Source organism: Janthinobacterium sp. P210006, from assembly GCF_036231885.1.
GTDB classification, from domain to species: Bacteria; Pseudomonadota; Gammaproteobacteria; order Burkholderiales; family Burkholderiaceae_D; genus Janthinobacterium; species Janthinobacterium violaceinigrum.
In genome coordinates, this window is record NZ_JAZARD010000002.1 from 1184049 (window position 1) to 1296955 (window position 112907).

At 63.7% G+C, this 112907-nt stretch carries 106 protein-coding genes and 2 tRNA genes (2 of these 108 cut by a window edge); 48 read left to right on the forward strand and 60 right to left on the reverse strand.

The genetic code is table 11. The features are described 5' to 3' along the window. From VPH41_RS13635 to VPH41_RS13645, 3 genes are all read left to right on the forward strand, one after another. On the forward strand, nucleotides 1–1302 hold the 3' portion of the coding sequence (locus tag VPH41_RS13635) for a hypothetical protein (RefSeq protein WP_328570425.1). 27 nt of this gene lie to the left of the window's left edge; the window shows 1302 of its 1329 coding nt (coding positions 28–1329); its start codon lies off the left edge, out of view; the stop codon is at nucleotides 1300–1302. 9 nt (nucleotides 1303–1311) lie between these two features. Next, on the forward strand, nucleotides 1312–2658 hold the full coding sequence (locus VPH41_RS13640) for a hypothetical protein (RefSeq protein ID WP_328570426.1): 1347 nt from the start codon (nucleotides 1312–1314) through the stop codon (nucleotides 2656–2658). Between the two features lie 161 nt (nucleotides 2659–2819). After that, the gene (locus tag VPH41_RS13645; RefSeq protein ID WP_442906262.1) at nucleotides 2820–4277 is read left to right on the forward strand and encodes an MFS transporter; all 1458 of its coding nucleotides are present in this window, start codon (nucleotides 2820–2822) and stop codon (nucleotides 4275–4277) included. Nucleotides 4278–4386: 109 nt separating this feature from the next. On the opposite strand, the gene VPH41_RS13650 is transcribed toward VPH41_RS13645, so the two are convergent. The 3 genes from VPH41_RS13650 to VPH41_RS13660 form a co-directional block, all read right to left on the reverse strand. After that, nucleotides 4387–5292, reverse strand: coding sequence for a LysR family transcriptional regulator (locus VPH41_RS13650; protein ID WP_328570427.1), 906 nt, complete (start codon nucleotides 5290–5292; stop codon nucleotides 4387–4389). 5 nt (nucleotides 5293–5297) lie between these two features. Beyond that, nucleotides 5298–5531, reverse strand: coding sequence for a hypothetical protein (locus VPH41_RS13655; protein WP_328570428.1), 234 nt, complete (start codon nucleotides 5529–5531; stop codon nucleotides 5298–5300). A gap of 93 nt (nucleotides 5532–5624) precedes the next feature. Continuing rightward, a complete protein-coding gene (locus VPH41_RS13660; RefSeq protein WP_328570429.1) occupies nucleotides 5625–7067 on the reverse strand; it encodes a M20/M25/M40 family metallo-hydrolase in 1443 nt (480 codons plus the stop codon). Nucleotides 7068–7240: 173 nt separating this feature from the next. Here VPH41_RS13660 and VPH41_RS13665 point away from each other — a divergent pair, with 173 nt between their 5' ends. The 3 genes from VPH41_RS13665 to VPH41_RS13675 all read left to right on the forward strand — a co-directional run bounded on the left by VPH41_RS13665 (nucleotide 7241) and on the right by VPH41_RS13675 (nucleotide 9426). Beyond that, a complete protein-coding gene (locus VPH41_RS13665) occupies nucleotides 7241–7771 on the forward strand; it encodes a GNAT family N-acetyltransferase (protein ID WP_328570430.1) in 531 nt (176 codons plus the stop codon). Nucleotides 7772–7891: 120 nt separating this feature from the next. Next, a complete protein-coding gene (locus VPH41_RS13670) occupies nucleotides 7892–8332 on the forward strand; it encodes a glycine zipper 2TM domain-containing protein (protein WP_152283457.1) in 441 nt (146 codons plus the stop codon). Nucleotides 8333–8475: 143 nt separating this feature from the next. Beyond that, nucleotides 8476–9426: a PP2C family protein-serine/threonine phosphatase gene (locus VPH41_RS13675; protein WP_328570431.1), complete on the forward strand. Its 951-nt coding sequence runs from the start codon at nucleotides 8476–8478 to the stop codon at nucleotides 9424–9426. 34 nt (nucleotides 9427–9460) lie between these two features. Here the strand turns inward: VPH41_RS13675 and VPH41_RS13680 are convergent, their stop codons facing one another. After that, nucleotides 9461–9868: a DUF2177 family protein gene (locus VPH41_RS13680; RefSeq protein WP_152283455.1), complete on the reverse strand. Its 408-nt coding sequence runs from the start codon at nucleotides 9866–9868 to the stop codon at nucleotides 9461–9463. A 346-nt stretch (nucleotides 9869–10214) separates the two neighbouring features. On the opposite strand from VPH41_RS13680, the gene VPH41_RS13685 reads away from it, so the two are divergent. The 5 genes from VPH41_RS13685 (at nucleotide 10215) to VPH41_RS13705 (ending at nucleotide 17105) form a co-directional block, all read left to right on the forward strand. After that, nucleotides 10215–11846, forward strand: a complete 1632-nt coding sequence (locus tag VPH41_RS13685; RefSeq protein ID WP_328570432.1) for an FHA domain-containing protein — start codon at nucleotides 10215–10217, stop codon at nucleotides 11844–11846. Nucleotides 11847–12331: 485 nt separating this feature from the next. Then, complete coding sequence (locus VPH41_RS13690) at nucleotides 12332–12925, forward strand: metal-dependent hydrolase (protein WP_328570433.1); 594 nt, start codon at nucleotides 12332–12334, stop codon at nucleotides 12923–12925. 115 nt (nucleotides 12926–13040) lie between these two features. After that, entirely contained in the window at nucleotides 13041–13550 is a 510-nt protein-coding gene (locus VPH41_RS13695) for a sigma-70 family RNA polymerase sigma factor (RefSeq protein WP_226941430.1), read from the forward strand. Then, nucleotides 13550–14515 carry a FecR domain-containing protein gene (locus tag VPH41_RS13700; RefSeq protein WP_328570434.1) on the forward strand — a complete coding sequence of 322 codons (966 nt, stop codon included), beginning with the start codon at nucleotides 13550–13552 and terminating at the stop codon, nucleotides 14513–14515. Before VPH41_RS13695 ends, VPH41_RS13700 begins: the two co-directional genes overlap by 1 nt. Nucleotides 14516–14630: 115 nt before the next feature. After that, a complete protein-coding gene (locus tag VPH41_RS13705) occupies nucleotides 14631–17105 on the forward strand; it encodes a TonB-dependent siderophore receptor (RefSeq protein WP_328570435.1) in 2475 nt (824 codons plus the stop codon). Between the two features lie 7 nt (nucleotides 17106–17112). On the opposite strand, the gene VPH41_RS13710 is transcribed toward VPH41_RS13705, so the two are convergent. From VPH41_RS13710 to VPH41_RS13730, 5 genes are all read right to left on the reverse strand, one after another. Beyond that, nucleotides 17113–18000 carry a pirin family protein gene (locus VPH41_RS13710; RefSeq protein ID WP_328570436.1) on the reverse strand — a complete coding sequence of 296 codons (888 nt, stop codon included), beginning with the start codon at nucleotides 17998–18000 and terminating at the stop codon, nucleotides 17113–17115. Then, nucleotides 17997–18395: an OsmC family protein gene (locus tag VPH41_RS13715; protein ID WP_152257922.1), complete on the reverse strand. Its 399-nt coding sequence runs from the start codon at nucleotides 18393–18395 to the stop codon at nucleotides 17997–17999. Before VPH41_RS13715 ends, VPH41_RS13710 begins: the two co-directional genes overlap by 4 nt. 78 nt (nucleotides 18396–18473) lie before the next feature. Further along, nucleotides 18474–19193: an SIMPL domain-containing protein gene (locus VPH41_RS13720; RefSeq protein WP_328570437.1), complete on the reverse strand. Its 720-nt coding sequence runs from the start codon at nucleotides 19191–19193 to the stop codon at nucleotides 18474–18476. Between the two features lie 62 nt (nucleotides 19194–19255). Then, complete coding sequence (locus VPH41_RS13725) at nucleotides 19256–21565, reverse strand: SUMF1/EgtB/PvdO family nonheme iron enzyme (RefSeq protein ID WP_328570438.1); 2310 nt, start codon at nucleotides 21563–21565, stop codon at nucleotides 19256–19258. A 19-nt stretch (nucleotides 21566–21584) separates the two neighbouring features. Next, nucleotides 21585–23900: a hypothetical protein gene (locus VPH41_RS13730; protein ID WP_328570439.1), complete on the reverse strand. Its 2316-nt coding sequence runs from the start codon at nucleotides 23898–23900 to the stop codon at nucleotides 21585–21587. Between the two features lie 345 nt (nucleotides 23901–24245). On the opposite strand from VPH41_RS13730, the gene VPH41_RS13735 reads away from it, so the two are divergent. The 3 genes from VPH41_RS13735 to VPH41_RS13745 all read left to right on the forward strand — a co-directional run bounded on the left by VPH41_RS13735 (nucleotide 24246) and on the right by VPH41_RS13745 (nucleotide 26519). Beyond that, the gene (locus VPH41_RS13735) at nucleotides 24246–24482 is read left to right on the forward strand and encodes a hypothetical protein (RefSeq protein WP_328570440.1); all 237 of its coding nucleotides are present in this window, start codon (nucleotides 24246–24248) and stop codon (nucleotides 24480–24482) included. Between the two features lie 200 nt (nucleotides 24483–24682). Then, a complete protein-coding gene (locus VPH41_RS13740; RefSeq protein ID WP_328570441.1) occupies nucleotides 24683–25381 on the forward strand; it encodes a YXWGXW repeat-containing protein in 699 nt (232 codons plus the stop codon). A gap of 109 nt (nucleotides 25382–25490) precedes the next feature. Then, nucleotides 25491–26519: a transporter gene (locus VPH41_RS13745; RefSeq protein WP_170846295.1), complete on the forward strand. Its 1029-nt coding sequence runs from the start codon at nucleotides 25491–25493 to the stop codon at nucleotides 26517–26519. A 63-nt stretch (nucleotides 26520–26582) separates the two neighbouring features. On the opposite strand, the gene rnk is transcribed toward VPH41_RS13745, so the two are convergent. Then, on the reverse strand, nucleotides 26583–26990 hold the full coding sequence (rnk, locus tag VPH41_RS13750; RefSeq protein WP_162835757.1) for a nucleoside diphosphate kinase regulator: 408 nt from the start codon (nucleotides 26988–26990) through the stop codon (nucleotides 26583–26585). Between the two features lie 581 nt (nucleotides 26991–27571). Here rnk and VPH41_RS13755 point away from each other — a divergent pair. Next, on the forward strand, nucleotides 27572–29464 hold the full coding sequence (locus tag VPH41_RS13755; RefSeq protein ID WP_328570442.1) for a putative bifunctional diguanylate cyclase/phosphodiesterase: 1893 nt from the start codon (nucleotides 27572–27574) through the stop codon (nucleotides 29462–29464). 176 nt (nucleotides 29465–29640) lie between these two features. Here VPH41_RS13755 and VPH41_RS13760 read toward each other — a convergent pair whose 3' ends face one another. Then, complete coding sequence (locus VPH41_RS13760) at nucleotides 29641–31317, reverse strand: peptide chain release factor 3 (RefSeq protein WP_328570529.1); 1677 nt, start codon at nucleotides 31315–31317, stop codon at nucleotides 29641–29643. Nucleotides 31318–31515: 198 nt separating this feature from the next. Between VPH41_RS13760 and VPH41_RS13765 the strand changes: the two genes are divergently transcribed. Together VPH41_RS13765 and VPH41_RS13770 are read left to right on the forward strand one after the other, a co-directional pair. After that, nucleotides 31516–33573 carry a methyl-accepting chemotaxis protein gene (locus VPH41_RS13765; RefSeq protein WP_328570443.1) on the forward strand — a complete coding sequence of 686 codons (2058 nt, stop codon included), beginning with the start codon at nucleotides 31516–31518 and terminating at the stop codon, nucleotides 33571–33573. Nucleotides 33574–33799: 226 nt separating this feature from the next. Next, on the forward strand, nucleotides 33800–34609 hold the full coding sequence (locus tag VPH41_RS13770; RefSeq protein ID WP_099411578.1) for a Crp/Fnr family transcriptional regulator: 810 nt from the start codon (nucleotides 33800–33802) through the stop codon (nucleotides 34607–34609). Nucleotides 34610–34706: 97 nt separating this feature from the next. Here VPH41_RS13770 and VPH41_RS13775 read toward each other — a convergent pair whose 3' ends face one another. The 12 genes from VPH41_RS13775 to VPH41_RS13830 form a co-directional block, all read right to left on the reverse strand. Next, the gene (locus VPH41_RS13775) at nucleotides 34707–36122 is read right to left on the reverse strand and encodes a sensor histidine kinase (protein ID WP_152282364.1); all 1416 of its coding nucleotides are present in this window, start codon (nucleotides 36120–36122) and stop codon (nucleotides 34707–34709) included. Between the two features lie 150 nt (nucleotides 36123–36272). After that, a complete protein-coding gene (locus tag VPH41_RS13780) occupies nucleotides 36273–36905 on the reverse strand; it encodes a response regulator (protein WP_034783185.1) in 633 nt (210 codons plus the stop codon). Nucleotides 36906–37106: 201 nt separating this feature from the next. Then, nucleotides 37107–37511, reverse strand: coding sequence for a MerR family transcriptional regulator (locus VPH41_RS13785; RefSeq protein ID WP_152258879.1), 405 nt, complete (start codon nucleotides 37509–37511; stop codon nucleotides 37107–37109). A gap of 10 nt (nucleotides 37512–37521) precedes the next feature. Continuing rightward, nucleotides 37522–37869, reverse strand: a complete 348-nt coding sequence (locus VPH41_RS13790; protein ID WP_010399205.1) for an integration host factor subunit alpha — start codon at nucleotides 37867–37869, stop codon at nucleotides 37522–37524. Nucleotides 37870–38039: 170 nt separating this feature from the next. Continuing rightward, a complete protein-coding gene (pheT, locus tag VPH41_RS13795; protein WP_328570444.1) occupies nucleotides 38040–40466 on the reverse strand; it encodes a phenylalanine--tRNA ligase subunit beta in 2427 nt (808 codons plus the stop codon). Nucleotides 40467–40544: 78 nt separating this feature from the next. Beyond that, nucleotides 40545–41561, reverse strand: a complete 1017-nt coding sequence (gene pheS / locus VPH41_RS13800; RefSeq protein WP_034751917.1) for a phenylalanine--tRNA ligase subunit alpha — start codon at nucleotides 41559–41561, stop codon at nucleotides 40545–40547. Nucleotides 41562–41705: 144 nt separating this feature from the next. After that, nucleotides 41706–42065, reverse strand: coding sequence for a 50S ribosomal protein L20 (gene rplT, locus VPH41_RS13805; RefSeq protein WP_010399214.1), 360 nt, complete (start codon nucleotides 42063–42065; stop codon nucleotides 41706–41708). A 26-nt stretch (nucleotides 42066–42091) separates the two neighbouring features. Then, nucleotides 42092–42289, reverse strand: coding sequence for a 50S ribosomal protein L35 (rpmI, locus tag VPH41_RS13810; protein WP_038493025.1), 198 nt, complete (start codon nucleotides 42287–42289; stop codon nucleotides 42092–42094). Between the two features lie 227 nt (nucleotides 42290–42516). After that, nucleotides 42517–43077, reverse strand: coding sequence for a translation initiation factor IF-3 (gene infC, locus VPH41_RS13815; RefSeq protein ID WP_205711303.1), 561 nt, complete (start codon nucleotides 43075–43077; stop codon nucleotides 42517–42519). 12 nt (nucleotides 43078–43089) lie between these two features. After that, nucleotides 43090–44997 carry a threonine--tRNA ligase gene (thrS, locus tag VPH41_RS13820; protein ID WP_152282367.1) on the reverse strand — a complete coding sequence of 636 codons (1908 nt, stop codon included), beginning with the start codon at nucleotides 44995–44997 and terminating at the stop codon, nucleotides 43090–43092. Nucleotides 44998–45210: 213 nt separating this feature from the next. Beyond that, nucleotides 45211–45287, reverse strand: a tRNA-Val gene (locus VPH41_RS13825). 80 nt (nucleotides 45288–45367) lie between these two features. Further along, nucleotides 45368–45444: transfer RNA gene (locus VPH41_RS13830), tRNA-Val, on the reverse strand. Nucleotides 45445–45581: 137 nt separating this feature from the next. Here VPH41_RS13830 and VPH41_RS13835 point away from each other — a divergent pair. Next, complete coding sequence (locus tag VPH41_RS13835) at nucleotides 45582–46046, forward strand: hypothetical protein (RefSeq protein WP_328570445.1); 465 nt, start codon at nucleotides 45582–45584, stop codon at nucleotides 46044–46046. A gap of 3 nt (nucleotides 46047–46049) precedes the next feature. Here the strand turns inward: VPH41_RS13835 and VPH41_RS13840 are convergent, their stop codons facing one another. Beyond that, nucleotides 46050–47162 carry an acyltransferase family protein gene (locus tag VPH41_RS13840; RefSeq protein WP_328570446.1) on the reverse strand — a complete coding sequence of 371 codons (1113 nt, stop codon included), beginning with the start codon at nucleotides 47160–47162 and terminating at the stop codon, nucleotides 46050–46052. A 139-nt stretch (nucleotides 47163–47301) separates the two neighbouring features. Between VPH41_RS13840 and VPH41_RS13845 the strand changes: the two genes are divergently transcribed. Then, nucleotides 47302–48264 carry a succinylglutamate desuccinylase/aspartoacylase domain-containing protein gene (locus VPH41_RS13845; RefSeq protein ID WP_152282369.1) on the forward strand — a complete coding sequence of 321 codons (963 nt, stop codon included), beginning with the start codon at nucleotides 47302–47304 and terminating at the stop codon, nucleotides 48262–48264. 161 nt (nucleotides 48265–48425) lie between these two features. On the opposite strand, the gene VPH41_RS13850 is transcribed toward VPH41_RS13845, so the two are convergent. After that, nucleotides 48426–48755, reverse strand: a complete 330-nt coding sequence (locus VPH41_RS13850) for an SMR family transporter (protein ID WP_287770768.1) — start codon at nucleotides 48753–48755, stop codon at nucleotides 48426–48428. Nucleotides 48756–48870: 115 nt separating this feature from the next. Then, entirely contained in the window at nucleotides 48871–49191 is a 321-nt protein-coding gene (sugE, locus tag VPH41_RS13855) for a quaternary ammonium compound efflux SMR transporter SugE (protein WP_152258884.1), read from the reverse strand. A gap of 210 nt (nucleotides 49192–49401) precedes the next feature. On the opposite strand from sugE, the gene VPH41_RS13860 reads away from it, so the two are divergent. The 5 genes from VPH41_RS13860 (at nucleotide 49402) to VPH41_RS13880 (ending at nucleotide 53271) form a co-directional block, all read left to right on the forward strand. Further along, a complete protein-coding gene (locus tag VPH41_RS13860; RefSeq protein WP_152258885.1) occupies nucleotides 49402–49761 on the forward strand; it encodes a DUF1304 domain-containing protein in 360 nt (119 codons plus the stop codon). A 155-nt stretch (nucleotides 49762–49916) separates the two neighbouring features. Beyond that, nucleotides 49917–50495: a hypothetical protein gene (locus tag VPH41_RS13865; RefSeq protein ID WP_328570447.1), complete on the forward strand. Its 579-nt coding sequence runs from the start codon at nucleotides 49917–49919 to the stop codon at nucleotides 50493–50495. A 64-nt stretch (nucleotides 50496–50559) separates the two neighbouring features. Continuing rightward, nucleotides 50560–51732 carry a helix-turn-helix transcriptional regulator gene (locus VPH41_RS13870; RefSeq protein WP_328570448.1) on the forward strand — a complete coding sequence of 391 codons (1173 nt, stop codon included), beginning with the start codon at nucleotides 50560–50562 and terminating at the stop codon, nucleotides 51730–51732. A 125-nt stretch (nucleotides 51733–51857) separates the two neighbouring features. Next, a complete protein-coding gene (locus VPH41_RS13875; protein ID WP_328570449.1) occupies nucleotides 51858–52154 on the forward strand; it encodes an ArsR/SmtB family transcription factor in 297 nt (98 codons plus the stop codon). A 52-nt stretch (nucleotides 52155–52206) separates the two neighbouring features. Next, nucleotides 52207–53271 carry an alkene reductase gene (locus VPH41_RS13880; protein ID WP_328570450.1) on the forward strand — a complete coding sequence of 355 codons (1065 nt, stop codon included), beginning with the start codon at nucleotides 52207–52209 and terminating at the stop codon, nucleotides 53269–53271. Between the two features lie 189 nt (nucleotides 53272–53460). On the opposite strand, the gene VPH41_RS13885 is transcribed toward VPH41_RS13880, so the two are convergent. Next, nucleotides 53461–53682, reverse strand: coding sequence for a hypothetical protein (locus tag VPH41_RS13885; protein ID WP_152282373.1), 222 nt, complete (start codon nucleotides 53680–53682; stop codon nucleotides 53461–53463). 250 nt (nucleotides 53683–53932) lie between these two features. On the opposite strand from VPH41_RS13885, the gene VPH41_RS13890 reads away from it, so the two are divergent. Continuing rightward, a complete protein-coding gene (locus VPH41_RS13890) occupies nucleotides 53933–54544 on the forward strand; it encodes a 1-acyl-sn-glycerol-3-phosphate acyltransferase (protein ID WP_328570451.1) in 612 nt (203 codons plus the stop codon). Here VPH41_RS13890 and VPH41_RS13895 read toward each other — a convergent pair. The 12 genes from VPH41_RS13895 to tssK all read right to left on the reverse strand — a co-directional run bounded on the left by VPH41_RS13895 (nucleotide 54541) and on the right by tssK (nucleotide 69589). Next, on the reverse strand, nucleotides 54541–55101 hold the full coding sequence (locus VPH41_RS13895) for a HupE/UreJ family protein (protein WP_328570452.1): 561 nt from the start codon (nucleotides 55099–55101) through the stop codon (nucleotides 54541–54543). The two genes, VPH41_RS13890 and VPH41_RS13895, sit on opposite strands and share 4 nt — an antisense overlap. Next, nucleotides 55098–55736, reverse strand: coding sequence for an urease accessory protein UreG (ureG, locus tag VPH41_RS13900; RefSeq protein ID WP_328570453.1), 639 nt, complete (start codon nucleotides 55734–55736; stop codon nucleotides 55098–55100). Before ureG ends, VPH41_RS13895 begins: the two co-directional genes overlap by 4 nt. Before the next feature lie 22 nt (nucleotides 55737–55758). Continuing rightward, nucleotides 55759–56439, reverse strand: coding sequence for an urease accessory protein UreF (locus tag VPH41_RS13905; RefSeq protein ID WP_328570454.1), 681 nt, complete (start codon nucleotides 56437–56439; stop codon nucleotides 55759–55761). Further along, nucleotides 56439–56963: an urease accessory protein UreE gene (gene ureE / locus VPH41_RS13910; protein ID WP_328570455.1), complete on the reverse strand. Its 525-nt coding sequence runs from the start codon at nucleotides 56961–56963 to the stop codon at nucleotides 56439–56441. Before ureE ends, VPH41_RS13905 begins: the two co-directional genes overlap by 1 nt. 13 nt (nucleotides 56964–56976) lie before the next feature. Beyond that, on the reverse strand, nucleotides 56977–58677 hold the full coding sequence (gene ureC / locus VPH41_RS13915; RefSeq protein WP_287773588.1) for an urease subunit alpha: 1701 nt from the start codon (nucleotides 58675–58677) through the stop codon (nucleotides 56977–56979). 1 nt (nucleotide 58678) lies between these two features. Then, nucleotides 58679–59008: an urease subunit beta gene (locus VPH41_RS13920; protein ID WP_076571695.1), complete on the reverse strand. Its 330-nt coding sequence runs from the start codon at nucleotides 59006–59008 to the stop codon at nucleotides 58679–58681. 94 nt (nucleotides 59009–59102) lie between these two features. After that, on the reverse strand, nucleotides 59103–59405 hold the full coding sequence (locus VPH41_RS13925; RefSeq protein ID WP_034751936.1) for an urease subunit gamma: 303 nt from the start codon (nucleotides 59403–59405) through the stop codon (nucleotides 59103–59105). Nucleotides 59406–59462: 57 nt separating this feature from the next. Then, nucleotides 59463–60329 (reverse strand): urease accessory protein UreD, encoded by an 867-nt coding sequence (locus VPH41_RS13930; protein ID WP_328570456.1) that lies wholly within the window; start codon nucleotides 60327–60329, stop codon nucleotides 59463–59465. A 144-nt stretch (nucleotides 60330–60473) separates the two neighbouring features. Then, nucleotides 60474–62678 (reverse strand): EAL domain-containing response regulator, encoded by a 2205-nt coding sequence (locus VPH41_RS13935; protein ID WP_152282379.1) that lies wholly within the window; start codon nucleotides 62676–62678, stop codon nucleotides 60474–60476. 174 nt (nucleotides 62679–62852) lie between these two features. Continuing rightward, the gene (locus VPH41_RS13940; RefSeq protein ID WP_328570457.1) at nucleotides 62853–65018 is read right to left on the reverse strand and encodes a sensor histidine kinase; all 2166 of its coding nucleotides are present in this window, start codon (nucleotides 65016–65018) and stop codon (nucleotides 62853–62855) included. Then, nucleotides 65015–68080, reverse strand: a complete 3066-nt coding sequence (locus VPH41_RS13945) for a sensor histidine kinase (protein WP_328570458.1) — start codon at nucleotides 68078–68080, stop codon at nucleotides 65015–65017. Before VPH41_RS13945 ends, VPH41_RS13940 begins: the two co-directional genes overlap by 4 nt. A 162-nt stretch (nucleotides 68081–68242) precedes the next feature. Then, nucleotides 68243–69589: a type VI secretion system baseplate subunit TssK gene (gene tssK / locus VPH41_RS13950; protein ID WP_328570459.1), complete on the reverse strand. Its 1347-nt coding sequence runs from the start codon at nucleotides 69587–69589 to the stop codon at nucleotides 68243–68245. 181 nt (nucleotides 69590–69770) lie between these two features. Here tssK and tssF point away from each other — a divergent pair, with 181 nt between their 5' ends. From tssF to VPH41_RS13985, 7 genes are all read left to right on the forward strand, one after another. After that, nucleotides 69771–71576 carry a type VI secretion system baseplate subunit TssF gene (gene tssF / locus VPH41_RS13955; RefSeq protein WP_328570460.1) on the forward strand — a complete coding sequence of 602 codons (1806 nt, stop codon included), beginning with the start codon at nucleotides 69771–69773 and terminating at the stop codon, nucleotides 71574–71576. After that, nucleotides 71540–72565, forward strand: coding sequence for a type VI secretion system baseplate subunit TssG (tssG, locus tag VPH41_RS13960; RefSeq protein WP_328570461.1), 1026 nt, complete (start codon nucleotides 71540–71542; stop codon nucleotides 72563–72565). The genes tssF and tssG overlap by 37 nt, the downstream gene beginning before the upstream one ends. Nucleotides 72566–72594: 29 nt before the next feature. Then, nucleotides 72595–72849: a PAAR domain-containing protein gene (locus VPH41_RS13965; RefSeq protein WP_328570530.1), complete on the forward strand. Its 255-nt coding sequence runs from the start codon at nucleotides 72595–72597 to the stop codon at nucleotides 72847–72849. A gap of 12 nt (nucleotides 72850–72861) precedes the next feature. Next, on the forward strand, nucleotides 72862–75456 hold the full coding sequence (locus tag VPH41_RS13970) for a type VI secretion system Vgr family protein (RefSeq protein ID WP_328570462.1): 2595 nt from the start codon (nucleotides 72862–72864) through the stop codon (nucleotides 75454–75456). After that, complete coding sequence (locus VPH41_RS13975) at nucleotides 75453–77312, forward strand: esterase/lipase family protein (RefSeq protein WP_328570463.1); 1860 nt, start codon at nucleotides 75453–75455, stop codon at nucleotides 77310–77312. The genes VPH41_RS13970 and VPH41_RS13975 overlap by 4 nt, the downstream gene beginning before the upstream one ends. A 2-nt stretch (nucleotides 77313–77314) precedes the next feature. Then, a complete protein-coding gene (locus VPH41_RS13980) occupies nucleotides 77315–78439 on the forward strand; it encodes a T6SS immunity protein Tli4 family protein (protein ID WP_328570464.1) in 1125 nt (374 codons plus the stop codon). Nucleotides 78440–78510: 71 nt separating this feature from the next. Further along, on the forward strand, nucleotides 78511–78990 hold the full coding sequence (locus VPH41_RS13985) for a GNAT family N-acetyltransferase (protein ID WP_328570465.1): 480 nt from the start codon (nucleotides 78511–78513) through the stop codon (nucleotides 78988–78990). A gap of 4 nt (nucleotides 78991–78994) precedes the next feature. On the opposite strand, the gene VPH41_RS13990 is transcribed toward VPH41_RS13985, so the two are convergent. The 6 genes from VPH41_RS13990 to VPH41_RS14015 all read right to left on the reverse strand — a co-directional run bounded on the left by VPH41_RS13990 (nucleotide 78995) and on the right by VPH41_RS14015 (nucleotide 82476). Beyond that, nucleotides 78995–79168 (reverse strand): hypothetical protein, encoded by a 174-nt coding sequence (locus VPH41_RS13990; RefSeq protein ID WP_328570466.1) that lies wholly within the window; start codon nucleotides 79166–79168, stop codon nucleotides 78995–78997. Beyond that, entirely contained in the window at nucleotides 79161–79538 is a 378-nt protein-coding gene (locus VPH41_RS13995; protein WP_328570467.1) for a DUF2750 domain-containing protein, read from the reverse strand. Before VPH41_RS13995 ends, VPH41_RS13990 begins: the two co-directional genes overlap by 8 nt. Beyond that, nucleotides 79528–79800 carry a hypothetical protein gene (locus VPH41_RS14000; RefSeq protein WP_328570468.1) on the reverse strand — a complete coding sequence of 91 codons (273 nt, stop codon included), beginning with the start codon at nucleotides 79798–79800 and terminating at the stop codon, nucleotides 79528–79530. The genes VPH41_RS13995 and VPH41_RS14000 overlap by 11 nt, the downstream gene beginning before the upstream one ends. Before the next feature lies 1 nt (nucleotide 79801). Further along, nucleotides 79802–80191: an Imm1 family immunity protein gene (locus tag VPH41_RS14005; protein WP_328570469.1), complete on the reverse strand. Its 390-nt coding sequence runs from the start codon at nucleotides 80189–80191 to the stop codon at nucleotides 79802–79804. Next, nucleotides 80188–81828, reverse strand: coding sequence for a SulP family inorganic anion transporter (locus VPH41_RS14010; RefSeq protein ID WP_328570470.1), 1641 nt, complete (start codon nucleotides 81826–81828; stop codon nucleotides 80188–80190). Before VPH41_RS14010 ends, VPH41_RS14005 begins: the two co-directional genes overlap by 4 nt. Before the next feature lie 78 nt (nucleotides 81829–81906). Continuing rightward, nucleotides 81907–82476, reverse strand: coding sequence for a TetR/AcrR family transcriptional regulator (locus VPH41_RS14015; protein WP_328570471.1), 570 nt, complete (start codon nucleotides 82474–82476; stop codon nucleotides 81907–81909). Nucleotides 82477–82603: 127 nt separating this feature from the next. Here VPH41_RS14015 and VPH41_RS14020 point away from each other — a divergent pair, with 127 nt between their 5' ends. The 3 genes from VPH41_RS14020 (at nucleotide 82604) to VPH41_RS14030 (ending at nucleotide 86907) form a co-directional block, all read left to right on the forward strand. Then, complete coding sequence (locus VPH41_RS14020) at nucleotides 82604–83593, forward strand: SDR family oxidoreductase (protein WP_328570472.1); 990 nt, start codon at nucleotides 82604–82606, stop codon at nucleotides 83591–83593. A gap of 3 nt (nucleotides 83594–83596) precedes the next feature. After that, a complete protein-coding gene (gene ku / locus VPH41_RS14025) occupies nucleotides 83597–84472 on the forward strand; it encodes a non-homologous end joining protein Ku (RefSeq protein WP_328570473.1) in 876 nt (291 codons plus the stop codon). Between the two features lie 122 nt (nucleotides 84473–84594). After that, nucleotides 84595–86907 (forward strand): PAS domain S-box protein, encoded by a 2313-nt coding sequence (locus tag VPH41_RS14030; protein WP_328570474.1) that lies wholly within the window; start codon nucleotides 84595–84597, stop codon nucleotides 86905–86907. Here VPH41_RS14030 and ligD read toward each other — a convergent pair. Beyond that, nucleotides 86891–89401 carry a DNA ligase D gene (gene ligD, locus VPH41_RS14035; protein ID WP_328570475.1) on the reverse strand — a complete coding sequence of 837 codons (2511 nt, stop codon included), beginning with the start codon at nucleotides 89399–89401 and terminating at the stop codon, nucleotides 86891–86893. The two genes, VPH41_RS14030 and ligD, sit on opposite strands and share 17 nt — an antisense overlap. A gap of 232 nt (nucleotides 89402–89633) precedes the next feature. Here ligD and VPH41_RS14040 point away from each other — a divergent pair, with 232 nt between their 5' ends. The 6 genes from VPH41_RS14040 to VPH41_RS14065 all read left to right on the forward strand — a co-directional run bounded on the left by VPH41_RS14040 (nucleotide 89634) and on the right by VPH41_RS14065 (nucleotide 92860). Further along, the gene (locus tag VPH41_RS14040) at nucleotides 89634–89945 is read left to right on the forward strand and encodes a hypothetical protein (RefSeq protein ID WP_077406305.1); all 312 of its coding nucleotides are present in this window, start codon (nucleotides 89634–89636) and stop codon (nucleotides 89943–89945) included. Between the two features lie 222 nt (nucleotides 89946–90167). Then, nucleotides 90168–90500: a hypothetical protein gene (locus tag VPH41_RS14045; protein ID WP_152257393.1), complete on the forward strand. Its 333-nt coding sequence runs from the start codon at nucleotides 90168–90170 to the stop codon at nucleotides 90498–90500. Between the two features lie 39 nt (nucleotides 90501–90539). Further along, complete coding sequence (locus tag VPH41_RS14050; RefSeq protein ID WP_328570476.1) at nucleotides 90540–90875, forward strand: hypothetical protein; 336 nt, start codon at nucleotides 90540–90542, stop codon at nucleotides 90873–90875. Nucleotides 90876–91103: 228 nt separating this feature from the next. Then, nucleotides 91104–92123, forward strand: coding sequence for a serine hydrolase domain-containing protein (locus tag VPH41_RS14055; RefSeq protein WP_328570477.1), 1020 nt, complete (start codon nucleotides 91104–91106; stop codon nucleotides 92121–92123). A 115-nt stretch (nucleotides 92124–92238) separates the two neighbouring features. Beyond that, complete coding sequence (locus VPH41_RS14060) at nucleotides 92239–92550, forward strand: hypothetical protein (RefSeq protein ID WP_328570478.1); 312 nt, start codon at nucleotides 92239–92241, stop codon at nucleotides 92548–92550. 43 nt (nucleotides 92551–92593) lie between these two features. Then, the gene (locus VPH41_RS14065) at nucleotides 92594–92860 is read left to right on the forward strand and encodes a hypothetical protein (protein ID WP_152257397.1); all 267 of its coding nucleotides are present in this window, start codon (nucleotides 92594–92596) and stop codon (nucleotides 92858–92860) included. Between the two features lie 79 nt (nucleotides 92861–92939). Here the strand turns inward: VPH41_RS14065 and VPH41_RS14070 are convergent, their stop codons facing one another. The 6 genes from VPH41_RS14070 to VPH41_RS14095 form a co-directional block, all read right to left on the reverse strand. Then, nucleotides 92940–93497 carry a fasciclin domain-containing protein gene (locus VPH41_RS14070; protein ID WP_442906263.1) on the reverse strand — a complete coding sequence of 186 codons (558 nt, stop codon included), beginning with the start codon at nucleotides 93495–93497 and terminating at the stop codon, nucleotides 92940–92942. Nucleotides 93498–93671: 174 nt separating this feature from the next. Then, on the reverse strand, nucleotides 93672–95114 hold the full coding sequence (locus VPH41_RS14075; protein WP_328570531.1) for an efflux transporter outer membrane subunit: 1443 nt from the start codon (nucleotides 95112–95114) through the stop codon (nucleotides 93672–93674). 50 nt (nucleotides 95115–95164) lie between these two features. Further along, nucleotides 95165–98365: an efflux RND transporter permease subunit gene (locus tag VPH41_RS14080; RefSeq protein WP_152282400.1), complete on the reverse strand. Its 3201-nt coding sequence runs from the start codon at nucleotides 98363–98365 to the stop codon at nucleotides 95165–95167. Nucleotides 98366–98367: 2 nt separating this feature from the next. Further along, nucleotides 98368–99612, reverse strand: a complete 1245-nt coding sequence (locus VPH41_RS14085) for an efflux RND transporter periplasmic adaptor subunit (protein ID WP_152257399.1) — start codon at nucleotides 99610–99612, stop codon at nucleotides 98368–98370. A gap of 270 nt (nucleotides 99613–99882) precedes the next feature. Beyond that, entirely contained in the window at nucleotides 99883–100743 is an 861-nt protein-coding gene (locus tag VPH41_RS14090; protein ID WP_328570479.1) for an alpha/beta hydrolase, read from the reverse strand. After that, nucleotides 100740–100910 (reverse strand): hypothetical protein, encoded by a 171-nt coding sequence (locus VPH41_RS14095; protein ID WP_287773291.1) that lies wholly within the window; start codon nucleotides 100908–100910, stop codon nucleotides 100740–100742. Before VPH41_RS14095 ends, VPH41_RS14090 begins: the two co-directional genes overlap by 4 nt. A 190-nt stretch (nucleotides 100911–101100) precedes the next feature. On the opposite strand from VPH41_RS14095, the gene VPH41_RS14100 reads away from it, so the two are divergent. From VPH41_RS14100 to VPH41_RS14110, 3 genes are read left to right on the forward strand one after another with little or no spacing between them, the layout of a single operon-like run. Next, nucleotides 101101–102063: a LysR family transcriptional regulator gene (locus VPH41_RS14100; protein ID WP_152257402.1), complete on the forward strand. Its 963-nt coding sequence runs from the start codon at nucleotides 101101–101103 to the stop codon at nucleotides 102061–102063. Next, nucleotides 102060–103031: a D-2-hydroxyacid dehydrogenase gene (locus VPH41_RS14105; protein WP_328570480.1), complete on the forward strand. Its 972-nt coding sequence runs from the start codon at nucleotides 102060–102062 to the stop codon at nucleotides 103029–103031. The genes VPH41_RS14100 and VPH41_RS14105 overlap by 4 nt, the downstream gene beginning before the upstream one ends. Further along, complete coding sequence (locus tag VPH41_RS14110; protein WP_328570481.1) at nucleotides 103028–103483, forward strand: hypothetical protein; 456 nt, start codon at nucleotides 103028–103030, stop codon at nucleotides 103481–103483. The genes VPH41_RS14105 and VPH41_RS14110 overlap by 4 nt, the downstream gene beginning before the upstream one ends. Nucleotides 103484–103486: 3 nt before the next feature. Here VPH41_RS14110 and VPH41_RS14115 read toward each other — a convergent pair whose 3' ends face one another. The 7 genes from VPH41_RS14115 to VPH41_RS14145 form a co-directional block, all read right to left on the reverse strand. Beyond that, complete coding sequence (locus tag VPH41_RS14115) at nucleotides 103487–103987, reverse strand: DUF1993 domain-containing protein (RefSeq protein ID WP_328570482.1); 501 nt, start codon at nucleotides 103985–103987, stop codon at nucleotides 103487–103489. Nucleotides 103988–104050: 63 nt separating this feature from the next. Continuing rightward, entirely contained in the window at nucleotides 104051–104932 is an 882-nt protein-coding gene (locus VPH41_RS14120; protein WP_328570483.1) for an alpha/beta hydrolase family esterase, read from the reverse strand. A gap of 73 nt (nucleotides 104933–105005) precedes the next feature. Further along, a complete protein-coding gene (locus VPH41_RS14125; RefSeq protein WP_328570484.1) occupies nucleotides 105006–106163 on the reverse strand; it encodes a sensor histidine kinase in 1158 nt (385 codons plus the stop codon). Continuing rightward, nucleotides 106156–106866, reverse strand: a complete 711-nt coding sequence (locus VPH41_RS14130) for a response regulator transcription factor (protein WP_328570485.1) — start codon at nucleotides 106864–106866, stop codon at nucleotides 106156–106158. The genes VPH41_RS14125 and VPH41_RS14130 overlap by 8 nt, the downstream gene beginning before the upstream one ends. Next, nucleotides 106863–107402: a GNAT family N-acetyltransferase gene (locus VPH41_RS14135; protein ID WP_328570486.1), complete on the reverse strand. Its 540-nt coding sequence runs from the start codon at nucleotides 107400–107402 to the stop codon at nucleotides 106863–106865. Before VPH41_RS14135 ends, VPH41_RS14130 begins: the two co-directional genes overlap by 4 nt. A 14-nt stretch (nucleotides 107403–107416) precedes the next feature. After that, nucleotides 107417–107764 (reverse strand): SMI1/KNR4 family protein, encoded by a 348-nt coding sequence (locus tag VPH41_RS14140; protein WP_328570487.1) that lies wholly within the window; start codon nucleotides 107762–107764, stop codon nucleotides 107417–107419. Further along, complete coding sequence (locus tag VPH41_RS14145; protein ID WP_328570488.1) at nucleotides 107761–108324, reverse strand: GNAT family N-acetyltransferase; 564 nt, start codon at nucleotides 108322–108324, stop codon at nucleotides 107761–107763. Before VPH41_RS14145 ends, VPH41_RS14140 begins: the two co-directional genes overlap by 4 nt. A gap of 138 nt (nucleotides 108325–108462) precedes the next feature. Between VPH41_RS14145 and VPH41_RS14150 the strand changes: the two genes are divergently transcribed. The 4 genes from VPH41_RS14150 (at nucleotide 108463) to VPH41_RS14165 (ending at nucleotide 112284) form a co-directional block, all read left to right on the forward strand. Next, a complete protein-coding gene (locus VPH41_RS14150) occupies nucleotides 108463–110061 on the forward strand; it encodes a sensor domain-containing diguanylate cyclase (RefSeq protein ID WP_328570489.1) in 1599 nt (532 codons plus the stop codon). 8 nt (nucleotides 110062–110069) lie between these two features. Further along, nucleotides 110070–110846, forward strand: a complete 777-nt coding sequence (locus tag VPH41_RS14155; protein ID WP_328570490.1) for a CPBP family intramembrane glutamic endopeptidase — start codon at nucleotides 110070–110072, stop codon at nucleotides 110844–110846. A 71-nt stretch (nucleotides 110847–110917) separates the two neighbouring features. Then, nucleotides 110918–111577, forward strand: a complete 660-nt coding sequence (locus VPH41_RS14160) for a hypothetical protein (RefSeq protein WP_328570491.1) — start codon at nucleotides 110918–110920, stop codon at nucleotides 111575–111577. 194 nt (nucleotides 111578–111771) lie between these two features. Next, nucleotides 111772–112284 (forward strand): AAA family ATPase, encoded by a 513-nt coding sequence (locus VPH41_RS14165; RefSeq protein WP_328570492.1) that lies wholly within the window; start codon nucleotides 111772–111774, stop codon nucleotides 112282–112284. Here the strand turns inward: VPH41_RS14165 and VPH41_RS14170 are convergent. After that, nucleotides 112281–112907: the 3' portion of an alpha-hydroxy acid oxidase gene (locus VPH41_RS14170; RefSeq protein WP_328570493.1), read on the reverse strand. 519 nt of this gene lie beyond the right edge of the window; only the last 627 of its 1146 coding nucleotides appear in the window; the start codon falls outside the window, past its right edge; it ends in the stop codon at nucleotides 112281–112283. The two genes, VPH41_RS14165 and VPH41_RS14170, sit on opposite strands and share 4 nt — an antisense overlap.

Below are 112907 nucleotides of genomic sequence, written 5' to 3' on the forward strand. Positions count from 1 at the left end.
CTTGCCGCCTGCTCCATGTTTGCGCTGTTGACAGCCTGCGCCGTGAAACCTGCGCCGAAAGAAGAAGACCTCCCAACAACCACGGCTCACGTTCCCTTCCGGGCACAAGTGGTGGGACTGCAGTGGCTCAACCCTCTGCAGCGGCGCGACTATCCGACCGAGTGGCAGCTGCTCTGGACGCTCGGCCTGGCCAAACCCAACAAGAATGACGATATGGTCAGGACGGATCCCAGGGGTTTCAGCACCTTGCAGGCAGTCGCGCCCATTGCCCACGATATCGATGGCACGGAAACGTTCAAGGGCTATCACCATAAATATCTGCGCGAACTGATGACCAATTTTCACGATATTTATTATTCCAGCCCCACCTACTTCTACCATGTCTACCCCAAGGATAAAAAACAGAACTGGCGCGAACTGGCGGGCATCCGCGTGGAATATGCCTTGCCGGAAGAAAAATTCGATCTGATAGAAGTACACCAATTCACGCAACAAACCATCACTGACACCTTCAACATCGGCAACCCCCACTTCCCCACTCTCTGGACCCGCGCCACCCCACCCGACGTGCGCATTACGCTGGGCGGCAACAACGCGGGTTTCATCTCCCTGAACGCCGCGCTGGCCTATCTGGAAGCGCATCCGAAGGAAACCGTGTGGGTCATGAACTGGGATGCGCCGAGCCGGCCGAAGACCATGCAGATCAATGAAAACCTCGTGCTGCTGGTGCTGGCCGGTCCCGATTACAAGACGGAGCGCGCGGCGCTGGCGTGGATAGCTTATCCGGCCACGCGCAAGGTGGCCGATTTTGAAGCGGGCAAGAACAAGCCGCCGCGCGCCGTGCAGGCGTGGCAGGCGCTATTTGCCGAGGCGGCGCGCCATGGCGGCAAGACGAAGGAAGACATCGGCTACGTCATCCACGATGCCAATAAAACCCTGCCCACGTCATCCGACCGGCTGGCACGGCTGGCGCAGGCCTTGAGCCTGGAAGTGCCCGGCTTCGACTTCCTGCCGCAGACCTTCAATACGCCGGCCCTGCTGGGCGAAATGGGCGCCGGCACGGCGCTGACCAATGTCGCCCTGGGTATCGCCCATGCGAACCACGTCGGCCAGCCCGTGCTGGTGGCGGGCACCAGCGATCCTGACGGCGTCACGGGCGTGCTGGTCTTGCCACCGGCCAAAGTACGTCCCATAGACCACGACCAGCCGTGGTTCCGCGCGCGCGGAGAGAATAACGCCTATCTGCCCTGGTGGGGCATCCGCCACGACACGGCGGACGACATGCAAGGCTACTCGCAGTGAGGTGGATGGATGGCTTACGTAATAAATCAACGCGAGCTACGCACATTGGCCACCGTCGCCGCTTTCTCCATGTTTGCGCTATTGACAGCCTGCGCCGTGAAACCTGCGCCGAAAGAAGAAGACCTCCCAACAACCACGGCTCACGTTCCCTTCCGGGCACAAGTGGTGGGCCTGCAGTGGCTCAATCCGCTGCAGCGGCTCGACTATCCCACCGAGTGGCAGCTGCTCTGGACCTTGGGCCTGGCCAAACCCAACAAGAATGACGATATGGTCAGGACGGATCCCAGGGGCTTCAGCACCTTGCAGGCCGTCGCCCCCATTGCCCACGATATCAATGGAAGGGAAACGTTCAAGGGTTACCACCATAAGTACTTACAAGAACTGATGAGCAATTTCCACGATATCTATTTTTCCAGCCCCACCTACTTCTACCACGTCTACCCCAAGGATAAAAAACAGAATTGGCGCGAACTCGCAGGCATCCGCGTGGAGTATGCCCTGCCTGAAGGAAAATTCGATCCAGCAGAAGTTCATCAGACAGTAAAAGATGAAATTATCAGCAATTTCGAAATCGGCAACACCCACTTCCCCACCCTCTGGACCCGCGCCACCCCGCCCGACGTGCGCATCACCCTCGGCGGCAACAACGCGGGCTTCACTTCCCTGCAAGCCGCGCTGGCCTATCTGGAAGCGCATCCGAAGGAAACCGTGTGGGTCATGAACTGGGATGCGCCGAGCCGGCCCAAGCCCATGCAGATCAATGAAAACCTCGTGCTGCTGGTACTGGCCGGCCCCGATTACAAGACGGAGCGCGCGGCGCTGGCGTGGATAGCTTATCCGGCCACGCGCAAGGTAGCCGATTTTGAAGCGGGCAAGGACAAGCCGCCGCGCACCGTCCAGGCGTGGCAGGCGGTATTTGCCGAGGCGGCGCGCCATGGCGGCAAGACGGCGGAAGACATCGGCTACGTCATCCACGACGCCAGCAAGAACCTGCCCTCGTCGTCCGACCGCCTGGGCCAACTGGCGCAGGCGCTGACCCTGGAAGTCCCAGGATTCGACTTCCTGCCGCAGACTTTCAATACGCCGGCCCTGCTGGGCGAAATGGGTGCCGGCACGACGCTGACCAATGTCGCCCTGGGTATCGCGCATGCGAACCACGTCGGCCAGCCCGTGCTGGTTGCGGGCACCAGCGATCCGGACAGCGTCACGGGCGTGCTGGTCTTGCCACCGGCCAAAGTACGCCCCATAGACCACGACCAGCCGTGGTTCCGCGCGCGCGGCGAAAACAAGGCGTATTTGCCGTGGTGGGGCATCCGGCATGACACGGCGGACAAAATGCAGGGTTACTCGGATTAACGTCCGAAGTACTGGCCGCTGGCTCGCAACGACCTTGCCAGCGACTCGGCCGCGCTGCACATATGGCGTCAAACGCAACAACATAGTGCACATGCTGCGCCTTCCGCCATGCCAGATCCGCCGCTACCATGTGATGACCCCATTCGAGGATCAGCCACGCCATGCACTCACCGTCAAAACCCGCTCCACCCAGCCAGCAGGCGTCCCAGGCCGCCAGCGCCACGATGCCCGTGCGCGGCGCGCTTGCCAGCCTGTCCCTGGCGATGCTGCTGCCCGCGCTGGGCACCAGCATCGCCAACGTGGGCCTGCCCGGCATGGCCAGTGCCCTGCATGCTTCCTTCCAGGATGTGCAGTGGATCGTGCTGGCGTATCTGCTGGCCATCACCGCCCTGATCGTCAGCGTGGGCCGCCTGGGCGACATGGTCGGCAGGCGCCGCCTGCTGCTGGCCGGCATCGCGCTGTTTGCCCTTGCCTCCGCCTTGTGCGCCCTGGCGCCCACCTTGTGGCTGCTGGTCGCCGCGCGCGCCCTGCAAGGCCTGGGCGCGGCCGCCATGATGGCGCTGACCATGGCCTTTGTCGGCAGTACCGTGCCCAAGGCGCAGACGGGCAGCGCCATGGGCCTGCTCGGCACCATGTCGGCCGTCGGCACCACGCTGGGCCCCGCGCTGGGCGGCCTGCTGATCGCGCGCTTCGGCTGGCAAGCCATTTTTCTCGTCAACGTGCCGCTGGCCGGCGTGGCGCTGCTGCTGGCCTGGCGGTACCTGCCGGCGGACCCGCGCGGCGCGGCCGCCAAACGGCCCGTGTTCGACCACCGCGGCACCGTGCTGCTGGCGCTCACCCTGGCCGCCTATGCGCTGGCCATGACCCTGGGCCGCGGCGATTTCGGCGTGCGCAACGCGGCGCTGCTGCTGGCCGCCTGCATCGGCGGCGCGCTGTTCGTCTGCGTCGAACGCAAGGCGCCGGCGCCGCTGATACACCTGCCCATGCTGCGTGCCCCCGTGCTGGGCGCAGGCCTGGCGGCCAGCATGCTGGTGTCGACGGTCATGATGTCCACCCTGGTGGTGGGTCCCTTTTACCTGGCCCGCGGCCTGGGCCTGGGGGCGGCGGCTACCGGCATGGTGCTGGCGGCCGGGCCGCTGGTGGCAGCGTTCTGCGGCGTGCCGTCCGGCTGGCTGGTGGACCGCTACGGCGCGCAGCGCATGGGCGGCGCGGGCCTGTGCGGCGCCGCCGGCGCCTGCCTGGCGCTGGCCCTGCTGCCCGCCAGCCTGGGCATCGCCGGCTATGCCGCACCCATCATGCTGCTGACGGCCAGCTACGCGCTGTTCCAGGCCGCCAACAATACGGCGGTGATGGGCGACATCGCCGCCGAGCAGCGCGGCCTCGTCTCCGGCATGCTCAATCTGTCGCGCAACCTGGGCCTCGTCACGGGCGCCTCCGTGATGGGCGCCGTGTTCGCCGCCGGCGCCAGCGATATTGCCAGCGCCCCGCCGGCCGCCATGATCCGTGGCATGCATGCCACCTTTGGCGTGGCCAGCGCGCTGATACTCGCTGCGCTGGCCATTTTCCTGCTCAGCCGCGTCTTCGGCAAGCGCCGTTCGCCTGCCGGAGACCGCGCGTGATGCGCCGCCGCACCATGCCAGCGCTGTTGCTGCTGCTGGCCCTCGGCGCCTCCCTGTCCGGCTGCTGCTGGCCCTGAACTGCCGCGCCGGCAGGCCGGCAGCGGCGGCGTCAGGCTCCGTCCAGCTGGCCTGCGCAGGCGTCGATCACGCAGCCGCGCAGCCAGCGGTGGGCAGGATCTGCATCCATGCGCGGATGCCACATCAGCGACACGGTCAGGTCAGGCATGCGCAGCGGCAGCGCAAAGCTGAACATGCCGGCGCGCAGCTTGCCCGTATGGCGTTCCGGCACGGTGGCGATCAGGTCGGAACCGGCGGCCAGCGCCAGCGCCGCCGCAAAGCCGCCGACGATGCTGGCGACCGTACGCTGCAAACCCAGGGCGGCCAGCGCGTCATCCATCGGTCCCGTCTCCTGGTCGCGCCGCGCCACCAGCACATGCTGGCCGGCCGCATAGCGCCCGGCGCTGATCTCGCCTTGCGCCAGCGGATGGCCGCTGCGCACCACGCCCACAAAACGGTCGCCGAACAGCCGGCGCGTGCGCACTTCCGGGCTGGTAAGGCTGCCGATCACGCCCGTCTCCAGGTCGACGCTGCCCTCGCGCAGCAGCACGCTTTCGCGGTCGATTTTTTGCACGAACCGCAGCCGCACGCCGGGCGCCTGCGCGCCGATATGCGCGAGCAGCGCCGGGCCGAAATTTTCCACGAAGCCGTCGCTCGCACGCAGCGTAAACGTCTGCGCCAGCTGGCGCGGGTCCAGCTGCTGCGCCGGTCCCAGCACGGCCAGCACCTCGCCCAGCAGGGAGCCCACGCTTGCGCGCAGCTCCAGCGCGCGCGGCGTGGGCACCAGTTCACGCCCGGCGCGCACCAGCAGCGGATCGCCGGTCGTCTCGCGCAGGCGCGCCAGGGCCCGGCTCATGGCCGATGGGCTCAGGCGCAGGCGCCGCGCGGCGCGCGTGACGCTGCCTTCGGCCAGCAGGACATCGAGGGTGATCAGCAGGTTCAGATCGGGCAGCGGCATGATGCTTATCCTGGCATGGGTTGCCGGCGCCACAGCTGGCGCCCGCCGATCTCGATACGCTCCAGTTCACCCGCGGCGCGCAACTGCTCCAGCGCGGCCTCGATGGCCTCGCGTGGAAATTGCCCGCCCAGCCACCACTGCGCTATGCCTTCGAGCGTATCGGCGCTGTGGGGACGCCTGGCCACGTAGGTACGGATCTGCTGGATGGCGCCGTCGATGGCGGTGGAAGCTGGTGTCATGGCATGCGGTGGACAGGGGTTGGGGGGATCGCAAACAAACACGCACAAACACGCGGGCCGCGCCGCCAGGGCGGCGGCCCGCGACAGGGCGACTTACTCGCCCTGCTCCGGCGCGCGGCCGATCTCGCCGTCGATATTGGCCAGGAACCAGGCCAGCGACGACATCAGCGCCACGTTGCGCTTCAGGTTTTCCGGGTCGACCTTGTCCAGCGTGTCGGCCGGCGTGTGGTGGTAGTGGAAGTAGCTGTGGCTGTCGACCAGCGGCTCGAAGCTGGGCACGCCGGCCGTTTCCAGCCGGTGCAAGTCGCCCGTGCCCAGCGCGTCGCGGCGCGTGAACGCGTGCGCGCCCATCGGCTGCAGGGCCGCGCGCAGCGGCGCAAACAGTTTTTCCGACTTCGCTCCCACGCTGGCGAGGATGCCGAACGGGCGGCCGGCGCCGCTATCCATCTCGATGGCCGCATACTGCTTGCCCAGCGCCTGCTTGTGGGCCTCGAAATACGCCTGGCCGCCGCGGCCGCCGTTTTCCTCGTTCATCCAGGCGATCACGCGGATGGTGCGGCGGGGACGGTAGTCGAGTTTTTTCAGGGTTTCCAGCACGCCCATGGCCGCCACCACGCCGGCGCCATCGTCATGCGCGCCCGTCGCCAGGTCCCAGGAATCGAGGTGGCCGGAGACCACCACCACTTCGTCGGCCTTGTCCGTGCCCGGCCAGTCGGCAATCACGTTGTAGCTGTCCGCCTCGGGCAGGTTTTGCGGCGTCAGGGTCAGGTGCAGCTTCATCGGGCCGCGCGCGGCCAGGCGGCCCATCAGCAAGGCGTCTTCCACGGTGACGGCGGCGGCGGGTATGCGCTTGCTGTCATCAAGTCCCGTGGCGCCCGCGTGCGGGATGCGGAAATCGGCGCCGCCCACCGAGCGCACCAGCGCGGCCGCCGCACCCAGGTCGGCCGCCGCCTTGGGCCCGAGGAAGCGCGCGCGCGAACCCTGGCCGTAGGTCACGCCGGCCAGGCCGCGCTCGGCCATCTCCTGGTCGAATGGCGTGTCGATCAGCACGATGGCGCCCTTCACTTCCGCCGCGCGCGCCTTCAGCTCTTCCACGCTCTTGACGATGATCAGGGGCGCCGTCAGGCCGGCGGCCGGCGTCGCGCCCGAGCCGCCCAGGGCCGTGAGCACCACGCGCTGCGACACGCCCTGCGGACGGCCCGCATAGTCGACGATTTCCGCCGTTTCCACGCCGCGCACCCAGTGCGGCACTTTCACGGGCTGCAGGGTAACCTTGGCGCCCAGCTGGCGCATGGTGTCGGCCACCTGCTGCACGGCGGCAGCGGCGCCGGCGGAGCCGGACAGGCGCGGGCCGATCAGATCCGTCATGTCGGCCAGGCGCGCATATGCCCAGTCGCTTTGCAGTGCCGTGTCGCGCACCTGGGCCAGCGCTTGCGGCGCATTGCCCGGCGCGGCGGCAAAGGCGTTGGCGCTGATGGCGCAGGCAAGGGCGAAGGACAAACGGCGCAGCGGCGCGCCAGTCAAGACGATATTCATGTGTTTCAATTCCAGTCAACAAGGTCGAAGCGGGTACGCCGTGGCCAGGGGCAAGGCGCGGCTTTCTACGATAGCGTATTTATTCTGTCATTGCAGCAACTTTTACGGGATCGATTGCCTGTTTCGGCCAGAGTCGATTACCATGCAGATCGTGATCGTTACCGGATACCGCCATGCTCAAGGGAACTCTCTGTACCATCCGGCATTTGCAGGCCGCCGACCTGAATACCTATCTGTCCCTCGTCAACGACCTGCCCTCGCGCGGCGAGTTCTTCTCCATGCAATTCAAGTCGCCCGAAGCCATGCGGCGCGACTTCCTGCAATCGGGCTTTGTCACCGAGGACAGCGAATTGTTCCTCATCGAAGACAAGGCCCAGCACATCATCGGCACGATCACGCATTTCAAGAGCCGCACCCCGGCCTCGCGCGAGATCGGCTACCGGCTGTTCGACCGGCAGCGCGACGGGCAAGGCTACATCAGCGAAGCGACGCGCCTGGTGGTCGACTACCTGTTCAAAGCCTATCCGTATCACCGGCTCGAGCTGCTGATGGATCCGCAGAACGTCGGTTCCGAGCGCATCGCGCAAAAGAACGGCTTTACCGAGGAAGGCCTGATGCGCCAGGCCTTTTTCATCAACGGCGTCATGCGCGATGTCAAAATGTACAGCTTATTACGCCCCGAATGGCAGGCGCGCCTGCGCTGACTTGTTACCGCCCGGGCAGGATTGTAATAAGTTGTATTAGACGTGGAACAAGCTGGCGGCAGCAGATATAGTCCAGTCCATGCAGATCATTGTGATCTCGCCGGAATGGAAGGAAATGCCATGTTGAACAAGAAACTCCTGGGTGCGGTAATGGTAGCGGCAGTGGCTGTGTCTTCGGCCGCAGTCGCCGGTGACCGCGACTTCAATACCGTTGCAGGCGCTGTCGTCGGAGCGGCCATTGGCAACAGCACCGGCGGCCGTAACGGCGCAATCGTCGGTGGCGTTATCGGCGCTGCCGTCGGCAACAGCATCAATACGAATGACCGTTATTACGACCGTGGCGGCTATCGCGGCGGTTACCGCGAAACCTATTATGCGCCTGCGCCGCAGCCCGTGTACTACGCGCCGGCGCCGCAGCCCGTGTATTACGCGCCGCCACCGCGCTACTACGGCCCGCCGGCTGTCATCTACGTGCAGCCGGGCCGCGGCTACTACCGCGACCATGGTCGCCGCGACTATTATGACCACGACCGTGGCCACGGCTGGGGCCATCGCCGCTAAGCGTCGCCCCGCCTCCTGAAAAACCTGCGCCAGCCTGCTGCCGCAGGTTTTTTTGTTAGATAGGCAAGGTATCGCACACGCACAATATCGGCTAAGCTGTGTCCTATGATCAACATTGCTGGCCGCCTGGACCGCACCAACCGATGCATTTAATCAAAGACGAGCTCGACTTCGGCCCCTGGCTCGATGCTGCCGCCGGCACCAGCGTGGGCGCCGGCCCGCTGCCGCGGCGCGAAAACCAGGATAACTTCCTGCTGATCGATGCCAGCGGCCATGCCGTCTGCCTGTCGCGGCAAATGCCGTTCCACTGCCAGGTGCCGGGCTGGCCGCCCGGCCATGTGCGCGCTGCCGTGCTCGACGGCATGGGCGGCCACGGCCACGGGCGCGAGGCGGCGGAAGCAGCCGTGCAAGGCTTGCTGGCCATGCCCGCCTGCCTCGATGCGGCCAGCCTGGCAGCCAGCCTCGACGAGTTGCACACGCGGCTGCAGGACAGTTTCGCCAAGGCCGCGCCAGCCCAGGCGCGTCCGCCCGGCACCACCCTGACCTTGCTGGAAGTGCCGCCCGGCGAAGCGCCGCTGCTGTATCACGTGGGCGATTCGCGCCTGTATGAAATTGCCGACGGCGTGGCCAGCGTCCTCACCGTCGACCACGTGCCGGCCACCGTGTACGCCATGCGCGGTGCGCTCGACGAGGCGCGCTGGCGCGCCGCCGTGCACGGCCAGCACCACCCGCAAATCTCGCAGGCATTTATTTTAGGCAACGCCATCGGCGACAGCCTGCAACTCGACAAACCCCTGCGCGGCCTCGATGCGGCCACCTTGCCGCCCTTCCTCGCCCATCTGGCCGACCGCCGCGTGCTGCGCGTGCGACCCGGCGCCCACTATCTGCTGGCCAGCGACGGCTTCTGGGCCTGCGACGATCCGCTGGCCCTCACGGGCCGCTGGCCCGCCTTATGTGCCGGCAAGACCGCAGCACAGGCCGTCAGCGCCCTGTTCGACGATTTCCTGTCCCAGCCGCCAAAAGGCTTGCACAGTGACAACATCACCATGCTGGTGCTGCGCTTTGACGCGGCATTCACGGTCCCGGGCGGATAAGTCCCCAATCACCTTCGCACTCGTTAGCCTGGCCTTACCTGGCGGCCAGGTAGCCGGCCGCCGCCGACACGGCCGACAGCACGGCGCCCCAGCCCATGTCGATCAGCGTCAAGGTCAGCGGCCAGTCCCGCAAGGTCGCATAGTTGCTCAAGTCATAGGTGCCGTAGGCCAGCAGCCCCAGCAGTGCGCCCAGCGCTGCCGCCGTGCGGCCGCGGCGCGCGCGCAAGCCAGGCAGAATGGCAAAGACCAGCAGCCCCGCCACGTACAGCAGGTAAAACAGCGCGGCCGGCGCCCAGCGGGGCGATTCCGCCAGCAGCGGCCCCAGCGCTGCGGCATACACGGGCTTCATCAGCACCGCCAGCCACAGGGCATCGAGGGCCAGGAATACGCACAAGGTGGCGCCATAGGCGATGGCAAGCTGACGCGGGCGTTGGGCAGGCATGGTCGTCTTTCGAAGTCAGGCGGCATCAGGGTAACGGCTGTGCCAGCATAATACAAAACGCCTTCCAGTTCTTGTCGCGAATGTCACCATGCACAGCCGGCGTCCACGCGCGTGGCTGGAAAACCTGTTTCAGGCAATATCAAAATAACATATCCAGAAAGACATAAAATGTGTTTTTGAGCAATGGTTTCCATGGCATGTATGACAGGGTGTGACCAGGGACATGAATTTGGGCAAAAAGAGTGGATTCCGGCACCGTGAAAGTTGCCAAGCGGGCGCAAAAGCGCGTAAGCTCTCATGTATAACAGAGGGCAAAATGCCCCCGCTCGATTCGAGTCAGAATGTCATGAAAAAATGCAGCAACCCGGAGCACCCGCACTGTACGTTCTGGGTCTTGCCTGGGGATACAGTCTGTGCGGGCAACCACCCGCAAGCGACGACTGCTCCCAGCAGCTACGACCTGTTGACCGCACTGCGCAGCGCCCGTTCCGAGCCCTCGGCAACGGCGCTTCCGCACGCCCCTGCACATGACCCTGTCAATTCCGATGCCGTCATTCCAGCGGTGACCGGCCCCGCGCCCCATGCCGGCAATGCGGCGCCGGCCGGTGCGCCGCGTCCATCCGTCTCCATGCCGGCCGCCGCCGCGCCCCTGTTTACGCCCGCGGCCCCGCCAGCGGTTCCGCCAGCTTACCAGCCCGTGCAAGCCCACCTGCACATCAGCGGCTTCGATCCCCGTGCGGCAGGCGGACGGCAAACCCTGAAAATGGAATTGCGCGGCATGAGCGCCGCTTGCGCGCCGCAGCTGACCTTGCGCCTGCGCTCGGACCTGATTCCCCGCGGGCAAGTGCAGCATGATTTCGTGCGCACCACGCGGGGCGACTGGCGGCCCGTGTTTGTTGAGTTTTCCTCACGCAACAAGGAACACGGGCAATACCAGATCGAGGTGGAAGTACACAGCCACGTGGACGGTGCCGTGGCGCAGAAATGGGTATGCACTTTCGTCATCCTGGTGCCGCGCCGCGACGCCACCCTGACGGAAATCCACCAAATCTTCCTCAGCACGCACAAAAATGTGCGCGTGATGGCCGACGACGCCTCGATTGCCCGCGTCACGGGCGGCGATGGCTGCAACCTCGACGTGACGGCGCGCAATGCCGGCATCGCCCACGTGGATCTGTCTGCGCCGCAAGGCAAGATCGACATGGGTTTCACCACCATCGCCTGGGACGAGGAACTGATCGAAGTCGACCTGCCCGCCGCCAGCCACTGCCATCCGCACCCGAGCCAGGCTGCGTGTCTCGTCAATGCGGCGCCGGAAGCGGGCGAACAGCGCCAGATCCGCCTGTTCGCGCTGGAAGAATGCATGCTGGGCCGCTTCGAATTGGTGGACCCGGAAGCCGATGTGCTGCTCAGCCATTTCAGTCCCGACGGCCAGGACAACAACGGCTTGACGCGCCGCCTGTCGGGCCGCCACGCCATCATCCGGCGCAGCCAGCAAGGCTTTGAAATCGAGGACGTGTCGCGCTATGGCTTGCTGCTCGACGGCGTGTGGCCCGGCAAGCACAAGCCCGTGGCCCTGCGCCTGGGCATGCGCATCGAATTGTCGGCCAGCATCAAGGGCATCGTCGTGCTCAGCGTCACGGCCATCTTCGCGCACGGCGTCATTTTGCACCGCATCGACCATGGCGCGCGGGCGGAATGCTTTTACCTGCTGCTGCCGGAAGCCCAGCCCACGCTGGCCGTCCACGCGGCCGCCCCCAACGCGGCCGCGCTGCCCATGCTGTTTCACCGCAACGGCGGTTTCTGGCACCTGGACGTGGCCACCGGCAAGGAAACAGCCCTGGCGCCCGCCACGGCGCTCGACAAGCTCAGCGGCTTTGCGCGGCACAACCGCTTCGCCAGCGAACCGTATCCGGAATGCTGGATCATCCGCACCGAAGGCGCGGCGCTGTGCGATAGCACCATGCAAACTGCCTGATACAACGCCTCCCGCCACCTGACCGCTAGCGTCTGAAAAATGGTCAGAGCAAGGCGCGCTGCCGAAGACAGTACGAATGTACGGCAAGGCAGTGCAACGCAGCTATGGCCTTTTTTCGGACGCTAGCGCGGCACGAGCACCAGGAAAATCATCGACAGGCCCAGGATAAACACCGCTTCCAGCGTAAACACGATGGCGGGAATCTGCAATTCGCGCGGGATTTTCATGGCGATACCTCTTCAAAACGTCGAACTGCTTTCAGCATAGCGCGCCCTGCGCCGATTGCATTATCAGCCGCACAACACACTTGACCGCCCGGCATCCCTTGCCGGGCTCGCTGGCCAGACCGCCCCGACACATTATTTAACAAATTATCGGCAGATATTCTGCAAATAGCACCCCTCGCTGCCCTTACATACTGTATATTCATCCAGTTAATATTGCTTGTAATTCACAAAGCGCCCGCATGGCGTTTTACATTTCCTATGGCTTCCAACAAAGCGCATCATGCGACCGGTTGGGCTGCCGGCGTGATCGCCGCAGCCCTGGTCGCGCACGCTGGCGCCGGCGGCCCCTATCAAGTGCTGAGCATGCTCGCCTTTGTCATGGGTGCGCTGGGCGGCACGGCGCCGGACTGGCTGGAAGTGGCCTGGTGGGCGCGCACGCACCGGCTATGGATCACGCACCGCACATGGACCCACTGGGGCCTGGCCTGGATCGCCCTGCTCGTCTACACCTGGCTGCAATTGCCGCGCCACTTCTGGGCGCCGCCCCTGTTCGGCTTTGCCGCGGGCGGCATCATGCATTTGCTGGCCGACTGGCCCAATCCGCTGGGCGTGCCCTGGATTTTCCGCCGCCACTCCTTGCGCTGGTGGAAAAGCGGCCGCCACGACATCATCGTCATCATCGCCGCCTGGCTGGCCGCCACCGTCGTCGCCGACCATGTGTTTTTCGACGGCATCCACTGGCAGCGCAGCGTGCTGGCGCTGGACAGCCTGCTGCACTGGTCCGCCAGCGCACTCCAGACGGCCTGGGCGGATCTGCAACAGTGGCAGGAGCGCTGGCGCCTGGGAAGCTGACGCCAATTGACGCCGGCGGTGTGGCAATGTGATAATGAGTATCATTCTCAAACAGCCCAGCCAGCCGGCACCCTGCGTTCCGTCAGCCCAGCCCTTTCCTTGCCTGGAGAACGCAGTGAGCACCGTCCATCCCACCCATGCCATCCACCTGCAGACCCTGTACAGCGAGCACCACGGCTGGCTGTATGGCTGGCTGCGCGGCAAGCTGGGCAACCGCGCCGACGCGGCCGACCTGGCGCAGGACACCTTTCTACGCCTGCTGGGCAAGCGCGAGGCGGCACCGCTGCGCGAACCGCGCGGCTACCTGGCCACCATCGCGCGCGGCTTGCTGATCGACCGCTACCGGCGCCAGGCGCTGGAGCAGGCCTACCTGGAAGCGCTGGCGCAGCAAGCCGAGCCAACAACCATGTCGGCCGAAACGCATGCCATCATCATCGAAACCCTGCTCGCCATCGACCGCCTGCTCGACAGCCTGGGCGCGCGCACGCGGGCCATCTTCCTGCTGGCGCAAATCGAAGAACTGAGCTATGTGGAAATCAGCCAGCGCCTCGGCGTGTCCCTGCCGACGGTCAAGAAACACCTGGTGCGCGCCTACACGGAATGCCTGATGCTGGCGGCCGGCTGATGTTCGGCACGCTTGCCACTTCCGCCCCCATCGCCCGCAAGGTGCTGGCCGCCGCCGCCCACTGGCACGTCGAAGTCAAATGCGGCAGCGCGGACCCGGCCGCCCTGCAAGCATGGCGCGACGCCAGCGCCGAACATGAACGGGCCTGGGACCTGCTGCAGCGCATGGACGGCCAGCTGGGCACGCTGCCGCCGGCGCTGGCCCTTCCCGCGCTGCAGGCGGCGCAGCAGCGCCGGCGCGCCACCGCCAGAATACTTGCCCTGCTGGTGGCGGCCGGCGGCGGCATCGCGCTGGGCCAGGCGGGCCTGCAGTCCGCGCCGTGGCAAGCCTGGACGGCGTCCTTGCGCACGGCGCCGGGCCAGCGACGCCACGTGGCGCTGGCCGACGGCGGGCGCATGGAGCTGAACACGGACAGCGCCGCCGACGTCGATTACAGCGCCAGCCATCGCCGCATCCGCCTGCACCAGGGCGAGATCATGATCACGACGGCATCCGACCCGCGCCCCTTCCTGGTCGAGACCCCGCACGGCGTGATCCGCGCGCTGGGCACGCGCTTCGGCATACGCTGCACGCAAGGCGGCAGCAGCGTCAGCGTGTTCGAGCACGCGGTGGAAGTGCGCTGCGCGGCGCGCCTTGACGCCGTGCGCCGCGTGGAAGCGGGCCAGCAGCTGCGCTTCACGGCGAACGGCGCCGAAAACGCGCAAGCCATGCCCGCGCACCAGGACAGCTGGCTGCGCGGCATGCTGGTGGCCGCCGACTGGCCCCTGCAGCAACTGGTGCAGGAACTGGCGCGCTACCGGCGCGGACGCCTGGCGTGCGACGCCGGCGTGGCGCAGCGCCCCGTCACGGGCACCTACCGCCTCGACGATATCGACGCCGTGCTGGAAAGCCTGTGCGCCTCGCACGGGCTGCAAGTGACGTACTTCACGCGCTACTGGGCCACGGTGTCGGCCCGCGCCGCCTGATATTTTTCGTTTTTTTTGCGCCAGGGGTTGGTGTTTCGCTGCGCTGCTTCGGCTTCCTAGTCAAGAAGCCGATTCACAGGCCATTTTCCTATCCCTCCGAGCAGAAAGACCGAACATGCAATTGACCACCCCCGTCCTCCATCCCGCCGCGCGCGCCATCCGCCTGGCCGTCATCGCCATGGCTTGCGCCGCCCCCGCCGCCTTCATCGCCGCGCCCGCACTGGCGCAAGGCCAGGCTGCGGCCGCGCCGCAAAGCTACGCGATCGGCGCCGGCCCGCTGGCCACCGCCCTCAACAATTTTGCCGTGGCCGCCGGCGTCAGCCTGTCGACGGACCCCGCGCAGACGCGGGGCCTGCGCTCGCCCGGCGTGCGCGGCAGCTTTGGCGTCGCTCAGGGCTTTGCCCAGGTGCTGGCCGGCAGCGGCCTGGAAGCCGTGCAGCTGCCGAACGGCGCCTACGTGCTGCGCCAGGCGGCCGTACCCTCCGCCTCGGCGGCCGGCGTGGAAAAGACCATGGCCCCCGTGACGGTCAGCGCCAGCATGGAGCGCGACCCCGTCAGTGAACACAGCAACTCGTACGCGGCGCGCGCCGTCACCGTCGGCAAGGGCGTGCAGACCCTGCGCGAGATTCCCCAGTCCGTCAGCGTCGTCACGCGCCAGAAGATGGATGACCAGAACCTCAACACCATCGACGCCGTGCTGGCCAACACCACCGGCATCACCATGTACGACAGTCCCATGGGCGGGCGCTATGTGTATTCGCGCGGCTTCATGGTGGAGACGTACCAGTTCGATGGCGTGAACCGCGCCATGTACTACCCGCAGGCGAACAGCTTCACCAGCAATACGGCCATGCTGGACCGCGTGGAAATCGTGCGCGGCGCCACGGGCCTGCTGCAGGGCACAGGCTCGCCCGGCGCGGCCATCAACATGGTGCGCAAGCGTCCGCTGGCGGAAAAGCAGGTGCAGCTGGCGCTGGGCGCGGGCCGCTGGAACGACGTGCGCGGCGAGGTGGACGTCACCGGCCCCTTGAACGAATCGGGCAGCATCCGCGGCCGCGCCGTGGCCGCGCACGACCAGCGCGATTATTTCTATGACGTGGCCGACAGCCGCACGGACGTGCTGTACGGCGTGCTGGAATTCGACCTGGCGCCGGGCAGCAAGCTGACGACGGGCGCCAGCTACGAAAAGCTGAAATCGACGCCGTTTTTCTCCGGCATGCCCCGTTACCTCGATGGCAGCGATCCGAAGCTGCCCCGTTCGACCTTCCTGGGCGCCGACTGGAACCGCTGGAATAGCAGACAGACGGCCGTCTTCGCCGAATTCGAGCACCGCTTCGACGCGGACTGGTCGCTCAAGGCCAGCGCCAACTACACGCGCGAACGGCACGACGTGAAATACATGTTCAGCCAGGGCGCGATCAATCCCGCCACCCTGGCCGGCATGATGATGTACGGCGGCGTGTTCGACTACGGCAGCACCAACAAGGGCATCGACCTGTCGCTCGACGGCAAATTCAACGCCTTCGGCCGGCGTCACGGTTTCAGCGCCGGCATCAGCACGAACCGCCTGGAAAGCGACAGCGACTACAATCTGGCCCTGCTGCAGCAGCCGAATAATCCGCTGCAGCCGAACCACGGCGTGGCCGAACCGAGCGACGCCTGGTTCCGTCAAAACAGCTACCGGGGAGACCCCAGCGTGACGACCATGACGCAGACGGGCGCGTATGGCGTGGCCCGCTTCAGCGTCAGCGATCCGCTCACCGTGGTGGCGGGCGCGCGCGTGTCGAACTACAAGTCCAGCAGCGTGTACCGCGACACGGGCGACGTGTACATCGACCCGTACCGCGAAAACGGCGTGCTCACGCCATATGGCGGCGTGATCTACGCCTTCGATCCCCGCTGGTCCGGCTATGCCAGCATCTCCGACATCTTCCAGCCGCAGAATCAGCGCACGGCGGACGGCGCCCTGCTCGACCCGCTGAAAGGCCGCAACCTGGAAGCGGGCGTGAAAGGGGAACTGTTCGACGGCAAGGTCAATGCGTCGCTGGCGCTGTTCCGCATCGAGCAGCGCAATCGCGCCGAACTCGACCTGGTCAATACCTGCTCCAGCGGCACGGAATGCTATTTCTCGACGGGCAAGGTGCGCAGCGAAGGGCTCGATGCGGAGATCAGCGGCGAAGTGGCGCGCGGCTGGCAGCTGTTTGCCGGCTACACCCTGAACAATTTCAAGTACCTGGACCAGACGTCGAATGCGGGCGTGATGTTCGCCAGCACCTACTCGCCGCGCCACATGCTGCGCGCGTGGAGCGACTACCGCCTGCCCGGCGCCCTGCAGAAGTGGAGCGTGGGCGGCGGCGTGAACTTCCAGACGGAGAGCTCGCGCGTCACGCGCGACGTGACCGTGGCACAGGGCGCATACGCCTTGTGGAGCGCACGCGCCGCCTACCAGATCGACCGCAACTGGACGGCCGCGCTGTCCGTGACGAATCTGCTCGACAAGCGCTACTACCAGACGGTGGGCGCGCCTGCGTGGGGCAATTTCTATGGCGAGCCGCGCAAGGCGCAACTGACCTTGCGCGCCCGCTTCTAAACGACGCCTAGGTTGCCGGGCGCAGGGGCGCCTTCGGCAGCGGGATGAATTCCGTCTCGCCCGGCACCTGTCCCATGCGCTGGGCGCTCCAGTCGTCGGCCGCCTGCGACAGGCGCTCCTTGCTGGACGAGACGAAATTCCAGAACAGGAAACGGTGGCCGTCCAGCGGCTCGCCGCCGATGACGACAAATTGCACGGGACCGCCGCCTGCCGTCACGACAGGCACGGTGCCCGCCTCCAGCAAGGCCATGGTGTGCGGCACCAGCGCCACGCCGTCGACCAGCACTTCCCCGCTGACCGGGTAAACCGCCGCTTCCGCCGGCAAGCCGTCCAGGCGCAGCTCCTTGCCTGCCTCCAGCGCCACGTCCAGGTACACGGTCTGCATGTAGGTGCGCACGGGCGAGGTTTGCCCAAAGGCCGTGCCGATCAGGACCTTCACCACGGCGCCATCGAGCGGCACGACGGGAATGTCGGCCTGCGGCGTGTGCGTGAAACTCGGCTCGTCTTCCTCGTGCGCCTTCGGCAGCGCGGCCCACAGCTGCAAGCCGTGCGTGCGGTGCGGCTGGCCGGCCAGGTCGTGCGGCGTGCGTTCCGAATGCACGATGCCGCGCCCGGCCGTCATCCAGTTGATGGCGCCCGGTTCGATGCGCTGATACGAACCGATGCTGTCGCGGTGGTCGATCGCGCCCTCGAACAGATAGGTGACGGTGGCCAGGCCGATATGCGGATGGGGGCGCACGTCGTGGTTGGCGTCGGGCGCCACGTCGATGGGGCCGAAATGGTCGAAGAAGATGAAGGGGCCGACGGCCTGCTTGACGGCGGAAGGCAGCAGGCGCCGCACGACGAAGCCGCCACCGAGGTCCTTTTCGTGGCTTTTCAGGATGGCCGCGCTCATGCCAGCACCGTCGTCACTTCGGTGGTGACGGCCGTCATCAATTTGTGCAGCGGGCATTTGCCGGCGGCGGACAGCAATTCCTGGCGCTGCGCATCCGTCAGGTCGCCCGTCAGGTGCAGGGTGGCGGCCAGGCGGTACACGCCCTTGCGCTCTTCGCTGGCATCGCGCTCCGTGCTCACTTCCACGTGTTCGAGGGGAATGCCCTTGTGCCTGGCGTACCAGACCACCGTGAGCGCCTTGCAGGCCGACAGGGCCGCGTCGTACAGGTCGTGCGGCGACGGGCCGGCATCGCCGCCGCCCTCCTCCACCGAGGCGTCGGCGGAAATGATGTGATCGCGCACGTGCACGATATGGCGCATGGGTTGCGACTGGTCGCGGATGGCTTTGATGGTCATGGCGTTCCTTGGTGCGTTTGGAAAGCCACAATTTACACCGTTTGCCCGCTTTGCGCAGCCTGCTCCCCGGCTATCTGGTCATTTGATACGGAACAGGGCGTCGACCGTCTGCGCCATTTTGAGGCTGGTGACCGTCAGCATGTCGTCGGGATTTTGCCGCTGGCGGCTATTCGCGCGATTGTAGCGGTCCGATGGCACCAGGCCCACCGCATTGCCCAGGTTTTTCAGCTGGTCAGACGAGATCCCGGCCACGGCGCCCGCGCGCTTGCCGAAGCCGCGCGCCATGGCATCGGCCTTGCGCTGCGCATCCTTGACGGCTTCGCCCATCAGCTCCTCTTCCAGGCGGATGCGCTGCGTGGCGCCGAAGGTGACGGCAAACGCATCGAGGTTGGGCATGGCCAGCAGCGGACGCATGACGGCGGGCCATTTCGACAGGTCGGCCACGTTGATATGCACGCTCGCCTTGATCTGGTACTGCGGGTTGGCCGGGTCCTGTTCCGCGCCCTTGCGGATTTCCTTGCGCACGTCGCGCACCTCGATGCCGGCGGCCGCCTCGGACAAGCCCTGCTCCACCAGCAGCGCCTTGATTTCCGCGATGCGCGTCTGGACCAGCGCGGTGGCGACATCCGGCGCCGGGTCGAAGGCGCTGACGTCGAAGTCGATCTCGCCCAGGTCCGGCGTGACGAAGCTGTACGCCGTGCCCGTTGCATGGATGAAGGGATAGGAGGGCAGATCGCCGGCCAGGGCGGCGATGGGCAGGCAGGCGAACACGATGGACAGCAAGCGGCGTTTGAACACGGATACTCCGGCACGGTTAAGGTGCGTGAAGTATCCGCCAAGATGAACGATTTGACAATATGCTAATCGAGCGTGCGCGCCACGCGGAAGCCCACGATATCGTTCGACAGCACGGTGGAAAAGCCGTTGCGCAGCGCCGAGCGCAGGTAGCGCGGGTGGTACAGCCAGCAGCCGCCGCGCAGGATGCGCCGGCTGCTGTCGCTACCCTCTTCCCAGGCGCTGCCATCGACGGGCGCGCCTTCGTAATTGTCGTGCACCACGTCCTGCACCCATTCCCACACATTGCCATGCATGTCGAACAGGCCCCAGGGATTCGGCGCGAAGGTGCCCAGCGGGCTGGTGCCGCCCCGGTACACGCCGCGCGGGCCGCCGTTGTACACATACAGGCCGTCGTAGTTCGCCTGTTCCGTGCTGATCGTGTCGCCCACGTTGAAGGCCGTGCGCGTGCCGGCGCGGCACGCGTATTCCCACTCCGCTTCGCTGGGCAGGCGGTAATGCCGGCCCGTGCGCTCGCTCAGCCATGACAGGTACAGCTGCGCGTCATTCCAGCTCACGCCCACCACCGGATGCTGGTCGTTCTGCACGAAGCCGGGATTGTCCCAGTCCGTTTCCGAACCGCCCGCCCATTGCGTCGCCTGCACGAAGGCCCGCCATTCGCCCACGCTGACGGGATGGCGCGCCAAGGCGAACGGGCGCTCGATGCCGACCCAGTGCTGCGGCGTCTCGCGCTCCAGCCACGCCTGTTGCGAACCGGCCTGGATGGCAGCCTTGTGTTCCGTCTCGTGCGCGCCCATCTGGAAGCGACCGCTGGGAATAAGCACCAGTTCCGGGCCCTGGCCCGAACCGTCGAGGTAATCGTCGCGCAGGATGCCTTCGGCATTGGCCACCGGCTCCTCGATGGCCACCGCTGCCGGTGCCGCTGCCGCAGCCGGCGCTGGCTGCTGCAGCGCCGCGGCGCGGCTGGCCTCTTCGCGGCGTGCCCGTTCCTGCTCGGCGCGGTAGGCCGCCTCCGCCTTGGCAACGATGGCCTTGCGCTGCAATTCCTGGTGTTCCTGCAAGGCCGTGGCGGCATCGGCTTCGCGGCGCGCGCGCAACTGGCCCCGCAGCGCTTCCTTGCGCAGTTTGCGCGCCTCTTCCGCTTCGAAATGGCGCTGCGCTTCCTGTTCCCGGCGCAGCTTGTCCTGTCGCTGCTTTTCCAGCGCAGCCGCCTGGATTTCCGCCTTGCGCCGCTGGTCCAGCTCTTCCTGGCGCACGCGCGCCTCTTTCAGCGCCGCTTCGCGGGCCTGCTCGGCAGCCAGCGCCGCTTCCTTCTGCTGCTGCGCCGCGCGCGCCTGCTGCTGGCGCGCCTGTTCCGCCAGTTCTTCGGGCGACGGGCCGGCCGCGCGCTCGAGCCCTTCCAGCAAGGCCTGCACCGATTGGGGCCGCAATTCCGCCGTCAGGGAAAAACCGTTCTGCAGCACTTGCCACTGTTGCGCGTTGAGCGCCTGCGGCGCCGACGGCAGATGGCTGGCGCTGCGCGCGTCGTCGAACGGCATGCGCCCTTCCAGCATCTGGTAGATCATCACGGCCACCGCATACACGTCCAGGCGCGGGCTGGGCTGGCGCTGGTGCGTGCCCGACTCCGGCGCGCGATAACCGTGCGTGCCCGCATTCGGCGTTTCCAGCGCCAGGCTGCTGCCCGCATTGCGCACGCGCGAGGCGATGCCATAATCGAGCAGTTTGATGTCGCCTTTCGCCGTCAGGAAGACATTGCCCGGCTTGATGTCGCGGTGCACCAGCTTGTGCTTTTCCCACGCGTACGACAGGGCCTCGGCCACCGGCTGCAGCAGTTCCTGCACCGTGGACAGGGGCAGCGCGCCCTGGCGCCCCAGGTAATGCTCGAGATCTTCGCCGTCGAGGCATTCCATGATGATGAAATAGCTGGCCGTGGCCGGGTCCTGCGCCCACTCGTAGACGCGCACGATGTTTTCATGCGCGAGCTTGCGCGCCTGCGTGGCTTCCTCGATCAGCAGCTTGGCATGCGTGGCGCTTTGCGTCAGCTGCGGCGGCAAGATCTTCAGCGCCACCATTTCGCTGCTGCCCAGTTCCGCGTGCGTGGCCAGGTCCGTGGCTTGCCACACCTGGCCCATGCCGCCCGTGCCGATCAGCCGTTCGAGCCGGTAGCGGCGGTTTTGCGGACCGATTTCCTGGCCCGTCATGAAGCCCAGCTCCGTGCCCTGGCGTACGGGCAGCGGCGCGGGCGTGGCGCCGGGCGGCGCGTACTCGGCGTCGAGGATGGCGTTCTTGCGGCGTTCAAATTCCTGCTCGCTGAGCAGCCCGTCGTCGTGGAGGGCGCGCAGTTCCCGCAGTTTGTCTCGTGCTTTTTGCATCATCTGGGGTGAAACGCTTCCATCAAGGCTGCAGGGCGACGCCGCAGGCGGCGCAGAATTTATCTTCGGGATGGCCCGCGCGCTGCGCATGGCCGTTCTTGCAGCGCGCCGGCGCGACGGCGGCAGCGCCTGGCTGCAGCGCCTGCGCCACGGCCACGCCCAGCTGCGCCTGCGCCGACAGGCCATGCGCGTGCGCCGCGTTCTGCAGGTTGATCAGGTCCAGCTGCTGGCGCCGTTCGCGTTCCGCCTGCCCTTCCAGGTAGCTGCGTTCCTGCGCCACGCTGTCCTGCGCCATGCGCAGCGCGTCCAGCGGCGCGACGCTGTTCTCGGCCGCCGCCAGCGCCGCCAGCGCGTGGATCTGCTCGGCACTCATGCCCGCCTGCAGCTGCACCTTCAGCACTTGCGCCAGCGCGGCCGCGTTCTGCCCGGCGGCCATGGCCACCTTGCCCGTGTCGCTCAGCGAGCCGATCTTCTCGATGCGGTCGATGTCGATGCGCGCCAGTTCGGCCGCATGCGCCTGCTGCGCCAGCAGGGCTTCGTATTCGCCCTTCCAGCGCGCGTAATCGCTTTCGCGCTGCTGCGCCATGGCCAGCAGATCGCGCTGCCATTGCGCTTCCTGTTCCAGCTGGCGCAGCTGCTGGCGCTGTTCCTCGATGGCCAGCGCGTCGAGCTGCGCCAGCTGCGCTTGCTGCTGCAGCTGGCGCGCATGCACGCCATCGGCCTCGATGGTGCGCAGCAGCTTTTCCTGCTGCGCGATGGCGTCCTCGCGCGCGCCGCCGCGCCGCAGCGCCGCCACCTTTTCCGCGATTTCCGCCGCCTGCACCTGGGCCGCCTCGTCCTTGTGCGCCTCGGCGCGCAGCAGTTCGCGCTGGCGCGCCAGCTGCATCTGGTCTTCCCACTCCTGTACCCGTTCCGCTTCGCGCTTGCGCGCCGCATTGGCCAGCATCAGGCCCTGCCAGGCGGCCTGGTGCTGCTCCGCTTCCAGCTGCGCCTCGCGCTGGGCCGCATCCGCTTCCGCCTGGCGCAGGCGCGCCAGCTGGGTGCGGCGCCCCGTCTCGTCATCGATCAGCAGCGCGCTCTCGATCTGCTGCGCGATTGACTGCAAGTGGACCTGATGGGTAAAGCGCTGCTGCGCCAGCTGGATCTGTTCGCGCCCATGCAGCTGCGACAATTCCAGCTCGCTGCGCATCTTGATGGCGGCCAGCGCCCGCACGTGTTCCCAGTTGGCCGCTTCCTCGGTGCGCTGCGCGCCCTTCTGCGCCAGTTCCTGTTCCAGCTCGCCCAGCGCCAGCGCGGCACCGTGGTCGAGCGCCTGGCGCCGCGATTTCGCTTCCAGGATGCGGCCATACAGGTCGATCTGGCGTCCGCGCAGCGCTTGCAGGCGCTCCGCTTCCTGGTGGTTCAACTCCGCCTTTTCCACCGCCGCGTCCTGCTGCAGTTCGGCGCGGCGGTGCGCATGGCGCGCCGCCAGCTCTTCGCGGCGGATGCGCTGCCACTCTTCCTCGTCATATAGCTGGTCGAGCTGCTTCATGCGCTCCAGGCTGTGCTGCTCCAGCGCCTGCGCCGGCGCGCCGCCCAGCCACAGAGTGCCGATGGCGGCATCACCGTCGCCCTCGCGCTTGTCGTGCCGCAGGCTCAGCGTTTCCACGCGCGCCACGGCCAGGCCGCTGGGCGCCAGGCGCTGCGTCAGGGCCGATTGCAGGCGTTCGTTCAATTCGGGCCGCAGGTCGGCATTCGCATCCATCTCGCGCAGCGCGCGGCTGCCGATGAATTCCAGCGCAATCTGGCGCACGGACGGCAGCAGCAAGGCGTGCAGGTGGGCGCGCGTGACGGCGCCCGGTGCGCGCATGAACTGGCGCGCGAACGCATCGGGCTGGCCCAGCGCGATCTCCACGCGCAGGGAGGCGGCAATGCCCAGCAGCTCCGTACTGGCCAGGCCCGGCAAGTCGAATTCCAGGCTGACGGCGTCGGCGCGCGCGATCAGCACTTCGGCCGGACGGGCCGGCAGCAGCGCGGGCAGGCGGGCAAAGAAGGCGGCGCTGTCGTAGTCGCCGGCCGGTATCGCGGTGAAAGCGTCCGATTGCACGATCCAGGCGCGCGACTCGGCGGGTACCTGCAGGCGGCGCGCCGCGCTGCCGAACAGCGAGGACAGTTCGCGCACGCCAAAGAACAGGGCCAGTTGCCCATCAGCAAGATGCCATTGATTGGCATGCAGCACCGCATCGCTGTCGGGGGCGCCCAGCGACAAGCCGCATTGCGCGCAATAACCGGCGGCAGCGCCGTTCTTGTGCTCGCAGCGGGGGCAGCGGGCGCCGCCAAAACCAAACAATTGGAACATGTGTGACTCCTGATGAGAATTATTGTGTGCGCAACCCCGCTGCTGTGCCGATTCTAGCAGGACAGCTGGCGCCGCACCTGCCGCGCGCCGCGCGTGCACGACACGGCGCACAACACTGTGCAGTGTCAAATAATGCCATAGGGCAATTGCATTCATATGCACGGATACAGGGCTAATTAGGCCTCAATTCAAGCGGTCGCCCGCCAGTCCCGTGCGCAGGCATTTCAGCGCCGTTTTTTTGCAGGCCATCCCGCCAAAACCACGGCTGGTCGCATCGGCATGGCGCCGCGGCGCGCGCATGGCTACAGTGCAGACATACCCACCCGCCACCCGAAAGGAACGATCATGAAAACCCTGAAAAACATGGAAGCCATTTTCACCGTCGCCGTCGCCATCGCCTGCGGTGCCAGCTATGCCAGCTTCACCCAGCCAGCGACGGCCAAAGCGGCCGCTACGGCGCAGGCCGGCGCCATCCCTGTGGTGGTGGTCAGCGCCAAGCGCCTGACGGAACAGGAAAAGAAAATCTCGCTGATCGAAGAACGGCAAGCCTTGCTGGGCAACGCCACCGCCAGCACCCTGTGAGCCGCCCATGCTGACCCCATGCCGCCTGACGCACTACGGATAGCCACCGCGCCAGGCCGCCATTTGCCTCCAATTTGTATCTGCCACGGATACACGGACACACAGCATTGTGTCAATTGTAATAAGTTGAATCAAAGGCGATCCGCTCGCCGGCAAGCGCCTATAGTCCATTTCACGCAATCACCGAAATGGAGCACACCATGAAACCCATCACACTCTACGCAGCAGCCATGCTTGCCATCAGCGCCGCAGCCTTCCTGCCCGCGCAGGCGATGGCACAGAATCAGCTCGGCGTCAGCATTGTCGTCGGCAACGCCCCGCCTCCGCCACGGTTTGAAAGCGTGCCCGCGCCGCGCACCGGCTATGTGTGGGCGCCCGGCTACTGGAACTGGGATGGCCAGCGCCATGTCTGGACCGGCGGCGAATGGCTGCGCGAACGGGGCGGCAACCAGTACCGCCGCGCCGCCTGGATACAGGAAAACAACCGCTGGCGCCTGGACCGTGGCGGCTGGGTCGCCGCACAGGTGCAGCCCGTGCGCTATGACGACGTGCGCATCGCCCCGCCGCCACCGCGCCGCGAAGCCATCCCGCGCGCCCGCCACGGCTACATCTGGGCGCCTGGCCACTGGGAATGGCGCAGCCAGCGCTACGCCTGGACGCCAGGCGTGTGGATCGCCGAACGCCCCGGCTATGTGTATGCGCCGCCCGCCTGGAACCAGCGCGACGGCCGCTGGCAGATGGAACAGGGCCGCTGGTCGCCACGGGGCCCGAACGGCGACCGTGACCGCGACGGCATCCCCAACCGCTATGACCGCGACAATGGCAACCGCCACGACCGCGATGGCGACGGCATCCCGAACCGCGACGACCGCCGTCCCGACAACCCGCGCCGCAGCTAGGCAGCATTGACACCAAGGCCACCCTTCGCGGTGGCCTTGTCATTTTCCCGACACATCCGTGTATTAGAATCGCGCGACGATCAATCACACTGCGCGAGAAAGATTCACGATGGCGATGGAAACTGCCGGCTTTACCTACGGCTCGGACACCTCGGGCCTGGTCTGGGGCTTCCTGTTTGGCCGCGACGGCCCCCCGCTGGCCCTCGATTCGACGGCCGCACTGGCCTGGCTGGCCGACGGCGCGGCCCGGCCGGCGCAGGAATTCGTCTGGCTGCACTTCAATCTGTCGCATGCGGCCAGCGAAAAATGGCTGATGACGCATACGCAGCTGGCCGACGAATTCTATGAAACCCTGCACCAGGGTTCCCGTTCGACGCGCATCGAACAGGCGGAAAACACCCTGATCGCCGTGGTCAACGATGTGGTGCACAATTTTTCGTTTGAAGCGTCCGACATTTCCACCATGTGGGCCAGCGTGGCGCAAAACCTCGTCATCACGGCGCGCCGCGCGCCGCTGCAATCGATCGAGCGCCTGCGCCAGGCCGTCATCAAGAACCACGAGCCGATCCGCTCGTCGGTGGAATTGCTGATCCATCTGCTGCGCGACCAGGCCGACGTGCTGGTCAACATCGTGCGCGACGCCGTGGCGCGGGTCGACGATATCGAAGACCACTTGCTGGCCGGGCGCCTGGTGCCGAAACGCGAAGACCTGGGCGCCATGCGGCGCGTGCTGGTGCGGCTGCAGCGCCTGCTGGCGCCGGAACCGGCTGCCCTGTTCCGCCTGCTGCAACGCCCGCCCGCATGGGTATCCGAACTGGACAGCCTGGAACTGCGCCAGTCGACGGAGGAATTTTCGGTAGTGCTCAGCGATATGTCGTCCTTGCAGGAACGCATCAAGTTGCTGCAGGAAGAGATTGCCGCCAGCGTCAACGAGGAAAACAGCCGCAGCCTGTTCGTGCTGACCATCGTCACCGTACTGGCCTTGCCGATCAATATCATCGCCGGCATGCTGGGCATGAACGTGGGAGGGATTCCGCTGGCCCAGCACCCGCAGGGTTTCTGGATCATCGTTGCCATCATCGTCACGTTCACGGTCGTGGCGGGATGGCTCGTGGTGCGCGTGCAACGCAATAGTTGATTATTGGAAACACGGCCTGGCAGGCGAACGGCAGGCGCCGTCCGCCGTCACTGCTTGCCGCGCCTAGCGGTGGTATTCGCCAGCCCGCTCAGGCTGGTACACGATTTCCTCGATCTTCACCTTCACCACGCCGCCCGGCATAGGCCAGGCGATGCTATCGCCGACGGACAGGCCCAGCAGCGCGCTGCCGACGGGCGCCAGCACGGAAATGCGGTCGGCCTGGCCTTCCACGTCCTTCGGATACACGAGCGTCAGGCAGAATTCTTCCTTGTTTTCCACCGTGAAGCGCACGGTGGAATTCATCGTCACGACGGTCGGGGGGATTTCCTGCGGCTCCAGCACTTCGGCGCGACCCAGCTCATCGAGCAGGGCGGCCTTGTCCGGCGACAGATTATTACCCAAGGCATACAACAACGCTTCCAGTCGTTCCAGGTCTTGTGACGACAAAATAATTTTTGGTTTTTTTTCCAAGATATCCTCACTATTTATCATTAGGGCGACGTCCGGTTTTGCCGGCGGCGAGTTACTTGCGCGCGCGAGGCAAAACAAACAGCATCAGAACGTCCATCATCAGCGGATTATGGACGAACTCGCGGAGCAAGGCCATAGCGTTCTCGCATTCTCTATTAAAATTTATTAAAATCAATGACTTGCAATGGCTTATGCAGACAGGAAGTTAATCCGTTCCACGCCCGCCCGCGGCATTGAAGTTATTCTTCGTGACATTTTGTTTACCATCGGCATGTTTTTACGAGGAAAAAACCAGCCGGCAAAAAAAGGATTAAAATTCAAGTACGATTATTATTAGAAAGACACGCCCCGCTTTTTCCGCCTGTCTTGCCGCCTTGCCTGCCGCCACTGGCCCGCGGCACGGACAATAAATTGCCGCGTGCCCTGTACTTTCACGCTGCAAAATGACAATATGTCGGCCTTAACAACACGTTGAGAGTTCCGGCTCACTTCGGCTTTCATCAGACTGGAACGTAAAGTATGGCAGGGCGAGGCGGGATCACACGGGGCGGCGGCAAGCGGGGCCGGCAGGAGAATGCGTCATGATGGCGCCATTGATGCTGCCCTCGGTGCAGTGGCGCGGCGACCGGATTGCCAGGCTGAACCTGCTGGCCGCGGCCGCCATGCTGGCCATCGCCAGCCTGCTGCTCATCTTCTTCCAGTGGTATTCCCTCCAAGCATCATTCCAGCGTAACCTGCGCATCCAGGCCGACATGCTGGCGCCCGCCGCCGCCCTGGCCCTGCGCCAGGACAACCCTGTTGCGGCGCAGCAGCTGCTCGCTCCCCTCGCCGCCGCCCCGCATGTGCAGCAAGCGCTGCTCTACAGCCCGTATGGCGCGCCGTTTGCCCGCTACGCGCGCAGCGGCAGCGATGCCGCGCCCGCGGCGCCGCAGGCCGGCATGCAGTTCGATTACCTGGACGGCCATGCCGCCCTCCTCCAGGCCTTGCCCGGCGGCGGCGCGCTGTACCTGCGCGCCAGCCTGGCGCCGCTGTACCTGAGCCTGGCGCAATTTTCCGCCTTCACCCTGCTGGTCTGCCTGTGCGCATTCGGCCTGACGGTCCTGATGGTGCGCCGCACGCGCGCCGCCGCCCAGCACGCGGAAAACCATCTGCACTACCTGGCCCACGTCGACCCCGTCACCCAGCTGCCGAACCGCCATGAATTCAACGACGCCCTGGCCTACGCGCTGGCCCGCGCCGACCGCCAGGACAGCAGCGTGGGCCTGCTGCTGCTGGACCTGGACAATTTCAAGGTGGTCAACGATACGCTGGGCCACCACTGCGGCGATCAGCTGCTCAAGCTGGTGTCCGAACGGCTGGTGGCCATCCTGCGCAGCACCGACATCATCTGCCGCATCGGCGGCGACGAATTCGTCGTCATCGTCGAACCGGCCGACGACGCGTCGGAAATGGCCAGCGTGGCGCGCAAGATCCTCGCCGTGCTGGCCGAACCGTTCGCCCTCGAAGGCCACCAGCTGTATGTCAGCGCCAGCATCGGCGTGAGCCTGTACCCGTTCGACGCGCAGGACGTGGCCACCCTGACGCGCAACGCCGACACGGCCATGTACCACGCCAAGCACCAGGGCAAGAACCGCTATGCCGTATTCCAGTCCGAAATGGAGCTGCGCGCGCAGCGCCGCCTGCGCATGGAAGCGAACCTGCGCCGCGCGCTGCAGAATGAGGAACTGTATCTGCACTACCAGCCGCAGATCGACTTGCGCAGCGGGCGCATCGTCGGCGTGGAAGCGCTGATCCGCTGGCACTGCCGCGAGATGGGGCAGCTGAGCCCCAGCGAATTCATCCCCGTGGCCGAGGAAAGCGGCATCATCGTCGACCTGGGACGCTGGGTGCTGCAAAGCGCCTGCCGCCAGGCCGCTGCCTGGTGCAAGGCGGGCTTGCTCGATTCGCTCGAACACGTGGCCGTCAACCTGTCGGCCTGCCAGGCGCGCGACCCGGGCCTGATGGACGATATCCACGCCATCCTGCACGAAACGCAGCTGCCGCATGGCTTGCTGGAGCTGGAAATCACGGAAGGGGTATTGATGGACAATGTCCACGCCAACGTGGAACTGATGCGGCGCCTGCAGGACACGGGCATCCACCTGTCGATCGACGATTTCGGCACCGGCTATTCCTCGATGTCGTATCTGAAACGCCTGCCCATCGACCAGCTGAAGATCGACCGCAGCTTCGTGCACGACCTGCCCGGCGAAGGCGAAGCCATCGTCACGGCCATCATCGCGATGGCGCACAGCCTGCATCTGAAAGTGGTGGCCGAAGGCGTGGAAACGCTGCAGCAGGTGGAGTTTTTGCGCAAGGCGGGCTGCGACAATGCACAGGGCTTCTTCTTTGCCCGTCCCATGACGGCGGCGCAGCTGACGGCATTGCTGCTGGAGCGGCGCGACTGGAGTACGCGCACGATCCTGCCGGCTTGAATTGCCGCCAGCGCCGGTGTCGGATTACGCGCGGCGTTGCCGCCCTCATCCGACCTACGCCTGACGGCCTGCACAAGGGTGCAGGAGAAAATGCTCAGGGCTAGGCGCCTTGCCGAAGACAGTACGAATGTACGGCGAGGCAAGGCAACAACGCCCTGGGCTTTTTATCCGGCGCCCTAGGCCAGCTTGGCCGAATGCTCGCGCGTCGCGTGGAACGTCAGCTTCGGCCAGCGCTCTTCCGTCAAACGCAGGTTCACACCCGACGTGGCCAGGTAGGCCATGTTGCCGGCCGCATCATAAGCCACGTTGTGGCCCAGCGCGTTCTCGAAATCCTGCAGGATGCGCTTGTCGTCGCAGCTGACCCAGCGGGCGCTGCTGATGCTGGTGCCTTCGAACACGGCGTCGACGCCATACTCGTTGAGCAGACGGCTGGCCACCACTTCGAACTGCAGCACGCCGACGGCGCCCAGTACCAGTTCGCCGCCCTGCACCGGCTTGAAGACCTGCACCGCACCCTCTTCGCCCAGCTGCTGCAAGCCCTTGTGCAGCTGCTTGATCTTCAGCGGATTGCGGATGCGCACGGAACGGAAGAAGTCCGGCGCAAAGTACGGAATGCCCGTAAAGGTCAGCATCTCGCCTTCGGAAAAACTGTCGCCGATCTGCATGTTGCCGTGGTTCGGCAAGCCGATGATGTCGCCCGCGTACGCCTCTTCCACCTGTTCGCGCGAGGAAGCCATGAAGGTCACCACGTTCGACACCTTGATCTCGCGCCCCAGGCGCAGGTGCTTGACCTTCATGCCGCGCTCGAAACGTCCCGAGCAGACGCGCAGGAAGGCGATGCGGTCGCGGTGGGCCGGGTCCATATTGGCCTGGATCTTGAAGACGAAGCCCGTGAATGGCTGCTCGGTCGGATCGACGGAACGCACGGTGGCGTCGCGCGGGCGCGGCGCCGGTGCCCAGTCGACCAGCGCGGACAGGATCTCGCGCACGCCGAAGTTGTTGATGGCCGAACCGAAGAACACGGGCGTCTGCACGCCGGAGAGGAATTCCTCCAGGTTGAACGGGTTCGACGCGCCGTGCACCAGTTCCACTTCCATGCGCAGCTGGTCCATCTCCAGCGGGAACATCTCCTGCAGGCGCGGGTTGTCGATGCCCTTGATGATTTCGAAAGCGCCGTCGGCCTTCTCTTCACCGGCCTTGAACAGCATGATCTCGTCCTTCAGCAGGTGGTACACGCCGCGGAAGTTCTTGCCCATGCCGATAGGCCAGGTGACGGGCGCGCACTGGATCTTCAGCACCGATTCCAGTTCGTCGAGCAGGTCCAGCGGATCGCGCGTCTCGCGGTCCATCTTGTTCATGAAGGTGACGATGGGCGTATTGCGCATGCGGCACACGGCCAGCAGCTTGATCGTCTGCGCTTCCACGCCCTTGGCCGCATCGATCACCATCAGCGCCGAGTCGACGGCCGTCAGCACGCGGTAGGTATCTTCCGAGAAGTCCTGGTGACCCGGGGTGTCGAGCAGGTTGACGACGTGGTCGCGGAATTCGAACTGCATCACCGAGGAGGCGACGGAAATGCCGCGCTGCTTCTCGATCTCCATCCAGTCCGACGTCGCGTGGCGGCCCGATTTGCGCGCCTTGACGGTACCGGCCATCTGGATCGCGCCCGAGAACAGCAGCAGTTTTTCCGTCAACGTGGTCTTACCCGCATCCGGGTGGGAAATGATGCCGAAGGTGCGGCGGCGCTGCACTTCGCGCGCGATCACGGCAGGCGCCTTGCTGCTGGCTGGCGCTGCGGCGCTGTCCGCACTGTCGCTGGAATCGGGGGGAATGATGTCGTTCTCGTTGGCCATATTGGTGACCATAATATGGCCCTCGCAAAAAACCCTCGATTTTACAGAAGGATCGGCCTTCCGTGTGAACTGCTTCACTCTGGCGAACGGCAAAATTGACGCGGGAATCGGGCAGGCTGCCGCGCACTTCATCAAGGGGTCACAATCCGCAGGCAACATTGCACTGCAGAAATGTTGCCACCCTACCCTGGAAATCCGATGAAAATCCTCCTCACCCCCGCCATCCGACTCATGCAGCGCTTGCGCCTGCTGCCCAAATTCATGCTTGTCTGCCTCGTCTTCCTGCTGCCGCTGGCGCTGGCGACCACCTTGCTGATCTCGGAACTGGGCAAATCGCTGGCGCAGGCGCAGGATGCGCAGCGGGGCGTGGCCTATGTGCGCCAACTGCAGGAAGGCACGCGGCTGCTGCAGCAGCGGCGCGGCCTCGAGCACTTGCGCCTGAGCGGCAAGGCGGGCATGGACAACACGGCCCTGAACGCGCGCATCACGGCCGCGCTGGCGGCCCTGGCGCGCTTGCCGGCCGGCGCAGGCCTGCCCCAGGCGGCCGAACTGACGAAGCAGTGGCAAGCCCTGCTGGGCCGCCAGGCGGGCCTCGCGGCGCGCGACAGCTACGCGGCGCACACGGCGCTGCTGCGCCAGGCCGCCAAGCTGGGCCAGCTGGTGGCCGACCGCTCGCACCTGAGCCTGGACCCGGACGCGGGTGCCAACCACCTGAGCGCCGTCTTCACCGCCACCCTGCCCGACCTGGCCGAGAGCCTGTCCGACATCGGCGGGCGCGGCGCCGCCTACATCGACACGGGCCTGTTCGAGGCAAACGAAGATCAACTCGTCAACGCCAACGCCCTGATCGCGCGCCACGAACTGGAACGCCTGCCGGCCCGCTTCGACGAAATCCTCGCCGCCAAGCCGGAACTGCGCGCCAGCCTGCAAGGGGCGCTGAAAGCCGTGCCGGCCGCGCTGGCCTTCCTCGAACGCACGAAGAATGAAGTGACGAATTCCTACGACCAGACGTCGGGCGCGCAATTCCACGCGGCCGGCATGCAGGCCATCGACGCCCTGCACGCGCTGTCCGGCGCCTCCGCCACCGCCTTGAACGATCTGCTGGCGCAGCGCATCGCCCGCGACGAGGCGCGCCGCGCCCTGATCCTGGCGGCCATGCTGCTGGTGCTGCTGGCCGCCGCCTACCTGTGCGCGGGCTTCTACGCCGCGTTCGCGCGCGACGTGACGCAGTTGCGCGTGGCCGTCGGCGCGGCAGCGGCGGGCGACCTGTCGCAGCGCATCACCTCGCAGGCGCACGACGAAATCGGCGACCTGGTGCGCGACTTCGGCGCCATGACGCACGGCCTGGCCAACCTGGTGCAGGAAATCCGCGGCGGCGCGGCCGTCATCGCGGCGGCCGGCGCCGATATCGCGCAGGGCAACGCCGCCCTGTCCGGCCACACGGCCACGCAATCGGACGCGCTGGGCGCCACCGTGGACTCGATGCGCGAGCTGACGGCCACCGTGGGCCGCAACGAAGCCCACGTAGGACAGGGGCGCACCCTGGTGGCGACGGCAGCCGACGTGGCCCTGCGCGGCGGCCAGACCGTCGGTGCCGTGGTCGAGACCATGGCCTCGATCAAGGCCAGCTCGCACAAGATCGTCGACATCATCGGCGTCATCAACGGCATCGCCTTCCAGACGAATATCCTGGCCCTGAACGCGGCCGTGGAAGCGGCGCGCGCGGGCGAGCAAGGTCGCGGCTTTGCCGTCGTGGCATCCGAGGTGCGCAGCCTGGCGCAGCGCTCGAACGAGGCGGCACTGGAAATCAAGCGCCTGATCGGCGATTCCGTGGCCACCGTGGATGCGGGCGGCGAACTGGTCAATGCCGCCGGCAGCACCATGCGGCAAGTCGTCGACGCGGTACAGCAAGTCGCCGTGGTGATCGGACGCATCAGCAGCGCCGGCGCCGAGCAGAATGGCGAGATCGCCCGCATCAACCAGGCGCTGGCGCAAATCGACGACATGACGCGCCAGAACGCGGGCCTGGTCGACGAAGCCCGTGCCGGTTCGCAGCGCCTGCACCAGGAAGGCGAAGCGCTGACGCAGGCCGTCAGCCGCTTCCGCCTGGGCGAACACGAGGCGCCCGGCGCGCGCCAGACACCGGCCCCGGCCGTGCGCGACGGCTTGCCCAGCGTGCGTCCGGCCGGCCTGTGGAGCGCCAACAAACCCCGCGTCATATCACAAAATCGCGCAGAACGGCGCAAGGCTAGCTAGTCAAAAGTGTGCACGTAGGACTAGGACTACAATTCCGCCTCAAAAGAGACTACAAAGTGGCGACTGCTAATCTTATGTTCGCCACTTACATAAGCTTTTAAAGTAGCTACATCGCGATCTGCACCGCGCGGTCGAAAAAAAACGCTGTTATCCCATGGATGCGGCACGGCTTTCGACCGGCAACGCGGCAGTCGCACTCCGATGTAAAAAGCCTGTGAGGAATACTATGAGCCATACTCAACTTAGCACCCCGGTCCAGAAGAACCAGTTGCTGCCGCGCGCCATGCCGGCAGCCGGACGGGAAATCAAGCTTGCGTCGCGTGTTAGCCTCAGCAGTGCCCAACAGAATGAATTGCTGGCCGCCCTGCCGCGCGCCGCACTCGAATCGCTGTTCGAAGACCTGGAACTGGTGGAACTGCCTTTCGGCAAGGAACTGTATGCCTACGGTAACAACCTGGAATACAGCTACTTCCCCACCACGGCCATCATTTCGCTGCTGTACGTGATGGAAGACGGCGCCACGACGGAAATCGCCGTCGTTGGCCATGAAGGCGTGGCCGGCGCCTCGCTGCTGGCAGGCGAGCGCGCCATGTGCACGGCTGTCGTGCAAAGCGCCGGCTACGGCTACCGCCTGAAGACGCAAAGCCTGCGCGACGCCTTCAACCAAGGCGGCGCCCTGCCCCAGCTGCTGATGCGCTACACCAATGCCCTGTTTGCCCAAATGGCGCAGAACGCCGTTGGCGGCCGCCACAGCTCGATCGAGCAAAAGCTGTGCCGCTGGCTGCTGGACCGCCTGGACCGTTCGCCATCGAACGAACTGAAAGTGACGCAAGAGCTGATTTCCATCATGCTGGGCGTGCGCCGCGAAAGCATCACGGCCGCCGCCGGCAAATTGCAGGAAGAAGGCTTGATCCATTATCGCCGCGGCAATATCACGGTTCTGGACCGCGCCGGCCTGGAATGCTATGCGGGCGAGTGCTACAAGGTGGCCAAGACGGAATACGACCGCCTGCTGCGCGACGTCTCGCGCTGCTGATGCACCGCTGCCGCCAGGCCGGCAGCATGGATAAAAAAATGGCCGGGCTGCATGCCCGGCCATTTTTTTTGTCTCAATTTTTTTATCTCAAGAAAAATTACACCTCGGCATCCGCGTCGATGTCTTCCGGCTCCGGCGTCAGCGGCAGCGGAATCACGGCTTCCACGCAAGTGCCCTTGCCTTCCGGTCCCTGGCGCACGGTCAGCGTGCCGCCCAGCAGCAAGGCCCGCTCGCGCATGCCCAGCAAGCCGTGCGACATGGGTTTTTGCAGGGCATCTTCCGTGATGCCGATGCCGTCGTCGATCACGCGCAGCACCAGGCCATGCTCGTTGCGCTTCAAGGTGACGCTGACCATGCCCGCGCGCGCATATTTGAGGATGTTGGTCAGCGATTCCTGCACGATGCGGAACAGGGCGATCGTCAGGGTGGCTTCGCGGTTGTCGATATTGATGGCCACGTCCGTATCGCAGCGTACCGAACTCATGCGCGTAAAATCCTCGCAATAGCTTTCGATGGCGGCGCACAGGCCCAGGTTGTCCAGCAGGCTGGGGCGCAAGTCTTCGACGATGCGGCGCTTGAGTTCCACCGTTTCCAGCAAGGTTGCCTTGGCGCGGCGCAATTGTGCCGCCAGTTCCGGCTGCGTGTGCGCCAGTTGCTGCGTGACGGCGCCCAGGTCCATGCTGATCGACGTCAGATTCGCGCCCAGCTCATCGTGCAGCTCGCGCGCCAGGCGCGCCTTTTCCACTTCGTTGACGCTGATCAAATGGCGCGACAGCACGGATAGCTGCTCCGTGCGCTTGCTGACCGTCGATTCCAGGGTGTCATTGGCATTTTGCAAGGCATACTCGACGGCCGCGCGGTTCTGGAAGCTGCGCCGCACCAGCTGGTAGAACATGATCAGCACGAGGATGGCCAGCGCATTGATGCCGATGCCGAGCAGTACGGCTTTCTGGTACTCATGATAAAAGGCGGCACTGCCGGACGACAGCGCTTCATTCTGCTCGCGCGTCATGATCACCACCTGCAGGCGGATTTCATCCATGGTGGCGCGGTCATCGGTCACGCGCGAAATGTTGACGATCTCGGCCAGCCCGCCCTGCTTGTAGACCTCGATCGACTGTTGCAGCATCGACATCTTGCGACGGATCAAGCTTTGCAGCTGGCCCAGGTTTTTCAGCTGGGTGGGACTGCCTGCAAGCAAGGTTTGCAGCTCGTTGAATTCATTCTCGATTTCGGTGGAAGCCGTCTTCGACGGTCCCAGATACGTTTCGGAGCCGGAAATGAAATAGCCGCGCAAGCTGCTTTCCGCATCGAGCACGAGCACGTTCAAATACTGCAGGCGGTCCGCCACGCGGGCGCTCTGGCTGAGCAAGGCGTTCGTGCCCTTCAGCGACTGCAGGTTATGGAAGAGACTGAAACCATTGAGTACAAGCAACAAGGCGCAAGTCACGCACAGGATCGTCTTGTAGAGGGGCAGGCGGTGATTCGGGGCCGGTTCAACGGTGAAATACATCCTGATGTGCATCCTTAGCAAGGTTCGGCGCGGGAAAAAGCGCCGGCGCCGGCCAATTATAATCCTCGCCACAGACTGCTGCACTGCACAACATCAAGTTGTGCCGGCTAGCTGGCTGCGCGATCATGCTGCCATGATCGCACCGCTACGCTAGTCAAGCAAATTGTTTTTCATTGCGTAATAGGTCAAGTCGCTGTTGGATTGCAAGCCCATTTTTTCCATGATGCGCGTACGGTAAGTGCTCACCGTCTTGATGCTCAGCGACAAGGCCACACCGATATCGGACACGGTGGCGCCCCGCGCCAGGCGCAAAAAGACCTGGAATTCGCGGTCCGACAATTCCGTATGCAGGGCCGCGTTCGTGTCGCGGTCGAACGACTGCGCCAGCAATTCGCCCACGGTGGAACTGACGTAGCGGCGCCCCTGGAACACGGTGCGCACGGCCGTCATCAGCTCATCGGCTTCGCATTCCTTGTTCAGATAGCCATTCGCGCCCATCTTGAACAAGTTCAATGCATATTGCTGCGCGGGATAGCCGCTCAGTATCAGCACGGGCAATTCCGGCTGGCCCTGGCGGATCGTGCGCAGGGTATCGATGCCGCTCTGATCGGGCATGGCGATATCGAGCAACAGCACATCGCAAATCTCGCGGCGGGCGATATCGAGCGCTTCACGCCCCGTACCGGCTTCCGCCACGACACTGAAATCGCTTGACGACGAAAAAATCTGTTTGAATCCAGCTCGTACTATTTGGTGATCATCACAAATGGCAACGCGTATCATTGTTTCCCCTTAAATTTTCCTGGCCTGGGAAAGACTACCGGAACCTGAACGCTGCTCCGGTTCAGCGTCACTAACAAAAACGCAACATTAACATTATATTCAAAATATGACGCGCCGTACGTTACCGGCAACGCCCGGGCGGCAAGCCCATGCAGCTTGGTCAGCCCGTATCGGACAACCCGACCTATATTGGTACAAATCTTATTTTAGCAAGTTTAAAATCGCAATTAATTCATTCCGTATCCACACGCGGTCCAGCGGCGCTTCCTGCGGCAAGACGGGCAAGGCCGGCAGCACAGGCAATTCGTCCGGGACGGCATGCGATGCGCCACGGCTATCGAGCTTGTTGCGCGCGCCGCTGATGGTAAAGCCCTGCTCGTACAGCAGTTCGCGGATGCGGCGTATCAACAGCACTTCATGGTGCTGATAATAACGGCGGTTGCCACGTCGTTTGACCGGCTTGAGCTGGGAAAACTCCTGCTCCCAGTAGCGCAATACATGCGGTTTGACGCCGCACAACTCGCTCACCTCGCCGATCGTGAAATAGCGTTTCGCCGGAATGGGCGGCAAGGCGATCAACTCGGTTTTACTGATGCGCTCGTTCATCGCCACTCACTCAGGCAGCACGGGCCAGCGGACTGGTCTCTTCGACCATGCTTTTCAGCTTCTGGCTCGCATGAAAGGTCACGACACGGCGTGCCGTGATGGGTATCTCTTCGCCCGTCTTCGGATTGCGGCCCGGCCGTTGTGGCTTGTCGCGCAACTGGAAATTGCCGAAACCGGACAACTTGACGGCCTCGCCCCGCTCCAGCGCATTGCGGATCTCGTCGAAAAAGGTCTCGACCATATCTTTCGCTTCGCGCTTGTTCAGGCCCACTTGCTCGAACAACAGTTCGGCCAGCTCCGCCTTGGTCAAGGTGGGTAAATCTTTTTCCGCTTCCTGGCGCACTTTGGCAACCAGCATGGCCCGATGCAGATCGGCGGCCAGTGCGGATTGCAGTACGGCGGAATCAACGTCGCTATTATTAATTTTCCTGCCCTGCCTTTTCTGTGCGCCCGAGCCCGCCACATGGCAAGCTCGTCTACGGTTGACGACGGAAAGGCCGTCACGCTGGGCGACGGCCGATCCGGTAATTACGAACGCAATTTCGCGTCGTGGCCCTGCTTGGCCGCATCGATCAGGACAGCCATCAGGCCATCGACGACATCGTCTTGCAGGGTGTTTTGAGTATCTTGCAAGCTAATCCGGAAAGCAAGGCTTTTTTCATCCGCTTCCAGCCCTTTTCCACGATATTCATCAAATAAAACAATGGCTTGCACGATACGCGCTGCCGGGCTCGCCTTGGCGGCGGCGTGGAAGCTGTCGAGCAGATCCTGCACGGCCACCGATTGCTTGACGACGACGGCCAGGTCGCGGCTGGCGCCAGGGAATTTCGAGATTTCCTGGTACACGGGCACGATGCGTTGCGTCAGGGCAGCAGCGTCGACTTCGAACAGCACGGGCGCCAGCGGCAAGTCGTACTTTTGCATCCAGCGCGGGTGCAGTTCGCCGATGAAACCGATGACCTTGCCATCGAGTTCCACGTTGGCCGAACGGCCCGGATGCAGGGCCGGATGCTCCGCCTTGGTGAAACGCAAGACCAGGGGCGCAAACAGCGCTTCCAGGTCCGCCTTCACGTCGAAGAAGTCGACCGTGCGCGCAGCCTGGCCCCACTGCTCGTCCGCCACCGCGCCGTAGGCCATGGCCGCCACGCGCTTCGGCTGCGCGTAGCCAGCCACCGACAAGGGGCCGTTTTCCACGCTGTCGTCGCGCTGGTAGATGGCGCCCACTTCGAAGATGCGCACGCGGTTCGTCTTGCGGTTCAGGTTGTAGCGCACATTGGCGATCAGGCTGCCGATCAGCGAGGAGCGCATCACGCTCATCTGGCTGGCGATCGGGTTCTGCAATTTGATCGGATTTGTGTTGCCCGAGAAATCGCGCTCCCATGCCGTATCGACAAAGCTCATGTTAACCACTTCCTGGAAGCCCAGGTCAGCCAGCTCATGACGCACCGCAAACAAGGAACGGGTATTTTCTGGTGCAATCTGCATCACGTTTGCGGCCACGGGCGGCAAGGTCGGGATGTTTTCAAAACCGTACACGCGCGCCACTTCCTCGATCAGGTCTTCCTCGATCTCGATGTCGAAACGGTAGCTGGGCGACGTCACGGAAAACACGCCGTCGGCCAGGGTGAATGGCAGGGCCAGGCGCGTGAAGATATCGGCGATCAGCTCGTCGTTGAGCGGCACGCCGATGACTTTTTGCGCGCGCGCCGTGCGCATCGTCACAGGCTGGCGCTGCGGCAAGTTCACCACGTGGTCATCGACGGGGCCGACGGTCGTGGCCGGCGTGCCGCAGATTTCCACGATCAGGGCCGTGATCCGCTCGATGTGTTCGACGGTGGTGGCGAAATCGACGCCGCGCTCGAAGCGGTGCGCCGCATCGGTGGAGAAATTCAGGCGGCGTGCGCGGCCTTGAATCGCATTCGGCCACCAGAATGCCGCTTCCAGGTAGATGCTGTCCGTATCGTCCGAAACGGAACTGGCGTCGCCGCCCATGATGCCGGCCAGCGATTCGATTTCCTGGTCATCGGCAATGACGCCGAGCCACTCGTCGACGGCAATGGTGTTGCCGTTCAACAGCTTGACGGACTCGCCCGCCTTGCCCCAGCGCACGTCCAGGCTGCCGTGGATCTTCGCCAGATCAAACACGTGGCTGGGACGGCCCAGTTCCAGCATGACATAGTTGGAAATGTCGACCAGGGCCGACAGCGGACGCTGGCCGCTGCGCTCGAGGCGCTGCTTCATCCAGTCCGGCGTGGCTGCCTTGGCGTTCAAGCCGCGGATCACGCGGCCCGTGAATCGGCCGCACAGGTCCGGCGCGCTGACTTTCACTGGCAACACTTCGTCGCTGGACACCGGCACGGTGCGGAACTGCGGCGCGTTCAGGGGCACGCCCGTGAGCGCCGACACTTCGCGCGCCACGCCCAGCACGGACAGGCAGTCCGCCTTGTTTGGCGTCAACTTGATGGTGAATTTCAAGTCGTTGAGCGCAAAGTAATCGCGGAAATTCTGGCCGATCGGCGCGTCGTCCGGCAATTCCATCAAGCCGGCGTTTTCTTCCGACAATTTCAATTCGCGCGCGGAGCACAGCATGCCTTGCGACTCGACGCCGCGCAACTGGCCTACCTTGATTTCAAATGGCTTGCCATCGGCGCCAGGGGGCAGCACGGCACCCGCCATCGCGCACACGACTTTCAAGCCCGGGCGCACGTTCGGCGCGCCACAAACGATGTTGAGCATGGTGCCCGTGCCGACATCGACCTGGCACACATTCAGGCGGTCCGCATTCGGATGTTTTTCCATCTCCAGGACCAGGCCCACCACCACGTTCGAGAACGGCGGGGCGACAGGATCGACGTCCTCGACTTCGAGACCGGACATGGTCAGCAGATGGGCCAGTTCGTCCGAAGTCATCTTCGGATCGACCATGGTACGGAGCCAGTTTTCGGAAAATTGCATAATCAAGCCTTCAAAGGGTCAAAGCTCACAGCGCGAGCGCACAGGCGCTCAAGCGCCATGAATCAAACGGAACAATGCTTAGTTGAACTGCTTCAGGAAACGCAAGTCGCCCTCATAAAACAGACGCAGGTCGTTGATGCCGTAACGCAGCATCGTCAAGCGTTCCAGGCCGGAGCCGAAAGCAAAACCGATGAATTTCTCGGGATCGAGGCCGAAGTTCTTCACCACGGTTGGATGCACCTGGCCGGCGCCCGACACTTCCAGCCAGCGGCCTTTCAGCGGGCCCGAACCGAAGGCGATGTCGATCTCGGCCGACGGTTCCGTAAACGGGAAGTACGATGGACGGAAGCGCACTTGCAGGTCGTCCGTCTCGAAGAAGGCCTTGACGAAATTCAGGTACACGCCCTTCAGGTCGGCAAAGCTGATATCTTCGGCGATCCACAGGCCTTCGACCTGGTGGAACATGGGCGAATGGGTGGCGTCGCTGTCGACCCGGTAGGTGCGGCCCGGCGCGATGACCTTGATCGGCGGCGTGTGCGTGCGCGCATAGCGCACCTGCATCGGGCTCGTGTGCGTGCGCAGCAGCAAGGGCTTGCCATCGGTGTCGTTGCCGTCGATGTAGAACGTGTCTTGCATGGAACGGGCTGGATGGTTTTCCGGGCTGTTGAGCGCCGTGAAATTGGTCCAGTCGTTTTCGATTTCGGGGCCGTCGGCCACGTCGAAACCGATGGAGCGGAAGATTTCCTCGACCCGCTCCCACGTGCGCATCACGGGATGGATGCCGCCGGGCATGCGGCCACGGCCTGGCAGGGTCACGTCGATCGCTTCGGCGTTCAGACGGCCTTGCATCTGGGCATCGGCCAGCGCATCACGGCGCGCCGTCAGCGCGTCCTCGATCTGCACTTTGACGGCGTTGATCAGGGCGCCCTGCGCCTTGCGCGCGTCCGGGTCCAGCTTGCCCAGGCCCTTCATCATTTCAGTAATCTGGCCAGTCTTGCCCAGGTAGCGGGCTTTGGCGTTTTCAAGTGCGGCAGCGTCTGCGGCGGCGATAAAGTCAGCCTGGGCCGAGACGACGAGTTCTTCTAGGGAGTTCATGCGGCATTTCCTGTTTTGGACATCAATTCTGGACTCAGTTATCTAAAATCCAACAATCAAAAACGGAAACGGGGCATAAGGTTCACACCTCTGCCCCGCTCTTTATAACGTCACCCTGCGGATGACGTTGTGCAATGACCGTGCTTACGCAGCGATTTTTGCTTTAACTGCGTTGACAATCGCAGCGAATGCTGGCTTGTCCATCACAGCCATATCGGCCAGGACTTTACGGTCCAGTTCGATATTTGCTTTTTTCAAGCCGTTCATGAATACGCTGTACGTTACGCCATGCTCACGGGAAGCAGCGTTGATACGGGCGATCCACAGGCGGCGGAAAACGCGCTTCTTGTTGCGGCGATCGCGGTAAGCGTATTGGCCAGCGCGCATAACTGCTTGCTTGGCAACACGGTATACACGGCTGCGGCGACCACGGTAGCCTTTAGCTTGAACAAGAATCTTCTTATGACGGGCACGAGCTGTAACCCCACGTTTTACTCTAGGCATAGTAACTCCTTAAATTGAGTGTGAGATTAAGCAGTCGGCATCATGCGCATGACGGATGTGACATCCGATGCGTTGATGTTACGGGTACCGCGCAACTGACGTTTGTTTTTGGTGGTTTTCTTGGTCAGGATGTGGCGTTTGAACGCGTGACCCGACTTGACTGTTCCACCTGGACGCACGCGAAAACGTTTTTTCGCGGAGCTTTTGGTCTTCATTTTAGGCATAGCAATCTGTCCTCTTACGGACAGCTCCATTTATAACAGGATTGCAGGTGGCAACACGACGCTGCGCTTAGATGCCTGCTTTCACATGTTGTGCAGCGGATGCGAGTCCACTACAGTTTGCGCGGCCCGGACATTACTGGCCAGGCCGCGCAAATTCTGCCTGGGGTTTGACGCCGCGCCAATGCTGGCACGCGCAGTTTCCACCCACAGTAAAACGCTATTGTAACTTACTTCTTCTTCTTAGGCGAAAGAACCATGATCATTTGGCGGCCTTCCATCTTCGGGAACTGCTCGACCTGGCCGTACGGCTCCAGATCGGCTTTCAGACGTTCCAGCATGCGGAAGCCAATATCCTGATGCGCCATTTCACGACCGCGGAAACGCAGCGTGATTTTGGTTTTATCGCCATCCTCAAGGAACTTGATGAGATTACGCAACTTGATATTGTAGTCACCATCATCAGTCCCCGGACGGAATTTGACTTCCTTCACGAGGATGATCTTTTGCTTCAATTTGGCTTCGTGAGCTTTCTTTTGCTCCGAATACTTAAATTTGCCGTAGTCCATCAAACGGCACACCGGTGGCTGCGCGGTAGGCGCAATTTCCACCAGGTCGACGTTTGCCTCTTCCGCCAGGCGGAAGGCTTCAGCCAAACTTACGATACCGAGTGGCTCGTTATCGACCCCGCTTAAACGCATTTCAGGGGCAGTGATTTCGCCATTGATGCGATGTGACTTGTCAGTAGCTATTGTAATTTCCTTTAAAAATCTTGTAAGACGGTCGTGCAGCGAGTTTCCTCGTCAGGCCTTGGTGTCGACTTCATGTTTGAGTCGCTCTATCAGGGCATCGACGGACATGACGCCCAGATCGACATTGCCCCGCGCCCGCACGGCCACTGTATTCGCATCCCGCTCTTTGTCGCCAATCACTAAGATGTAAGGCAATTTTTGTACGGAATGTTCACGTATTTTATAGGTAATCTTCTCGTTACGCAAATCAGCCTGTACGCGCAGCCCCGCTTTGCGCAGTTTTGTTGTTACTTCTTGTACATAATCAGCTTGAGCGTCGGAAATATTCAACACCGACACTTGCACTGGCGACAACCACAGCGGCATGGCGCCCGCATAGTGTTCGATCAGGATGCCGATGAAACGTTCCAGCGAACCCACGATCGCGCGGTGCAGCATGATGGGCACCTGGCGCGTGTTGTCGACGGCCACGTATTCGGCGCCCAGACGGCCCGGCATCGACGGGTCGATCTGCACGGTGCCCACTTGCCATGCGCGGCCCAGACTGTCTTTCAGGTGGTATTCGATCTTCGGACCGTAGAACGCGCCCTCGCCCGGCAATTCCGTCCATTCCACGCCACAGGCGCGCAGGGCCGAACGCAGGGATTCCTCGGCGAAATCCCACGACTCTTCCGTACCGATGCGGTTATCGGGGCGCAGGGCCAGTTTCACGTCAATATTCGTAAAGCCGAAAGCCGTGTACACATCCATCGCCTGCTGGTGGAAAGCCGTCACTTCGCCGGCGATCTGCTCTTCCAGGCAGAAGATGTGACCGTCATCCTGCGTAAAGCCGCGCACGCGCATCATGCCGTGCAAGGCGCCCGACGGCTCGTTGCGGTGGCATTGGCCGAATTCGCCGTAGCGCAATGGCAAGTCGCGGTAGCTGCGCATGCCATTGTTGAAAATCTGGATATGGCCAGGGCAATTCATCGGTTTCAGCGCATAGGCGCGGTTTTCCGATTCCGTGATGAACATGTTTTCACGGTAATTATCCCAGTGACCGGTTTTTTCCCACAGGCCACGGTCCAGAATCTGCGGCGCCTTGACTTCCTGGTAGCCGTTGACCTGGTACACATTGCGCATGTATTGCTCGACTTGTTGCCAGATCGACCAGCCTTTCGGGTGCCAGAAGATCAGGCCCGGCGCTTCTTCCTGGAAATGGAAGAAATCGAGCTGCTTGCCCAGTTTGCGGTGATCGCGCTTTTCCGCCTCTTCCAGATTGTGCAGGTACAGTTCCTGGTCTTCCTTCTTGGCCCAGGCCGTGCCGTAGATACGCTGCAACATCTCGTTTTTCGAGTCACCGCGCCAGTAGGCGCCGGCCAGCTTCATCAGCTTGAACACTTTCAGCTTGCCCGTCGATGGCACGTGGGGGCCGCGGCACAAGTCCGTGAACTTGCCTTCGGAATACAGCGACACTTCCTGGTCGGCCGGAATCGAGCCGATCAGCTCAGCCTTGTACGCTTCGCCGATACCCTTGAAGTATTCGATGGCTTCGTCGCGGGCCACAACCTTGCGCGTGACTTGCTCGTCCTTCTTGGCCAGTTCGGCCATTTTCTTTTCGATCGCCGTCAGATCTTCCGGCGTGAACGGACGCTTGTAGGCGAAGTCATAGTAAAAGCCGTTGTCGATCACGGGACCGATGGTCACTTGTGCTTCCGGGAACAATTCCTTGACGGCGTACGCCAGCAAGTGGGCCGTCGAGTGGCGAATCACTTCCAGGCCATCGGCATCCTTGTCCGTGACAATCGCCAGTTCCGCGTCTTGCTCGATCAGATAGGAGGTATCGACCAGCTTGCCGTCGACCTTGCCCGCCAGGGCAGCTTTGGCCAGGCCGGTACCAATATTGGCCGCAACCTGGGCCACGGTGACCGGGCCGTCAAATTGACGGGCGGAACCATCGGGAAGTCGGATTGTAAGCATATTGATCTCCATATCGGCGCTGGCGCCAGGTAAAACTGCAATGAGTGATGGGTAAAATAACTGAAAGGAAAACGCAGACGCAAAAAAACGCGGACTAGCCGCGTTTTTCACTTTCTTGAGACAAAGGAAACCCGTTCGACTAGCGTCACTCCCAAAGCTTGGTAGTAGTTCGCGGTGTCATAACCGGTTTTACCTTTCTCTCTAACTGCATTCTGGTGGGCGGTGAGGAATTCGAATCCCCGACCCCTTGGATGTCGACCAAGTATTCTAACCAGCTGAACTAACCGCCCGTAAAACTTTTGTTGATCATTGTATTTCAAATGACCGCTTGCGGCTTGCGCCAGCTTAAAAACCATCTACTGCAAAATTCTGGTGGGCGGTGAGGAATTCGAATCCCCGACCCCTTGGATGTCGACCAAGTATTCTAACCAGCTGAACTAACCGCCCCGAAGACCAGCATTATAGAGAGGCTTTCCCAGAATGACAAGGGCTGTTTTGCAGGAAACTTTAATCATTTCTCCGGGCGTCAGCCTCCTTTATATGGAGTGGGCCCGGGACACCTGGAATGCCGCTAGAATCGGGGCATGAACTCCACCTTATTAGCCTGGCTGAAAACCCTGAGCCGCGTCTGCGGTTTCGAAACGGCCGACTCCTTCCCGCCCGGCCATCCGTATGCGCGCACGCGCTGGAATGCGGCGTACTTCGATATCGCTTCCGACGTCAAACCCGACGAGATGGAACGGCGCATCTGCGCGGCCATCGCCAACACGCCGAGCGTCTTCGCCTATATCGTCAATCCCACGCCGCGCATGCAGCGCGCGCTGCTGAACGTGATCCACGACAGGCTGCGGCGCCAGCCCGGCGCGGGCGCCACGGACTTGGTGTTGTTGCTGATCAATGCCTATGCCAGCGAGCACATCACGGAAGCCGTGCCCGGCTTGCGCACATTGATCTACAACACGGAACAGGAAGACACGAACCTGCGCGTGCATGCCATCCTGGAATTGCTGGTAGGCACGCCACGGGGGCTCGACGTGATCGACATGTAGTCTTCACGCATGATTGGCGGGTACATGGCGCGCCCGCCAGCGCACGAACGGCGTTTCCACCACGCTATATAAGAGCCAGCCCGTGGCGATGCTGAGAATAATCATGACCAGCATGGCAGGCAGGCTGTCCGGCCCGCAGCCAAGATCCTGCAGCACGGGACGCAGCACGATGCACAACTGCTTGTGCAGCAAATAGATCGCATACGACCACAGGGCCAGACTGGCCGCGCCCGGCACGCGCACCCGGTACAGCAGACTGGCAGGGCTCAGCGCAGCGACCAGCAGCAAGGCAAAACTGGCAGCCAGGGCCGGATAGCCGAATACCGTCACCCCATAGCCATAGTGATCGGTCAGAAACACATAAAACATCAGCGCCGTCCCGGCCATTCCCGCCAGCAAGGTGCGGTTGCCGTGCGACGTGAGGCGCGCCCACGCGGCCGGGTGGTAATTTTTCAGCAGCGCCAGCGCCACGCCCGCCACCAGCTCGTCGAAGCGGCACCACGAGGCATAGTAAATGTACTTGTAATAGCCGAGGCCGCCGCGCGGCACGTGCACGTATTCCTCCCACAGATAGGCACGCAGCAGCATGCCCACGATAAAGCTGGCGGCCACGGCCAGCCACGCCCACAGCAGCGACTTGCGGCAGGCGGCAATCAGCAGCGCCACGGCGGGCAGCAGCACGTAGAACTGCTCTTCCACGCACAAGGACCAGGCATGGGAAAACGCCGTGCCCGGCGTCAGGTTGATGTTTTGCGTAAACGTCAGGAATTTCCACAGCGGCAGCAGCGCGCTGTCGCCGCGAAACGCGGGCCACAAATAATACAGGGCCAGCACGACATAGAAATTGGGCAAGGTGCGCAGAAAGCGCCGCGCATAGAAACGGGGCAAGGAAAAGCCGTGCGCGCTGCGCAGGGCGGCAAAGATCTGGTTGCCGATCAAATAGCCGCTGAGGGCAAAGAACAGGTCCACGCCCGTCCAGCCGATCTCTCCCCAGAAACCGAATGCCCCGCCGTCGCTGACGAACAGCAAGTAATGATTCATGAATACGAGCACGATGGCCAGCGCGCGCAAGGTATCGAGGCCGGAGAGGCGCGGGGAAGATGGGGAAGACGGCATGAATATCAGCAAGGGAAAACAACGGTGGCGCCGATCATGCCACGCCAGAGGGCGGCATGGCCACATTTTTGCGGGCGCCTGCCGCGAATCCCGCTAAAATATGCCGACCCCGCTTTCCCTTCCCGCAACAGCATAGGATATGTCCAGCATGAGCAGCGCACTCCACTTCAAGTCCATCAACTACACGGGCCAGGGCAGCGGCCCGCGCCTGATCGTCACGGGCGCCGTGCACGGCAATGAAACCTGCGGCACCAAGGGCATCCACCGCGTGATGGCTGAACTCGACAGCGGCGCCCTCTCCATCGTGGCCGGCAGCGTCACCTTCGTGCCCATCACCAATCCGCTGGCCTACGCCAAGGGCGTGCGCAGCGGCGACCGCAACCTGAACCGCAACCTGTTCCCGAACGACAATCCGCAGGATTTCGAAGACCGCATCGCCAACTGGCTGTGCCCGCTGCTGGGCCAGCACGACGTGCTGCTGGACTTGCACTCGTTCAATGCCGACAGCCAGCCTTTCGTGATGGTGGGACCGCGCAACAACGATGGTCCGCTGCAACCGTTCAAACATGAAGACAAGGAACGCGCGCTGGCGCGCCGCCTGGGCGTGCGCCGCTTCGTCGACGGCTGGCTGCATGCCTACGGCCAGGGCGTGCAGCGCCGCCTGGGCAATAGCGACCAGGTGGGCCTGGTGTTGCGCTATGGCGTGGGCACGACGGAATACATGCGCTCGACGGGCGGCTACGCCTTGACCCTGGAGTGCGGCCAGCACGCGGACCCGGCCGCGCCGGACGTGGCTTACCGCGCCATCATGAACACCTTGGCTTTCCTGGGCTTCATCGACGCGCCGCAGCCGCAAGCCATCGCGGATGCCGACATGGAAGCGCTGAACATGGTCGTCGTGCACGACAAGCTGCATGCAGACGACCGCTTCATCAAGACCTGGTCCAGCTTTGACAAGGTACAACAAGGCGAGCAGATCGGCGTGCGCGCGGACGGCACGCCCGTGACGGCCGAATTCGACGCCTACATCCTGTTCCCGGACGTCAACGCGCAAGCCAATGCCGAGTGGTATTACCTGGCGCGGGTGGCCAGCAGCTTTTGATTAGGGCCTGTTCCAGCAGGGAGCGTCATCTGCTGGCAGTTCATCAGGAGGGCGGACAAGGCGCGAGGAGGACGCGTGGCGAGCCACGCGACGACGATCAGCGCAGTCCTCGCTTCCGAGGGGCGCCAGCAGGGGATGTATTCATCTGCTGGGATAGGCTCTTAGTGGCCCACCGACTTGGAAAACAAGTTGATGACAAGCACGCCGGCAATGATCAGCCCCAGGCCGATCAAGGCCGGCGTGTCCAGGCTTTGCTTGAACCAGAACCAGCCCACGGCGGAAATGAGCACGATGCCCACGCCGGACCAGATCGCGTACACGATGCCGGTAGGAATGACCTTCAAGGTCAGCGACAGGCACCAGAAGGCAATGCCGTAACCAATCACGGTGATGACGCTGGGTACCAGGCGGCTGAAACCGTCGGACGCCTTCAAGGCGCTGGTGGCGATGACTTCGGCGATGATGGCGATGGCCAGGTAGAAATACGTCATGGCGAGGCTCATGCGACAGTCCTTTCAAGGTAAATAAAAACAACAACGCCCTGCCCGCCCGCCACCTGTTCGATCAGGGCGGCGCAACGGCGCAGGGCGTTTCAGGAAAACTGCCTTACTGCGGGCTGAGCAGCTTCAAGCCCAGGATGCCGGACACGATCAGCGCGATGCAGGCGATGCGCGCGGCGCTGGCCGGCTCGCCCAGCACCATGATGCCGAAGATGGCCGTGCCGACGGTGCCGATGCCCGTCCAGATCGCGTACGCCGTGCCCAGCGGCAAGGTGCGCAAGGCCAGGCCCAGCATCACCACGCTGCCCAGCATGGAAATGGCGGTCAACACGGATGGCAGGGGGCGGGTAAAACCGGCGCTGTATTTGAGGCCGATGGCCCAGCCGATTTCCAGCAAGCCAGCCAATACCAAAATGATCCACGCCATAGACTTCTCCTGAGGCGGCAGGGTCGTCCCCGCCATGCAGCCCCGTCATCGAGCGGGGTCGTCCCCACAGGAGCAAAGGGAAAAGTATACCATCGGGTGAAAACTCTTGCCGCAAGCACATTTTTCTAGTGCTGCCACTCCAGTCAAAAGTTGCCAAGAAACATGCTGGTGGCCGCATAATCACTGCATCTCAACCATTCAGGAGCGACGATGCACATTCTGGCCCAGGTTCTTACCGCCCTCATCCTGCTGCTGCACGTCTACATCGTGCTGCTGGAAACCGTGCTGTTCGATGCGCGCGGACGCAAGGTCTTTGGCCTGTCCAAGGAAAAGGCGGAGATCGTGCGTCCCGCCATGTCCAACCAGGGCTGCTATAACGGTTTTCTCGTCGCCGCGCTGGCGCTGGGCTTTTTTTACCCGGACGCCGCCATCGCCCATGCATTCACCGTCTTCGGCCTGGCCTGCATCGCCGTGGCCGGAGTGTGGGGCGCGCTCACCGTCATGACGCGCATCCTCTACCTGCAAACGGTGCCTGCCGTCATCGCCTTGCTGCTGTTCCACTTTTCCTGATCCTGCCGGGGCGGCCTGCCGGCCGTCCCGCCCTCCGCCTGCGCATACCCCAAATGGGTGATGTTTCCAAAAAACATGCCCGATACAATTCCTTGTAGCAATAAAAAAGATACCACCAGACACATGGTGACAAGTAATCGTCCACAGGGGAAATCATGCACGCACATCCAACCACCTTTGCCGTCACTTTATTCGGCTGCCTCATGCTGTCCGCCTGCGGCGGTGGCGGCAGCGACAGTGGCTCGGGCAGCGGCTCCAGCAGTGCCGGCAGCAGCGGCGGCACGTCGGCAAACTGCCAGTACACCAACCTGATCGGCGATGCGGAACGCAAGCAGGCCAGCGCCTGCGGCATCCAGGTATCGGGCAATTACGCCCAGGCGGACTCCGGCTACGACAGCGTGGTGGCCGCCTGCAAACAGGGGCAGAAAACCACGGCCGACACCTACTACAGCGGCACCTACCAGAAAATGGTCGACTACGCGCGCGCCGTGAGCAAGGAACTCGGTTGCGGCCAGAACAATGGCACCACCTTGCCCAACAACAGCACGGCAAGCAACTACAATTTCTGCGTCAAAAGCACGACCGTCAATGGTAAGCTCAGCTATGAAGGCGCTTGCTACGGCCCCGTCAAATCCGGCGAAGGCGGCTGCGGCAGCGGTTATAACTATGTGAGCCAGTACGCCAGCCTCAACACGTGCACGGCGGGCGGCAAGACCTGGCTGGAATCGCGTTAAGGGGGATGGCCGCCGCGGCGGCCCCCTTTGTCTTGTCCACCGCTTGCCGCCATGAGGATTGCCTATGATGCCATCGCTCGCCGTCGCCAGCCAGGCGCTGATTACCCTGATCTACGACGCGGCCACGCGGCATGGCGCCTGGTCGCAATTCCTGGCCGCCTTTGCGCAACAGCTGCAGTCGCACGCGGGCTTGATCTGGGCCAATGATTTCAGCAACCGCTCGGTCGACGTCCAGCTGCCGGGCAGCGGCCTGGCCGCCACGTATGGCTTCGAAGCGCACGCCCTTGCCAGCTTTGCCAGTTATTACGGCGCGCGCAATGTGTGGCTGGAAGACGCCACCCTGCACCGCGAAGGCGCCGTCGTCACCGGCTCCATGCTGTTTCCCGACCATTGCCTGAAGAAAACCGAATACTGGACGGACTGGCTGCGCCCGCAGGACATCTTTTATACGGCGGCGGCCATCGTCGAGCTGCGGGGCGAGCGCTCCACGAATGTCACCGTGGTGCGCCGCGAACAGGCCGGCGCCTACGACGGGGGCGAGCTGGCGCTGATCCGTACGCTGATGCCGCACCTGCAAACGGCTTTTGCCTTGCAGCGCAAGCTGCGCCGGCTGGAAATGCTGTCCCAGAGTTCCACCCAGGTACTGGAACTGCTGCCGTTTGGCGTGCTGCTGCTGGATGCCACGTCGCAATTGCTGTACGCCAACGAACGAGCGCTGGCCATGACGGCTGCGACGCGGCTGCTGCAGCTGCGCGAAGGCGCGCCCCTGTATTGCCCGCGCGAAGCGGACAACGGTGCGCTGCGGCGCCTGCTGCACGAGGCGGCGCAAACGGGCACGGCAGCAGCAGGCGGCCCCGGCGGCGTACTCAAGCTGAACGGATTGACGGGCGAACAGCTGCGCCTGCGCGTCACGCCCCTGCCGTCCTGGCACAGCCCGTTCGGCGCGGCCAGCGCCATCGCCGTTTTCCTCAGCGACAGCAGCGACCTGATCACCTCGCTGGCAGCCACCCTGCGCAATTTCTACGGCATGACGGTGGCCGAGGCGCGCCTGACGGAAGCGCTCGTCAACGGCTATTCCTTGCAGGAATACGCCGATCGCCAGCGCATTTCCATCCACACGGCGCGCACGCAGATCAAGAGCGCCACCGCCAAGGCCGGCGCCCAGCGCCAGGTGGATCTGGTGCGCATCGTGCTGACTGGCCCGGCCGTACTGCAGCGCAATCCCCTTCCCGCCTGACACCTCCCAAAAAACGGAAGCCGCCAGCACGCTTTTCATTTATATCGTAAGATTACGATATTAAAATTTAAGAATCACGATATATACATCGTTGAAAAGCGAATTGTATGTTCAGGAGGAACAACATGGATATCGACGCCATCCACAAGGCCCTGGCCAACCCGGTACGCCGGCAGATTTTGCAATGGCTGAAAGAGCCGGAGCAGCATTTTCAGGAACAGGACCACCCGCTGCACCTGGGCGTGTGCGCCGGCCTGATCGACCGCCGCCTGAATCTGTCGCAATCGACGGTGTCGGCGCACCTGGCCAGCCTGCATAAGGCGGGCCTGATTTCAGCAACAAAAGTGGGGCAATGGAGTTTCTTCAGCCGCAACGAAGCCACCATCCAGGCCTTCCTCGAACACATGCAGCAAGGTTTGTAAGCACCTTCCGTCTCAACGCCGCCTGACCGGCACCCACAAGGAAATGACAATCATGGCAACTTTATTCGATCCCATCACCATTGGCAGCCTGCAACTGAAAAACCGCATCATCATGGCACCGCTGACGCGTTCGCGCGCCGGCAACCCGGGCCGCGTGCCCAACGCCCTCATGGCCGAGTACTACACGCAGCGCGCGTCGGCCGGCATGATCATCTCGGAAGCGACGGCCGTCACGCCGCAGGGCGTGGGCTATGCCGACACGCCCGGCATCTGGTCCGAAGAACAGGTGGAAGGCTGGAAACAGATCACCAAGGCCGTGCATGACGCAGGCGGCCTGATCGTGCTGCAGCTGTGGCATGTGGGCCGTATTTCCGCGCCCGTCTTCCTCGATGGCGACTTGCCCGTGGCGCCCAGCGCCGTCAAGCCGGCCGGCCACGTGAGCCTGGTGCGCCCGAAACAGGAATTCGTCACGCCGCGCGCGCTCGATACGGAAGAGATTCCCGGCATCGTGGCAGCCTACCGCCTGGGTGCCGAGAATGCAAAAAAAGCGGGCTTCGACGGCGTGGAAATCCACGGCGCCAACGGTTACCTGCTCGACCAGTTCCTGCAAGACAGCACCAACTTGCGCACCGACAACTACGGCGGGTCGATTGAAAACCGCGCCCGCCTGATGCTGGAAGTGACGGATGCGTGCATCGACGTCTGGGGCGCCGACAAGGTGGGCATGCACCTGGCACCGCGCCGCGATGCGCACGACATGGGCGATTCTGACCCGCGCGCCACTTTCGGCTATGTGGCACGCGAGCTGGGCAAGCGCGGCATCGCCTTCATCTGCGCGCGCGAAGCGCTGGGCGAAGACCGCCTGGGCCCTTACCTGAAGCAGGAATTCGGCGGCGTCTACATTGCCAACGAAAAAATGGACAAGGCAGCGGCCGAAACCCTGCTGGCCAAGGGCGAAGCGGACGCCGTGGCCTTTGGCCTGTGGTTCATCGCCAACCCCGACCTGCCCATCCGCCTGCACAGCGACGCGCCATTGAATCCGCTGAATGCGGACACCCTGTACGCGCCCGATGCTGCCGGCTACACGGACTACCCGGCACTGGCAGCCCAAGCCTAAGCTCAGGCTCAGGCTTCAGCAACAGCGCACAGCGCCCAAAGACAGCGCTCAAGGCGGCAGCGACGCGGGCAGCAGCTGGCTGCGCATTCCCCAGGCGGCGGACGCCACGGCATCGACGCAACAAACTGCGTGGTGCGCGTGGCGCCCGCCGCCGTATTTTCGGCGCCGTTCCCCCGCCCTTCAGCGCATTCAGCGCCATCGGCGCCGTGCCGGCCGGGCCGGACGGCGCGCCTGCACGCTGCTGAAGACACGGCGTATCACGTCGGCCGGCACGGCATGCTCGCGCAGGTAGGCCGTCGCCACCGTCCTGCCCAGGGCGTGATGAAACGCCACACCCCGCTCGACGAGCTCTGCCATCACCTTGTCCGTTCGGACATACTCTTCAACCACATCCTCGCTACTATTTTTCATGCCACGGCTCCATGTCTGGTGGATCAGCACTGCATCAAGTTTTGACCATATTGGGCGCATTTAGTGCCCGACACAGTGCGCAAGCATGGTTAAAATAGCAGCAGCACCCGCCCCGACACCGCATGAATAGCGGCCTCGGCTGCTTGTCGCCACCGCCAGCCCCGTATAGAATGCCTGCGCAGAATTTTTGCTTCAAGGAAAATGGCCACCAGCGCCATCCCATTAAGAACAGTGTCACTGAAGGGTATCAATGGACGATTTATTTGTACAAGCGGGCGACTTGCCGACCTGGCACCAGCGCTGCGCGCTGCGCGTGCTGCATCTGTTTGGCTGGCGCATGCGCTTCCGTCCCCTGCCGGGACCGCGCGGCATCGCCGTCGTCTACCCGCACACGTCGAACTGGGATTTCATGGTGGGCCTGTTCGGCAAATGGGCGCTGTCCCTGCCGTTCCGCTGGCTGGCCAAGGATTCCCTGTTCCGCGGCCCAATGGGCAAGGTGCTGCGCTACCTGGGCGGCGAACCCGTCGACCGCAGCACCACCAGCGGCACCATCCAGCGCCAGGCCGAACGCATGCTGGCCGCCGACTGGTACTGGCTGGCCATCACGCCGGAAGCGACGCGCAGCTACCGCCCGAACTGGAAAAGCGGCTTCTATCACCTGGCCCTGGCCGCCAAGGTACCGCTGTTGCTGGTGTACATAGACTACCCGAACAAGGTGCTGGGCGTCGTCGACCATCTCTATTTGACGGGCGACAAGGACGCCGACATGGCCGCCATCGCCGCCGTGTATGCGGGCCACCAGGGCTTGCACCCGGAAAAGGCGGCACCCATCGTGCTGTCCGAGAAGCGCCCCGGCGCTTAATTCATCCCCATCAATACCACGCCGGCGGCCGTCAAGGCCACGCCGGCCAGGCGCAGCACGCGCTCGGCCAGTACCTGGCCGACGAAACGTCCCGCAAACAGCAGCATGGCCGACGCCAGCAGGAAGCCGCACGCGGCCGAAGCGGCCGGCAATTCCTGGCCATGCGCATTGCCATGCGCGAGCGCAAACACGCCCACGAGCAGCATGCCCAGCCAGTTCGGCACGGCCAGCGCCAGCGCGATGGCCAGCCCCACCAGCGCCACCGTGGCGGCAATGCCCGTTTCCAGCCCCGGAACGCGCAAGCCCGCCATGCCGGCCAGCGCGCCCAGCAGCATCATGCCGAGAAAGGTGGCGGGCTGGGCCAGGCCGCGCCGCTGCTGGCCGCCCCAGATGCCCACGCCCAGCATGGCCAGCAAATGGTCGATGCCCGTGAACGGATGGGCGAAACCGGTCAGGAAGCCGGCACTCTCGCCGTGGCCGGGGTGGGCCATGGCAGGCAAGGCCAGCAGGCACAGCGCGGCCGCGGCAGCCGTTTTCGTCATCAGTCTTGCGTTCATTGCAGCTCCTTGCCTGGTTGGTCGAGCAAACCTTGCTCGCGGATAAAATCGATCACGACCTGCACGCCGTCGCCGCTGCGCAGGTTGGTAAACACGAATGGACGTTCGCCGCGCATGCGTTTCGCATCCTGGGCCATGATGTCCAGGTTGGCGCCCACATACGGCGCCAGGTCCGTCTTGTTGATGATGAGCAAATCGGAACGCGTGATGCCGGGCCCGCCCTTGCGCGGGATTTTTTCGCCGCCCGCCACGTCGATCACGTAAATCGTCAGGTCCGACAGTTCCGGACTGAAGGTGGCGGCCAGATTGTCCCCGCCCGATTCGACCAGGATCAAGTCGAGATCGGGAAAATCGGCCTGCATGCGCGCGATCGCTTCCAGGTTGATGGATGCGTCTTCGCGGATGGCCGTGTGCGGGCAGCCGCCCGTCTCCACGCCCATCAGGCGCTCGGCCGGCAAGGCGTCGGCGCGCAGCAGGATTTCCATGTCTTCCTTGGTGTAGATGTCGTTCGTGATGACGGCCATGTCGTAGCGCTCGCGCATGCCCTTGCACAGCATTTCGCACAGGGCCGTCTTGCCCGAGCCGACGGGCCCGCCGATGCCCACGCGCAGGGGATTGGATGGTATTGAGGTCATGTTTGCTCTCTCTTAAAATTATTCAGGAACGGTACAGGCGGCTGTACTGCACTTCGTGCCGCATCGACAGCAAGGACAGGCCCGGCGCCCAGTTGCCCATCTCGTCGTCGTGTAACGTCTGCGCCGTCAGCGCCGCCGCTTCCAGGTCGGGCCGCAGCGACAGCAGCAGGCGCTGGCCCGCCACCTGCCCCAGCGGCACGGATTTCACGCACACGAGCACCTGGTTTTCCGCCCAGGCAAACAGCATGGCCAGCAGCGCCTCTTCGCGCGGGATGGCCAGCGCCGCCACGGCGCACGCATACGCGGTGGGCAGCGCCACTTCCGGCTCGCCCTGCAGCATGTCGATCAGGACGCCGTCGGCCACGCCCAGTTCGGCCAGCAACTTGGTCAGCGAATAGCCCATCTGGATGGTCTCGGCGCGAAATTCCGCCGTGTCGCGCGAAGCGATGAAGCGCTCGCTCCAGCGCCGCACGGCGCCCAGGTCCTGCGCTGCGAACGCCTGCATCAAGCGCCAGCACAGCGGCGCTTCCCAGCGCGCCACCACCTGCGCCAGGTGCTGCGCGATCCAGCCGCGCGCCGTGGCCGCATCCGTCACCAGGCCCGATTCCAGCGCCGCCTCCAGCCCCTGCGAATAGCTGTAGGCGCCGATCGGCAAGGCCGGGCTGGCGAACTGCAGCAGATGCAGCAGGGCGGACGCCTGCATCACGCGCTGCCTGGCGTATCACTGGGACGGTGGATTTTCTGCCGCAGCGGCACGGGCGCCAGCAAGTGCTGGCCGTGACCGTCATGGTGGCCATGGCCGCCGCCATACGCGCCCGCCTCGGGCTCGAACGGGGCGCTTTCTTCCGTCACCGTCGCCTGCAAGCCTTCCAGCATCTCCTTGAGCACCACGTCCTTGCGGATGCGCAGAAAGCCGTCGCCCACCTGCGCCTGCGTGTGGCGGTTCCCCAGGTGGAAAGCGCAGCGCAGCAGGGTGTGCGCATCGAGGCAGCGCACCAGGTAGGTCGGTTCGCGCGCGGCGACGATCTGCACCACCTGCCCTTCCGGTCCCGTCATGCGCTCGCCGTCGCGCAGCACCGTGCCGCGCACGGTGAACACGGCGACGTCCTCGCCATTCGACAGCACGGCGCGCAGCCGGCATTTTTCGCGCTGGTCGTAGGGCAGCACGAGTTGGGCAACGGCGACGCGGCCATCGTCAGCCGCCAGTTTGGTATGCAATGTGAGCATGCTTGTCTCCTGCCTAAAATAGAAAATAGCGCTGCGCCATGGGCAGCACGGACGCCGCCTCGCACACAAGCAGCTGGCCGTCGGCGCGCACGGCATAGGTTTCCGGGTCCACTTCCATGTGCGGCGTGGCGCCGTTGTGGATCATGTCGGCCTTGCGCAAGCCGCGCATGTTTTTCACGGCGATGACGGATTTGTTCAGTTTGAGCTGGTGGCCGATATCGAGCTCGTAGGCTGCCTGCGACACAAACGTAAACGACTTTTTCAGGCCGCCGCCGAAGGCGCCGAACATCATGCGGTAGTGCACGGGCTGGGGCGTGGGGATAGACGCGTTCGGGTCGCCCATCTGCGCGGCGGCGATCATGCCGCCTTTTAAAATCATCGACGGCTTGACGCCGAAGAAGGCCGGCTTCCACAGCACGATATCGGCGATCTTGCCCGCCTCGATAGAGCCCACCACGTGCGAAATCCCGTGCGTGATGGCGGGGTTGATCGTGTACTTGGCGATGTAGCGTTTGGCGCGGAAGTTGTCGCTGCGCGCCGTGTCGGGCGCCAGTGCGCCCCGCTGCACCTTCATCTTGTGCGCAGTCTGCCAGGTGCGCATGATCACTTCGCCCACCCTGCCCATGGCTTGCGAGTCGGACGACATCATGGAAATGGCGCCGATGTCGTGCAGGATGTCTTCCGCGGCGATGGTTTCGCGGCGGATGCGCGACTCGGCAAAGGCCACGTCTTCCGCAATGGCCGGGTCCAGGTGGTGGCACACCATCAGCATGTCCAGATGCTCGTCGAGCGTGTTGACGGTGAACGGGCGCGTGGGATTGGTCGACGAGGGCAGCACGTTGGACTGGCCCACGGCGGCGATGATGTCGGGCGCATGGCCGCCGCCCGCCCCTTCCGTGTGAAACGTGTGGATGGTGCGGTCCTTGAAGGCGGCCAGGGTGTGCTCGAGGAAGCCGCCCTCGTTGAGGGTGTCGCTGTGCAGCGCCACCTGGATATCCATGCGGTCGGCAACGGACAGGCAATTGTCGATGGCGGCCGGCGTGCTGCCCCAGTCCTCGTGCAGCTTCAGGCCGATGGCGCCCGCGCGCACCTGCTCTTCCAGGGGCAGCGGCAGGCTGACGTTGCCTTTGCCCATGAAGCCCAGGTTCATGGGGAAGGCGTCGGCGGCCGCCAGCATAGCGTGCAGATGCCACGGTCCCGGCGTGCAGGTGGTGGCGGCCGTGCCCACGGCCGGCCCCGTGCCGCCGCCCAGCATGGTGGTCACGCCGCTCATCAGGGCTTCCTCGATCTGCTGCGGGCAGATGAAGTGGATGTGCGTATCGACGCCGCCGGCCGTGACGATCATGCCTTCGCCCGCGATGATCTCGGTGGCGCCGCCGATGGCCAGGGTCACGCCCGGCTGGATGTCCGGGTTGCCCGCCTTGCCGATGCCGAAAATCAGGCCGTTTTTCAAGCCGATGTCCGCCTTCACGATGCCCCAGTGGTCGAGGATGACGGCATTCGTGATGACGGTATCCATCACCTCGGCCGCGCAGCGCTGCGACTGGCCCATGCCGTCGCGGATCACCTTGCCGCCGCCGAACTTCACCTCTTCGCCGTAGATCGCATAGTCATGCTCGATCTCGATGAACAGTTCCGTGTCGGCCAGGCGGATGCGGTCGCCCGTGGTGGGACCGAACATCTCGGCATACGCGCTGCGGGGAATGCTGGCCATCTCAATCCTTTCCTGGTGGAGTGTCTTGCAGTTCGCCCATCACTTCGCCATTGAAGCCGTAGACCTTGCGCTCGCCCGCCAGCGCCACCAGTTCCACCGTGCGCTGCTGGCCCGGTTCGAAGCGCACGGCCGTGCCGGCCGTGATATTGAGGCGCATGCCGTAGGCGCGCCAGCGCTCGAAGGCCAGCGCCGGGTTGACCTCGAAAAAGTGGAAATGCGAGCCCACCTGGATGGGCCGGTCGCCCCGGTTGGCCACTACCACGGTGGCCGTGGCGCGGCCCGCATTGAGGCTGATTTCGCCTTCTTCCAATTTGTATTCGCCTGGTGTCATGAGGGGCTCCTTCAAGGATCGCGTTACGCTTGCCGGCGGGTCGCCAGCGCAAAAAACAGCCTGGGTGCGGGTGGCGCCCTGGCCGGTCAAAAAACTACGGTATCGGGTGGTGCACGGTCACCAGCTTGCTGCCATCGGGGAAGGTCGCCTCCACCTGGATATCGGGGATCATCTCGGCGATGCCGTCCATGACGTCGGCGCGCGACAGTATTTTCGTACCGTCCGACATCAGCTGCGCCACGGATTTTCCATCGCGCGCCCCTTCCATGATGGCGGCGCTGATCAGGGCCACCGCTTCCGGATAATTGAGTTTCAAGCCGCGCGCCAGGCGCCGTTCGGCCAGCAGCGCGGCCGTAAAAATGAGCAGCTTGTCTTTTTCGCGGGGAGTCAGGTCCATGGTTTTCCTTGCGTTTCTTTCCTGAATAAGTGTTCCAGATGCTAAGTGTTCCAGATGCTAAGTGTTCCAGATGCGGGGCACGACGGCGGCGCGCCCCAGCGCGGCGGGGCGCAGCAGCTGCCAGGCGGCCAGCATGACGCGGCGCGCCGCCTCGCTGTCGCCGCACAGCAGGCGCACCACCACCAGCGATTTCATCTGCGTGGCGCCAAACAGGGCGCCGGCCGGCACGGCGATCTCGCGCAGGGCCGCCAGCACGGCGGGCGCCAGGGGACGGCCGACGGCGATCAGGGTGGCGCATACCGTGTGGCCCGCCCATCCCAGGGGGCTGGCCATCAGGACGCCGCCGGCGGCCAGCACGCCCTGCTCCCACCACAGCAGCTTGCCGCCGCGGCGTATCTGCACCTGCTGGCTGATGCTGCCGGTATTGAAAATTTCGCCCGAGGCGCTGCGGCCCAGGCAGACGATGTCGCAGCCGATGTAACTGGCGTCCGCCGCCAGTTCCACCTCATGGCGCAGGCGCACGCAAGCCTGGTCGAAGAAGATGCTCTCCTGCGGCAGCCACTCGATGGCGGCGCCGCTGCCCGCGCGCAGCACGATGTGCTGGCCCGAGACGTGGCCGTTCGCGCGGTACCATTTGGCGGCGCCCGGAGACGTGAGCAAGGCGTGCGCGCCCTCGCCCGCCGTGGCGTCGACGGCCAGCTGGTCGCCGCCCACCACGCCGCCGGGCGGGTGGATGATGATGGCGTGGCAGACGGCATCGCCTTCCGGATACAGGGGCTTTTGCACGCGCAGGGGGCCGCTGTGCGTGCGCTCGACCAGGCGGCTGACGCCATCGTGCCAGGCAAATCCCAGGCGCAGCTGCGCGTGCCAGGCGCTATGCGCGCCGGCGCCGGGAGGCAGGATGGAATGGGTGCTGTCTGGCATGCGTCGCAATCGTATGAAGATACGACAAACAAAGCAGGATATGTGCCAGCGCTACACGGGGAAAAGGTGAGAATTGCGCACCGTCACGCGGCAGGCGCACCAGCATGGTGCAGCCATGCGTGCACGCCGCGGCGCGGTGCGCGCCTAGGCGACGGCCAGGGTGCGCCGTTCGCGCAGCAGCGCCGTCAAGGCGTCGGCGGCCAGGGGCCGGCTGAAATAATAGCCCTGCATTTCGTCGCAGCCATGCTCGGTCAGGAAGTCGACCTGTTCGCGCGTTTCCACGCCTTCGGCAATGACGCGCATGTCCAGGTTGTGCGCCAGCGAGATGACGGAACGGGCGATGGCCGCGTCGCTGCTGCTGGTGGTGACGTCATCGACGAACGATTTGTCGATCTTCAGCACGTCGATGGGAAAGCGCTTCAGGTAGCCCAGGCTGGAATAGCCCGTGCCGAAATCGTCGAGCGAAATGCCCACGCCGATATCCTTCAGGCGAGTGAGGGCCGCCACCGCCTTGTCCGGGTCGCCCATCACCGTGCTTTCCGTGATCTCGATGCCCAGGCAGGCGGGCGCGATGCCGTATTTGCGCAGGGCCGCCTCGACGAACGGCACCGTGCGGTCCTGCGCGAACTGCTTGCCCGACAGGTTGACGGCCACCTTGATGCTGCCCAGACCCGCGTCGTGCCAGGCGCGGATCTGCGCGCACACGCTTTCCAGCACCCATTCGCCGATGGCCGTGATCAGGCCGTATTCCTCGGCCAGCGCGATGAACAGGCCGGGCGGCACCTTGCCCAGCACGGGGTTATCCCAGCGCAGCAAGGCTTCCGCGCCCAGCATGGCGCCCGTGCGCAAACACATCTGCGGCTGGTAATGCACTTCGAATTCGTCGCGGCCGATGGCGCCGCGCAGCTGCTGCTGCATGGCCAGGCGGGCGCGGATATCGCTGCCCATGCGCTCCGTGAAGAAGGCGTAGTGGTCGCGCCCCATTTCCTTGGCGCGCACCAGGGCCGTGTCGGCGTGGCGCAGCACGTCATCGAGGCTGTCGCCGTCGGCCGGGCACATGGCGATGCCGATGCTGGTGGTCAGCGCCAGGCGTTCGCCGTCGACGCTGAGTTCTTCGCGCAAGCCGGCCAGGATGGTTTGCGCCAGCCCCAGGGTGCGCCCCAGCAGGGCGTCGTCCTGCAGCAGGATCTGGAATTCGTCGCCGCCCTGGCGCACCACCGTGTCGCCTTCGCGCACGCAGCCGGACAGAAAGCGCGCCACCACCTGCAGCGCCTTGTCGCCCACGGCCTGGCCGTGCGAATCGTTGATGTTCTTGAAGCGGTCCAGGTCCAGGCACATCAGCACCACCTGCTGGCCGTCGCGCACGGCGTTCGCGCGCGCCTGCTCGAAGCGTTCGCGCAGCAGCACGCGGTTCGGCAAGCCCGTCAGCGCGTCGTGGTAGGAGAGGAAATCGATCAGGTGCTGCTCGGCCTTGCGCTCGCTGATATCGAGGAAGACGCCCACGTAGTTGACGACGGCGCCGTCGGGTCCGTGCACGGTGGAGACACTGAGCAGGCAGGGATAGGTGTCGCCGCTCTTGCGCCGCGTCTGCACTTCGCCCGACCAGCAGCCGCTGCTGCGCAGGCCCTGGCGCATGGCCAGCAGCACCGCTTCGCCCGTGTATTCCGCATGCAGGCGCATGATGTCCGTGCCCACCACTTCCTGCGCCGCGTAGCCGGTAATGCGCGTAAAGGCAGGATTGGCCGTGACGATGACGCCGGCCGAATCCGTGATCAGGATGGCGTCCTGGGTGGCCTCGAAAACCTGGCCGGAAAGGCGCAGCAACTCCTCGTTGGCGCGGCGGATCTGCACTTCGCGCGCCAGGGTGCTGGCCACCTGCTCCAGTTCGGCCGTGCGTTCGGCCACGCGCCGTTCCAGGTTGGCGCGCTCCTGCGCCAGCTGCAGCTGCGCCCGCGCCAGGCGCACGTGCGCATCGGTGCGGGCCAGGATTTCCTCGGCCTGGAACGGCTTGGCGATGAAGTCGACGGCGCCCAGCGCAAAGCCGCGCACCTTGTCGTCCGTATCGTACTGGGCCGACAGGAAGATCACGGGCACCTGGCGCAGCGAGGGAATTTCCTTCAGGCGGCGGCACACTTCAAAGCCGTCGAGGCCCGGCATGCGCACGTCGAGCAGGATCAGCTCCGGCGGGCGCGCCTGGGCCGTCCACAGGGCCAGTTCGCCGTTCGGCGCCTGGCGTACCGCATAGCCGGCGCCGCCCAGCAAATCGCTCAACAGCTTCAGCGAAGCGGGCGTATCTTCAACGATCAGTACTTCGCCCTTCGAATTCACTTCCGAAAAATCGCGGTGCATGTAGCAGTTCTCTCAGCTTTGGATGAGGCGCGGCGGTCGGTTGCCACGCTGGACAAGACATTTCTTTGCGATGAACTACGTACTATCATCATAATCTTTATTGCAATTTAGCACCATCCATCCACGGCATTTTGGCCGTCTTTTCATTGAATCCGATGTTGTCAGCCCACACTTTCACGTGTGCGCCAGCGCGCCCTCGCCCTCCAGCAAGACGCACAGCTGCCGGTACTGATGCTGGTCGAGCATGGCTTGCAGCGGCGCCAGCAACGGTGCTGCCGCCGCAGGCAGGGCCGCCAGCAGCAGGGCCACCCTGGCCAGGTTCAATTCGCGCAGCGCCACCAGCAAGGCGGCGCGCTCTTCCGGGGCCAGCAGTTGCAAGTCCGTCGCCTGCAATGCCGGCGGCAGCTGCGCCAGCGCCGGCATGGACGGCGGCACGGGTGCCGGCACGGGCGCCTGCGCCGCCTGCGCGGGTATGCTGAAACGGAAGGTGGCGCCCTGCCCCGGCAGGGACACCACCGTCAGTTCGCCTTTCATCAGCTGCACGAATTCGCGCGAAATGGCCAGGCCCAGGCCCGTGCCATCCTTCGGTCCCGCGCTGTCGGCCTGCACGAAAGGCTCGAAGATGCGCTGCTGGTCTTCCGCGGCGATGCCGATGCCCGTGTCGCTGACGGCGAACGACAGCATCCATTGATCGCCGTCGCGCCGCTCGCCGCGCACGCGCAAGGTGACCTTGCCGCTGCCGGCGAACTTGACGGCGTTCGACATCAGGTTCAGCAGCACCTGGCGCAGGCGCGTCGCGTCCAGCAGCACCGCCGCCGGCAGGTCCGCGCAATCGAGGCGCAGGGCCAGGCCCTGCTGCTCGGCGCGCATGCCCAGCATGTCCATCACTTCCTGCAGCAGGGGCGCCAGCGCCACGACGGCCGTCTGCGCCTGCAGACGCCCCGCCTCGCCCTTCGACAGTTCGAGGATTTCATTGATCAGGGTGAGCAAATGATTGCCGGAGCGGTGGATGATGTCCAGGTTGCGCTTTTCATCGTCCTGCATGTTGGGCGAGGCAGCCATCAGGCGCGAAAAGCCGATCACGGAATTCAGGGGCGTGCGCAGTTCATGGCTCATGTTCGCCAGGAAGGTGCTCTTCGCGCGGTTTGCCGCCTGCGCCTGGCTGACGGCCACCGACAAGGCGCTCGTGCGCTCGGCCACCAGCTCTTCCAGGTGGTGGCGGTGGCGCAGCAGTTCCAGTTCGGCTTCGCGGTGCGCCGTGATGTCGTAGTTGGAGCCCACCAGGCGCATGGGCTGGCCCAGCCCGTCGCGGAAGATCACGGCATCGGCCTTGATATAGCGGACGGTGCCATCGGGCCACAGGATACGGTACTCGTGCGTGAATGCCTGGCCGGCGCCCAGCGCGGCGCGCAGGGCCTGCTTGGCGGCCGGCACGTCGTCCGGCATCAGCGCCGCGCGCCAGATCGCCGCCGGCGACATGCCGCTGGCCGCATCGGCCTTGAACTGCGCGTACATCTGCTCATCCCACTGCAATGCGTCGCTGCAGACGTTCCAGTCCCAGATGCCGATGCTGGCCGCGCCGGTGGCCATCTGCACGCGCTCCTCGCTGCGCTGCAGGGCGCGGTAGCGGCTGTCGAGCAGCGCCACCATGTCGCGGATGGAACGGTACAGGGTGCGCAGCTCGCCCAGGAACCATGCTTTCGGCGGCGTGCCGAACGCTTCGCCCTGCCCCGCCTTGACGCCTGCCGCGTACTGGCCGATCGCCTTCAGGGGCTTGAGCATCAAACACCACATGAGCAGCCAGATGCTGGCCACCAGGATCACGTCGAGCGCCACGATCATGGCGCCGATGCCCAGCGCGCGCTGCTGCAGCTGCGCATGCAGCAGCGCCGGCGTCGCGTACACGGCAACGCTGCCGATGACTTGCCCGCCTATCGTCACGGGGCGCCGCTGCACCAGCCAGTCGGGTTCGGCGGACAGCGTGGAGAGGCTGTCGATGGCGCCGTCCCCATTGCGGCGCAGGACCAGCGCTTCCTTGCCGATGCCCGGCGTGAGGGAACTGGCCACCAGGTCGCGCTTGCCCAGCATGCTGCGCATGATGGCCTGCATCTGCTTTTCGTCGAGATTCCACAAGGGCAGTTCGATGGCCACGGCCAGCTGGTCGGCGCTCACGGCCAGGCTGCGGTGCAGCTGCTGCCAGCGCTGCTCGCGCTCGGACTGGTAGAACAGCACGGCAAACACCAGCAGCAGCACGGTGACGACAAACGTCAGGGCCACGCTGACGGCCAGCACGATGGATACGCCGCCCAGGCGCGCGCCTTTGGGTACATGCACCGTCATGCGTCTTCGCCCTGCGGCTCGCCGGCCAGCTGCGCCAGCAAGGCGCACAGCGGCTGGTACTGGTGCTGTTCCAGCATGGCGGCGATATGCGCGGCCAGCTGCGGCAGGCTGGTCGCCACGCCGGCCAGCACGATGGCGCTGCGCCGCAAGTCGAGGGCTTGCACCGATTCGAGCAGCGCCTGCCGCTCGGCCGCGCCCAGCTGGCCCAGCGCCTGCTGCAGGTCAAAGACGGCCGCCGGCACGCGCGGCGCCGCGGCGGCCGTGCGCTGGAAGCGCACGCCCAGTTGCTGCTCCAGCATGGCGAACAGGTGTTCCTGCTCGATCGGCTTGCGCAGGAAGCCGTCGGCGCCGGCCGCCAGCGCCTCCTGCTTTTCTTCCTCGAAGGCGGACGCCGTCATGATCACCAGCCGCGGTTGCGCCAGCGCCGTTTGCGCGCGCAGCCAGCGCGTCAGCGCCAGGCCGTCCATGTCCGGCATGCGCCAGTCGCTGAGCACCATGTCGTAGCGCTGCGCCGCCAGCATCGCTTGCGCCTGCGCGCCGCCCGGCGCTTCCTGCAGCTGGAAGCCCAGCGGCGCCAGCAAGCCGGCCAGCAGCTTGCGGCAGTTGTCGTCGTCGTCGACCAGCAGCACCATGCGCCCGCGCTGGGCCGGCGGCAGGCGCGCCACGCGGCCCGGCGCCAGCGCCGCGATGGCCGGCTGCTGCAGCACGGGCGCGCGCAGGTCGAAGCGGAAGACGGAGCCCTCTCCCAAGGTGGAATCGACGCGCAGTTCGCCCCCCATCAGGCGCACGAATTCGCGCGAAATCGTCAGCCCCAGTCCCGTGCCGGCCTGCGCCACGGCGCTGTCGGCCTGCACGAACGGTTCAAAGATGCGTTCCAGGTCTTCTTCCGCGATGCCGCTGCCCGTATCGCGCACGGCAAACGCCAGCGCCACCTGCCCATCGTCTGCCGCCTGGCACGCCAGCGACAGGGTCACGCTGCCCTGCTCGATGAACTTGAGCGCGTTCGACAGCAAATTGAGCAGCACCTGGCGCAGCTTGGCGCCATCGAGGCGCACCAGCGGCGGCACGCCGGAGCGCTCGAGCCGCAGCGCGATGCCCTGGTCGCGTGAACGCATGCGCACCATTTCCAGCACCTCGTCGAGCAAGCCATTCAAGTCCACGGGCCCCGCTTGCAGCTGCATGCGGCCCGCCTCGATTTTCGACAGTTCCAGGATGTCGTTGATCAGGGTGAGCAAATGGTGGCCGGCGCGGTTGATGATGGCCAGGTTATGCTTTTCTTCCTCGAACATGCTGCTCGAATCGGCCATCATCTGCGAAAACCCGATCACGGAATTCAAGGGTGTGCGCAATTCGTGGCTCATGTTGGCCAGGAACACGCTTTTTGCGCGGTTCGCCGATTCGGCTTCGGTGACGGCCACGGACAGGGCGGCCGTGCGCTGCTGCACCAGTTCTTCCAGGTGGTCGCGGTAACCGAGCAATTCCTGCTCGCTGTGCTTGCGCTCGGAAATGTCGACGATGCCGCTGCGCACCAGGCGCCGCCCTTCCATGGGCAGTTTGACCAGCCGCACTTCGCAGGGAAACACGCTGCCGTCGGCACGCCGCACATTGCGCTCGACGAGGATGGGCTCGCCCAGCATGGCGCGGCGCAAATGTTCTTCCACCATCAGGCCCAGCGGCAAGGCGTCGGGCTGCTCCGCACTGTACAGGTCGAAGGGTCCCTTGCGCAGCAATGCTTCGCGCGACAGGCCCAGCATGCGCTGCGCGCTGCTGTTGGCGTCGATGAAACGGTCCAGGTCCAGGTCGTACACGACGATGGCTTCCGGCGCATGCTCGACCAGGATGCGGAAGCGCTGCTCGCTCTCGCGCGCCTCGCTCTCGGCGCGGCGCAGACGCCGCCGCTGCAGCAGCAAGGCGCTCAGCAGGCCGGCCATCACGATGAAGACGCCGCCCACCAGCAGCACGGCGACGCGGTGTTCGTGCCACAGCTGCGGCGGCCGGTTAATGAACAGGGTGTGCGGCGGCAGCCGGCTGATATCGGCATCCCAGCGTTGCAACTGTTCCCAGTCGTACATGGGCACCGGATGGGCCGGCGGCAGCAAGGCGCCCGGCGCGACAGGCGCCTTGCCTGCCAGCATGGCCAGCGACATCTGCGCCACCTGCTGCGCGGCCCGTTCGATATGCAGGATGGAGCCGCCCAGGATGCCCTTGCCGACCGTCGCGTTATACATGCCGAAGGTGGGGACGTTGGCCAGCTGCGCCAGTTGCGCGGAAAACTGCACGGGCGTGGCGATGGCGCCATCCACGTCGCGGTTGACATTGCCCGCCACCAGCAGCGTGTCGGCAGGCAGGTGCGCCACCGCCGCGCGCATCTGTTCCAGGCTCAGGTCGTCGAGATAGCGCATGGCCACCTTGCCCTGCCACGCCTGCGCCGCCTGCTGCATGCTGCGCTTCAGGGCCTGGTCGGCTTCGCTGGCGCCGACTGCCATGACGATGGTCTTGGTCTCCGGGAACAGCGCCATGGCTTGCGCCAGGGTGCCGGGAAAATCCACATTCGCCTTTTGCTGCCAGATGGCCAGCGGACTGCCGGCCGGCAAGGCCTTGCCCGAGGTGTTAATCGCCAGCACGGGCACGCCGCGCGCCAGCGGCGCCAGGTCCGACAACAGGAAATCGAGCGCCGGCTGCTGCATGGCGATGATCAGGTCGGCCTTGCGTCCCATCATCTGGGTGTATCTTAAAAGCAACAAATCGCGCATCTCGTTGCGCAGCGCCGGGTCGCCCTGGGTATTGAGGTTCAGGTGCTCGACCATGATGTCTTCGCTGGCCAGGCCCGCGGCCACCATGGCGGCCACATAGGTGCGCGTGTACGATTCCACGCCGGCGCGGCCATAATCGTAAGCGTTGAGGAACAGCACGCGCTGGCCGTGCTGCGGCGGTGGCGCGGCCGGCAAGGCCACAGGCGGCGCGGCGACACAGAACGCCAGCAGCAAGGCGCGGCCGCAGCGGCGCACCGCCCTCCCCATCCCGCCGCCAGGCCGCAAGCCGCCCGACACATCACGCATCATTCGCCATGCCCATGCTCACTCTCGCCTGTCACCATGTTTCAACTATGCGCCGACGGATCAGCCACCGACACTTACAAAAACATGATAACGTCAACTGCAGGGGCAAGTCTATTCCTTCGGGTAATCTTTTCACAATGCGTCCGCTCGCAATGCCAACCATCGTTACGCGGCGGCGCCGCTGATGCCGAACAATTCCAGCTTCAGGCCTTTTATGCCAGACGGCACATAAATCGCAATCGCCTGGGCCTTGATCATGCTGTCATAAATACTGCTTTTGTTGTCAATCGAAAAGTAGTAGGTATTGGGCCGCACCGGCACCTCGGCGGGCACTTGGGCCATATGGCGCAATTCAGCCCCCGGGAGCGCCCGGCCCAGCAATAGTTCGATATTGTCCGGAGACGAAATTTTGAATTGCAACGGCACGGTGGCGACCAGTTCCAGCGCCGGCATATCGGCGTTTACCGCAAGACAAAGTTCCGTCTGCCGGTCAATGCGCGTGGCATCGAGCAAACCGTGATAGTGGGTGTTTTGTTGCATATCGTTGGACAGCGTAATCGGGAAGTAACGCGACAGGAGCACCGTATCGATCAGGTCGCGAATGATGCCATCGAGCTTGCCGAAACCGGGAGCCGCATCATCGTGACAATAAGCCGGCAAGTCGCTCAGTGCGTATTTTTTAGAAAACGTCATCAAGCCGCCGGCCAACGCCATCAATTTTTCAAACAAATACACGGGATGGTGGCGCCGGTAACTGGCGCAATGACTGAGCGTGGCGCTGGCCGTGCTCAAGGTATTGAGCATCCAGAACGAGGAAACATCTCCGCCATGAAATTCAACCGTATTTTTACCGGGCTGACGATGGCGGCTGTACAGCGCTTCAATTTTCGCCCCCATGCGGTCGATCAGCGAATCGAGCATTTTCGCCAGCGAGGATTCGGCGCTGATGGTCAGGCCAGGCGGAATGAAGGAGGTATCAACTTCGAAGCTGCCATTGCCAGCACGGTATAAACGGATGACCGGGATGGCAAGGTAATCACTCAGGGGATCCAGGTGCGACAGCAGATACACGCGTTTTTTCAGATAAGCCACGTCTATGCTGACTGCCTCACTGTACAGGTCCGGGGTTTCGATATCCGCCTGGGCATAGCGCGCGCCTGCAGAGTTCAGATTGCCGCCATGGGCCTGCAGCGTGGGCAGCGCGGCATAGAAAGTAAAACTATGTTCACTGGAAGGCAACTTGGACAGGTCGACCGCACCAGGCAAGACATCGCCAAGCGGAGCGTCAAATATCTCGCCATCCTGAAAGACAAGCGACATGGCGTCCGCCCGCAAGCTATTGTTGGCCAGTGCATCCGCATTCCAGCTGACTCCATGCACGCCCCATAAATGTGGATTAATCAATGACGCCAGACGTTGCAGGCGCGCTTCATGGTAGCGGTCCAGTTGCTGGAACTGCTGGGGACCGATAGCCAGGCCCTCGGACCAAAGTAATTTGGATGGCAAAGTCATTGCTTTCTCCATGTTAACCATTGGAATCTTGCTACCTTGCTAGTCTGATGTTGCCAGCTGAGAAGTCCTTGATGTTGCGCAGCAACCTCGTTCAATTATTTGCGCAAACGCAATTTGCCTTTGAGAAAACACTCGGATACTGACCGTTCCGCCGCAAAGACGCCAGGGAGGGAAGATAGAGATGGAGGACTTGCTGCCGTATTTCGAACGCGAACTGGTAATGCTGCGGCGACATTGCCGCGAGTTCTCCGAACGCTATCCGAAGATCGCCGGCAAATTACACCTGTCCGGCGAGTCTTGCGAAGATCCGCATGTCGAACACTTGATCGAATCGGTGGCCATGCTGGCGGCACGTATTTCAAAACGGCTCGATGACGACTATCCGCAATTTACCGAAGCCTTGTTCGAAGCCCTGTTCCCGCATTATCTGCGGCCCTTCCCATCGTGCACCATCGTGCGCCAGTCCGACCCGGCGGCAGGAGCGGGGGTATTGCACCTGCCGGCCGGCAGTGAAATGGACTCGACGCCCGTGCGCGGCGTGCGCTGCCGCTTCAAGACGGTCTACGACATGACAACAGGTGCATCGCTACTGGAAAGCGCGGTCTTCGATGCGATGATCAAGGCGCCACCAGGCGTGCGCCTGCCAGCATCAGCGAGTTCCTCGCTGAACATCGGCATCCGGCACCTCGACGCCGCACCCGCATCGCTGCGCGTTTTCATCGATAGCGAAGCATCCTTTTCCGCCGCATTGCGCGATGCCCTGTTCATGCAGACGGTCTGCGCCTTCGTTTCAGTCGACGCGCTGCAATGGACGGCATTGCCCGCCGTGCCTTTGACGCCTGTCGGCTTCGCCGATACGGATGCCTTGATACCTTTCGGCGCACGATCGCAGCCGGCGTACCGCATCCTGAGCGAGTTTTTTGTGTATCCGGAAAAATTCAATTTCTTTGACATCGATATCGCGGCGCTGAGCTCTGCCCTGCCGCCCGGCTGCCAGCGCTTTACCCTGCATCTGTGCATGGCCGGTCTGCGCCCTGATTCCGCTACGGCACGCATGTTGTCCAGCCTCTCCAGCGAACACTTAAAGCTGGGCTGCAGTCCGGCGGTCAATCTTTTCCGCCAGGAAGGCGTGCCGATCTCCGTTACCAGGCAGAAAACCGACTACGCTGTGCTGGCACATGCCACCCATGCGCATGCTTACGAAATCGTCACCGTCGATGCGGTGCGTTTGCTGCGCCAACGGGGAGGCGAAAGCACGCTCACGGAATTTCGGCCGCTATACAGCCTGCGCCATGGCGAAGGTGCGGCACAACAAGGCCATTACTGGGTCATGCGACACGATACGGCTTTGGCCATCCGAAGTCCTGGTCATGAAAAGAAAATCACGCTGGTCGATAGCGACTTCAATCCCTTGATCCATGAAAAGGCCAGCCTGTCGCTGTCGCTGACATGCAGTAACCGCGATCTTCCCCTTGCACTCAAATACGGCCAGCAACCAGGGGACTTGCAACCGTGCGGCGGCGGAGCGGCACTGCAGTTGTTGCGGCGCCCAAGCCAGCCCCGACGCTTTTCAGCCGGCGCGGGCCTGCACTGGCGCCTGATTTCGCATCTGGCGCTGAATCACCATGCACTGGTCCAGGAAGGCCTGCCGGGGTTGCGCGAAATGCTGACACTGTACGACTTGTCCCAATCGGCCACATCGCAACGCCAGATCAACGGCATCGTCGCGCTGGCGCATGCGCCGACCACGACATGGCTGCGGCACAAGCGTGGCACCTCGCTGGCGCATGGCGTGGAGGTACGCATCACGCTGGACGAGGAAGCGTTTGTCGGCAGCAGCATGTACTTGTTTGTGCAGGTAATCGATCACTTCCTTGGGCTGTATGTGCAAATCAACAGTTTCATCGAACTGGTGGTGCTGTCGCTGCGAAGCGGAGAGGAGCTGATCCGATGCAAACCAAGAAGCGGACTGCAGAATCTGGTGTGATTCGGCACTTGCTGGCCGAACCATACCGCTATCAATTCGTGCAGGCGGTGCGAATTCTGCTGTGCTGGCTGCGGCGGCAGGACGTGGCCCATGCGCAGGCCTTCGGCCAGGTGTTGCGCTTCAAGAACAGCTTGTCATTGCGTTTTCCAGCCAGTGAAATCGAGAGGCTGTCGCTCGACGACAATGAACAACTGAACGTGATACCGACGTTCATGAGTTTTCTGGGCGCCGGCGGCACATTGCCCCTGCACTACTCGGAACGCATCGCCGCCTACCGTTTGCTTACCAAAGACGCCGGCGTCCAGGCTTTCCTCGATATCTTTTCGCACCGCATGGTTGCGCTGTATTACCAGTCGTGGGAAAAGTATCGACTGGAGTCCCCGCTCCAGACCCAGGCAAGGGATGAGCAACTGCTTTTGCTGTCGGCATTGGCCGGTGTGCAGCCCACTGCGCTGCCATCGGCAGACGAAGCTGACACCGTGACGCAGGACGTCTCGGCCTGGTACGCGGGTCTGCTGCGCTGCCGCCCCGTCTCCGCGCAAGCGATAGCTCCCGTGCTGGCCGAGTATTGCGGCGTACCAATCGCCCTGCAACAATTTGTCGGTGGCTGGGACTATCTGGAAAAAAATCGGCGCAGCCTGCTAGGCAGTGCCAACTTTACTCTGGCGCGCGGCGCAACCCTTGGCCGTCGGCTTTGGCGCCATGACATGCGCGTCTGCCTGCATATCGGACCGCTGGATCCCGCCGGTCTGCAACGTTTCTTGCCACGCAGCGCAGGTGCGGCGGCACTGGCAAAGATGCTGGCGCTGTTTGGTGTACCGGACTTGCAATATGAAGTGCGGCTGATACTGAGTCCGCCCTGCATTACCCCTCTGCTCCTGACCTCCCATCCGTCAGAAAGACGACGCCTTGGCTGGACGACGTTTTTGCAGGCGGCACAAGGAAAGGTAAGCGGCGCCGAGGTGCGTTATTTGCTGCAGCTGGCTTGAACAGTTCATATCTGGAAAGCGAGGCAATCATGAAACATGCGGGACGCGGCGTCATCCGGCTCGGAGACGCAACCGATCATGGCGGCAAGGTCACCAGCGCATCGTCCGGCAGCACCGTGATGGGGAAAACCGCAGCGCTGGCCGACGACACGACCTTCTGCCCCAAGTGCAAGGGCAGCTTTCCCATCACGCCGGATGGTGCCGGCGCAAAACACATGGGCAAGCCGTACGCCTATGACGACGATGCCACAGCCTGCGGCGCTCGTCTGATCTCATCGCTATAACGGAGGCAGGCCATGCATGCAAACATCCAGGGGACACTATCTGCCCCAGACCTCGCCGCGCAAGAGCAGCGCTTGCTGAAAATCGATTTCCCCCATGAAGACGGACCCGCCGGCGCCATCCTGCTGGTCAATTCGCTGACGGCCACGGAGGAAGTGTCGCGCGACTTCCGCTTCGAGGCAGAACTGCTGTCCGATGACGCGCATATCGCGCTCAAGGCCATGATGGGCCGCATGGTGACCATTTCGATGGTGCGCGACGACGGAACGCTGCGCCACTTTAACGGCTATGTAGGCGAATTCTGCCTGCTGCGCGCTGATGGCGGCTTTGCGTGGTACCGGATGGTGTTGCAACCGTGGCTGGCTTTCGCCCGGCTGCGTCAGGACAATGTGTCCTTCCATGGGCAAAGCGTGATGCAGCTGACTGAAACGACGTTTGCCCACTACGAGCAGCGCGACTGGAAAACCAGCATCCATGGCGACGACCCGCAGATCACCTGCGCCAATCAGCACAATGAAACCGACTACAACCACCTGCACCGGCGCTGGGAAGCGCTGGGCTGGCATTACTGGTACGCGCACCGCGCCGATGGCCATACCTTGTGGCTCGCAGACAATAGCACCTTGGCTGACATGGTCGATACAACATCGGGTGACAGCGCCATGCGTTTCCACTCCGAATCGGGTTCCATGGAAGACGATGGCCTGCAACAATGGCAAGCCGTGCGCCGGCTCGGCTCCGGACAGCTGACCTTGGCCAGTTTCGACTATAAAAATCCACAGCCACGCCTTGCCAGCGGCTACTCCCTGAATCGCCAGGGTGATGTATTTGCCCACGAACTGTACGAAAACACGGGCGCCTATGGCTATCAGACTGTCGATGATGGAGAGTTACTGGCACAACGCCGCATGGAAGAAAGCGACCATCTGCGCCAGTATTTCGAGGCAGCTGGCAATCACCGTAGCGCACAGCCTGGCTTTTGCTTCCGGCTCGATGGACATTTCAGCGCCGAGGAAAGACGCTATCAACCTGGCCAGGAACGCCCGGATAGTATCGCAGAACGCGAGTACCTGATCCTGTCAGCCGAGCACAGCGCCAGTAATAATTATCAGGCAGGCCCCAGCGCGCCCTCGCATTACGCGAACAAGCTGGTCTGCGTGCGCCGGGACATCCGCTGGCGGCCGGGCCGTGGCTACAACAGCACGCCATGCATCGTTGCCGGCGTGCAGACGGCGCTGGTCGTCGGACCGGCCGGGGAGGAAATCCATACCGATGCACTGGGACGCATCCGCCTGCAATTTCACTGGGACCGCCTGGGTGAATTCGACGAACGCAGCTCGCCATGGATCCGGGTCATGATGCCGATGGCGGGCCCGCAAATGGGACAAATCGCCTTGCCCCGCGTGGGCCAGGAAGTCGTCGTGCAATTCCAGGACGGCAATATCGACCATCCCATCGTCATCGGTGTCGTCTACAACAGCGCCAACCCGCCCCCCTGGCAATTGCCGCAGCAACGTGCCCTGTCCGGCTTGCGCAGCCGCGAACTGGGCGCCCGCAGTGCCAACCACCTCGTCCTCGACGATACCAAGGGGGCGATCCAGGGACAGCTGCGCAGCGAACACCAGGACAGCCGGCTTTCATTGGGTCGCATCACGCGCATCGACGACAACGCCGGACGCAAGGAAGCGCGCGGTGCGGGTTTTGAATTGGCCAGCAACGCCTGGGGCGCCTTGCGCGCCGCCAAGGGCATGTTGATCACCACCGAAACGCCGGCAGGCGCCGCCTCGGTCAAGCAGCTCGACGAAACACAGGCCCGCCTGGCGCAAGCACGCCAGCTGCAGCAAGGCTTGGCCGACATGGCCGTCGACGCTGGCGCGCAAGACAGCGCCGCACAACAAGGCGCCGTCGCCGAATCCATCCAGCGGCAAAACGCCGCCATCAAAGGCGCAGGCGGCGATTTCCCGGAACTGTCCGAACCGCATTTGCTGCTGGCCAGCCCAGCCGGCATCGAACTGAGCACAGCCCAGTCGATTCACCTGGCCGCAGGCGAACACGTGGCGCTCACCAGCAGCAAGAATATTTCACTCGCCAGCGGCGATAGCATCTTTGCCAGCATCGCCAAGACCTTCAGCCTGTTCGTGCACAAGGCCGGCATGAAACTGATTGCCGCCAGCGGCAAGGTATCCATCCAGGCCCACAGCGACGAGGTAGAGATCCTCGCCCAGAAAGTCTTGTCGCTGATCAGCGAAGCGGACTGGGTCAACATCAAGGGCAAGAAAGGCATACGCCTGCACGGCGCCAACCACATGCTGGAAATCAGCGACAAGGTGCAGTTCTTCACCTCTTCCCCCGTGCTCTTCAACGGCAACCTGGAAACCCTGGCGCCCAAGAGCGTGTCGCAGGAATTCAATGAACGGCCACACAGCAGTTTTGATCAGGAAGTCTTGCTAGTGAATGCCGACGATACGCCGGCCGTTGGCATTGCTTTTGAAATCCTGCGCGATGACGGCAACGTGGCTGGAAAAAGCGCGGAGGATGGTTCCACGCAACTACAAAAATCCACTGGCATGGACAGCTACATCATTCGCTACAAGGGAGAACTGCCATGAGCGATAGCGATGAGTTAAATAAGCGAGGCAATCATCCGAGACAATTTACACAGGGTGTGGGCGGATGGGCCGAATACGCGGTGCAGATGACCAAGACCAGCGACACGGCACGTCATGAGCTCGCCAAGCCCCCAGGCAAAGTGATACCAATCATTTTTCTGCCAGGTGTCATGGGCAGCAACTTACGTATGTCCAAGGTGCGGCAAAAACAGTTGGAGCGCCCAGACAATCGAGCATGGCGACCGGACGACCTGATGGGGGTGGGAGGAATGGCAGATGTTGCCGCCGGAACTGGTTTTGGCGGATGGTTCAGAGAGGCTACGCCTCAACAACGTCAATTGGTGTTTGATCCCAACGAAACAGAAGTCGAGTACTACCATTACACAGAAAACAATGGGCGATTTGACGCGGAGGGACCAGAAACAATGGCTTCCGATATGCGACATCAGAATGTTCCTGACAGTCTGACGCCCATTCCCCCCCTGATGGGTTCGAGCAGAATCAACCCCGGCAGTCGTCCTGTACAAGGGAAACCGCAAGTGTTCGCAACTCCAGCGCAGGTGGCACGATGGCGCGGCTGGAGCGAAGTGTTGTTTGATGGAGCTTATGGTTCCATGCTCCAACACACTGAAAAGCACATGAACAATATAGTGTTAGGCGGAAAGCTGCATCCAGTCTGGCGCGGGACAAGTGGCTTGAGTGCGTCGGTGATGAAAGACCCTTCAACGTTTGGTGGCGTATCAGGCAATCCCATAACTGAAGAAGACTTGAAAAAAATCGCAGCATGCTGGTATCCAGTTCACGCGATGGGCTACAACTTTGTGCAGAGCAATGGCGTCACTGCTGTGACCATTGCCAGACGCCTAAGAGGCCTGGTCAAAGGTTATCGTGAACGGGGCTTCAAATGTCATGAAGTCATTCTGGTCACGCACAGCATGGGTGGCCTGCTGGCCCGGGCCTTGATACACCCTGACTATGGAAAAATAGTCAACGACAATGACCTGACAATACTTGGCATTTATCACAGTGTTATGCCAGCCATCGGCGCCGCCGGAGCATATAAACGCATGCGCTTCGGTTTTCAGGAAAAAGACACTACTGCGGGTGAATACGAAGCAGAGGTACTTGGCATCAATGGCATCCATGCGACCGCCATTCTGGCGAATGCTCCGGCACCGCTCGAGATGATGCCTGGCGTCGTCTACGGTGAAAAATGGCTCAGGGTGGTAGATCAGCAAGACAAAGAACTGTGGAGCTGGCCGCGCGAGGGTGCTACAGCATTGGATGCTATTTACTTGCAGCCACCGAATGCGTGGTGGCGGCTAATAAATCCGAAATGGATAAATCCGGCAAACATCGACAAAAAAAGTGGAGGTGGCCTTGAGAATGTCAAGTATAGGCTTAACGATGCATTCAAATTCTTGAACTCAATAAAAGAAACTTTTTACACCACCACCTTTGCAAGCTACTGCGCCTCGCCAAAGAGGTTAAGTTATGGGAATGTCGTATTTAAAGTAATTGAAGGATTCAACAGCGGACTATCAGCTCCTAAGGAAAGTCAAAATTTACCTCCATCTGAAAAATGGACATTACTTGAAGACAATGCTAAAAATGAGCTTGTTGTTCAAGCTGGCCCTAAAAAATTACGATTAAAGCTAATGCCAGCCAGTGCCGCTGGCGATGACACAGTTCCATCAAAAAATTTAGAAAAGTGCTTTAAAAAAGAAAGATTATTCATTCACGGGGTAAAAGATGGTACTGATTACGGACATCAAGATAGCTACTCAAATCCCAATGTACTTGCTTCAATGCTGTATTCCGTCATACAAATCGCAAAAAACGCAAAGTGGAATTAATCATGTTTAATCAAAAAAAAATATTAATTCTTTTCACCACCATTACAGCATTTGGATTATTTCAACCTTGCAAAGCACGAAGCACCATTGAGGAGAATACCGTGTCAGAAAATATCGCTCTTACTAAACGTCTTGAAGTGCTCTTTCTGCAAACGAAATTAGCATGTTTTGGGCGTTATGCCCTGCGCATACCGCAAGAGGCTGAATTGATTTCTGGCGGGGCATCCCTTCCATCAACGATTGGAATAAGAACCGATGGATTGGCAGGAAGGGACATACAGGTTTTAGAGGATATTGAAAAAATAAAGCTCAATAATCCAACCTCGGAAATTATCTACAACGGCATAGGCCCAATTGAAGAAAGTTGGCAGATTCAGTATTTTGAAAATGAATACACCAAAAAAGAAGGTGATATATATTTCAACACATACATTACAAAAGGAAACATCACATTTACGATAGGAGATTCGACCCCAGAAGGTCAGACCAAGAAAAGTGCCGAACAAAAACAAGTAGTTCGAGCAAAAAATTTACATCTACGCAAAGAAGACGAGATACCGTCCGAATCCGGCAACTGCATTCCCTATGGATTCATTTTTGATAATAGTTATAACGAACAAGAAATAGTCAATACAGGACTCTATCTCCCCAGCCTCCCAGATGTAACATTCTCCGTCAGCTCGAATAAGAACGCGTATGGTGATTACTCACCTGCTGAGTTCGAAAGGAATGTGAGAGGTGACCTTTCCTTAATTCACCGAATTCAGCAAGCAAAAGACCGGCAAGGCAATCGCTATCCCAAGAGAACCTTGCTACGCGAGGGCAAACGCAACGTCCAGCACTGGCAAGGAGAAGAGTCGCTGATAAGACGAACAGATGGCGTGCACGATTTTGAATGGGCCTTGGTCGGCAAACCTCGCGATATCGCGAATCCATCTGTGCTGGAGGTGCACATGTACACGAAGGTTGCCCACAACACCGTCGGTGCAGCCAAGGCCGCATCACTCACTGATGACGAAGCCATAGCCTTGTGGGACAAGCTGCTGTCCGGTCTGAAGTTCCGGGTGAAGGTGCCGGGGGCACCGCCAGGGTCCTACTACATCGATCCGGACAAGCCTGCGCAATGACGGCCGGATAAGCCCTTGCTGGCACCATGTCAGCTATTGCGCTAGCATGGCCTTTTGCCCGGAAAGCCTCCATGACCATCACCCTGCGCCCCGCCGTGCCCGACGACATCGCCGCCCTGTGGGCGCTGCGCACGGTGGCTGTGCGCGTCAGTTGCGCTACGCACTATGCGCCGGAGCAAATTGGCGTGTGGACGGCCTCGCCCGTGCCGGACGGCTATGCCGCCATGCTGGCTGCCGGTGGCGGCATCGTGGCGATGCAGGGCGAGATCATTGCCGGCTACGCCATGCTGGATGCCAATAAACAGGAAGTCGATGCCGTGTTTGTCGATCCGGTGCGCGCGGGACTCGGCATCGGCAAGCGGCTGCTGGCGGCGCTGGAGCAATTGGCGCGTGGGCGCGGCATTGCGCGCCTGCACCTGTCCGCGTCGCTGAATGCCGTGCCGTTTTACGCGGCGGCCGGTTTTACGGCCTTGCGCGAGGAAGCGTATGCGCATCCCAGCGGCATCAGCCTGGCCAGCGTGGCGATGGAAAAGGCGCTGACGCCCGCCTGAACCTTCAGTCAGGCACCGCGCCCGCCTCGGACTCTGCCAGACATTGCTGCAGCTTCGCGATCAGGGCGCGCACTTCGTCGTCGCCCAGGTCCAGCGGGCTGCCTTGCGCACCGACGGCGATCAGGCAGATGGCCGAGCCGTCGTACCAGGCGTCGAAGCGTTCTTCCTGATTATTCATACTGTTCTGCCTCCTGCTGCAAGTGCGCCAGCAAATCGCCAGGCGCCGCGATGCTGGCGCTGCCTTGCGGCACGTGAAACACGAACGCCAGTTGGTGATTCTCCGCCATGCCGGGCAGCCATTTATTCAGAAAATCGTCGAGCGCGATGGCGCGCGGTTGGAAATGTTCCCAGTCGCCGCTGGCGCACGCTTGCGCGAATGCCGCTTCCGGCCAGAACGGAATGGCCACCTTGCCCTCAAGCTGCGCCGTGGCCCAGCCGTCATGGTGCAAGCCCCACACTTCTTGCGTATCGGCCACCTTGCGCACAAAGTAAGCATGGCGTTCGGCGGACGACAGCGCCGCCACCTGCTTGAACTTTTCAGGATGCACGGTTACCCCCTGCCTCGTCCCATACCCGTAACTCCGGACCGCACCAGCCCGTCACCATGTCGAGGGCGTCCAGTATCGCGTCTTCCAGCGCCTCATCCTGCGTGGCGGCGCGCAGATCCTGCAGCAAGCCGGCCACTTGCGCGGCCGTCACCCCGCTGGCCTGGTAGCGCAGCAGGATGGCGCGCAGCGTCAATAAACCTGCCCTGGCGTCGAGCGCAGCGAGCAAATCGCGGTCGATGCCGGCGATGATGGTGTGCGGCATGTCAATCGGCCTCCCAGGCAATGACGGCCGGCTGCGCGCCGCCTGTCTTGAAAAAAGCGAGGAAGGCACGTTGGCATTGTTCCACATCAATGCACCACGCTTCCGGATACTCGTCCACCTGGCCATTCGTCAGCAGGTAGCTGCAGGCGCCATCCGCCTCCTCGTCACCGAGCGAGTGAAAACTCAGATCGTCCTGCCCCGACAGATACATCAGCCAGGCATTGCCGCCATTGCGCAGCATGCACAGGGCCGGTCCCTGCTCCGCATCCGTCGCCTGGGTCAGCCACAGCTCGCACTGGGCCAGCGCACGCGCCTGCTGCAGCGCTTGTTCCAGCGCAACGATGCTGTCAATCGCACGCGCTTCGCCGTGCAGATTCAATTCCATGGTCATGCTTTGCTCCCGCTCAAATCGTTTGTCGCCAGCGCCGTGCTCAGGTACAGCTTGCCGCTCAGGTCCTTCAATAAACTGCTCTGGCGCAAGCGGTCCATCACGGGGCCCTTCACTTCAGCCAGGTTCAAGCTGATGCCGCGCTTGTTCAGCGCACCATTGAGCTCGATCAAGCCCAGCAGGGCCGTGCTGTCGATCTGGTTGACGGCCGACAGCACCAGCACCAGGTGGCGCGCCGTCGGATGGGCGCGCAACTCTTCTTCCACGCGTTCCGTCACCGCCTCGACATTGCCGAAGAACAGGCCCGCATCTATGCGCAGCAGCAAGACGTCCGGCAGGGTCTGCGCTTCATAACGCTCCACGTTGCGGAAGTGCTCGCTATTCGGGATACGTCCCAGCACGGCGATGTGCGGACGGCTGGCGCGCCAGATCAGGGTGCCCATCGACAGCAGCACGCCGATCACCACGCCCGCTTCCACGCCCAGCACCAGCACGCCGGCCGTCGTCGCCAGCAGGGCCAGCGCATCGCTGCGGTCGTAGCGCCACGACAGTTTCAAGGTATCCCAGTCCAGCAGGCTGGCCACGGCAAAGATGATGGTGGCCGCCAGCACGGGCAGCGGCAGCAGGGCCAGCCAGCCCGTGGGCGCCACCAGCGCCAACGCCAGCAAGCCGGCCGTGATGATGCTGGCCAGCGGCGTGTTGGCGCCCGCCTGAAAATTGACGGCCGAACGCGAAATCGAGCCCGTGACGGGGAAGCCGCCCGACAGCGCGCTGGCCACATTGGCCGCGCCCAGGCCCAGCAGTTCGCGGTTGGTGTGCAGTTTTTCGCCGCGCTTTTGCGCCAGGGTCTGGGCGGCGGACATGCTCATCAGAAAGATGATGAAGGCGATCAGCAGCGCCGGCGACAGCAGGGTGCGCCAATGGGCGCCGGACGTGGCCAGGTTCAGGCCCGGCAAGCCGCTGGGCACGTGGCCCGTCGTCTGCACGCCCATGGCTTCCAGACCGCAATAGGCAACCAGGGCGATGCCGGCCAGCACCAGCGCCATGGGCGCCAGGCGCGCGCCCACGTCGGCCGCCACCTTGTTCAAGCCGCAGCGCTGCAGCAGGCGCGCCAGATAGCGCTTGGCCAGCCACAGGAACAGCAGGCTGGACAGCCCCAGCACGAGGCTGGGCAGATGCCAGTGGGGCAGGCTCGCGCCCAGCAAGGGCGTGACCTGGCCCCAGATGATCAGGATGGCGGCGCCATTGCTGAAACCGCTGATCACGGGACGCGACAGGAAACTGGCCATGAAGCCCAGGCGCAGCACGCCGCACAGCAGCAGGACCAGGCCGCTGATGAAGGCCAGCTGGGCGGCCAGCACGATATACAGGGAAGAGCCGGGATCGGCCAGCGGCGCCAGGGCCGCGGCCGTCATCAGCGACACGATGGCCATGGGGCCCACCGATTGCGTCATGCTGCTGCCGAACAAGGCGTACAGCACGGGCGGCAGGATGCTGGCATAAATGCCCACCACGGGCGGCAAGCCGGCCACCAGCGCGTAGGCCATGCCTTGCGGCACCATCATCATGGCGACAACGATACCGGCAGTGATGTCCCCGGCCAACAGAGGACGCCGGTATTGCCTGAGCCAAAGCAGCATGATGAAATCCCAAAATCTGAAAACCGAAGCCTATCATGCGACGAGGCCGGCTGACAGGGGGTACTGCGGCTGCGGCGATCAGTCTTGCAGCAATTGCGCCTTCACGGCATCGAGGATTTCCCCCGACAGGACTTCGTCATCGACGGAACGGGCCAGCACCATGGCACCCACCATGGCGGCAAACGTGGCGATCGCCTGCTGGCGCCGCTCTTGCGGCGCACCGTCGGGCAGCAAGCCCTGCAGCAAGGCAAACTGCTGCTGCGTGGCCCTGGCAAACACGGGACGCGCGCCCGGCGACATGCGCGCCACGTCGACGCCCATGGCTGCCGCCGGACAGCCGCCGCCGGGCTGGTCGCGGTGCCTGGCCGTCAGGTAATTGTCGATGATGGCCGGCAGCGCCCCTTGCGGATCCTGCTCCACGCGGGCGTGCCAGCCTTCCAGCGATTTATCCAGCGCATGCTGGCACGCCTCGATCATCAGGTCTTCCTTCGACGCAAAATGGCCGTAAAAGCCCCCATGCGTGAGGCCTGCGTTCTTCATCAGGTCGGCCACGCCGATGCCGTCGTAACCTTTTTCGCGGAACAACCGTGCCGCCACCTCGACGATGCGCTCGCGGTTCAGCGCCGCCTGTTCTCTGCTCACTTTCATGCTGCCCTCCCACAATAATGTCAACCATCATATAACTTTACACCTGTTTGCGCCACTCTGTTAACAAGCGCACCGTTCGATGCTTGTGCCGCGCCGATACTGGATCTTCGTTTCCACGGAGGCCAGCATGAACGAGAACAAGGACCAGTCCGCCGGCAACTTGCAGCGCAGCATACAACAGGAGCAGGATCAGAAAGACCAGCGGCGCGATGCCGCCAAGCAGGACAAACGGGACAGCAGGCAAGCCGTGCAGACGGGCAGCCGCAACCAGCCGGCGCCGCCCCTGCCCGCCCAGCACCTGGCCAAGCCCGGCATCGAAGCGCAGATGCAGCTCAAGCCCCGTTTCCTGGCCCCCGACTACTGCGGCAGCGGCAAGCTGGCCGGCATGGTGGCCATCATCACGGGCGGCGATTCGGGCATCGGCCGCGCCGTGGCCGTGCTGTACGCGCGCGAAGGGGCGGACGTGGCCATCATTTACCTGAACGAACATGCGGACGCCAACGAAACGAAGCGCTACGTGGAAGCGGAAGGCCAAAGCTGCCTGCTGATCCCCGGCGACGTGCGCGAGCAGGGCTTTTGCCAGCAAGCCGTCAGCCAGGTGATGGAAAAGTTCAGCCATATCGACGTGCTGGTAAACAACGCCGCGTTCCAGGAACATGCGGAGTCCCTGCTGGACCTGAGCGAGGAACGCTTCGACCTGACCATGAAAACCAATGTCTACGGCTACTTTCACATGGCCAAGGCCGTGCTGCCCCATTTGCAGCGGGGCGCGTCCATCATCAACACGGGCTCCGTGACGGGCTTGCAAGGGTCGAAACACTTGCTCGACTATTCCACTACCAAGGGCGCCATCCATGCCTTCACCATGGCGCTGGCCGGCAACCTGCTGGACAAGGGCATCCGCGTCAACGCCATCGCGCCGGGCCCCGTATGGACGCCCCTCAACCCGGCCGACAAATCGCCGGAAGACATCAGGAACTTCGGCGCGGACACGGACATGCACCGCCCGGCCCAACCCGAAGAATTGTCGCCCGCCTACGTTTTCCTGGCCTCGCCCGCCTGTTCCAGCTACATCACGGGCATCGTGCTGCCCGTCACCGGCAAGGTGGGGGAATAGGCGATGGCGCGCGCACTGTGGAAAGGCGCCATCAGCTTCGGCCTCGTGCACATCCCCGTCGAGCTGATCTCCGCCAGCCTCGACCATGAACTGGACCTGTCCATGCTGGACCGGCGCGACTTCGCCCCCATCGGCTACAAGCGCTACAACAAACGGACGGGCAAGGAAGTGGAATGGGACGATATCATCAAGGGCTATGAATACAAGACGGATGCATACGTGGTGCTGTCCGACGAGGATTTAAGGCAAGCCAATGTGAAGGCCACGCAAACCATCGACATCCTCACCTTTGTCGATGCGTCCGAAGTGCCGCTGACGTTTTATGAACACCCGTATTACCTGCTGCCCGCCAAGGGCGGCGAGAAAGTCTATGCGCTGCTGCGCGAAACCTTGCGCAAAGCCAATAAGGTGGGCATCGCCAGCGTAGTCATGCGCACCAAGCAGCATTTGTGCGCGCTCGTCTGCGTGGGCGACGCCATCGTGCTCAACACCCTGCGCTACGCCGATGAGCTGCGTCCCACGGACGACCTGGATTTGCCCGGCAGCACACTGAAAGCGGCGGGCATTTCCGACAAGGAACTCAAGATGGCACTGTCGCTGGTGGAAGGCATGAGCGAGACTTGGCAACCTGAGCAATACCACGACAGCTACCGCGAAGACGTGCTGGCACTGGTCAAGAAGAAAATCAAGGCCAGGCAGACCAAGACCATCACGCCGCCCGCGCCGGCGCCGGAAGAAGAGCACGGCAGCAATGTGATCGACCTGGTCGCCCTGCTGCAGCAAAGCCTGGGCAGGAAGGCGCCCGCCCCACCGCCGCGCAAGCGAGCAGCCAGCGCCGCGGCCCGCAAAGCGCCCCCAGCCAAGCGCAAGGCGGCCTGAAGCACGCCTGCCGGCTGGATGGCCCTGCAAACAACTAAAGACGTTGACTTTGATCATGCTTCTCGCTAGCGTATGCACACAGCCTGCCGCCCGGCAAGCCCAGTCATGCGTGCGGGAACGAAATGGATGCCGAGTTAGATCAGCTTATCCTCAGCGGCGCCCCTGGCGGCGTGGTCGTCACGAGCGAAGACCACGCCGTCGTGCGCTGGACGGCCGGGGCGCAGCGTATCTTCGGCTATGCCGGCGACGAGGCGCTGGGCCGCACGCTGTGGGAACTGATCTCGCTGCCGGGACAGGCCGAGGCGGCCCCGCTGATCGACGAACAACTGGCCTTGCACGGCAGCTACGACCGCGAAGCGCTGCGGCGGCGCAAGGATGGTGAGCTCATCTATGTGGACGTGGCGTGCCAGCCGGCACAGGCCAGAGCGGACGGGCCCCGCTACCTGATTTCCACCATGAAAGATACGACCGTGCTGAGAGCGGCGCGCGACGCCCAGTTTGTCGACGCGCGCTACCGCGTGCTGTTCGAATCGACGCCGGACAGCGTCATCATGGTCAATGCCACGGGCGCCATCGTGCTGGCCAACCAGCAGGCGCAGCGCCTGTTCGGCTACGGGGAAGGCGAATTGAGCGGCAGGCAAATCGATAGCCTGCTGCCGCAGCGCCTGCGCCACGCGCATGTGGCGCACCGCGCGCGCTATTTCGACCAGCCCCGCACGCGCACCATGGGCGCCGACCTGGAATTGCTGGGTTTGCGCAAGGACAATGTCGAATTTCCCGTCGAAATCAGCCTCTCGCCCATCCAGACGGAAATCGGCACCTTCGTCATCAGCGCCATCCGCGACGTCAGCGACCGGCGCCGGGCCGAGCAGAAGTTCCGCGGCCTGCTCGAATCGGCGCCCGATGCCATTGTCATCGTCAACGGCGACGGCGAGATCGTACTCGTCAATTCGCAGACGGAGCGGCTGTTCGGCCACTCGCGCGCGGAGTTGCTGGGGCGCAACGTCGAAGTGCTGATCCCGGCCCGCTACGCGGTCGACCATCCGCACCACCGCCAGGCTTTTTCCGCGGCGCCGCGCGCCCGCTCCATGGGCGCGGGCCTGGAACTGTACGGCTTGCGCCGCGACGGCAGCGAGTTTCCCGTGGAAATCAGCCTGTCGCCGCTGGAAACGGAGGAAGGCGTGCTCGTTTCAGCGGCCATCCGCGACATCACGGAACGCAAGCACATCGAGCACACGCTCAACGAACAGAAGATCGAACTGGAACGGGCCAGCCTGGCCAAGGACCGCTTTCTCACCAGCATGTCGCACGAGCTGCGCACGCCGCTCAACGCCATCCTCGGCTTTGCCCAGCTGCTGGCCAACGAAGCCCTGCCCGCCACCTCGCTGCAAAAACGGGCGTTCGTGCAAAACATCGTCACGTCGGGCCGCCATCTGCTGACCTTGATCAATGAAATCCTCGACCTGGCAAAGATCGAATCAGGCAGCCTGAGCCTGTCGATGGAAGCCGTGGCCCTGCCCCCGCTGATCGAGGAAGTACGCGTGATGGTGGAAGAACAGGCGCTGCAGCGCCAGATCCTGCTGGTCTTTCCCGCTTGCGCGCCGCTGACGGTGAGAGCCGACCATACGCGCCTCAAGCAAGTGCTGCTGAACCTGCTGTCGAACGCCATCAAGTACAACCGCCCGGCCGGCAAGGTGGAGCTGGAAGTCTCGCAGCCCGATGCGCAACGGGTGCGCATCGCCATCCGCGACACGGGCAAGGGCCTGGGCGACGCGCAGATGGCGGAACTGTTCCAGCCATTTAACCGCCTGGGACAGGAGGCGGGCAGCGAGGAAGGCACGGGCATCGGCCTGGTCGTCACCAAGCGCCTGGTCGAATTGATGGGCGGCTGCATGGGCGTGCACAGCTGCCTCGGCGTCGGCAGCGTGTTCTGGATCGAACTGGACACCATGGCCGCGCCATCGTCCAGCCTGCAACCGGAAACGGAAGCGCTGTCCGGACCCGCCGCCGACGCCGGCAACGACGCCGATGGCCAGGCGCTGCTGCTGTACGTGGAAGACAATCCGGCCAGCCTGCGGCTGGTGGAAGACATCGTCAGTTTTCTGCCCCACCTGCGCATGATCGCGGCCACGGACGCGCGCCAGGGCATCGCGCTGGCGCTGGAACACCATCCCGACGTCATCTTGATGGATATCAACCTGCCCGGCATGAATGGCAACCAGGCGCAGCGCATCCTGCGCAACGATACGCGCACGGCGCACATCCCCGTCATCGCGCTGACGGCCAACGCCATGAAGGGCGATATCCGGCATGGCCTGGCCTCGGGATTTTTCCGCTACCTGACCAAACCCGTCGAGATTGCCCAGCTCACCGCGGCCATCGACGAAGCGCTGCAGCTGGCGCGCGCCACCCTGCCCGTCAAGCGGGCGCCGTGAATCCCAGTTTCTGCATGGCCCCGTCGATTCCCCTGGCGCTGCGCGCATAGCCCGCCCATGGGGCATTGCCCACGTCGAGGCGGCTGTGGACATTGCCCACGTTCCACTGGTCGCCCGCCTTCAGCTGGTCGAGCTCATCCCAGGCCAGCGGCACGGAAATGCCCAGCCCGGAACGCGTGCGGGCCGACCACGCGCACACGGTGGTGGCCCCCTTGCCGTTACGTAAATAGTCGATGAATATCTTGCCCACGCGGTTGGCGGGGCCGCTTTTCACGACAAAACGCTCCGGTATCAGCCGGGCCATGTGCGCCACGATGGCTTGCGAAAACGCCTTGACCGTCTCCCAGTCGTGCTTGGGGCGGATCGGCACGACCACGTGCAAGCCCTTGCCGCCGCTGGTTTTCAGCCAGGAGGGCAAGCCCAGCTCCGTCAGGAAGGCGCGCAGCAGCACGGCCGCCTCGCGGATGGCGGGCCAGGCCACGCCCTTGCCCGGGTCCAGGTCGAACACCAGGCGGTTCGGCGTATCGTAGGCGCTGGCCAGCGCGTTTTGCGTGTGAAATTCCACCACATTCCACTGCGCCGCCGACAACAAGCCCTGCACGCTGGCCACTTCCAGCATGGGCGGATGTTCGGGGCCCAAGCTTGCGTCGAGCTGCCGGACGCCGGGCATGGTCGACGTATCCGCATGCTTCTGGAAGAACAGCTCGCCGCCCACGCCGGCCGGCGCGCGCACCAGCGAGACGGGCCGCCCCTTTAAATGCACGAGCATCAGCTTGCCCACCAGCGCGTAATAGCGCACCAGGTCGATCTTCCTGGCGCCGCTGTCCCTGTCGATTACCCGATCCGCGTGGCTGACCTTGAAGCTGGCCGGCAAGACGCTGTCTTCCTCCCCCTCATCGTGCTTGCGCATGGTGTTCTCCTTGCCGTGGTCGATTCGCTGTGGCCGTTCCCGCACGATGGCGGCCGGCCGTTTATCCTCGCGCAAGCCGTGAAACACGGCATGGCGCACTGCCCCGCCGCTGGTCCATTGCGCAAAACTCACTTCGGCCACCAGTTGCGGTCTGACCCACAGGGGCTCGCGCACGCCGCCCGCCTTGCCCGCAAACGGACTCGTCTCGATGGCCAGCGCGTCGAGCCGGCGCCGCAAGTCGCGCAAGGCCGCATCGTCGAAGCCGCTGCCCACATTGCCCGCGTAGCGCAAATCCCCGTGCGCATCGTGCACGCCCAGCAACAGCGAACCGAGCCCTTCGCGCGCGCCCTGCGGCGCCGTATAGCCGCCGATGACGAATTCCTGGCGCAGCCCGCATTTGAGCTTGATCCAGTCGCCGGAACGGCGCGTGGCATAGGGCGAGCCGCGCCGCTTGCCGATCACACCTTCCAGCCCCAGGCGGCAAGCGTGGTCCAGCAGTTGCTGCGGCGCAGCATCAAGCGCCTCGCTGAAGCGCACCAGCGGCGAAGCGGGCAAACTCCGCAGCAGCTGTTCCAGCAAGGCCCTGCGCGCCTCGACAGGCTGGCCCCGCAGATCGTGGCCATCGAAATACGGCACGTCGAACAGGTAATACACGATGTCGCCCGTCGTTTCCCCGTCGAACGCCCGCTGCAGGGCGCCAAAGTCCGGGTGGCCGCTGGCGTCCTGGACGACGATTTCGCCGTCATACCAGCCTGGCGGCAAGCCCAGCTTTTCCAGCGCCTGCCGCAGCGTGGGCAACCTGGCCGTCCAGTCATTGCCGTTGCGCGTGATCAATTTGACCCGTTCGCCATCGCAGCGCGCGAGCAGGCGGTAACCGTCGAACTTCACCTCGAACAGCCACTGCTGGGCATCGGGCGGCGGCGCATCGGCCAGGGTGGCCAGCTGGGGAGCCACGGTGGCGGGCAGCCTGGCCGCTGGCGCTGGCGCCGGCTCGCCGCTCTTCTTGCGCCTGGGCATGGCCTTGTGCGCAACGCTGTCAGCCTGCTCATCGACGACGGAAAATTCCAGGGCGGGCCGGGCAAACCCGTCCTTTTCCTTGATCAGCAGCCAGGCCGGCTGCTTTTCGCTGTGTTGATCCCCCTTGCCTTTCATGCGCACCAGCACCCAGTTGCCCTGCAGCTTGTGGCCGTGCAAGGTGAATTTCAGCTCACCGGCCGCCAGGGCCGCGCGCGCGTCCGGCGTGGCGGGCTGCGGCTGCCACGTGCCCTTGTCCCAGATAATGACCTTGCCTGCGCCATACTGCTTGGCGGGAATCGTGCCTTCAAAACGGGCGTAGGCCAGCGGATGGTCTTCCACCTGCACCGCCATGCGCTTGTCGTGCGGGTCGTAGCTGGGCCCTTTCGGCACGGCCCAGCTTTTCAGCGTGCCGTCCAGTTCCAGGCGGAAATCATAGTGCAGGCGGCTGGCCCAGTGCTTCTGAATCACGAAGGCCAGCGCCCCGCCCGCCTCTTCGCCGCCCTCCGCAGGCTCGGGCGTGACAGCGAAATTGCGCTTCGCTCGATAGGTTTTCAAGGCGGCTTTCATGGCGAACCCATGCGGTGACGATGGCATCGAGTCTAGGCCGCCATGGGCCGTGGCGCCGTACGCCAGCTAACAGAACGCCCCCGGCGCGCGCTGGTCCCGCAAGGCGGTTACGCGACAAGTGTAAGTATTTGTAATTGCCTGTCAACGGTATTGGCGCGCGGCGCGTTTTTGGCTCAGTGACAGGGGAAATGCATCTCCTGAACTACAACCCCACTTCTCGAGGAACTGCACCATGAAAAAAGTAATCGCTACTCTGATCGCCGGCTTGTTCGCTACCGCAGCCTTTGCTCAAACGCCAGCCGTGCCTGCCAAGGCCGAAGCCAAGCACACCAAGGAAGTGGCTAAAGCGGAAGCCAAGGAAACCAAAGCCGTCGTCAAAGCCGATGCCAAAGAAGCCGCCGTCGCTGCCGATGCCAAGGCCGATGTCGCCAGCGCCAAAGCTGACGCAGCCGCCACCAAGGCCAAAGCCCATCACAAAGCGAAAAAAGCCAAAGCCAAGGCTGACGAAGCCAAAACTGAAGCGACCGCAGCAGCAGCCAAATAATCAGTTCCGCGCACTTTTTGCGCCACACAAAAAGACAGCTTCGGCTGTCTTTTTGCATTTTCATGCCCGCATCACGCAGCAACAGCCGATAAAACACCTGATTGTAAGAAAGTGTAAACAAGGTCAACGAACTCAACCTGGGACGCGTTTTATGCTCAGTGACACGGGAATCATCCCGGCACCGACAGACATACCAGACAAACCACCACTGAGGACTGCACCATGAAAAAAGTTATCGCCACCCTGATCGCCGGCCTGTTCGCTACCGCTGCCTTTGCTCAAACGCCAGCAGCTCCGGCAGCGCCCGCCAAAGTGGAAGCAGCCCACACCAAGGCCGTCGTGAAAGCCGACGCCAAGGAAGCGCAAACGGCCGTGAAAGCGGACGCGAAAGAAGCGAAAGCCGTCGTCGCCGCGAAAACGGAAGTCGCCAGCGCCAAAACGGAAGCGGCGGCCACCAAGGCCAAGGCACACCACGCAGCCAAGAAAACCAAGGCCAAGGCAGATGCAAAACTGGCTTCGGCCACCGCGGAAGCCGCACCAGCAGCAGCCAAGTAATCTCCCACACAATCGCTTACCACTCGCCAGGAAAATAAAATGAAAAAAGTTATCGCTACCCTCATCGCCGGCCTGTTCGCTACCGCAGCCTTCGCCCAAACCCCTGCCGCCCCGGCAGCGCCCGCCAAGGCGGAAGCGGCCCACACGAAAGCAGTCGCCAAGGCAGAAGCCAAGGAAACCAAGGCTGTTGTGAAAGCCGATGCGAAAGAAGCGGTTGCCGCCGCCGACGCGAAAGCCGACGTGGCCAGCGCCAAGGCCGACGCCAAAGCCACCAAGGCCAAGGCCCATCACAAGGCAGGCAAGGCCAAGGTCAAAGCGGATGCGGCAAAAGCGGCGGAAACCGCTCCGGCAGCACCGGCAGCGCCAGCGAAGTAAGCGCGAATCCGGCCACGGGAGCGCGTCCGCCGGGTCTGCGCTTGCGTGGCTACCTTCGCCTGCAATACAAAGGACAGCTTCGGCTGTCCTTTTTGCATGCCGGGGCGCCAGATATCGCCTGTTTCGCCGCGCCTTCATGCGAACTTCATCGAACAGGCCAGCTTGCGCGCGACAAAGCGGCGCGCATGGGCGACACTGGCACTCCCGCCATCGCCACGAAAGCTGTCCATGCGCCACCTGCCCTTGTTGCTGCTTGCCGCCCTGTCCCTGCCCTGCGCCGCCGGCGCGCAAGAGGCCCCCGCCACTCTGGCGCAAGTGCTGCAAGCCCAGGACCGCGACAGCCATGGCGACTTGCGCGCCGTCGTCGTGCTGCGCGACGGCGCCATCGTCGCCGAACGCTATTACAACGGCGAGACGGCCGAGACCCTGCACGACATCCGCTCGGCCGGCAAGAGCATCACCGCGCTGCTGGTGGGCGCGGCCGTGGCGCGGGGCCAGCTGGCCACCGGCAAAACGGTGGGCGACTACTGGCCCGACGTGGCGGGCAGTCCCGCGGGCAAGGTGGTGCTCGACGACTTGCTGACCATGCGTTCGGGCCTGGCCGCCTTCGACGAAGACGAACACTCGCCGGGCAATGAAGACAAGCTCGATGAAGCGTCCGACCCCGCCGCCTTCGTGCGCGGCGTGCCGGCCGCCGCGGCGCCAGGCAGCGTCTACCGCTACAACTCGCTGGGGTCCTACATCGCCGGGCGCGTGGTGGAAAACGCCAGCGGCACCGACCTGGAAGCCTACGCCGCCAAGGTATTGTTCGCGCCGCTGGGCATCACGCGCTGGAGCTGGGGCCGCGACGTGGCAAACCACCCGAAAGGCCAGGGCAATTTGTCGCTGCGCGCGCGCGACACGGCAAGAATTGGCCAGCTGGTGCTCGACGACGGCAAGGTTGACGGCCGGCCCGTGATCGATGCGGCATGGATCAAGGCCGCGCTGGCGCCGCGCGTGGCCATCGGCGCCGCGGACCGCTACGCGGACAGCTACGGCTATTTCTGGTACGCGAAGACGCAGGACGTCGGAAGCCGGAAGATTGCCGTGTATTTCGCCTCGGGCAATGGCGGCAACAAGATCTATGTCATCCCCGCGCGCCGCATGGTGGTGAGCGTGGCTTCCAGCGCCTACGGCAAGGGCTACGGGCAGCGCCGTTCGGAAGACATCCTGAAAGCCATTTTGGCCGTGGATGCAACGCAGATGTAAGCGTTTGTAATGACCGTCAACGCAAGCGCTCGGGGCCGCGTTTTATGCTCAGTGACACGGGAATCATCCCGGCACCAACAGACATACCAGACAAACCACCACTGAGGACTGCACCATGAAAAAACGCATTTTCAACCTGAGCGCTACCCTGATCGCCGGCCTGTTCGCAACCGCTGCCTTTGCTCAAACGCCCGCAGCTCCAGCAGCCTCGGTTCCCGCCAAAGTGGAAGCGGCCCACACCAAGGCCGTCGTCAAAGCGGACGCCAAGGAAGCCAAGGCAGTCGTCGCCGCGAAAACGGAAGTAGCCAGCGCCAAAACCGACGCTGCCGCGACCAAGGCCAAGGCCCACCACACGGCGAAAAAAACCAAGGCCAAGGCAGATGCGAAACTGGCATCGGCCACCGCCGAAGCGGCACCAGCCAAGTAATTCCCGCACACTTTACTGACCACACCATACCAAGGAATTCATCATGAAAAAAGTTATCGCTACCCTGATCGCCAGCCTGTTCGCCACCGCCGCTTTCGCCCAGACGCCAGCCGCGCCTGCAGCACCGGCCGCTCCGGCAGCTTCTGCCGCCGCCGTTGCACCAGCAGCCAAGGCTGAAGCGCCAGCCGCCGTCAAACCGGCAGCGCACAAGAAAGCCAAGCACCACAAGGCGAAGAAGGCAGCACCGGCAACGCCAGCAGCTCCGGCCGCAGCGGCAGCTTCCGCACCAGCAGCAGCGCCAGCCAAGTAATCGGCGCCATGCAGGCAAAAAAGACAGGGGTTTCCCTGTCTTTTTTTTCGTCCGCTATTTCGTACTCTCTTTCATCCGCTTATTTCGGCATCAGGACCGTGTCGATGACATTGATCACGCCATTCGATTGGTACACGTCATAGGTGCTGATGTTGGCGCTATTGCCGCTCTCATCCATCACGACGATGTTGTGCATGCCGTTCATGGCGAACATCAGCTTGCCGCCGCTGGCCGTGGGCAAGGTGGCTTTGCCATCGTGCATCTTGATTTCCCGGGCCAGCGCCTTGAAGTCGTACTTGCCGGGCACCACGTGATAGGTGAGGATTTTCGTCAGGGTCGCCTTGCTTTCCGGCTTGACCAGGGTGTCGACGGTGCCAGCCGGCAACTTGCCAAACGCCGCATTCGTCGGCGCGAACACGGTGAACGGGCCCTTGCCTTTCAGGGTATCGACCAGGCCGGCCGCCTTGACGGCTGCGACCAGGGTCGTGTGGTCGGCCGAATTGACGGCATTGTCGACGATGTCCTTGCTGGGATACATGCTCTGGCCGCCCACCATGGTCGTCATGTCGGCGGCAAACGGGGCGCTGGCGGCCAGCATGGATGTGACAAACAGTGCTGCGGGAATAAAGGTGCGCATGATGGTATCTCCTGGATGACTGCGTTTGCATGATTGCAGGAGTACTTACGCGGCCTTGCCGCAAACGGATTCAATTCACTGAAAACAAAAAAAACGGCGCCGTGCAAGCGCACGACGCCGTTTTGACGATGTTCCTTGCCGCGGGCCGGACATGCCAGCCCGCGGTGCCGGAAATCAGTTGGCCGCCACCTGCGGCTCCGTCTCACCCCAGCCGCCGCCCAGGGCGCGGATCAGCGCCACCGTGGTGACGGCGCGGTTGCCGCGCAGCTGCACGGCATTGCGTTCGATGGACGCCAGGTTGCGCTGCGCGTCGAGCAGGTCCAGGTAGCTGGAACGGCCCGCGTCGTACAGCTTTTGCGCCAGGTCGGCCGAACGGCGCGCCGAGACGACGGCTTCGTCGATCTGCTGCGTCTGGCCAGACAGGATGCGCAGGCCGGCCAGGTTGTCTTCCACCTCGGCAAAGGCCACCAGCACGCTCTGGCGATACGTCGCCACCGATTCTTCCAGCTGCGCTTCGCTGCGGCTCACGGCCGCCTTGTTGCGGCCGCCGTCGATGATCGGCATCGACATCAAGGCGCCCAGCAGCCAGGAACGGCTGCTCCACTTGAAGATGTCCGAGAAGGTGTCGGACGCGCCGCCGCCGGATGCATTCAGGGTCAGCGCGGGGAACATGGCCGATTTCGCCACGCCGATGCGGGCATTCGACGCTTCCATGGTGCGCTGCGCCGACGCGATGTCAGGACGGCGCTCCAGCAGCGACGACGGCATGCCGGCCGGGATCACGGGCAGGAAGCCGCTGTCCTGCAACGGGTTGACGGTCGCCGTGAAGCTGGCGGCCGGTTTACCCAGCAGGACGGCCAGCGCATGCTCGCTGGTGGCGCGCTGGCGCTGCAAGCCGATGGCTTCGGCGCGCGTCGTCGACAGCTCCGTGCGGGCACGGGACAGATCGAATTCGCCGATGTCGCCCAGGTCATAGCGGCGCTGGTTCACATGCACGCTTTCCTCGCGCAGGCGCACCGTCTGTTCCAGGGTCGCCAGTTCGGCGTCCGTGGCGCGCAGCTGGAAGTAGGTTTGCGCCACGTCGGCCTGCAGGGACAGCAGCACCGAGCGGTAGGTCGCTTCCACGGCCAGCGCATCGCTGCGCGAGGCGCTGACGTTCGATGCCACGCGGCCGAACAGGTCGACTTCGTAGCTGGCCGTCAGGTTGGCCTGGTAGACATTCGTGGCCGCCACCGGCGCGCCGTTCGGCAAGCCCAGCGACACGGCCGAGGCGCGGTTGCGCTGGCCGCCCACGTTCACGCCCACTTGCGGGATGCGGTCCGCTTCGGCGATGCCGGCAATGGCCCTCGCCTGTTTGACGCGGGCGGCGGCCACGGCCAGGTTGGCATTGGCCTGCGTGGCTTCGTTGATCAGGCTCGTGAGAGCCGGATCATTGAACGCCAGCCACCACTCGCCGCGCGCCTGGCGCTCGGCTGGCACGCCCTGTTTCCAGCGCGTGCCATCGGCTGCCGTCTGCACGGCAGGCGTTTGCGCTTCCTTGAACGCCGCCGGCGTCTCGATCTGCGGCTGCTTGAATTCGGGCGCCGCGCAGGCGGCCAGCAGCACGGCGGCGGCCATCGCGGTCAAGGCCGTGCGCAGCACGGTGACCCGCGTAGTTGCGTTGGTTTTCAATATATATCTCCTTCCAGGTTCAATGCTGGCGCGGCGGCAGGCTTGGCGGCAGCATCGGCTGGTTTTTTCTCAAAACGCTGCGCCAGGGTGCGCAGCAATACATAGAACACGGGCGTCAGGAACAGGCCGAAGAAGGTCACGCCCAGCATGCCGGCGAACACCGCCACACCCATCGCATGGCGCATTTCCGAACCGGCGCCGTGCGAGAACACCAGAGGCACCACGCCCATGATGAAGGCGATCGACGTCATCAGGATCGGACGCAGACGCAGACGGCAGGCTTCCAGCGCCGCTTGCACGACGGTGCGGCCATGCTCTTCCAGTTCGCGGGCAAATTCCACGATCAGGATCGCATTCTTCGACGCCAACCCCACCAGCACGAACAGCGCGATCTGCGTAAACACGTTGTTGTCGCCACCGGTCAATTTGACGCCCAGCAAGGCGCACAGGATGGACATCGGCACGATCAGGATCACGGCCAGCGGCAGGGTCCAGCTTTCGTACTGGGCGGCCAGCACCAGGAACACCAGCAGCACGCACAGCGGGAAGACATAGATCATCGTATTGCCGGACAAGATGTCCTGGTAGGTCAGCTCCGTCCATTCATACGAAATCCCCTGCGGCAGCACTTCCTTGGCGATGCGTTCCAGCGCAACCTGCGCCTGGCCACTCGAGACGCCAGGTGCGGCGCCGCCATTGAAGTCGGCTGCGGCATAGGCGTTGTAGCGCTGCACGCGGTCCGGGCCATAGCTGTCCTTGACGCGCATCAGCGACGACAGCGGGATCATCTCGCCCTTGTCATTGCGTACCTTCAGCTGCGCGATATCCTGCGCATGCGAACGGAACGCGGCATCGGCCTGCACGCGCACCTGGTAGGTGCGGCCAAACTGGTTGAAGTCATTCACGTACAGCGAGCCGAGGTTGATCTGCAAGGTCTGGTAGATCGTTTGCAGCTGCACACCCATCTGCTTGGCCTTCACGCGGTCGACGTCGGCAAACAGCTGCGGCACGTTGATCTGGTAGCCCGAGAACACGCCCGCCAGTTCCGGCGTCTGGTATGCCTTGGCGGCCAGCGCCTGGGTGGCGTTGTACAGCGCGTCGTAACCGAGGTTGCCGCGGTCTTCGATCATCATCTTGAAGCCGCCGATGGTACCGAGGCCGTTGACGGGCGGTGGCGGGAAGACCATGATGAAGGCGTCCTGGATGCCGCCCAGGCGCTTGTTGATCTCGGCCGCGATGGCGCCGCCGGACAGCTCCTTGGTGGTGCGTTCGTCGAACGGTTTCAGGGTGGCGAACACGATGCCGGCGTTCGGCGCATTGGTGAAGTCGTTGATCGACAGGCCGGGGAAGGCGATCGTCGATTCGACGCCAGGCACCGACTTGATGACGTCGGACATGCGGCGCACGACATCTTCCGTGCGGTCCAGCGAAGCGGCGTCGGGCAATTGCGCAAAGCCCACCAGGTATTGCTTGTCCTGCGCTGGCACGAAGCCGGCCGGCACGGACTTGAAGGTGAAGATGGCGGCAACGACCAGCAGCGCATACACACCCAGCGACGCGCTCTTGCGGCCCAATACCCCCTTCACGCCTGCTTCATAGCGGTGCGAAGCGCGGCCGAAGAAGCGGTTGAACCAGGCGAAAAAGCGGCCGAAGACCATGTCCATGCCGCGCGTCAGCGCGTCTTTCGGCGCATCGTGCGGTTTCAGCAGCGCGGCCGACAGGGCTGGCGCCAGGGTCAGCGAGCTGAAAGCGGAGATCACGGTCGAAATGGCGATCGTCAGCGCGAACTGGCGGTAGAACTCGCCGGACAAGCCCGGCACGAAGGCGATCGGCACGAACACGGCGCACAGCACCAGGGCGATGGCGACGATAGGACCGCTGACCTCTTTCATGGCCTGGATGGTGGCGTCGCGCGGCGACAAGCCTTCCTCGATGTTGCGCTCGACGTTTTCCACCACCACGATGGCGTCATCGACGACGATACCAATGGCCAGCACGAGGCCGAACAGCGACAGGGTGTTGATCGAGAAGCCAAAGCCCAGCATCACGGCAAAGGTACCGACAATCGACACGGGAACGGCCAGGAGCGGAATGATCGATGCGCGCCAGGTTTGCAGGAAGATGATCACCACCAGCACCACCAGGGCGATGGCCTCCAGCAGGGTATGGATCACCGCTTCGATGGACGAGCGCACGAACTGCGTGGGGTCGTATTCGATGCGGTATTCCACGCCTTGCGGGAAGTCTTTTTTCAGTTCGTCCATCTTGGCGCGCACGTCGGACGACAGCTGCAGCGCGTTGGCATTCGGAGCTTCGAAAATACCCATGCCGACGGCCGGATTATTGTTCAGCAGCGAACGCAGCGAGTAGCTGTTGGCGCCCATTTCCACGCGCGCCACGTCCTTGAGGTGCGTGACGGCGCCGTCGGCATTCGTGCGCACGATGATGGCGCCGAATTCCTCGGGCGTCTGCAGGCGGCCCTGGGTATTGACGGTCAGCTGGAAGTCCGAGTTCTTCGCCGGCGAAGCGCCGATCACGCCGGCAGCCACCTGCACGTTCTGCTCGCGGATGGCGTCGACGACGTCATTGGCCGTCATGCCGCGCGCCGCCACTTTCTGCGGGTCCAGCCAGATGCGCATGGCATAGTCGCCGGCGCCGAAGATCTGGATGTCGCCCATGCCGGGCAGGCGTGCCAGCTGGTCCTTGACGTTCAGCACCGCGTAGTTACGCAGGTACATGTCGTCATAGCGCTTGTTCGGCGAAACCAGGTGCACCACCATGGTCAGGTTGGGCGACGACTTGACGGTCGTCACGCCGATCTGGCGCACTTCCTCGGGCAGGCGCGGCAAGGCGCGCTGCACGCGGTTCTGCACCTGCGTCTCGGCCTGCTCGACGTTGGTGCCGATCTTGAAGGTCACGGTCAGCATCATCGCGCCATCGGACGTGTTTTGCGAGGACATGTAGAGCATGTTCTCGACGCCGTTGATCTGCTCTTCGAGCGGCGCGGCCACGGTTTCGGCGATCACTTTCGGGTTGGCGCCCGGGTATTGCGCGCGCACCACCACGGACGGCGGCACGACGTCGGGATATTCGGAGATGGGCAGGCCGAAAATCGACAGCAGCCCGGCCACGAATATGACAATCGACAGCACCGCCGCGAAAATCGGCTTGTCGATGAAAAAGCGGGAAAAATTCATGTTTATTCCTTGGAAGTCGATGCTGCTTTCGCGGCGATCTTGGCGTCTTTTGCTTCAGGTTTCGCTGGGGCGACAGGTGCGGTCGGGTCGAAGTCCATGGCCACCATCTGCGGCGTCACGGGCGCGCCGGGACGCACGCGCTGCAAGCCGTTGACGACGATCTTCTCGCCGGCCTTGAGGCCTTCGCGCACCACGCGCAAGCCGTCCGAATTCGGGCCCAGCTTGACGGCGCGGTATTCGGCCTTGTTGTCGGCGCCCACCACGTACACGTATTTGCGGCTCTGGTCCGTGCCGACGGCGCGGTCGCTGATCAGCAGCGCCGTGCTTTGCGCCTGCGGGCCGTTGCCGCCGTCGAGCTGGATGCGCGCGAACAGGCCCGGCACCAGCTGGCGCTCGGCGTTGGCGAAGGTGGCGCGCATGCGCACGCTGCCCGTGGCCGGATCGAGCTGGTTGTCGACGAATTCCAGCTTGCCTTCATGCGGGAAGCCCGTTTCGTTGGCCAGACCCACCTTGACGGTGACGGGCGTGCCCTTTTGCGCCGTGCCGGCCACGCGCAGATACGTATCTTCATCGCCGTCGAAGCTGGCGTAGATGCGGTCCGTCGACACCACGGAAGTGAGGATGGCGGAAGCGTCGATCAGGTTGCCGACGGTGATTTCCGCCTTGCTGACGCGGCCGCTGATCGGTGCCTGCACCTGCGTGTACGACAGGTTCAGCCTGGCCGCTTCATACGCGGCTTGCGCCGAGCGGGCGTTCGCGTCCAGCTCTTTCAAGCCCGAGGCTTTTTCATCGAATTCGCGCTGGGCGATGGCTTTTTCGGCCAGCAGTTTTTCAGCGCGCGACAATTCCAGCTTGGCCAGTTCCGCCTTGGCGCGGGCCGAGGCGGCCGTGCCTTCGGCGCGCGACACTTCGGCCTGGAACGGACGCGGATCGATGACGAACAGCACGTCGCCTTTTTTGACTTCGCTGCCCGGCTTGAAGTTGACGGCCGTGATGAAGCCACCGACTCTCGAGCGGATTTCCACGCGCTCGATCGCCTCCAGGCGGCCCGAGAATTCCTGCGTTTCCGTGATCTGTTTTTCCACCACGGCGGCGGCCGAGATAGGCGGGCCGCCGGCCGCTGGCGCGTCGGGCACCTTGCTGTTGGCCGAATCGCAGCCGGCCAGGCTCACTGCCACCAGTCCTGCCAGCGCCAGCGACGCAGCCAGGGGCTTCAGCAGAGTGGAAAATTGTTGAACGTTTTTCATTTTATTTCCCTGTTTTATGAAAATTTCTAATGGTATGGGCGGCAGGAAGCAACCCAGCTTAAAAAGTGAATGGTGGTGCCATGGCGCCCGACGGCGCTCGATCAAAGGTAAACAGGCCGCCAGCTGCTTAAAAGCGGACGGGGACGACAAAGCTGGCTGTGCGAACGCACAACTCAGGCAGGAAGGGAACTACACTGCGTAGTGTAGCAACCAAAACTCAAAAAGTAAACTGATTAGTGTAATTTTTTTGCGGTGCCGCGGATGGCGGCGTCATGACTCGGGCTCCTGCCCCAGTCCGGCGACGAAACTGCTAATTTCGCTCAATACCTGTACCTTGCACGCGCACTCATTACGAGCGGTAGCGTCTTGCAGCGGCGCGGCGGCCATGCGCCGCACGGTCGTCTTGATGCCGCAGGCGATCAATTTGCTGCCGTATTGTTCAGCCTCGTCGCGCAATGGGTCGTCTTCGCTGGACAGGATCAAGGCTGGCGGCAGGTTCTTCAGGCGGCTCGACTGCAATGGCGACGCGTACGGGTGGGTACGGTCAGCCGCATTCGGCAGGTAGCCGCGGTAGGCGGCGGCGCACTGGTCGGCCACTTCCGCCAGGTCAGGACAGGTCGGCAAGGTGCGCATCGAGCACGTCGACAGGCCGGGATCGAGCATCGGCATGATCAGCACCTGGCCCGCGAGGGGCGGTCCGCCCCGGTCGCGCGACATCATCGCGCATACGGCGGCCAGGTTGGCGCCCGCCTCGATGCCCGACACTACCATCTGCTTGCCCGTCCAGCCCAGCTTGGACTTGTTCTTCTTTGCCCACAGCAGCACGGCATGCGCGTCTTCCACGGCGGCGGGGAATGGCCGCACTTTGGCCAAGGTATAGTTCGCGGCCAGCACCACGTGGTCGGGGTTGCTCAGCACGAGGCAGCGCAGGAAGTCGTCCGCATCGTCCAGGTCGCCGTCGACAAAGCCGCCGCCATGGAAGAAGACCATCAGGTTCGGCTGCTTGGCGCCCGGCACGCCGGCCGTGTAGACGCGCGCGCCCAGCGCATCCTGCGCGCCCTGCACCTGGATGTCGCGTATCTTCAGCGCCTGGCCAGGCGCCAGCTCGGCAGCGGTCTCGGCAAAACTCATTGCGCCACCACGGGCTGCACCGCAGCATCGAGCATGGTGTCGTTCAGGCACAACAGGGCGGCACCGCCCACTTCATGGGTCAGGGCGCTATAACCGCTGGCTTCGCTTTGCGCCGCCATCGAGTATGCATCCGTCGATACCATCGCGGCCAGAGCGAGCGAGCTCATAGCGAGAGCGAGCACTGCAAAGATTCCATTCCGATGACCCATGATTTTTCTCCTGTGAACTTCCTGCGGCAATCACATTTATGCTGCAGTACAACAACTATAGACTTGATCTACAATCTGATAAAGAGTGCAATGGCGAATTGATTGTTCAGAATCCTGAATAATCGCGCAAAAAGTGATAGGGAATCAAGTGAACAAGCTGCAAGCCATGGAAGTTTTCATCCAAGTCGTCGATGCGGGCGGCTTTACGCGGGCGGCGGAAAACATGCAGCTGCCGAAAGCCACCGTCTCGACCCTGATCCAGTCGCTGGAAACGAGCCTGTCGGTTAAGTTGCTCAACCGCACCACGCGCCACGTCAGCATCACGTCCGACGGCGCCGCGTACTACGAACGCTGCGTGCGCATCCTGTCGGACGTGCGCGAGGCGGAGGAATCGCTGTCGCGCACGCGCCTGAGCCCCAGCGGGCGGCTGCGCGTGGACGCGCCCACGGCCCTGGCCAGCGAACTGATCATCCCCGCCCTGCCCGACTTCTTCGCCCGCTACCCGGACATCTCGCTGGAACTGGGCTGCAGCGACCGCCCCGTCGACCTGATCGAGGAAGGCGTCGATTGCGCCGTGCGCGGCGGCGAATTGGGCGACCTGAACCTGATCGCGCGCCGCGTCGGCGTACTGCATTTCATCACCTGCGCCGCGCCCGGCTACCTGGCGCGGTACGGCACGCCGCTGCACCCGAACGACCTGGCGCAGCACCGGGGCGTGAATTTCTTCTCCGCCAAGACGGGCAAGACCTTCGACTGGGATTTCACGCGCGCCGGCGAACGCATCCAGATGTCCATGCCCAGCCATATCGCCCTGAACGACTCGAATGCCTACGCGGCCGCCGGCCTGGCGGGCCTGGGCATCGTGCAGATGACGCATTTCATGCTTGCGCCGCTGATGGAACAGGGCAAAATGGTGGAATTGCTGGGCGATTGGGAATCCGACCCGCTGCCCATCCACGTGATCTATCCGCCCAACCGCCACCTGTCCGCCAAGGTGCGCGTGTTTGTCGAATGGGTTGCCGACATGTTTACCAACCACCCGGCCACGCAACTGAAGGGCAAGAGCAGCCTTCCCGGCGCGCGCGCCACCCAGACCGAGGCCCAGCCATGACCGCAGCAAGCACATCGTCCCACCGCATCGTCTTCCTCGACCGCGACAGCCTGATCGCCACCGTGCGCCCGCCCGCCTTCGCGCACCGCTGGGAAGAGCATGCGCACACCCGGGGCAGCGCACAGACGGTAGAACACCTGCAAGGCGCCACCATCGCCATCACGAACAAGGTGCCGCTGCGCGCGGCCGAGCTGGCGCAATTGCCGGACCTGCAAATGATCGCCGTGGCCGCCACGGGCACGGATATCCTCGACCTGGCCGCCTGCCGCGAGCGGGGCATCGTGGTGGCCAATATCCGCGACTATGCGCGCGCCACCGTGCCCGAACATACCCTGGCCCTGATGCTGGCCCTGCGCCGCCAGCTCGTTGCCTACCGCGCCGATGTGGAAGCGGGACTGTGGCAAGCCTCTGAGCGTTTCTGCCTGTTCGGCCACCCCATCCGCGACCTGGCGGGCAGCCGCCTGGGATTGCTCGGCTATGGCGCGCTGGGCAAGTCCGTGGCCCAGCTGGGACGCGCCTTCGGCATGCAGGTGATCGTGCACAACCGTTCGCCCATCAATGAGGATGGCGTGAAGGAAGTGGGCTTCGACGAATTGCTGGCCAGTTCCGACGTGCTGAGCCTGCACCTGCCCCTGACGGACAAGACGCGCAACATCATCGGAGCAAAGGAACTGGCGCGCATGCAGCCCACGTCGCTATTGATCAATACGGCGCGGGGCGGCCTCGTCGACGAGACGGCGCTGGCCGACGCCCTGACACGCGGCGTCATCGCCGGCGCCGGCTTCGACGTGCTGTCCAAGGAACCGCCGCCGCCCGACAACCCGCTTCTAAATTTGCGCCTGCCCAACTTCATCCTCACGCCCCATACGGCCTGGGCCAGCGGCGAAGCCATGCAGAAGCTGGCCGACATCCTGATCGCCAACGTGGAAGCATTCGAGCGGGGCGCGCCCACGAACGTGGTGGCATGAGCGTCTTGAACGAACTCGATGCACTGCTGGGCCTGGACGGCGACGAATACGACCGCCTCGACCTGTTCCTCGAAGCGGACGAGTTGATCGGGGAACTGCAGCCGGCCGACGTGCCGCCGCTGCTGGCCCTGTGGTCGCAGCGCAGCCTGAGTTGGCAGCAACGCTACACGCAGGCGAGCACCGGCATCGACGGCGCCGTGCTGCGGGCCCTGCTGGCCGGTTTGCTGCAGATCAGGGAGTCCACCCACGGCGTGCTTGAATTGATGTCGCGCCTGCCGCCCGTCGCCGAGAAATCTGCCCTCAACGACGCCCTGCTCGCCTACGCCGAGCAAGCCTGGCATGCAGATCCGACACGGCACCGGCAGATCCAGATCAGCTGCTGGAGCTGCGGATTATCGGGCCGGCTGCTGAAGCGGCTGGGGCTGGCGTCGTGGAAGGAAGCGGGACTGTAGCGGCTACGGCGCAGCGGGACCTTCAAAGCTGAACCCCGGCGCATACGCATGATAGCCATCGAAATCGCCCTTGCCGATGGCTGCGCCGGCGCTGCGCGCGATCGCATACGCCATGCCGAAGTGAAAATAGAAATTCGGCACAATGTACAGGTTCAAATACTCGCCGGCGGGCAAGGCCAGGTCGGCGAAGCCGGCGCGGTCGCGGCAGAGGCGGTCTGGCGGCCCGTCAAAACGCTCCGGGGGAATGTCCTTGAGATAGCGCATGGTCTGAGCGATCTGTTCCTGCAAGCTGGCCGCCGCGCTGAAATCGGCCACTGCCAGCCCCGCCAGCGGACAGCAGCCGCGCAGCGAAAAACTCACGGCCGCGCGCACTTGCTGGGCGAACGGCAGCATGTCCGGGTGCAAGCGCGCTGCCAGCATCTGCGGCGCCGTGCCGGTCTTGTCGAGCATAGCGACGAGTTGCGCCAGCGAACGGCAAAAGATGGTGACGGGATGGCTGTTCATCATTTCCTGGTGCAAGAGTCAAGATGAGCAGAGTGTGCCACAGCCTCCCGCGTCAACCTAGCCTTAGCGCCGGTGCCTGCTGAAAAATTCCCAGATCACCTCATTGGCATCGATGGCGCGCGTGGTCTTGCCGATGGGCAGGCCGATATTGAAGGCATCGGCGCCGGGCCATGTGTGGCCGCCATCCTGGACCGTGAGCAAGGCCACGCTGGCGCCGCCGGCACCGCTCCCCTGCTCCAGCCAGCTCACTTGCGTGGCGTCGCCGGCAGGGCCCGGAATCAGGCGCGGCTGCGGCGCGGCGCCGCCGATGGCGTTGTGCCTGCGCCAGTAATCGAACGTGGCGTCCGCCGACAGATAGCTGGCGGCCTTGCCCTCGAACAGCACCACCTTGTCGGCCGTCCCCTGTATCAGCAGCATGCCCACCTTGTCCGTCTGCGTGTGGTGCTGCATCACGGGTTCCGGCATGGGCGCGCCCACCGAAGCGACGGCCGCGAACTGCCGGGGCAGCTCAGCCGCCAGGCGCAGGGCAAAGAAGCCGCCGCGCGACAGGCCCGTCGCATAGATGCGCTTGTCGTCGATGCGGTAATCCTGTTTGAGTTTACTCAACATGGCTTGCGTAAAACCGACATCGTCCGTGCCCGCCAGGTAATCCATGCCGAAGCCCACGTTCCAGTCCTGCTTGATGCCTTGCGGATACACGACAATGAACTGGTGCCGCTCGGCCGCCCCGTTCATCTGCGTGTACAGCATCTGTTCCGCCATGCTCATGCCGCCGCCATGGAAATTGAAGACGACGGGAAACGCTCGCCGCGGCTGGCTTTCATAAGCGGCCGGCGTGTAGATGATGTAGCGGCGCTTGTCGTCCTTGTGCTGCAGCGATTGCACCTGGGCCAGCACGGGCGTGGACAGGCAGCACAGGAGCAACAGGCTGATGGCGGTTTTCATGGGCATCCCTTCACGGTAAAAGAGCCGCCAGCATAAGCAGGTGCAGGTGAAATCGCGGTGAAATTGCGCCCTTTTATGGCGCCGGGACGGGCACGATGACGACGCGGTATTGCGCCGCGCCCGGGTGGAAGGCAATATGCCAGCCCATCGCTTGCGCCAGGCGCAGCAGCAGGTCCTGGCCATGCGCGAAACCGTGGATGCGCCGTGGCTGCCCCGCCTGCACCGTATTGACGATGTTCAGCTGGCCTTGCGCATACGCAATATCGATACGGCAATCGGGATCGCCATGAAACAGCGCATTCGCCAGGCAATTATTGATGAGCAACATCATCAGTTGCCCGTTGCCCAGCACGTCCAGCCGCTCGGGCAAGTCCAGCGCCAGCAGGCGGGCATCCCAGGGCGTGTCTTCGAGCAGGCGCAGCAGGCATTGCTCGATGCAGCCGCGCAACTCCACCAGCTCGCCGGGCAGCTGCTCTGCCCGCGCCAGCGCAAACAGCACTTCGATGGTGGCGCGCATCTCGTCCACGCCTTGCCGCAGCTGCACCTGCCCTTGCGCAGTCAGCGGATGCGCATCCGCCAGCGCCAGGTGCATGAGGGTCAGGGGCGTGCGCAGCTCGTGGCTGACGTCGCGCGCAAATGCATGTTCGCGCTGCAAGGCCGTTTGCAGCTCGGAAAATGTGCTTTCCAGGCGGCGCGCCAGGAAACCGATCTCGTCGGGACGGTCGCGCTCGCTGAAATGGACGGCGCTGCCGGGCGCCAGCACGCGCGCTTCCCGGGCCAGGCGCTGCAAGGGCAGCACGAGGCGCCGCGCCAGCCAGTACGCGAGCAGCAGGGCCAGGCCGACCAGCGCCAGCGCCACGCCGGCCAGCAGATACGCGCGCTGCGGCTGGCCGGCGGCAACGAGGTCCAGCGCCAGCACGTGATAATGCTGGCCCGTCGTGGTAAACACTTCGGCGCGGGGCGCCGATGGCGGCACGTGCTGGCGCACCGCTTGAGGCAAGTCAAGGTAAGCACCATAAACCGTGATGAGGTCGCTGCCAGAAGGCGTAAGCTCACCGTGCTCGCGCATGCGCTGGCTGACGGCCGCCGCTTCCCGTTCCAGCAGGCGCTGCACCAGCATGTCTTCCGTCACGTAGGCAATCACCAGCGCCAGGCCCGTGTAGCACAGGCACAGCAGGACGGCGAAGCCGGCCAGCGCGGCAAACAGGCGCTGCCGGATCGACTTAGCCATGCTCAGCCGCATCAAAGGCCAGGCGGTAGCCCAGCTGCGGTATGGTCACCAGCAAGCCCGCCGCGCCAGCCCCGCCAACCAGCTCCAGCTGCTTGCGCAGCGCATACACGTGCGATTTGAGCGCATCGCTGTCGGGCGGCTGGCTGCCCCACAGCTGCTGCAGCAAGGCCGAGCGCGATACGGCATGCGGGTATTCTCGGCACAGCAGCAGCAAGATCTTGAAACCCGTCTGCGTCAGCGGCAATGCCGCATCGCCGAGCAGGGCGCGCCCTGCGCGCGTCTGCAGGGTGAATGGCCCCACGCGCATTTCCTCGTGCACGTGCAGCTGGTGCCGGCGCGCCAGCGCTTCGCAGCGCAAGGCCAGTTCGCGCAAGTCAAACGGCTTGGTCAGGTAATCGTCGGCGCCATCGCGAAAGCCCCGCGCCTTGTCTTCATACGCGTCGCGCGCCGTCAGCATCAGGATGGGCACATTGCTGGGCGCACCGGCCTTGATGGCGCGGCACACGTGCAAGCCGTCGATGTCGGGCAGATTCAGGTCCAGCAGCACCACATCATAGCGGTTGCGCGTGGCCAATTGCACCGCCAGCGCGCCCGTGCCCGCATGGTCGGTCTGCCAGCGCAAGCCATCGAGGAAGTCGAGCACCTGGCGCGCGATGGCCAGGTGGTCTTCCACCAGCAAGATGCTCAAGGAAGGATTGCTCATGGATTGCCGGCAATGCGCGCGTACAGCCAGAAGTTGCCGGATCTACCCCGAATCTGGCGGTAGCAGCGCAAATAGCCTTCCCGCGCGAAAGCGCAGCGTTCGAGCACGCGGATCGAACGTTCATTGCTGTCGAGCACGGCCGCCTGGATGCGCACGAAGCCGAGGCGCTGCAAGCCCCAGTCCGCGACAGCGTTCACGAGGGACGTGGCCACGCCCTGCCCCCACACGGCGGGCGCCAGGTCGTAGGCGATCTCCGCCGTGCGGTGCTGCGGGGAAATCGCATTGAAGCCGATGGTGCCCACCAGCTGGCCGCCATCGCGCAGCACCACGGCAAGGCGCATGGGCGACGCAGGATCGGCCGATGCATAGGCATCGAAATTGGGCAGCAGGTCGTCGATGCCCCGCAAGTCCCAGCTCGTATGCTCCACGACGGCGGGGTCGGCCAGATACGCATACCAGGCGCGCGCATCGTCGCGCTGCAAGTGGCGCACAGTCACCAGGGGGTGGGTGGAAACAGGCAGATCGGCGGTTTTCATCGCGTGCACCCGCGTCAGCCGACTGGACAGCCATCGGCCAGCCAAGCGTGAAAATCGTCGGCGACCCGCTCGAAATCGTCGCGCTGCATGGAGCCGTGGCCCACCAGGTACACGGCGCGGTCGCCGCCATCGAGGGCCAGCATGACGGCGCGCCCGCCGCTGTCGTCGCCGATAGTCACGTAGCCGGGGCAAGCTTGCTGCGTGTCATAGGTTTCGTTACGTTCGCGCAAGCTCTCTGCGCCGTACAGCAATACCTGTTCGCCGCGCATGCCCTCGTGCCAGTCCCCGATAAAGCCCAGGTAGTGCGCCGGCAAGGCGTGGCCCAGCCAGCGCTGGACCGCGTCGATGGTTTGCCCGCTCACCCGGCGGCCTTGCGCCGCGCTTCCCACTCGCGCCGCAGCAAGCCGTACAGGGCCGTATCGCTGACGTGGCCGCCGACGATCCACCGTTCAGGCAAGAACCCTTCCTTGTTAAAACCCTGGCGCTCCAGCGCGCTGGCCGACCCCGTATTGAGCGGGTCGATATCGGCTTCCAGGCGGTTCAGGTCGCGCTCGACGAATGCGTATTCCAGCAGCGCCGTCAGCGCTTCCTGCATATAGCCCTTGCCCCAGTGCGGCCGCGCCAGCGCATAGCCGATTTCGGCGCGGCGGTTCTGGCGGTGCTCGGAAAACAGGCTGCAGCTGCCGATGTATTCGCCCGTCGCCTTCAGCGTGACGGCGAAGCGGAAATAGTCTTCCCTCTCGAAGGCGGCGATATCCTCGGCAAGCTTGCCTGCGGCGAGGCTGGGGTCTTGCCACGGCGGTTCGCTGAAATAGCGCATCACTTCAGGGTCGGAATGCATGGCGAACAAGTCCGCTTCATCCGATGCCTGCGGTTTGCGCAGGATCAGGCGCTCAGTGGTGAGGATTTTCGTGTAGGCCATGCAACTCCAATCTGGATTCAAATGATCGACGCCTATTATTCCATGCAACTATAACGATGTGGCAACTTTGTGCGCGTGCTTTTAATGTAGTATGGCAATATTTTCCACATATCATTGATGCAACTTCACGATGCGCTTATGGATGCAGTAAAGGACGCCGCCAATCACAATGCACGGGACGCCGGTGCCCTCCCTGCACAGCCCGGGGCGACGGGTAGCCACAAGCGGCCGCTGATCGCCTGGGCCAGCATCGCCTTCTTTTGCATGTGCGCCATGCTGCTGGGCATGACCATCTGGATCGTCTGGTCTTCGCGCGAAGTGCGCCTGCGCGAAGCCAGGGCGACGACGGAACACATGGCGCGCACCCTGGCCACGCAAGCGTACATGGAACTGGAAATCGCCGACGTCATGCTGGAAGATATCGTCGAACAGATCCGGCGCGAAGGCAATAGCGACGCGACGGGCGCGCGCCTGCAATCGCATCTGCAGCAGCTGTCGCGGAATATCGTGGAAATTAACGGCGTCTACATTTTTGACCGCCAGGGAGAGTGGCTTGCCGCCTCGTCCGGCGTCCAGCAGGACGGCAACAATGCCGACCGCAATTACTTTATCTATCACAAGACACATGCGCAGTTAAGCAGCCACATCAGTGCCCCCGTGCGCAGCAAATCGAGCGGGCAATGGGTCTTGCCCGTGTCGCGCCGGGTCGAAGCGGCGGACGGCTCATTTGCCGGCGTGGTGCTGATCACCCTGGGGCTCGATTCCTTCGAGCGCGTGTATGCCACGCTCAATCTCGGCAATACGGGCACGGCCTTCTTTGCCCTCGATGACGGCACGCTGATCTACCGGCGGCCCTTCCAGGCCGACGTCATCGGCATGGATATCTCGTCGGGCGCACTCCTGCGCGCCTACCGCGAAAAAGGGCCTGTCGGCACGGCGATGATGACGGCGAAAGTGGATGAAATCGAGCGGCTGTACAGCTATCGCCACCTGCAGCGCTTTCCCCTCATCGTGGCGGCGGGCTTGTCCAGGGAAGATATCTTCGCCGAATGGCAAAGGCTGAGCATTCAAATCGTGCTGGCGTCGCTGGCGGCAGGGGCGGCGCTGATCTACCTGTTCCGCAAGCTGATGCGCCAGATTGCGCTGCGCGACCGTATCGAGGCCAGCCTGCGCCTGGCCACAACGCAGTTGCAGCGCGCCAATGCGGACCTGGCAGCGCGGGCCTCGCAGGACGGCTTGACGGGACTGGCCAACCGCCGTTGTTTCGATGAAACGCTGGCCCAGGAATTGAAGCGCGCCCAGCGCAACGGAAACGGGGTGTCGCTGATCATGCTCGACGTGGATTTCTTTAAAAAATTTAACGACCAGTATGGCCACGTGGCGGGCGACGCTTGCCTGCAAGCCGTTGCGGGCGCCGTGGCGCACAGCGTCAGCCGGAGCGAAGACCTGGCGGCCCGCTACGGCGGCGAAGAGTTCGCCGTCATCATGCCCGGCACCGGCGCCGCGGGTGCGCTGGACGTTGCCGAAGCCATCCGGGCGGCCGTGGAAGCGTTGCAGATCCCGCATGCGGCCAGCGCCAACGGCGTCGTCACCGTCAGCCTGGGCGCCGCCACGCTCCATCCGGAACAGGACCACCACACCGACAGCAGCGCGCTGATACGCCAGGCCGACGCCTTGCTGTACCAGTCGAAAAACAGCGGCCGCAATCGCGTCAGCAGCGACGCGCCGGCAACATGAGGCCAGCCATGTCCATCCCTAAAAAAATCCACCTCAGCATGCCGCTCGCCATCGCCGCGCTGGCCGTCTGGCTGGGCCTGACCGTGGGCGGGCGCTGGCTGGAATCGGCCGGCCGCGCGCCCCTGGGGACAACGGTGACCGGCGGCATCGGACTGTCGTGGGCGCTGGCCGCCGTGTTCGCGCTGGCGCTGCTGCTGGCGTCAAGCCGGCCACGCGCGGCGGGCCTGTGCGCGCCGCAGCCATGGAAGACGCTGTGGCTGGTCTGGCCGCCCCTGCTGTATGCCCTGCTGATGCTGTTGCTGGCCTGGGCCGGCGGCTGGCCCCAGCCGCGCGTGCTGCTGATCGTCGCCTGCAATGCGGCGCTGGTGGCCATCTCGGAAGAACTGATGTTCCGCGCCATTTTGCTGCAAGGCATGCTGGACCGCTACGCCGTCTGGCCGGCCGTCTTGATGTCGTCGGCGCTGTTCGGCCTGGCCCACACGGCCAACGGCCTGGCCACGGGCGACGTCAGCGGCGCCCTGTGGCAAGCGATCGCCGCCACCTTGCAGGGTGTCGGCTATGCGGCCATCCGCCTGCGCACGCGCTCGGTATGGCCGATGGTGTTCGTGCATGGGCTGTGGGATTACGCGCTCGTGACGGCCACCTTGCCGCACCCGGCCGAAGACGGCGCCTCGATCCTGCCCTATGTCGCCCTGCTGGCCGTGCTGCCCCTGTGCCTGTACGGCGTCTACCTGCTGCGCCCCAGCCAGCGCGCCGCCATCACGCTGTCCGATGCGGCCGCATAGCGCAACAGGCATGGCGAGCTCACGCCATCCGCATGAGGTGGCAAGTTTTTTTGATTTATTGAAGGAGTAGCATGGCGTTTTTTTCACGTGATTACGAAGTCTTCCTGCTGCTGGCCGCGCCCGATGCCGCGCCGCTGTGGGAATCGGCGCAATGGACGCCGTTCGCCGCCAGCCTCGATGGCATCGTGGCCCAGGCGGGAACGCGGGGCAAGGCTGGCGTGCGCAGCCTGCAATACACGCCCAAGGGCAAGCCGGTTTCCTTTGGCCGCCTGGGCTGGGACGACAAGTCGCATGCGAAGTGGACGCACGGGCCGGCGACGACGGAGGCGCGCTTCATGAGCCTGGAAGCATGGGCGCCCGCCTGGACCACCTGCGAAAAGGACGGCCAGGCGCCCGATTTGTTCCTCGCCCTGGTCAACGAATCGCTGCTGGGCCTGGCAGGCAAGCCCTTGCAGTTCGGCCAGCGCCTGGTGTGCGCCATCGCCACGGACCAGGGTCCCGCTGCGGCTGCCACCTTGCGGCAATCGCTGGCGCAACTGGCCGCGCAGCAAGACGCCGTCGTCTTTGCCCACACGCGGCGCCAGTGGGGCAGCGCCTCGCCGTACGGCGGTTTCACGCACGCCATCCAGGACATGCCGATCGGCGGCCTGTTCCGGCAAGACGACCCGCATGCGCACCCGCTCGACGGGGATGCGTTCAGCGAGCCATGGACGCGTATCGGCCCCGCTTGACAGCGCAGCCCATCGCATGGCATCGTTGCATCATGCAACCGACCTACCGCCCCCTGCCCTCCATTATTGCCGCCATTCGTAACATGGTGGCTTAGCAGGAGTGTCGTTGCCAAAGCCGCCCGAGAGGCGGCTTTGATTTGCAGTCACTGGTCAAAACGTCTCGCAGGCTTGATTTCCCTACTTAGCGAGCGCCCATGCATACCACGTCCAGTCCTGCCGTCCCTTCCGCCCCCACCCTGCACCTCGTGTGCGGCAAGATCGCCTCGGGCAAATCCACCTTGAGCGCCCGGCTGGCCAGCGCGCCGCATACGGTGCGCATCAGCGAAGACAGCTTGCTGGCGCAGCTGTATCCGGGCCAGATCGCCAGCCTGGCCGACTATGTGGCGTGCGCGGCGCGGCTGCGCGCAGCCATCGCGCCTCTGGCCCTGCAGATGCTGCAGGCGGGCGTGTCCGTCGTCCTCGATTTCCCCGCGAATACGCCGGCCAGCCGCGCCTGGATGCGCGACCTGTTCCAGCAGGCAGGCACGCCGCACGTGCTGCATTACCTGGACGTACCGGACGACACATGCAAGGCCCGCTTGCGCATTCGCAATGAAAGCGGACTGCACCCGTTCTCCACCAGCGACGCGCAATTTGATGAAATCACGCGCCACTTCGTGCCGCCCCAGGCATCGGAGGGGTTTCACATCGTGCGCGTAACGGCTTAAAACGTTCCCGGCAGCAGGATCTTCTTGTCCACCTGCTGCAAGTCGCGCAAGCCGCAGAACGCCATCGTCAGGTCCAGCTCGTTGCGGATGATGTCCAGGCACTTGGTGACGCCCGGCCCGCCCATGGCGCCCAGGCCGTACAAAAACGGACGGCCGATGTACACGCCCTTGGCGCCCAGGGCCACGGCCTTGATCACGTCCTGGCCCGAGCGGATGCCGCCGTCCATGTGCACTTCGATCTGGCTGCCCACGGCGTCGACGATGGCGGGCAAGGCGGCGATCGACGATTGCGCGCCATCGAGCTGGCGGCCGCCGTGGTTCGAGACGATCAGCGCGTCGGCGCCGCTGCTTACTGCCAGGCGCGCGTCTTCCGCGTCCATGATGCCCTTGATGATCAGCTTGCCGCCCCAGCGCTGCTTGATCCATTCCACGTCCGCCCACGACAGGCTCAGGTCGAACTGCTGCTGCGTCCAGGCCGACAGCGACGACATGTCGGACACGGACGTGGCGTGGCCGACGATGTTGCCGAAGCCGCGCCGTTTCGTGCCCAGCATGCCCGCCACCCAGCGCGGCTTGGTGGCCATGTTAATGATGTTGGGAATGGTGAGTTTCGGCGGCGCCGA

What these genes read in the sequence shown, in the direction of transcription:
- VPH41_RS13640 (WP_328570426.1), top strand. Translation starts at nt 1,312, where the DNA reads ATGGCTTACGTAATAAATCAACGCGAGCTACGCACATTGGCCACCGTC.
- VPH41_RS13645 (WP_442906262.1), top strand. Translation starts at nt 2,820, where the DNA reads ATGCACTCACCGTCAAAACCCGCTCCACCCAGCCAGCAGGCGTCCCAG.
- VPH41_RS13650 (WP_328570427.1), bottom strand. Translation starts at nt 5,292, where the DNA reads ATGCCGCTGCCCGATCTGAACCTGCTGATCACCCTCGATGTCCTGCTG.
- VPH41_RS13655 (WP_328570428.1), bottom strand. Translation starts at nt 5,531, where the DNA reads ATGACACCAGCTTCCACCGCCATCGACGGCGCCATCCAGCAGATCCGT.
- VPH41_RS13660 (WP_328570429.1), bottom strand. Translation starts at nt 7,067, where the DNA reads ATGAATATCGTCTTGACTGGCGCGCCGCTGCGCCGTTTGTCCTTCGCC.
- VPH41_RS13665 (WP_328570430.1), top strand. Translation starts at nt 7,241, where the DNA reads ATGCTCAAGGGAACTCTCTGTACCATCCGGCATTTGCAGGCCGCCGAC.
- VPH41_RS13670 (WP_152283457.1), top strand. Translation starts at nt 7,892, where the DNA reads ATGTTGAACAAGAAACTCCTGGGTGCGGTAATGGTAGCGGCAGTGGCT.
- VPH41_RS13675 (WP_328570431.1), top strand. Translation starts at nt 8,476, where the DNA reads ATGCATTTAATCAAAGACGAGCTCGACTTCGGCCCCTGGCTCGATGCT.
- VPH41_RS13680 (WP_152283455.1), bottom strand. Translation starts at nt 9,868, where the DNA reads ATGCCTGCCCAACGCCCGCGTCAGCTTGCCATCGCCTATGGCGCCACC.
- VPH41_RS13685 (WP_328570432.1), top strand. Translation starts at nt 10,215, where the DNA reads ATGAAAAAATGCAGCAACCCGGAGCACCCGCACTGTACGTTCTGGGTC.
- VPH41_RS13690 (WP_328570433.1), top strand. Translation starts at nt 12,332, where the DNA reads ATGGCTTCCAACAAAGCGCATCATGCGACCGGTTGGGCTGCCGGCGTG.
- VPH41_RS13700 (WP_328570434.1), top strand. Translation starts at nt 13,550, where the DNA reads ATGTTCGGCACGCTTGCCACTTCCGCCCCCATCGCCCGCAAGGTGCTG.
- VPH41_RS13705 (WP_328570435.1), top strand. Translation starts at nt 14,631, where the DNA reads ATGCAATTGACCACCCCCGTCCTCCATCCCGCCGCGCGCGCCATCCGC.
- VPH41_RS13710 (WP_328570436.1), bottom strand. Translation starts at nt 18,000, where the DNA reads ATGAGCGCGGCCATCCTGAAAAGCCACGAAAAGGACCTCGGTGGCGGC.
- VPH41_RS13715 (WP_152257922.1), bottom strand. Translation starts at nt 18,395, where the DNA reads ATGACCATCAAAGCCATCCGCGACCAGTCGCAACCCATGCGCCATATC.
- VPH41_RS13725 (WP_328570438.1), bottom strand. Translation starts at nt 21,565, where the DNA reads ATGATGCAAAAAGCACGAGACAAACTGCGGGAACTGCGCGCCCTCCAC.
- VPH41_RS13730 (WP_328570439.1), bottom strand. Translation starts at nt 23,900, where the DNA reads ATGTTCCAATTGTTTGGTTTTGGCGGCGCCCGCTGCCCCCGCTGCGAG.
- VPH41_RS13735 (WP_328570440.1), top strand. Translation starts at nt 24,246, where the DNA reads ATGAAAACCCTGAAAAACATGGAAGCCATTTTCACCGTCGCCGTCGCC.
- VPH41_RS13740 (WP_328570441.1), top strand. Translation starts at nt 24,683, where the DNA reads ATGAAACCCATCACACTCTACGCAGCAGCCATGCTTGCCATCAGCGCC.
- VPH41_RS13745 (WP_170846295.1), top strand. Translation starts at nt 25,491, where the DNA reads ATGGCGATGGAAACTGCCGGCTTTACCTACGGCTCGGACACCTCGGGC.
- VPH41_RS13755 (WP_328570442.1), top strand. Translation starts at nt 27,572, where the DNA reads ATGATGGCGCCATTGATGCTGCCCTCGGTGCAGTGGCGCGGCGACCGG.
- VPH41_RS13760 (WP_328570529.1), bottom strand. Translation starts at nt 31,317, where the DNA reads ATGGCCAACGAGAACGACATCATTCCCCCCGATTCCAGCGACAGTGCG.
- VPH41_RS13765 (WP_328570443.1), top strand. Translation starts at nt 31,516, where the DNA reads ATGAAAATCCTCCTCACCCCCGCCATCCGACTCATGCAGCGCTTGCGC.
- VPH41_RS13770 (WP_099411578.1), top strand. Translation starts at nt 33,800, where the DNA reads ATGAGCCATACTCAACTTAGCACCCCGGTCCAGAAGAACCAGTTGCTG.
- VPH41_RS13775 (WP_152282364.1), bottom strand. Translation starts at nt 36,122, where the DNA reads ATGTATTTCACCGTTGAACCGGCCCCGAATCACCGCCTGCCCCTCTAC.
- VPH41_RS13780 (WP_034783185.1), bottom strand. Translation starts at nt 36,905, where the DNA reads ATGATACGCGTTGCCATTTGTGATGATCACCAAATAGTACGAGCTGGA.
- VPH41_RS13785 (WP_152258879.1), bottom strand. Translation starts at nt 37,511, where the DNA reads ATGAACGAGCGCATCAGTAAAACCGAGTTGATCGCCTTGCCGCCCATT.
- VPH41_RS13790 (WP_010399205.1), bottom strand. Translation starts at nt 37,869, where the DNA reads ATGCTGGTTGCCAAAGTGCGCCAGGAAGCGGAAAAAGATTTACCCACC.
- pheT (WP_328570444.1), bottom strand. Translation starts at nt 40,466, where the DNA reads ATGCAATTTTCCGAAAACTGGCTCCGTACCATGGTCGATCCGAAGATG.
- pheS (WP_034751917.1), bottom strand. Translation starts at nt 41,561, where the DNA reads ATGAACTCCCTAGAAGAACTCGTCGTCTCGGCCCAGGCTGACTTTATC.
- rplT (WP_010399214.1), bottom strand. Translation starts at nt 42,065, where the DNA reads ATGCCTAGAGTAAAACGTGGGGTTACAGCTCGTGCCCGTCATAAGAAG.
- rpmI (WP_038493025.1), bottom strand. Translation starts at nt 42,289, where the DNA reads ATGCCTAAAATGAAGACCAAAAGCTCCGCGAAAAAACGTTTTCGCGTG.
- thrS (WP_152282367.1), bottom strand. Translation starts at nt 44,997, where the DNA reads ATGCTTACAATCCGACTTCCCGATGGTTCCGCCCGTCAATTTGACGGC.
- VPH41_RS13835 (WP_328570445.1), top strand. Translation starts at nt 45,582, where the DNA reads ATGAACTCCACCTTATTAGCCTGGCTGAAAACCCTGAGCCGCGTCTGC.
- VPH41_RS13840 (WP_328570446.1), bottom strand. Translation starts at nt 47,162, where the DNA reads ATGCCGTCTTCCCCATCTTCCCCGCGCCTCTCCGGCCTCGATACCTTG.
- VPH41_RS13845 (WP_152282369.1), top strand. Translation starts at nt 47,302, where the DNA reads ATGTCCAGCATGAGCAGCGCACTCCACTTCAAGTCCATCAACTACACG.
- VPH41_RS13850 (WP_287770768.1), bottom strand. Translation starts at nt 48,755, where the DNA reads ATGACGTATTTCTACCTGGCCATCGCCATCATCGCCGAAGTCATCGCC.
- sugE (WP_152258884.1), bottom strand. Translation starts at nt 49,191, where the DNA reads ATGGCGTGGATCATTTTGGTATTGGCTGGCTTGCTGGAAATCGGCTGG.
- VPH41_RS13860 (WP_152258885.1), top strand. Translation starts at nt 49,402, where the DNA reads ATGCACATTCTGGCCCAGGTTCTTACCGCCCTCATCCTGCTGCTGCAC.
- VPH41_RS13865 (WP_328570447.1), top strand. Translation starts at nt 49,917, where the DNA reads ATGCACGCACATCCAACCACCTTTGCCGTCACTTTATTCGGCTGCCTC.
- VPH41_RS13870 (WP_328570448.1), top strand. Translation starts at nt 50,560, where the DNA reads ATGATGCCATCGCTCGCCGTCGCCAGCCAGGCGCTGATTACCCTGATC.
- VPH41_RS13875 (WP_328570449.1), top strand. Translation starts at nt 51,858, where the DNA reads ATGGATATCGACGCCATCCACAAGGCCCTGGCCAACCCGGTACGCCGG.
- VPH41_RS13880 (WP_328570450.1), top strand. Translation starts at nt 52,207, where the DNA reads ATGGCAACTTTATTCGATCCCATCACCATTGGCAGCCTGCAACTGAAA.
- VPH41_RS13885 (WP_152282373.1), bottom strand. Translation starts at nt 53,682, where the DNA reads ATGAAAAATAGTAGCGAGGATGTGGTTGAAGAGTATGTCCGAACGGAC.
- VPH41_RS13890 (WP_328570451.1), top strand. Translation starts at nt 53,933, where the DNA reads ATGGACGATTTATTTGTACAAGCGGGCGACTTGCCGACCTGGCACCAG.
- VPH41_RS13895 (WP_328570452.1), bottom strand. Translation starts at nt 55,101, where the DNA reads ATGAACGCAAGACTGATGACGAAAACGGCTGCCGCGGCCGCGCTGTGC.
- ureG (WP_328570453.1), bottom strand. Translation starts at nt 55,736, where the DNA reads ATGACCTCAATACCATCCAATCCCCTGCGCGTGGGCATCGGCGGGCCC.
- VPH41_RS13905 (WP_328570454.1), bottom strand. Translation starts at nt 56,439, where the DNA reads ATGCAGGCGTCCGCCCTGCTGCATCTGCTGCAGTTCGCCAGCCCGGCC.
- ureE (WP_328570455.1), bottom strand. Translation starts at nt 56,963, where the DNA reads ATGCTCACATTGCATACCAAACTGGCGGCTGACGATGGCCGCGTCGCC.
- ureC (WP_287773588.1), bottom strand. Translation starts at nt 58,677, where the DNA reads ATGGCCAGCATTCCCCGCAGCGCGTATGCCGAGATGTTCGGTCCCACC.
- VPH41_RS13920 (WP_076571695.1), bottom strand. Translation starts at nt 59,008, where the DNA reads ATGACACCAGGCGAATACAAATTGGAAGAAGGCGAAATCAGCCTCAAT.
- VPH41_RS13925 (WP_034751936.1), bottom strand. Translation starts at nt 59,405, where the DNA reads ATGGACCTGACTCCCCGCGAAAAAGACAAGCTGCTCATTTTTACGGCC.
- VPH41_RS13930 (WP_328570456.1), bottom strand. Translation starts at nt 60,329, where the DNA reads ATGCCAGACAGCACCCATTCCATCCTGCCTCCCGGCGCCGGCGCGCAT.
- VPH41_RS13935 (WP_152282379.1), bottom strand. Translation starts at nt 62,678, where the DNA reads ATGCACCGCGATTTTTCGGAAGTGAATTCGAAGGGCGAAGTACTGATC.
- VPH41_RS13940 (WP_328570457.1), bottom strand. Translation starts at nt 65,018, where the DNA reads ATGACGGTGCATGTACCCAAAGGCGCGCGCCTGGGCGGCGTATCCATC.
- VPH41_RS13945 (WP_328570458.1), bottom strand. Translation starts at nt 68,080, where the DNA reads ATGATGCGTGATGTGTCGGGCGGCTTGCGGCCTGGCGGCGGGATGGGG.
- tssK (WP_328570459.1), bottom strand. Translation starts at nt 69,589, where the DNA reads ATGACTTTGCCATCCAAATTACTTTGGTCCGAGGGCCTGGCTATCGGT.
- tssF (WP_328570460.1), top strand. Translation starts at nt 69,771, where the DNA reads ATGGAGGACTTGCTGCCGTATTTCGAACGCGAACTGGTAATGCTGCGG.
- tssG (WP_328570461.1), top strand. Translation starts at nt 71,540, where the DNA reads ATGCAAACCAAGAAGCGGACTGCAGAATCTGGTGTGATTCGGCACTTG.
- VPH41_RS13965 (WP_328570530.1), top strand. Translation starts at nt 72,595, where the DNA reads ATGAAACATGCGGGACGCGGCGTCATCCGGCTCGGAGACGCAACCGAT.
- VPH41_RS13970 (WP_328570462.1), top strand. Translation starts at nt 72,862, where the DNA reads ATGCATGCAAACATCCAGGGGACACTATCTGCCCCAGACCTCGCCGCG.
- VPH41_RS13975 (WP_328570463.1), top strand. Translation starts at nt 75,453, where the DNA reads ATGAGCGATAGCGATGAGTTAAATAAGCGAGGCAATCATCCGAGACAA.
- VPH41_RS13980 (WP_328570464.1), top strand. Translation starts at nt 77,315, where the DNA reads ATGTTTAATCAAAAAAAAATATTAATTCTTTTCACCACCATTACAGCA.
- VPH41_RS13985 (WP_328570465.1), top strand. Translation starts at nt 78,511, where the DNA reads ATGACCATCACCCTGCGCCCCGCCGTGCCCGACGACATCGCCGCCCTG.
- VPH41_RS13990 (WP_328570466.1), bottom strand. Translation starts at nt 79,168, where the DNA reads ATGAATAATCAGGAAGAACGCTTCGACGCCTGGTACGACGGCTCGGCC.
- VPH41_RS14000 (WP_328570468.1), bottom strand. Translation starts at nt 79,800, where the DNA reads ATGCCGCACACCATCATCGCCGGCATCGACCGCGATTTGCTCGCTGCG.
- VPH41_RS14005 (WP_328570469.1), bottom strand. Translation starts at nt 80,191, where the DNA reads ATGACCATGGAATTGAATCTGCACGGCGAAGCGCGTGCGATTGACAGC.
- VPH41_RS14010 (WP_328570470.1), bottom strand. Translation starts at nt 81,828, where the DNA reads ATGCTGCTTTGGCTCAGGCAATACCGGCGTCCTCTGTTGGCCGGGGAC.
- VPH41_RS14015 (WP_328570471.1), bottom strand. Translation starts at nt 82,476, where the DNA reads ATGAAAGTGAGCAGAGAACAGGCGGCGCTGAACCGCGAGCGCATCGTC.
- VPH41_RS14020 (WP_328570472.1), top strand. Translation starts at nt 82,604, where the DNA reads ATGAACGAGAACAAGGACCAGTCCGCCGGCAACTTGCAGCGCAGCATA.
- ku (WP_328570473.1), top strand. Translation starts at nt 83,597, where the DNA reads ATGGCGCGCGCACTGTGGAAAGGCGCCATCAGCTTCGGCCTCGTGCAC.
- VPH41_RS14030 (WP_328570474.1), top strand. Translation starts at nt 84,595, where the DNA reads ATGGATGCCGAGTTAGATCAGCTTATCCTCAGCGGCGCCCCTGGCGGC.
- ligD (WP_328570475.1), bottom strand. Translation starts at nt 89,401, where the DNA reads ATGAAAGCCGCCTTGAAAACCTATCGAGCGAAGCGCAATTTCGCTGTC.
- VPH41_RS14040 (WP_077406305.1), top strand. Translation starts at nt 89,634, where the DNA reads ATGAAAAAAGTAATCGCTACTCTGATCGCCGGCTTGTTCGCTACCGCA.
- VPH41_RS14045 (WP_152257393.1), top strand. Translation starts at nt 90,168, where the DNA reads ATGAAAAAAGTTATCGCCACCCTGATCGCCGGCCTGTTCGCTACCGCT.
- VPH41_RS14050 (WP_328570476.1), top strand. Translation starts at nt 90,540, where the DNA reads ATGAAAAAAGTTATCGCTACCCTCATCGCCGGCCTGTTCGCTACCGCA.
- VPH41_RS14055 (WP_328570477.1), top strand. Translation starts at nt 91,104, where the DNA reads ATGCGCCACCTGCCCTTGTTGCTGCTTGCCGCCCTGTCCCTGCCCTGC.
- VPH41_RS14060 (WP_328570478.1), top strand. Translation starts at nt 92,239, where the DNA reads ATGAAAAAACGCATTTTCAACCTGAGCGCTACCCTGATCGCCGGCCTG.
- VPH41_RS14065 (WP_152257397.1), top strand. Translation starts at nt 92,594, where the DNA reads ATGAAAAAAGTTATCGCTACCCTGATCGCCAGCCTGTTCGCCACCGCC.
- VPH41_RS14070 (WP_442906263.1), bottom strand. Translation starts at nt 93,497, where the DNA reads ATGCGCACCTTTATTCCCGCAGCACTGTTTGTCACATCCATGCTGGCC.
- VPH41_RS14075 (WP_328570531.1), bottom strand. Translation starts at nt 95,114, where the DNA reads ATGGCCGCCGCCGTGCTGCTGGCCGCCTGCGCGGCGCCCGAATTCAAG.
- VPH41_RS14080 (WP_152282400.1), bottom strand. Translation starts at nt 98,365, where the DNA reads ATGAATTTTTCCCGCTTTTTCATCGACAAGCCGATTTTCGCGGCGGTG.
- VPH41_RS14085 (WP_152257399.1), bottom strand. Translation starts at nt 99,612, where the DNA reads ATGAAAAACGTTCAACAATTTTCCACTCTGCTGAAGCCCCTGGCTGCG.
- VPH41_RS14090 (WP_328570479.1), bottom strand. Translation starts at nt 100,743, where the DNA reads ATGAGTTTTGCCGAGACCGCTGCCGAGCTGGCGCCTGGCCAGGCGCTG.
- VPH41_RS14095 (WP_287773291.1), bottom strand. Translation starts at nt 100,910, where the DNA reads ATGAGCTCGCTCGCTCTGGCCGCGATGGTATCGACGGATGCATACTCG.
- VPH41_RS14105 (WP_328570480.1), top strand. Translation starts at nt 102,060, where the DNA reads ATGACCGCAGCAAGCACATCGTCCCACCGCATCGTCTTCCTCGACCGC.
- VPH41_RS14110 (WP_328570481.1), top strand. Translation starts at nt 103,028, where the DNA reads ATGAGCGTCTTGAACGAACTCGATGCACTGCTGGGCCTGGACGGCGAC.
- VPH41_RS14115 (WP_328570482.1), bottom strand. Translation starts at nt 103,987, where the DNA reads ATGAACAGCCATCCCGTCACCATCTTTTGCCGTTCGCTGGCGCAACTC.
- VPH41_RS14120 (WP_328570483.1), bottom strand. Translation starts at nt 104,932, where the DNA reads ATGAAAACCGCCATCAGCCTGTTGCTCCTGTGCTGCCTGTCCACGCCC.
- VPH41_RS14125 (WP_328570484.1), bottom strand. Translation starts at nt 106,163, where the DNA reads ATGGCTAAGTCGATCCGGCAGCGCCTGTTTGCCGCGCTGGCCGGCTTC.
- VPH41_RS14130 (WP_328570485.1), bottom strand. Translation starts at nt 106,866, where the DNA reads ATGAGCAATCCTTCCTTGAGCATCTTGCTGGTGGAAGACCACCTGGCC.
- VPH41_RS14135 (WP_328570486.1), bottom strand. Translation starts at nt 107,402, where the DNA reads ATGAAAACCGCCGATCTGCCTGTTTCCACCCACCCCCTGGTGACTGTG.
- VPH41_RS14145 (WP_328570488.1), bottom strand. Translation starts at nt 108,324, where the DNA reads ATGGCCTACACGAAAATCCTCACCACTGAGCGCCTGATCCTGCGCAAA.
- VPH41_RS14150 (WP_328570489.1), top strand. Translation starts at nt 108,463, where the DNA reads ATGGATGCAGTAAAGGACGCCGCCAATCACAATGCACGGGACGCCGGT.
- VPH41_RS14155 (WP_328570490.1), top strand. Translation starts at nt 110,070, where the DNA reads ATGTCCATCCCTAAAAAAATCCACCTCAGCATGCCGCTCGCCATCGCC.
- VPH41_RS14160 (WP_328570491.1), top strand. Translation starts at nt 110,918, where the DNA reads ATGGCGTTTTTTTCACGTGATTACGAAGTCTTCCTGCTGCTGGCCGCG.
- VPH41_RS14165 (WP_328570492.1), top strand. Translation starts at nt 111,772, where the DNA reads ATGCATACCACGTCCAGTCCTGCCGTCCCTTCCGCCCCCACCCTGCAC.